Below are 115,343 nucleotides of genomic sequence, written 5' to 3' on the forward strand. Positions count from 1 at the left end.
TCAAGCAAAAGGGAAAGCCGAGCAAAGTCGCACTCGTCGCCGTCATGCGAAAAATGATCATTATCCTCAACGCGAGAATCCGGGACGCAAACGCAACGGTGCTTGACACCTAACACCGTTGCTTTTTGGTTTCAGGCCCTGGCCTTCAGGGACTGGTAGCTCTTGACCGCGATCACGAGGACAATGCCGATCAGAATGGCGAGCACTGCTTGCAGGAAAGAGGTTGCGATCCATTCGAAGGCCGCTGAAAAACGGGTGCCTTCAGTCGGCAGATGCGAAACGATGGAATGGATGAAGGCTTCCACGCTGTGGATGCCGATGGAATCCAGTCCGTGAACGATGATGCTGCCGCCCACCCACAGCATGGCGACGGTGCCGACAGTGCTCAGGACTTTCAGGATTACGGGCATGCCCGCGACCAGTCCCTTGCCGAGCTGCCTGCCGAAAGCGCCATGGCTGTTGCGCACCAGCGAGACGCCCATGTCGTCGAGCTTCACGATGATGCCGACAACGCCATAAACGGCAAAGGTAATCAGTATGGCAACGGCGGCGAGGATAGCCGCCTGCGTGTAGATGTTTGACGGGGCCAGCCCGGCCAGCGTCAGCGCCATGATTTCCGCCGACAGGATGAAGTCCGTGCGGATCGCCCCGTTGACGGTGGTTTCCTCGATCTCGACGGCTGTGGCGCCTTTGGTTTCCTCGTGCTCCTCCTCCCTGTGCGGAATGAAGAACTCCACCAGCTTTTCCGTTCCTTCGAACGAGAGATAGGCGCCGCCGATCATCAGGAGCGGCATGATGAAGGACGGGGCGAAATAGCCCAGAACGAGCGCCAGCGGCAGCAGGAAAACAAGCTTGTTGCGCAGCGATCCCTTGGTGATTTTCCAGATGACCGGCAATTCGCGTTCCGGCTTCAGCCCCACGACATATTTCGGCGTAACGGCCGTATCGTCGATGACGATGCCCGCCGCCTTGGCGCTGGCTTTTGCCGTCTGTCCCGCGACATCGTCGAGCGAAGCTGCCGCCATTTTCGCAATGGCCGCGACATCATCGAGAAGTGCGAACAAGCCGGATGCCATGGGAAACCTTTCCGTGTCAGATAAGCGGTAGCTAAACGTTTAAGGGGCGCTACGTCCAGACAGAAATCCTCTTGCCTTCAACTGTATCTGAAATGGATACAATCTGTGCAGCATCGTCAATATTTTAAGTCCTGTAGCAATGGCTATATTGGCGGCAACACAACAGGAGAGATCGCCATGCTTAATCAGATCAAGGGCCTCCACCACGTCACCTCGCTTGCCGCCGATGCGCGCTCCAACAACCGGTTCTTTACCGATGTGCTCGGGCTGCGCCGCGTCAAGAAGACCGTCAATTTCGACGATCCCAGCGTTTATCACCTCTATTATGGCGACGAAGTCGGCACGCCCGGCACCGTCATGACCTATTTCCCGTTCCCCGGCATACCGCGCGGTCGCGACGGCACGGGCGAGGTGGGAACGACCGTCTTTGCCGTGCCGCAAGGCTCGCTCGGTTTCTGGAAGGATCGTTTTGAACAGTCTGCCGTCAAGGTTGAATCCGAGGACGAGGCGTTCGGTGAAAAGCGTATCCACTTCCGCGGGCCGGATGGCGACAGCTTCGCACTGGTCGAAGTGAAGGATGATCCGCGCGCGCCGTGGGCGCATGACGGGATTGATCCTGAAAACGCCATTCGCGGCTTTCATTCGGTCTCGATGCGGCTTCGCGATGAGGGCGCCACAGCCGAATTGCTGAACTATATGGGCTATCAGAAGCTCGATGCGAAGGACGGCACCACCCGCTTCATCATGCCGGACGGCAATGGCGCTGGCGTCATCGATCTTGAAACCCTTCCGGCAGTCGGCCGCAACCAGCAGGGTGCGGGTTCGGTGCATCACGTGGCATTTGCCGTCGAAAACCGCGAGAAGCAACTGGAAGTGCGCAAGGCGCTGATGGATACGGGTTATCACGTCACGCCGGTCATCGACCGCGATTATTTCTGGGCGATCTATTTCCGCACGCCGGGCGGCGTATTGTTCGAGGTGGCGACCAACGAACCCGGTTTCGACCGCGACGAGGACACGGCGCATCTTGGCGAAGCATTGAAGCTCCCGGCACAGCACCAGCATCTGCGCAGCTATCTTGAAGAACATCTCGACAAGATCTGAGGCGCAGGGAGGAAACGGACATGACCATTCAAACCTATGAGCACCGGCTGAAGGCCGGTGCGGAAGGCGCGCCGCTTTTCATCGTGTTTCATGGCACAGGCGGCGATGAGAACCAGTTTTTCGGTCTGGCGGAACAGCTTTTGCCGGACGCGACCATCGTATCGCCGCGCGGTGACGTGTCGGAGTTTGGCGCGGCACGCTTCTTCCGCCGCACGGGCGAGGGCGTCTACGACATGGAAGACCTTGCCCGCGCCACCGACAAGATGGCCGGTTTCATCGCCGGGCTGGTGGCCGAGCACAGGCCGTCGGAAGTGATCGGGCTTGGCTATTCCAACGGGGCCAACATCATGGCGAACCTTTTGATCGAGAAAGGCAAGGTCTTTGATAAGGCAGCGCTTCTGCATCCGCTGGTGCCGTTCAGCCCGAAGGACAATCCAGCGCTCGAGGGCGCGAAAATTCTCATGACCGCCGGGCGGATGGACCCCATCTGTCCGCCGGACCTGACGGAAGCGCTGGCGCATTATTTCGAGCGCCAGAAAGCCGATGTCGAACTTGTCTGGCATCCGGGCGGGCACGAATTGCGCCAGACGGAACTGGCGGCAGTCCAGTCGCTTCTCGGAAATTAAAGCATTTCCAGCAAAAGTGGGCACCGGTTTTGCGTCCGGAAATGCGTTGGAAAGAAAGCATTTCCAGCAAAAGTGGGCACCGGTTTTGCGTCCGGAAATGCGTTTGAGCAAAGATGCCGCCGTTCGGAAATGAGCGGCGGCATTATTGTTCCGGCTTCCTCTTGCAAAAATCATTATATATTATATTCAATTGTATATTGATTATGAGGTGACGAGATGGAAGCGATTTCGGGCCGCGCGCCCGCCGATGAAAAAAGGATGACGCGCGCGGAAATGGAAGGGCGGGCGGCAGAGGTCGCCGAACTTCTGAAAACGCTGTCGCACCCGGCGCGGCTGATGCTGGCCTGCACCCTTGCAGAAGGTGAATATTCGGTCGGCGAGCTGGAGGAAGCGCTTGGCATCCATCAGCCGACGCTGTCGCAGCAACTGGGCGTGTTGCGGGAGGCGGGCGTGGTCGAAACCCGCCGCGAAGCGAAACAGATTTTTTATCGGCTGACGGAAGCGAGAGCCGCGCAGCTTATCGAGGCGCTCTATGGCATTTTCTGTGCGCCGGAGGGCCGGTCATGATAGCGACCTATCTGCAATCGCTGGCAGGCGGAATGCTGCTTGGGCTTTCCGCAGTCCTGCTTCTTGTCCTGAACGGGCGCATCGCTGGCATCAGCGGCATCGTCGGGCGGCTTCTGGGCGGGCAGCAGGTTCCGGCCAATGCGGTCTTTGTCGTCGGCCTCGTTCTGGGACCGATCATTTATGCAGCAATCTATGGCTCTTTTCCCGCAGTCACGCTGGCCATGTCTTGGCCCGTCATTGTCGTGGCAGGGCTTCTGGTCGGCATTGGCACCCGCATGGGGTCGGGCTGCACGTCAGGCCACGGCATTCTCGGCATGGCGCGGTTTTCCAGACGCTCCATCGCGGCGACTCTCACTTTCCTCATAACCGGCATTGTGGTTGCCACCATTTCGGGAGCGTTCCTGTGACACAATCGGCATTTGCGCGCCTTTCCGTGACCTTGCTTGCCGGTGCGATATTCGGTTTCGGCCTGTCGCTGTCGGGCATGATCGATCCCTCCCGCGTGACGGGCTTCCTGAATATTGCAAGCGGCCATTGGGACCCGAGCCTCGCCTTCGTGCTGGGCGGTGCTCTTCTGGTGGCAATCCCCGGCGTGATGTTGCAGCGGCGCATGGCGCGGCCCGTGCTCGACCGGTCTTTTCATCTCCCGGAAAGGACGGATATCGACAGGCGGCTGATTGCCGGTTCCGCCATCTTCGGCGCGGGCTGGGGGCTCGCTGGCTTCTGCCCCGGTCCCGTTGTGTCCGCACTATCCATGGGGTTGCCGCAGGTCTGGCTCTTTGTCGCGATGATGGCTCTGGGTATGCTGTTCCACGACCGCATCATGGGCCGGGCGGCAGCGCAGGCATCCAAATCCTGAGCCAGCTCGTCAAATTACCCTTTTAATAGCGAGATGAATGAGTTAGGCACCCTTTGATTATTGTCGAGGGAGCCGCGCCATGGCTGGATTGCTGAAACGCTTTGCCGGATATTACCGTCCGCATCGTGGGCTGTTCGCGCTGGATTTTTCCAGCGCGGTGGCATCCGGCCTGCTTGAGCTTGCCTTTCCGGTCGCCGTCACGCTTTTCATCGACAGGCTGCTGCCCACCGGTCAGCTCGGCGTGATTGCCCTCGCTGCGGTTGGCCTGCTTGCCATTTATGTGCTCAACGCCTTCCTGCAAGTCATCGTGACCTATTGGGGGCATATGCTCGGCATCAAGATTGAGACCGAGATGCGCCGCAAGGCCTTCGATCATTTGCAGAAGCTCTCCTTCGGTTTCTTCGACAACCAGAAGACCGGCCATCTGGTGGCGCGGCTGACCAAGGATCTGGAAGAAATAGGCGAGGTGGCGCATCACGGCCCCGAGGACGTCTTCATTGCGGTGATGACGCTGATCGGCGCCTTCATCCTCATGGTGTGGGTGCATCCGCCGCTGGCGCTGATTACCGCCGTCATCGTGCCGCTGTCGGCCTATGTCACCACCCGTTACGGCGGGCGCATGACCAATACATGGCACGCGCTTTACCGGCGCGTCGGCGATTTCAACGCGCGGATCGAGGAAAATGTCGGCGGCATCCGCGTCGTTCAGGCCTTTACGAACGAAGACCACGAGCGACGGCTTTTCGCCGAGAGCAACGACAAATACCTGACCACCAAGCTCGCCGCCTACAAGATCATGGCTGCGTCCATGTCGCTCTCCTACCTGTCGATGCGCTTCGTGCAGGTCGTGGTGATGCTGGCGGGCGCATGGTTCGTGGTGCGTGGCGAACTGACCGCCGGCGGGTTTGTCGGCTTCCTGCTGCTGGTCAATGTGTTCTTCCGTCCGATCGAAAAGATCAATTCGGTCATCGAAACCTATCCGAAGGGGATCGCCGGTTTCCAGCGTTACACGGAGTTTCTCGACACGCGCCCGGACATTGCGGACCGCTCCGGTGCGCAGACAGTTGCCCGCCTGACCGGCGATATCGAATATCGCGATGTGAGTTTCGGCTATAGCGCGGACCGCCCCATCGTCGATGGTCTCGACATTTCCATTCGCGCGGGCGAAACGATTGCCTTCGTTGGTCCGTCCGGTGCGGGCAAGACGACGATCTGCTCGCTGCTGCCGCGCTTCTATGATGTGACGAAGGGCGCGATACTTGCCGATGGCATCGACATTCGCGACATGACGCTGAAATCCCTGCGCTCCAACATCGGCATCGTCAGTCAGGATGTGTTCCTGTTCGCCGGGACGATCCGGGAAAATATCGCCTATGGCCGTCTGGATGCAACCGAGGCGGAAATCGTCGACGCTGCGCGCCGCGCGCGGCTTGATGGCGTCATTGCCAGCCTGCCGGATGGCTTTGAGACGGTGATCGGCGAGCGCGGCGTGAAGCTTTCGGGCGGACAGAAACAGCGCTTGGCCATTGCGCGCATCTTCCTGAAAAACCCGCCCATCCTGATCCTTGATGAAGCAACGTCCGCGCTCGACACCGAAACCGAGCGCGCCATTCAGCAGTCGCTCGCCGAACTTTCGCAAGGCCGCACGACGCTGGTGATCGCGCATCGCCTCGCAACCATCGTCAACGCCGATCGCATTCTGGTGGTGGAGGGCGGGCGCATCGCGGAGCAGGGCAGTCATGCCGCGCTTCTGGCCGTGAAGGATGGGCGCTACAGGCGCCTGCATGTCGCGCAGGCCAGGCTCGATGAGGGGCATTCTTCCGCGGCGGAATAGAGGCCCGGAACCATCACGCATTTCTGAATTCTGGCGGGGAAGACGAGCCGCCGCGCCGTCTTTCTGCTGTCTGCCGGCTATCAGCAATTCTCTCTTTGATATCTGATGTATCAGATATTGACATATCAGATTCTCTGTTTCAGGATCAGGTGCAAGTTCATGACAAACAGGTGTTGCCTTGGGTGATAACGTTTCCCCCCTTTCTCCGATCAAGGTGAAGAGCCTCAGGGATCATGTGCATGACAATCTGCGGGAGGCGATCATTTCCGGCCGGATCAAGTCTGGCGAGAAGCTGAACGAGAGGCAACTCGCTTCCGATCTGGGCATCAGCACGAGCCCGTTGAAAGAGGCGCTGCGCCAGCTGGAAGGGGAAGGGCTGGTCAGGACCGAGGCGCGGCGCGGCACGTTCGTATCGTTCAATGCGCGGCAGGCCGAGGAAATGACGCTCGCCCGCGCCGCGCTGGAAAGCATCATTGCGCGGCAGGCGGCCAAGCACGGCAGCGAGGAGGCGTTCGGTTTCCTTCGCGCCGTGATCGAGGAAATGCGGGCGGCGGTGGAGGCGGGCAGCGTCGATCTGCTGATCGAACTGAACGAGAAGTTTCATGACGGCATTCATGAGGCATCGGGCTGCGAATATCTGCGCCGGTTGCAGAATGCGCAGCGCATGTATGACCACGCCGCAAGGGTGACTGTCCTGTCACGCGAGGATGTGCGGCGGCAGTCGTTCAACGAGCATGAGGCGATCATGCAGGCAATTACGGCGCGCAACGGCGATCTGGCCGAGCGGCTGATGCGCGAGCATATCGTGAAAGCGGGGGATACGCATATCGAACTGGTCTTCTGACCGGTACATTGGGAGGAAATGATGGATTTAGCGGGCTACCGCCGGGTGCTTCGCGGCATTTCGGGCGTGCATGCGACTGCCTATGACGCAAGGGGCGAGATCGATGCCGGGCTGACGGGCGGGATCGTCGGGCGCATCGCGCAGGCAGGTGTTCATAACATCGTCACCGGGGGCAATACCGGCGAATTCTACAGCCTCACCGAGAATGAAGTCATCCGGCTTCAGGCCATCGCCATTGCCGCGGTTGACGGAAAGGCTGCCGTAACCGCTGCAGCCGGGCGTTCGGTGCGCGAGGCGATCCGGGTCGCGAGCGCGGCAGGCAAGGCGGGCGCTGATGGCGTGATGATCCACCATCCGCTCGACCCCTTTGCCGCGCCCCATGCGCAGGTGGACTACTTCATCGCCATTGCCGAAGCCGTCGACCTGCCCATCGTCGCCTATATCCGCTCGGACCTGATCCCGCTTGATGAAATGGTGCGCCTTGCCACCCATCCGAAGGTCGCAGGCGTCAAGTTCGCGTCGCAGAACACCATGCTCTTCTTCGAGTGCTGCCGCGCGACGAAGGGCACGGAAGCGACCTGGATCTGCGGTCTGGCGGAAAGCTGGGCCTTGCCGTTCTACGCCCTCGGCGGGCGTGGTTTCACCTCCGGCCTCGTCAATGTCGCGCCGAAGCGCTCGCTTGCCGTGTGGAATGCGCTGGAAGCGGGAGATTTCGCAAAAGCGAGGGCTGTGGTCGAAAGCATTGCCGATTTCGAGACCATGCGCACCAAATACCGCAACGGCGCCAATGTGACCGTTGTGAAGGAAGCACTGCAAATCCAGGGATTTGAGGTTGGCAAGGTGCGGCTTCCCGGATTGCCGCAGCTTGAAACGAATGATCGCGAGACGCTTCGCAAGATCGTCTCCGGCTGGGAGACCGATGGCATTGTCTGACAAATGAAACCCGGGCGTCCTGACAGGGAGAAGAGGGACGCACCGGATAACCAGAAAGTGGAGGAGAACATGAACAAGGGAATTTCACGCCGCACATTCATGGCGGGGGCCGGGATTGCGACCGGCATGGGCATCATGCTGCCGAAGGGCGTTTGGGCGCAGTCGGCGAAACTGCCGTCCTCGCCGGTGGCGCTTAATGTCATCGATGCCGCGGGGAATCTGGCGCTGACCCAGCCGATCTTCGATAATTTTGCAGCCGAGCAGAAAGCGCTTGTGTCGCGCTTCACCTTCAACAAGGCGCCTGCGCCGGAACTGCCGGGCAAGATCAAGGCGCAGCAGCGCGCCAACCGCATCGACATCGACATGGTGATCGTCGGGCCGGATGCGCTTTCCGCCGGGCTTGCCGACGATATCTGGACCGACATCATCGCGCTGCCGGACAACGGCCTGCCCAAGTTGCAGGATATCTATCTGGAACCTGCATGGCGTATGCAGGAAATGTCGAAGGGCAAGGGCGTCGTCGTTTCCTATTATCCATCCGGCCCCCTGCTTGAATATCATCCGGACAAGGTGAAGACCCCGCCCAAGACCGCTGAAGAACTGCTCGCCTGGACGAAGGAAAATCCGAACAAGTTCATCTATGCCCGCCCGGCCAATTCCGGTCCGGGGCGCACCTTCCTGATGGGGCTTCCCTATCTTCTGAAGGACAGCGACCCGAAAGACCCGGTCAAGGGCTGGGACAAGACCTGGGCCTATCTGAAGGAACTGCACAAGAATATCGAATATTACCCGGCAGGCACGGGCGCGCTCATGAAGGAACTGGGCGAAGGCACCCGCGACATGACGGTGACGACAACCGGCTGGGACATCAATCCGCGCGCGCTCGGCGTGGTGCCGAAGGAAATGGGCGTCAGCAAGCTCGACGGCTTCCACTGGGTTTGCGACGCGCATTATTTCGCGATCCCCAAGGGCGTGCCGGAGGAAAAGGTCGCGGTGCTGATGGAGTTCATCAAGTTCGCGCTCAAGCCCGACCAGCAGGCCTATTCCTATGATGCCGGTTATTTCTATCCGGGGCCTGCGGTGAAGGACGTCACCATCGAAATGGCGCCGAAGGAAAGCCAGAACATCATCGCCGAGTTTGGCCGTCCGGAATATGCCGACTGGATCGCCAATAATCCGATCGAGCTGCCGCTTGAGCCGGAGGCGCTGGTCGCTGCGTTCCGCCGCTGGGACGAAGAGGTCGCCGGGGGCTGAGGCCGCCTGCGGAATTTCCGGGCGAGCCGCATCTCGTCCGGAAACGCTCTTGCTCGTCAAACAAATCATGGTGTTTGCGCCAATGTCATTTCAAGAACTCCGGCTCGACCGCATGAGCCGTTCATTCGGGACTTTCGCTGCCCTGAGGGATATCAACCTCACGATCCGCAAGGGCGAGTTCATCGCGCTTCTGGGGCCTTCCGGCTGCGGAAAATCGACGGCTCTCAACTGCATCGCCGGGCTTCTCGGCACGACGGGCGGCGGCATCTATATCGACGAGCGGCGTGTGGACCAGTTGAAGCCCGAGGATCGCGGCTTCGGCATGGTTTTCCAGAACTATGCGCTGTTTCCGCATATGAACGTTTTGCAGAATGTCGGCTTCGGCCTCAAGATGCGTGGTCTGGCAAAGAGCGAGATCGAAAAGCGCGCGCGGGCCGCACTGGCTCTGGTGCGCCTGCAGGGCCAGGAAGAAAAACTGCCCGGACAGCTTTCCGGCGGACAGCAGCAGCGCGTGGCGATCGCCCGCGCCATCGTCATCGAGCCGCCTGTGGTTCTCATGGACGAGCCGCTTTCCAATCTCGACGCCAAGCTGCGCCTTGAGATGCGCGCCGAAATCCGCCGCATCCATAACCAGCTTGGTTCGACCACGATTTATGTGACCCATGATCAGGACGAGGCCCTGTCGCTGGCCGACCGTATCGTGGTTCTGCGCGATGGCGAAATCCGGCAGGTCGGCAAGCCGCACGAGCTTTACGAAGAGCCGCGCTATCGCGACGTTGCGGCTTTCATGGGCTTCCGCAATGCCTTGCCGGGCAAGGTTCTGCGCGTCGAGGACGGGCAGGCGGTCATTTCCGTTGCGGGAAGTGAACTCGCCGGGCGCGCCATGGACGAGCTTCGGCCGGGCGATGATGCCGTGCTGATGGCCCGTGGCGATGATGTTATGTCCGGTTCGGGCCATCGCAACGACTTGCAGGCGACCGTCGAGACCATCGAATATCGCGGGCGTGAATATGTCGGCACCGCCCGCACCGAAACCGGGATGGAACTGATCTTTCACGGGCCGCAAGGGGTGGAACCCGGCAGCCGCATTGTGCTGGGCATCGATGCGGGCCGCGCGCTGGTCTTTCCGGCGGAGGGCTGAACCATGGCAGTGGAGACCTATGCAGACGCACCGCTTAAACCCGGCTTGCGGCAACGCCTCGCCAATCGCGGCTTTGATGGCGTCACCCTTCTGATCCTGCCTGCGCTGCTTTTTGTGGTGGGCGTGTTCATCTATCCGTTTCTTTACGGGCTGGTACTGTCCTTCAACCCGCTCGACGGGGGCGGGGCGCTGGCCAATTACCGCAAGTTCTTCTCCGATCCCTATCTCTACAAGACCATCGGCGCGACGCTGTGGCTGGCGGTTCCCGTCACCATCATCAGCGTTCTTTTCGCGGTTCCCATTGCCATGCGTGTGCGCCTGATGCGCCGCCAGCGCCTGCTGACCACGATCCTCGTCCTGCCGGTGACGCTCGGCACCGTCCTGATCGCGGAGGGCCTGCTGAACTATCTGGGGCCGCAAGGCTGGTTCAGCCGCACGCTCATCACCATCGGCCTCATCGACAGCCCGTTGAAGCTCACCAACAATTACTGGGGCGTCTTCGCATCGCTGGTCATCACGGTGTTTCCGTTCACCTTCCTGCTGACGCTTTCCTACATAACCGGCATCGACCCCGCTTTGGAGCGCGCCGCCGCCACCCATGGCGCCAATAGCTGGCAGCGCTTCCGCCATGTCATGCTGCCGTTGCTGGTGCCGGGCCTGGTCGTCGCGGCCTGCCTCACCTTCGTACAGGCCTTCGCCGTGTTTCCCTCCGCCGTGCTGCTTGGCGCGCCGTCGGGACCGACGCGCGTGATCTCCATTGCAGCGGCACAGGCAGCTTTCGAGCAATATGACGACTCCATGGCCTCATCCATCGCGATGATCATGGCGGCGGTCCAACTGCTGGTCGTCGGCGCGCTTCTCGGCGTGCGTTCGCTCTTCTATCGCGGTTCCACCGCCGGCGGAAAGGGATAGGCCATGATCCGCGATACTTCCATCCTTTCCAAGCTCTGGATCACCGTTGTCTGGCTCGTGACCGGCTTCTTCGTGCTCAATGTCCTTGCGGTCATCATGGCGGTGGTGGTTTCGAGCTTCGGCACGCGCTGGCTCGGCACCTGGTTGCCGGACGCATTCACCACCCGGTGGTATGCGGCGGCATGGGCGGAATTCCAGCTTGATCAGGTGCTGCTTGTCACCTTTCAGGTCGTCTTTGCCGTGGTCATCCTGTCGGGCATTCTGGGCGTGACGGCGGCCTATGCCATGGCGCGCCGCGATTTTCCCGGCAAGAAGCTTGTGCTTTTGATCTTCCTGCTGCCGCTTCTGGTGCCGCCGATAACCTTCGGCATTCCGCTGGCGACCGTGCTTTACAAGTTCGGCGTGGGCGGCACGTTCTGGGGCGTGGTGCTTGCCAATCTCGTACCCACGGTCCCCTTCGTCATTCTGGTGATGATCCCCTTCATCGAGCAGATCGACCCGAAGGTGGAGGCTGCGGCGCGCGTGTTCGGCGCAGGCACGTTCAAGCTCTTCATCCATGTGCTTCTGCCCATGCTGATGCCGGGCGTCCTCGCGGCCATGCTTCTGGTTCTGGTGCGCACGGTGGCGATGTTCGAACTGACCTTCCTCACCGCCGGGCCGACATCGCAGACGCTGGTGGTCGCGCTCTATTATTCGGTGTTCGCCGCCGGGGTCCGCTCCGTGCAGTCCATCGATGCCATGGCGGTCATCTACATGGTCACATCGCTGGTCTGGCTGCTTCTGGCGCTGCGCTTCGTCAATCCGACGCAGATCGTGGCACGCAACCGTCAACCGTCCGCACATTGAGGCAACAGGATGAAAATCACCGCTATTGAAACGGTGCAGCTTCCGCACCTCAATAATATCTTGTGGGTGCAAGTGCATACCGACGAAGGTATCGTCGGGCTTGGCGAGACTTTCCGCGGGGCAAATGCGGTTGCGGCCTATATTCACAGCGATGTTGCGCCGCTGCTCCTCGGCCAGAACCCGCTGGAGATCGACCGTATCTCCAAGCTGCTTCTGGAGCCCTATGTCGGTTTTCGTTCCTCAGGCGTGGAAATCCGAGCAGCGTCGGCCATCGACATCGCGCTTTGGGATATTTTCGGCAAGCTGACCGGCCAGCCGATCCACCAGTTGCTGGGCGGCCTGTCGCGCCCGTCGATCCGCACCTACAATACCTGCGCCGGTTACACCTATAACAAGAGCGGCGCGCGCCGCTATATCGGCGATGCCGATGAGGCGAAGGAGGGCCCCTACGAGGACCAGCTTGCCTTTCACAGGGATGCGGGCGCGCTTGCCGAAAGCCTCCTGTCGGAAGGCATAACGGCCATGAAAATCTGGCCCTTCGATCCGTTTGCCGTCGCTTCCGGCGGGAACTTCATCCATGCGGGTGATCTCGACAAGGCGCTGCAACCGTTCCGCCAGATACGCGATGCGGTCGGCGACCGGATGGAAATCATGGTCGAGTTCCACTCCATGTGGGATCTCACATCGGCGCTGGCCATCGCGCGCGAGCTGAAAGCCTTCCGGCCATTCTGGTCGGAAGATCCGATCAAGATGATGAACCCGCAGGCGCTGGCCATCTATGCGCGACAGTCCGGCATTCCGGTCTGCGCCAGCGAAACCATGGCGACGCGCGCGCAATTCCTCGATGTGCTGCGCGCCGATGCTTCCGACTATGTGATGCTCGACATTTCATGGTGCGGCGGGCTTTCGGAAGCCAAGAAGATCGCCACCATGGCCGAGGCATTCCAGCGCCCTATCGCGCCGCATGACTGCACCGGCCCGGTGGTGTTTGCTGCCTCGATCCACCTGTCGCTCAATGCGCCGAATGCGATCTATCAGGAGTCGGTCCGCGCCTATTACACATCCTGGTATCGCGATCTGGTGACGGTGATGCCGCGCATCGAGAACGGCCTGATCTACCCGTTTGAAGGCGTGGGGCTTGGACTGGAACTCTCCGGTTTCGTGCTCGATCACCCCGACGTCATCCGCAGAAAGACGGAGGCTGGATGATGGGGCCGTTTCGCTGCATAGCCGATATGCGCGGGCAACTGATGGAAAGCCCGGTCTGGGATGACCGCAGGCAGACACTCTTTGCCTGCGATATCGAGGCGGGCCGCATATATGAAATCGACCTTGACCGGGGTCCGCTTCGCGAATGGTCTTTCGCAAGCAAGGTGGCAAGCTTCGGATTGACCGAAAGCGGGCGGCTTGTCGTGGCGCTTTCGCGCGAGGTCATCCTGTTCGATCCCGAAACCGGCAATCGGGAAACGCTATGGTCTGCCTTTGAGGAGCCCGCCACCTCTCGCCTCAATGACGGCAAGGTCGGTCCCGATGGTGCGTTCTGGGTCGGCAGCATGGATGGCCGTCCCGAGCGGGAAACTATCTCGCGGCTCTATCGGGTGACCGGAAATGGCGATGCATCCGTGAAGGCCGAGGGTTTCAGGATTTCAAACGGCCTCGCCTGGACGGCGGACGGCAAAACCATGTTCCACACGGATTCACGCGGGCCATGGATCGACCGCTACGACTTCGATCCCGAAACGGGCGGCATCAACGGGCGCAAGCGCATCCGCGATCTCGATGAGCAGGCCGGCAGGCCGGATGGCGGTGCCTGCGATGCCGAGGGCGCTTATTGGAGCGCGGGCGTATCGGCGGGCGTTCTGAACCGCTTCGACCGTGACGGCAATCTGCTGGAAAAACTCCCGGTGCCGGTTCCGGCCCCGACAATGCCCTGCTTTTGCGGACCGGACCTGACGCTTCTGGCCATCACCTCGCACCGGCAGGTGCCGGAAGCGGCCTTGATTGCTGCGCCCCTGTCGGGCGGCGTGCTTCTGGCCGGGGCTTCGGTTGCCGGTGCCGCGGTGCACCGGATGAGGGGCGTGTGACATGACCGCCCGGATGCTTTCAAACATTTGTATTTCTCCCGAAAGCCGCTCCGCGCCTTCGGGATGTGCTTTGATCGGGAAGGTATGAAATGACCAGAAAAACCTATGGTGATCTGCGTTCGGCGCGCTGGATGCTGCCCGATGACCAACGTTCGTTCGGCCATCGCTCGCGCACCATGCAGATGGGATACGATCCGGTCGACTGGGAAGGCCGTCCGATTATCGCCGTCATAAACACATGGTCCGAGGCGCAGCCCTGCCACATGCATTTCAAGGATCGTGTGGAATGGGTCAAACGCGGCATTTTGCAGGCGGGCGGCTTCCCGATGGAATTGCCTGCGTTGTCGCTGTCGGAAAATTTCGTGAAGCCGACAACCATGCTCTACCGCAACATGCTGGCGATGGAGACCGAGGAGCTTTTGCGCTCGCATCCGATCGACGGCGCGGTGCTGATGGGCGGCTGCGACAAGACCACGCCGGGCCTCGTCATGGGCGCGGTCAGCATGGGATTGCCGTTCATCTTCCTGCCTGCGGGGCCGATGCTGCGCGGCAATTATGCCGGTAAATATCTGGGCTCCGGCACGGATGGCTTCAAATATTGGGACGAACGCCGCGCAGGCACGATCTCGAAGGAGGAATGGCAGGGGATCGAGGGCGGCATCGCCCGATCCTACGGCCATTGCATGACCATGGGCACCGCATCGACCATGACCGCGATTGCCGAAGCCATGGGCCTGACGCTTCCCGGCGCGTCGTCCATCCCGGCTGCCGACGCCAATCACCAACGCATGTCCACGCAATGCGGTCGCCGCATCGTGGAAATGGTCTGGGAAGACCTGACGCCGGAAAAGATCATGACGCCCGCCGCGATAACCAATGCCGTCACGGTCGCGATGGCGACCGGATGCTCGACAAACGCCATCATTCATCTGATCGCCATGGCGCGACGGGCTGGCGTGCCGCTGGAGCTGGACGATCTCGACCGCATCGGCCGCACGACGCCGGTCATCGCCAATATCCGGCCCTCCGGCACCACCTATCTGATGGAGGATTTCTATTATGCGGGCGGGCTGCGGGCATTGATGAAGCAGCTTGGTGGCAAGCTCGATCCGTCCGCGATAACCGTGACCGGCAAGCCGCTCACCGACGGTCTGGAGGATGTCAAAATCTGGAATGAGGACGTGATCCGTCCGCTTTCCAATCCGGTCTATCACGAGGGTTCGCTCGCGGTGCTGAAAGGCAATCTCTGCCCGGACGGCGCGGTGATAAAGCCTGCGGCCTGCGATCCGCGCTTTCACCGTCACAAGGGACCGGCGCTTGTGGCCGACAGCTACCCGGACCTCAAGAAAATCATCGACGACCCCGACTATCCGATGACGCCGGACACGGTGCTGGTGCTGCGCAATGCCGGTCCGCAGGGCGGGCCGGGAATGCCGGAATGGGGGATGATCCCCATGCCGAAGGCGCTGCTTAAGCTTGGCCTGCGCGATATGGTGCGCATTTCGGATGCGCGCATGTCGGGAACCAGTTTCGGCGCTTGCGTGCTGCATGCCGCGCCTGAATCCTTCATCGGCGGGCCGCTCGCCCTCTTGAAGACCGGCGACATGGTGGAACTCGATATTCCGGCGCGCAGCCTCAACATGCTGGTTTCGGAGGCGGAACTGGCGGCGCGGCGCGCAGCCTGGCAGTCCCCGCCGCCCAAATATGAGCGCGGCTACGGCTTTGTCTTTTCCAAGCATGTCGAGCAGGCCGACAAGGGCTGCGATTTCGACTTCCTGAAAACCGATTTCGGCCGTCCTGTCGACGAACCGGTCATCTTTTGAGAGGCAGCGCCAATGTCAGAATACGTGCTTTCCGATGAAACGCGGGCGAAGCTGAAGGCGGTTTCGACGGCTTCCGTCGCGACCGCGCTTTACAAGCGCGGCCTGCGCAACCAGTTCATCCAGGGCGTGCTGCCGGTGGCGCGCAAGCGGGAGAACATGGTCGGTCAGGCCTTCACGCTGCGCTATATCCCGGCGCGCGAGGACCGCAATCCCATCACGGTTTTCCGCAATCCGGACCACAAGCAGCGCGTCGCGATAGAAACCTGCCCGCCCGGTTTTGTGCTGGTGATGGATGCGCGCAAGGATGCGCGCGCGGCGACCGCCGGGTCGATCCTGGTGACGAGGCTCGCCCTGCGCGGTGCTGCGGGCATCGTCTCGGACGGCGGCTTTCGCGATGTGAGCGGGATTGGCGAACTCGACATGCCCGCCTATTGCGCCAAGCCGTCCGCGCCGACCAATCTGACGCTGCATGAGGCGGTGGACATCAACGTGCCGGTCGCCTGCGGCGATGCGGCGGTGTTTCCCGGCGATGTGCTGGTGGGCGATGCCGATGGCGTCATGGTCATTCCAGCGCATCTTGCCGATGAAATCGCCGCCGAATGCACGGCCATGGAAACCTATGAGGATTTCGTGCTGGAAGAGGTGCTGAACGGCGCCACTATTGTCGGCCTCTATCCCTGCACGAAGGAAGAAACCGAGCGCAAGTTCCAGAACTGGCGCGAAAAGAAGGGCCGTTGATAGAGCATTTCCGGCAAAAGTGCGAAGCGGTTTTGCGTTGGATAATGTGCCAAAGCGATGAAAGGGAGGCATTGCGCCTCCCTTTCATGCATTTTGGACTGCTTTTGGCTTAATAAAGCACGTTCTTGGCTTCCGGCTGGTCGATATTGTCCTTGGTGACGACAACGGCACCCGTGTCGACGAATTTCTCGACCTTTTCCTTGTTCAGCACCTTCAACAGAGTTTCGATGCCCTTTTCGCCCATCTGGTAGGAGCCCTGGACGACAATGCCGTTGAGCGTGCCGTCCTTGACGAATTCCTGCAAATCCTGATTGCCGTCGAAGCCGATGGCGGTCAGCTTGCCGGACTTGCCTGCCTGCTTGATCGCGCGGCCCATGCCGATGGCGGTCGGTTCATTGGCGCCAAAGATGCCGACGAGATCGCCATTGGCCGCCAGAACGTCGGTGGTCTGGTTGAGCGCGGTCGCCATCTGCGACTGCGAGTAATAGGGGCCGACGATTTCCAGCTTGGAATTGGCCTTGATATAATCCACGAAGCCGCCGACGCGGCCGATTTCGGAACCTGCACCCGCGACATAGGACATGACGGCGATCTTGCCGGTGGTGCCTGCCTTGTCGATCAGGGCCTTGGCCGCGGCTTCGCCAGCCTTGCGGTTATCGGTGGCGAGGAAGGACTGGTAATATTTGTCGGCGCCATCGGCGAGCTGCGAGTCGATGATGACGACCGGAATGCGGGCTTCCCATGCCTTCTTCACGGCAGGCGTCAGCGCGTCCGGGTCGGAAGGCGCGAGCAGGATCGCATCCACTTTGCGGTTGACGGCATTTTCCACCATGTTCACCTGATCGGCGATGGCCGATTCAGCCGCCGGACCCTGGAAGGTCATGGTGTGATCCTTGGAATCCTTGATCGCCGCTTCGGCGCCCTTCTGGACATTCTGCCAGAAAGTCGAATTCACGGTCTTCACGATCACGGCGATTTCGCCCGCCGAAGCGCCTGCCGCTCCTGCTAGCACAAAGGCCGAAGCCATCAATGCAGACACCAGTTTACGCATGTTTTCCTCCTGTTATCGAGCTCTTGGCTCTACCCTTGCCGGAATGCTCCGCATTCCGTCTCCCCTGTCAGCGGCGGTTGCGCATCTGGTCGATCCATACGGTGACCAGAATGACAAGGCCGATGATGATCTGCTGCGTGAAAGCGGAAATGCCGTTCATGTTGAGGCCGTTCCGCAGGATGCCGATGACGAACGAGCCGATGAAGGTGCCCGAGATCGTGCCGACGCCGCCGATGAGCGACGTGCCGCCGATGACCGCGCTCGCAATGGCGTCAAGCTCATAGGCGACGCCTTCATTGGGCTGCGCGGTGACGAGGCGGGACATCAAAACGCAGCCCGTCAGACCTGCCAGCGTGCCGGAAACGATATAGGTGAAGGCCGTCACGCGGGCGACATTGACGCCGGAAAGCCGCGCGGCTTCCGCATTCGAGCCGATGGCATAGATGTGGCGGCCAAGCACCGTGCGGTTCAAGACGAGTGCGGCCGCAATCGCGATCACGATCATCAGCACCACCGGGTAGGGGATGCCGGGGAAAGTGACGACCGGAAAGCCCTGCTCGTCGATGCTCTCGATGCGGAACAGCGAGCCGTTGCCGAGCACGCCGAAGGATTCGCCAAGGCCGGAAACAGCGCGCGCGCCGGTGATCTGGAGCGCGACGCCGCGCGCGATCAGCATCATGCCAAGCGTGGCGATGAAGGGCGGCAGCTTGAGCCTGGTGATGACGAAGCCGTTGATGAGGCCGCAAAGCGATCCCGTCAATATGCCGAGCAGCATGGCGAGCGGGATCGGCAGCGACAGCTCCTTGACCGCAAGTGCGGCCACCACGCCCGCAAGCGCCAGCACGGAGCCGACCGAAAGATCGATGCCGCCGGTGATAATGACATAGGTTGCGCCGATGCCGAGCAGCGCGATGGATGTCACCTGCAAGGCGATGGTCATCGCATTGTTGACGGTCATGAAAGCGCTGCTGGTGACGGAAAAGATCGCCGCCAGAATGATCAGGCTGCCAACAGCCGCAAACTTCTGGATGATATCCTTCTGGCGGTCGCTGAGCCCTTTGGATTTTGCCGTCTGCTGGGGCTTGTCCGTGGTGATTTCGGCCATTACTGCGTCCTCATTTGTCCTGCCGGCCCCGACCGGAGGCATAGGTCATGATTTCTTCCTGCGTTGTCGCAGCCGTGTCGAGGACTGCGGTGATGCGTCCCTCGTGAAAGACCGCCACGCGGTCCGAAAGTCCAAGAATTTCCGGCAGTTCCGAGCTGATCAGCACGATGCCGATGCCTCTTGCGGCCAATTCGTCCATGATCTGGTAGATCGCGAATTTCGCGCCCACATCGATGCCGCGCGTCGGCTCGTCGAAGAACATGATGCGCGGCTCGCGGAACAGCCATTTGCCGATGATGATCTTCTGCTGGTTGCCGCCCGAAAGGAGGCGGACGGGCTGGGCCAGCCCCGGCGTCTTGATGTTGAGAAGATCGACATAGCGTTGACTGGCCTGCCGGTGGCGCTCGAAATCGATGACGCCATAGGAACTGCTGACCGCTTCCATATTGGCCAGCGTCAGATTGGCGTCGACAGGCATCTTGACGGCGAGCCCCTGCGCCTTGCGGTCTTCCGACAGATAGGCAATGCCCGCCTCGATGGCGTCGCGCGGGCTTGCGATGGAAAGCGTTTCGCCCTCAAGCACGATTGTTCCCGCATCGTGCGGATCGGCGCCGAAGATGGCGCGCGCCACTTCGGTCCGTCCCGCGCCCATCAGCCCGGCAAAGCCGAGGATTTCTCCGCGTCGCAGTTCAAAGCCGATATTCTCGAAAACACCGTCCCGCGTCAGCCCGGCGACGGAGAACATCACTTCTTCCGTCGGCTTGCGCGTCGGTTCGGGAAATTTCTCGTCCAGCGAGCGCCCGACCATTCCGGCTACGATTTCATCGACGGTGACGTCGTGGAAATCCTTGGTCCAGACGTAGCGCCCGTCGCGCAAGATGGTGACGCGGTCGACAATCTCCGCCATTTCGTCGAGGCGATGCGAGATATAGACGATGCCGGTGCCCTGCGCCTTCAGTTCCCGGATGACCCTGAACAGAAGCTGCGCTTCCTGTTCGGTCAAGGAGGAGGTCGGCTCGTCCATGATGAGGACGGAGGCATTGAGCGACAGCGCCTTGGCGATCTCGACCATCTGGCACTGGGCGACCGAAAGGTTCAGGACCTGCGTCGACGGGTCGATCTTTACGCCAAGCCGGTCGAGGCAGCGCTGCGCGTCTTCCTTCAGCTTGCGGCGGTCAACGAAGAAACCGCGTTTGGGCTCGCGCGCAAGATAGATGTTTTCGGCAACGCTCAAGTGCGGAATGAGGTTCAGTTCCTGATGGATGATGGCGATGCCTGCGGCTTCCGATTCAAGCGTGGAGCCGAAGCGGACCGGCTGGCCGCGATACTGGATCGTCCCGCCATCGGGCTGATAGACGCCGCTGACGATCTTCATCAGGGTCGATTTGCCCGCGCCATTTTCACCGCAGACGGCATGAACCTCGCCCGCCCGCAATTCAAAGCTGACGTTCGACAGGGCCTTGACGCCCGGAAATTCCTTGGAAACGGAATCCAGCTTCAGCAATACAGGCGCAGCATCCGCGCGCGCTGACGCTAATCCTCCCATCGCGCTTCCTCCTCGCGCAAACTTTCGTCAACTATCGACAGAAGAAGTAGAAGGCACTCGGTTTCTGGTCAAGCCAATTTTGCGGGGCTAGCAAAAAACTCGTTTGGATATCAGGGTGCGGCCCCGAATTGCCGCCGCCAGCCGTGATTGGCCTGACCAGACGCCGCTTTCTCCGTTTGCCGGCATTCCGGAAACGGGCCCGGAAGAAAGCGCATCATGACTGTAATTCAGGCAAGGCCGTAGTATTTTATGCGGCCGCCTCTGGAAAGAGGGGGCTTTCCTTTCTATCATTATATTCCGATTATCTGATCCTGAGGGGCAGTTTTGTATTTTGAAATAATTACGGTCGTGCTGTTGACCATCCTCAATGGCGTTCTGGCCATGTCGGAACTCGCAGTGGTTTCATCCCGACCGGCACGGCTGAGGGTAATGGCCGACAAGGGCAGCCGCGGCGCCCGCATGGCTATGGAGCTTGCCGATAATCCAGGCCGTTTCCTGTCTACCGTCCAGATCGGCATTACGCTGGTCGGCGTTCTGTCGGGCGCGTTTTCCGGCGCGACATTGGGCGCCCGCCTGTCGGGCTGGCTTCTGGGGCAGGGCATATCGCCAGCGCTTGCGGATGCGCTGGGCGTCGGCTCGGTCGTCGTGGTGATCACCTATCTGTCGCTGATTATCGGCGAACTCGTGCCGAAGCAGATTGCGCTGCGCGCACCGGAGGCGGTGGCAAGCCGCGTCGCCCCGACCATGACGCTGTTGTCGAAAATGGCTGCGCCGCTCGTCTGGCTTCTCGATACGTCGGGCCGTCTGGTGCTGAAGCTGCTCGGGCAGTCCGGCAAGTCGAGCGACGGCGTGACCGATGAGGAGATCAAGTCCGTTCTTGCCGAAGCGCATAGCGCCGGCGTGATCGAGACCGAGGAATCCCGCATGATCGCGGGCGTTATGCGCCTGGCGGACCGCACGGCGCGCGGGTTGATGACGCCGCGCATGGATGTCGAAATGGTCGATATAGAAGACAGTTTCGATGAAATCCGCGAGCAACTGCAAGGCACCAGCCGTTCACGGCTGCCGGTGCGCGGCGAAGATTCCGACGAGGTGATCGGCGTCCTGCAAGTGCGCGACTTCTTCAACCAGCTCTCGTCCAAGGGCAGCGTCAATCTGCGCGAGATCGTCCGCGACGTTCCCGTCGTGTCGGATTTTTCCGATGCGCTGGACGTGGTGGAAGCCATTCGCGGCACCCCGACGCATATGGTGCTCGTCTATGACGAATACGGCCATTTTGAAGGCGTAATCACCGCGGGCGACGTGATCGAGGCCATTATCGGCGCCATGCAGGAGGAGGACCATGTCGAGGAAAAGGCAATCGTGCGCCGGGCGGACGGTTCCTACCTCGTCTCCGGCTGGATGCCCATTGACGAGTTCTCGGAGTTCCTGCGTTTCCAGATCGATGATGAGGCGGAATACAACACCGTGGCCGGGCTGGCGCTTGAGGAATTGAAGCATCTGCCGGATGTGGGCGAAACCTTCGTCAAGAACGGTTGGGTATTCGAGATCGTCGACCTTGACGGACGCCGCATCGACAAGCTGCTGCTGACGGCGGAAGAACCCGCGACCGAGTAGAACGGGCCATCAATCCCTCCCGTTTAGAACGGCGGGACGGGAAATGCCCCGGTGGTATGCCCCATCCGCCAAAGTAGCTGATTGATCGGCTGGACCATTGGCATTTTAGATAAAGTGCATGTTATACTTGGCAATTGGGGGAAGTTTTCTGCATTCCTTTCCGGCCGGGGACAAGGGGGCGTCCTGATCGGAAAACGCTGAACGTGCTCTGGCCGGTGGTTGCATATCGATGGGGTCGAAAACTGCATATTGGCTTCAACTGGTCAGGTCGGCATATGGCAGCCACGACAGTCCGATAGCCGACAAGATACTTGCGGACCAGCTCGGGGAGATTCGCGAGGGCGCGCGCTTCTCGATGCCCATCAGTACGGTTCTTTCGGGCCTCATTGTGCTGGTCCAGAGCGCCGCTGGGCATTTCTGGGAATCGATCGTCTGGTTCGCGCTGGTCAATATCGTCAATGCGCTGCGCCTCTTCGAGGCAATTGCCCATAACCGCGGCGCGGCGCCGGTCGGGGACGTCGCGGACTTGCAGCGCCAGATCAGGCGGTTCCAGCTTCTTGCCGCCCTGTCCGGCTTTTTCTGGTCCGGAGTCGCCGTGTTTTCGAGCGGGTTGACGGACCCGCAATCGCCGGTCTACCTCGTCATCCTCGCTGGCATCTGCGCGGGCGCCGTCACCTACGGTTCGTCCTATGCTTCGGTTGCGATCAATTTCATCACCCCGCCGCTTGTGGTGACGGTGGTATGCCTGGTCATGCAGGCCGACCTGCAACATGGCGTGATCGCCGTTTCTGTGGTGCTGTTCTGGTGCGGGCTGACCCGGGGCGCGCTTCTGGGGCAGAACCGTTTCATCCAGACAAGCAGGCTGAAACACGAGGCCAAGCAACTGGCCGACGAAATGGCGCTCAAGTCGCAGGAGGACCCGCTGACCGGCCTCTTCAACCGGCGCGGGCTGGAAACCTCCATCCGGCTGTTTCCTGTCGCGGACGGACCGTTCATCGTCATGCTGATCGACCTCGACGGGTTCAAATCCGTCAACGACACATACGGACACAAGGTGGGCGACGATCTCCTGGTCGCCATCGCGCGCCGTATCCGGCAGATTTCACCCGAGCGCTCCGTGCTGGCGCGCATCGGCGGCGACGAATTCGTGCTTGTCTATCCCGAACCATCGGCGAAGATCGAGGCGGGGCTGGTTGCGGCGCGCATCATCGGCAGCCTGAGCGCCCATTATGAGGGTATCCTGTCGGTCGAGATCGGCGCCTGCGTCGGCATCTGCCGGCTGGAGCGTCTTGACCCGGTTGAAATGCTGCTGCGCGCCGATTTCGCGCTTTATGCGGCCAAGAAGCGCGGCCGCAACGAATATTACTTTTTCGAGAAGCGACTCCAGCATGAATGGGAGCGCAAGCAGAGCATCGAGCGTGATCTGCGCATCGCCATCGAGACCGGGCAGATACAGGCCTATTTCCAGCCGGTGGTGGAGCTTTCCAGCGGAAACATGGTGGGCTTCGAGGCGTTGCTGCGCTGGGACCATCCGCAGCACGGCGCAATCGCACCGCCGGAAATCATCGATGTCGCCTGTGAAGTGGGCGTGGTGCGGCAGCTCACAAAGAACGTCTTCTTCAATTGCTGCGAGATGATCGACAAGCTGACCGAAAGGGGGCGCAGCGACCTGACGGTGGCCATGAACCTGTCGCCGCGCGAAATGGCCGGAGGCCGGATCCCGCATGAAATCCTGTCCCAGATGGAAAGGCGCGATCTGCCGATTTCCATGCTGGAAATCGAGATTACCGAAGAAGCGCCGTTCGACCAGCGCGGCATGAATGACAGTCTGGACGCGCTGTCGAATGCCGGCGTTTCCATCGCGCTGGACGATTTCGGCACCGGCTTTGCGACTTTTGCCTCGCTGAAAAAAGGTCTCATCGACAAGATCAAGATCGATCAGGTGTTCGTGCGCGGCATCGCGGAGTCGGAAGGCGACCAGCACATCGTGCGGGCGATGGTCGCATTGGGCGACGCCCTCGGCGTCAAGGTAACCGCCGAAGGCATCGAGACGGAGGAGGACCGCGAGATGCTGTGTCAACTGGGCTGCAACAGCGGGCAGGGCTTCCTGTTCGCCCCCGCCCTGCCGATGGGCATGGCGCTGGACGCGCTTGCCCGCTCCGACGCGCGGCTTGACCAGGCCGTACGGTGAAGCTTTAATTTTCTCGCTTTCTTCCCAACCGGTTTTCGCTTGCGAGGGCGGGTCAGGGACAGAAAATGCCGAATTTGTCTGGAGGGAGGAATTTCATGGCAGGCGACGACGATGCTTCGAAGCTTATTGACGGGCGCATCGCCGAACTCGGCGACTGGCGCGGCCAGACGCTTGCCAGAATGCGCGCGCTCATAAGGCAGGCTGATCCCGACGTGGTGGAGGAGTGGAAATGGCTCGGTGTCCCGGTCTGGTCGCATGACGGCATCATCTGCACCGGCGAGACTTACAAGAAGGTCGTGAAGCTGACTTTCGCTCATGGCGCGGCGCTCGACGACCCGGCTCATATCTTCAATGCAAGCCTTGAAGGTAATATGCGCCGGGCGATTGATATAAGCGAGGGTGAAACGATCGATGAAAGCGCCTTCATTGCGCTCGTTCAGGCCGCCATCGCGCATAATCAGGCCAAAAAGGCGCGGAAGAAATCGAGGGCGTCAGGCTGAATCTTCCAGAATACCGGAAAGCCCGCCGAAAACGGCCGCCGCCCGTATGACGGTCGACCGTACCCGATGTCACTCAAACCGACCGGGTCAGTCCGCCATCCACGCGCAGGTTCTGGCCGGTGATATAGGCTGCGCCGTCCGATGCGAGGAAGGCGATTGTCGCGGCGATTTCCTCGCTCTTGCCATAGCGCTGCATCGGAACGCTTGCGCGGCGCTCTTCCACCTTGGGCAGGCTGTCGATCCAGCCCGGAAGAACATTGTTCATGCGGATATTGTCGGCGGCATAGGTGTCGGCGAAAATCTTGGTGAACGAGGCAAGCCCGGCGCGGAACACCGCCGAAGTCGGGAACATGGCGCTCGGCTCGAAGGCCCATGCGGTCGAGATATTGATGATGACGCCGGATTTCTGCTTCTGCATTGTCGGCACGACAAGGCGGGACGGGCGCACCGCATTGAGGAAATAGGTATCCATCCCCTTGTGCCAGTCTTCATCAGTGATGTCGAGGATCGGCGCGCGCGGACCATGGCCAGCACTGTTGACCAGCACGTCGATACGGCCCCATTTTTCCAGAACCGCGTCCACGAGGCGCTTCAGGTCGTCATTCGACTGGTTTGAGCCGGTGACGCCGATGCCGCCCAGTTCCTGCGCCAGTGCTTCACCCTTGCCGGAGGATGAAAGGATTGCGACCTTGAATCCGTCTTGCGCCAGCCTGCGTGCGGCGGCTGCGCCCATGCCGCTTCCGCCAGCCGTCACAATCGCTACTTTTTCTATTGTCATGATGCTTTCCTTTCCGGGAAAGGTCGCACAAGACGGCGACCGTCAATAACCATTCCTTGCAGTTATAATCGAGAACCATTGTCCTGACGAACGATAATGCGTAACATCAGGCAATAGAAAATCTATCGGGCTTCAATCATGAAAAGACTTCCCTCGCTCAATGGCCTGCGCGTGTTTGAAGTCGTCACCCGGCATCTGAACTTCCGTCTGGCGGCGGAGGAACTTGGCGTGACGCAGGCGGCGGTGGCCCAGCAGATACGCGGCCTTGAGGCGGAGCTTGGGCTGAAACTCTTTGAGCGCCAGCCGCGCACGCTGGTCATGACCGAACCGGCCCGCGCCTATATCGCCAGTGTGCGGCGGGCGTTCGACCTGCTTTCGGAGGCGACCGAAATGCTGCGCCCCGAGCCGCAGCATCTGACTGTCAGCGTGACGCCGACCTTCGCCTCGAAATGGCTGATCCCGCGGCTGGCCGAGTTTACGCGAGCGCATCCCGATATAGAATTGCGCATCGTCGCCAGCGACAAGGTTGCCAATTTCCAGACCGATGCCGTCGATCTCGCGGTGCGTTATGGCGAGCCGCCATTCGGTCCGGGGCTGAATGCGGAGCTGCTTTTCCAGCATGTGATTGTCGCCGTCGCAAGCCCGGTGCTGGTCGCAAGGCTGGGCGATCCGGGCCTGCCGGAAAATCTGCAGCGCTATCCGCTGCTGCACGATGCGCATAATTTCTGGCCGCGATATCTGGAAAAGGCTTTTCCGGGCGGCGTGTCGGCTTCGCCGAAGAACACCCGCTTCAACCAGACTTCGCTTGCCATCGATGCGGCAATTGCCGGGCACGGGCTGGCGCTGGCAAGCCGCTTTTTCGTGGAAAAGGATATTGCGGCGGGCAGTCTTGTTCAGGCGCTGGCCACCGAATTGCGGGTCGGCGCGGATTTCTATGCGGTTTCGCTGCGAAAGCCGCGCCATCCGCAATCCGTGGAGGCGGTGAAGGATTGGCTGAAAAGCGCATCCCGAAAAGTGTGAAACGGTTTTCGGATGAGATGCGCGCAGAAACAAAGCGCATCCCGAAAAGGCGCGAGCGCATCAGGTTGATGGTTCGGGCACTTCCAGCCGGGTTTTCTGGCTGCGTGTCGGTATGGTGATGCAGACAAGGCAAGCCACAACCAGAACCACGCCGAGCCAGCCGGTGGCGGAGAGCCTTTCACCCACGATCACTGCCGCGAAAAACGCGGCCACCACCGGCTCGAACAGCGTCAGCGTGGTGGCGACGCTCGTTTCGACCCGGCTCAAACCATAGCCGAAGCAGACATAGCCGAGAAACATTGTCACGAAGGCCATATAGAGCCCCACCGCAGCATTGTTCCACGAGGCGAGAAACGGTCCGCCGGTCGCGATCAGAACCGGCATGAGCAACAGTCCGCCAACGCCGAATATGGCACCCATGGCGGTGGTCGAGGCCATGCCGCCCTGCATCATCTGGCGCGCGCATGAGGAATAGACGGCATAGGTAAGGCCCGCCACAAGGCCAAGCAGCGAGCCGGTCAGGGTGGCGCTTCCGGCGGCATGGGTGCCGCCGTCCTCCGACAGGCTGAGCATCATCATGCCGATAATGCCGATGATTGCACCAGCCAGCCAGCGCAGCGACGGACGAAAGCCGCTTTGCCTGTATTCGACTGCCGCCGAAAGAAGCGGGGCCGACCCGAGCGAAATGACCGTGCCGATGGTCACGCCTGCAAGCCGCATCGACGCATAAAAGGCGAGCGGATAAAGGGCGACGCAGATTGCGCCCAGCAACAGCCCGCGCCATTGATGGGCGAGCGCCTTTCGCGACCTCGCGATGCCGCGCCAGGCGATTGCCGCCTGCGCCAGCCCGCCAAGCCCCATGGCGGCGGCGCCGATTGCCACCGCGCTGACTTCCGGCGCGAAGGTCGCTGCCGTTCCGGTCGTGCCCCAGATGGTGGACGCGACGAGGATAGCGGCCACGCCCAGAAAATAGTCCCTTGATGATTGCATTTTACCCCAGCTGCAAAACTGTAGCCACCATCGCCCGGGCTTCCCCGAGGCGGGCGCTGTTTCCCTCAAGCCCTGCGCGCATGATTGCTCCTTCCAGTATGAAGGAAAGCTGCACGGCCAACTGGCTGACCCGTTCCGGATTATCGGGGATCAGGCCGTTCAGATGCTCCACAAGCAGGTGCTCCACCTGTTCCTTGTGTTTTCTGACCGCTTCCCGTCCGGGGTCGCCAGCGGGCAGTTCTGCTGCCGCATTCAGCAGGCCGCAGCCGCGAAACCCGTGTTCATAAGCGAATTCCGCGTGATCGCGATAAGCGTCGAAGATGGCCAGTATTCCGTCCATCGGGCTTGCTGCCTGTTCGAGCCGCTTTTCATAGAGGCCAAGCCATTCGGCGTGGCGGTGCTCCAGATAGGTGGCCACCAGCTCCGCCTTGGAGGCAAAGTTGTTGTAGAGGCTCTGCTTCGCCACGCCTGCGCGCTGGATGATCGCATCGATCCCGGTGGCCGAAATGCCTTCGTCGTAAAACAGTTCCGCCGCCGCTTGCAGAAGCCGCTCGCGTGCCGGTCGTGAACTTGTCGTTGCGGAATCGCTCATAAAACACTGTCCAGATGATTAGGTAGACCAGTCTACCTAATCAGAGGATGGAGTCAATCGGGAGATGAGCCGAAAGTGGATGCCTTGACAGGGGAAGAGGTTCTCAGCCGGTTTTGGTTTTGACCCCTTGTCCCGTGGGAGAGATTCACGTATCGGCTATGTGAGGCAGATGGAACGGGAGGTCGTCCGGTGCCGCAGAGAATTTCCCCCCTCGCGCCCTTCCAATACAAAACATTCCGGGCGCTGTGGTCAGCTACGCTGGTTTCCAACCTTGGCGGTTTGGTGCAGACGGTCGGCGCTGGCTGGATGATGGCAACCATCGCCCATTCGGACGACATGGTTGCTTTGGTGCAGGCTTCGACAACCTTGCCCGTGATGTTTTTTTCGGTCGCAGCCGGTGCCCTGGCCGATAATTTCGACCGCCGCCGCATCATGCTGACCGCGCAGGTCCTGCTCCTGTTCATCTCCGTCGCGCTGGCGGCTTTTGCCTATCTCGGCATCCTGACGCCGTGGATGCTGCTCGGCTTTACGTTCCTGATCGGGTGCGGCGGGGCCTTGCACAATCCTTCATGGCAGGCGTCGATGGGCGATATCGTGCCCCGCACCGATTTGCCTGCTGCGGTGGCGCTCAACAGCATGAGCTTCAATCTCATGCGCAGCATCGGTCCTGCCATCGGCGGTATCATCGTTGCGGCGGCGGGTGCGGCTTTTGCCTTCATTTTCAATGCGTTCAGCTATTGCGCGCTTATTCTGGCACTGTGGCGGTGGAAGCCCGAAACGGTCAAGCCGACCCTGCCGCGTGAAACGCTGGGACCCGCGATGATGGCGGGGCTGCGCTATGTCGCCATGTCTCCGAACCTCCTGAAAGTGATGTTTCGGGGCTTCCTGTTCGGCTTGTCCGCGATCGTCATTCTGGCGCTCCTGCCGCTCGTCGCGCGTGATCTTATTCATGGAACGGCGTTGACCTACGGCATCATGCTCGGTTTCTTCGGGCTTGGCGCCATTGGCGGCGCGCTGCTCAGCGCCCGGCTGCGCGAGCTTCTCGGCAATGAATGGCTGGTGCGCGGCGCATTCATCGCTTTCGCGGTGAGTTGCGGCCTGCTGTCGATCAGCCGGAACATGTGGTTGAGCTGCATTTTCCTGCTGCCTGCCGGTGTTTCATGGGTTCTGGCACTGTCGCTGTTCAATGTCACTGTGCAGCTTTCCACGCCGCGCTGGGTGGTGGGCCGTGCGCTGGCGCTTTACCAGACCGCGACCTTCGGCGGCATGGCAGCGGGAAGCTGGCTCTGGGGTGCCGTGGCGGACGAATATAGCGTGCCGGGCGCGCTTCTGGCTGCCGCTGCCGTGCTCGTTTTCGGCGCGCTGATCGGACTCCTGCTTCCGCAGCCCGAGTTCGAATCCCTCAACCTCGATCCGCTCAACCGTTTCAGCGAGCCGCAGCTTCGGCTTGATCTTCGTTCGCGCAGCGGCCCGATCATGATCATGGTCGATTACAAGATCGCGCAGGAAGATGTTCCTGCGTTCCTTTCCGCCATGGCCTTGCGGCGGCGGATGCGCATCCGCGACGGCGCCCGGCAATGGGTGCTGCTGCGCGATCTGGAAAACCCGGAAACCTGGACGGAAAGCTATCACGTGCCGACCTGGGTCGAATATGTTCGCCATAACCAGCGCCGCACCCACGCCGATGCGGAAGTGTCGGAAAGGCTGCTCGCCTTGCACAAGGGAGACAAGCCGCCGCTGGTCCATCGCATGATCGAAAGGCAGACTGTGCCGGTCCATGACGACATGCCTCTGAAGGCGCATCTGGACCTGTCGTAAACGCCGTTTTCAAATTGAGGCAAAACCGGAATTTGCACCGATTCAGCATCGAAACGACGTTTTTGGAAGGAAAGCCCGCGTTATTCGCACCGAATTTTGTGGCGAAGGACGGATTATTTTGTGGCAAAATAAAGGCTAGAAGCCCAAACGCTCGCGCAGGGCTTTTCGATAGGATCGCGAAACGGGCCACGATTGATCGATGCCGCGCATCCTGACCAGCCATTTGTCGGTCGTGCTTCTGTCTATGTCCGAAACATGGACGACGTTTATGAATGTCGTGCGGTGGATGCGCAAGAAGATGCTGACCGGAAGAATGCCGACCCATATGCCAAGCGGCCGGGAATCGAGAACGGTGGAACCGTCGCCAAGCCATATCTCGCTGTAATTGCCCGCCGAACGGACCCCGATTATCTCCTCCGGTGAAACCCCGCGCATGATGCCGCGTTTGCTGACATAGATCACCGAGGTCGGGTCGGGTTCCTCTTGCGGGGCAGGCTCGTCTTCGGTTGTCGCATATCTGGCCTGTGCGATCAGGCTTGCGCACTGGAACATGGCCCTGATTTCGGCGCGCGACCAGCGTCTGGCTTCAACGGTCGTGTCGAAGCCGATGATCCCGCGCAGCCGATCGCGATGAAAGAGGGGAATGCTGAGAATGCTCTGGTTTCCCTGCCGCAAAAACTCCGCCTGCAAGGCGCGGGCCGTGCGCGGCAGCCCGCGGACGTCATGCACCGCAACGGCCTGTCCATTGGTCAGATAGCGGTGCAGCCATGCAATCAGCGTGGTGGGAACTTCCTGAAGCTCGGAAATATAGGGCGTTGTGCCGCCCTTGCACCATTCATGCGTATTGCGAAACCGCAGGAGATCGGGCGCATATTCGATCATCCACGCCCTGTCCGCCCTTGATGCATTGCCGACGACGGCAAGAAATTCCGAGATGGCGTTCCCGACAGGTTTCCGGAGCAGATGCAAAGCACAGAGATAGGGCCAGTCGAGCGCCGGTGCTTCCGCGCACTCCCTTTCGGAATAGATCCGGTACGCCCCAACCGTGCTATCCAAGCCGCCTCCCAAGATGTTGCGTGATCGAAATCTCTCGTCTCAATAAAAGCCGGGTAGTATATTGATTATAATTGTCCGCTATTTGCAATGGAATTGATGCCGTCGATGCAACCATCGCCGCGAGCCGATAAATAATTCTTCGGTGAATGCAATTCGTAAGGGAGAAGGCGCAGAGCCGGTCAAAAGCCGGAAAGCCCCAAGAAGCCTCGGTATGTGTGGTGATAGCATAATCATACCGAGGCTGCGCATTTGCCTGATTCCGCCGAAGCGGTGCGCCAGACCAGATTAATGATCATTGCGACAGAAAGAAGTCTTACTTTGCAGGCCCGGGGAATGGCTGTGGATCAATTAATCTGGACCCGGATTAATTTTATATCGCACCCATTTTATTTCAGATACTTCACGCCGTGCCTTTGACCGGTCTTGCGTTCAGCCGATATCTTCGACCTGATCGAGATACTGACCATAGCCCTCCGCTTCCATCCGGTCCTTCGGAATGAACCGAAGCGAAGCGGAGTTGATGCAGTAGCGAAGGCCACCGCGATCTACCGGGCCGTCAGGAAAGACATGACCCAGATGGCTGTCCCCATGGGCCGAGCGCACTTCCGTTCGCACCATGCCATGTGAAACATCGGTCAGTTCCGTGACATTGGCGGGTTCGATGGGCTTTGTGAAGCTGGGCCAGCCGCAATGGGATTCATATTTGTCGGCGGAGGCGAAAAGCGGTTCGCCGGAAACGATATCGACGTAAATCCCCGGCTCCTTGTTGTAGAGGTATTCGCCCGTCCCTGGGCGCTCGGTGCCGTTTTCCTGCGTGACGCGATATTGCTCAGGCGTGAGCCTGGCAATTGCTTCGGGGTTCTTGCTATAGGTCATGATGTGGCTCCCTTGATAGGTGCCCGGAATCTAGGACGACGAGAGCAACTATTCCAGCCCGCCGCAAATGACGAACTGTTGAAGAACCGGAAAACTGCACTTACCGGCTGATCCGGATGCGGGGAAAAATTTCCATGGTCAGATAGTGTTCGTCGAAACTCGAAATGTGGACAAGGGCGGAGCGGTTGAGAAACTCCACCTCATTGTTGCGAAACACCAGAAGTTCGTCTTCGCGAAGCTCGCGCAGCATACGGTTTATATGGATCGGCGTCAGCCCGAGCGCATCGGCAAGCTCGCTTTGTGTCAGCGGGCAAAAGAAGCTGTTCTCGTCGCCCGTGCCGTTGATGCGGGCCCGGTGGCCGAGCTCCAGCAGAAGATGCGCGATGCGCACAAGTGCGCTGCGGCGGCCGATGCTGATCAGATGTTCTATCAGAATGGCGCGCTGCCGGGCCATCAGTTCCATGAATGTCATGGCCAGGCGGGGCGATTTGAGCAGGCTTTCGGTGAGATGGTCGAGCGAGATTTCAACGACCGAAAGTTCCGTCACCGAAATAAGCGTGTAATAGTTGAAGCCGAGCCCGGTGCGGAAGCCGAGGAAATCGCCTTTCATGGGAAAGTCGAGTATCTGGCGGTCGCCATCGGGCAGATCGCGATAGATGCAGCCCCAGCCGCTTTTTATGATATGGACCGAATTGGCCCAGTCCCCCTGGCTGCTTACCACGGTGTGGGCGGGATAGGTTTTTGAAGCCATGGGCAGGGCGCCAAGCACGCTGAGATCGCTTTCTTGAAAAACCGCGCCTATGGGGGCGCTTTCCAGAAAATGGCGCAGCGATTTTGCTTCGTCGGCATTTATCACCATAGAGCCTACCTGCCGTTTCGCCCAGCAAAAGAAATATAAATTTTAAGTCTGGTATCCCCGCATTCATTTCCCCGCTCTCGCCCGCAAGCAGGGTATCGCCAGAGTTTTATCGAGGGAGCCTGTTTTGGCAAGGTAGTAATTTCTACCACTAATTGGTTAGATATCCGCGCTTCTTCTAAACCATATTTTCCTGAAGTCCTTAATCTAGGTTAATGACACTGAAGAAAATGCAAGGCAGTATCTCGGTGGTCCGATAACAATAAATAAGAATTTCCTGGGGACTCAAATATATCTCATAAGTACTAGGAATAGTACGTTGGATGTGTGCCAACCAAGACGGCGCGCAAATTACGGAGTGTATTGTATAAAGCAGGGTAGAGGGCGATAAGATGAATATTTCTCCAAGATTCAGTAATGGGGTGAATGAATTAAAGAATAACGGCTTGGGAGTAACGAAAGATGCTTCCTTCAAGCCTGAGCTGCCAAGCGACAGCGTGCTGCCGCTGCTGGTTATCATAGACAACCGTGCGTTGGATCGCGAATGCCTTGCGCACGGATTGACGAACCACAGCATCGAAATGTCGATCGCCACGTTCAGCTCGTTCGAGCAGTGGCAGCATCAGCGCCGTGGCCGTACGGCGGGCGCGGTGCTTTTCAACATCGGCGGACAGAAGGTTTCCGATCCGGCGGTCGGCAACTACCTCCATCGCATTGTCACGGACTGCGCCCCGGCGCCTGTCATTCTTCTGGCCGACAAGGAAGAAATTTCGCAGGTCCTCAAGGCGCTCGACCATGGCGTGAAAGGCTATATCCCGACATCGGTCAATGTGAATGTGTGCGTCGAGGCGTTGCGGCTTGCGATGGCGGGGGGAACCTTTGTTCCGGCCAGCAGCGTGCTCGCCCTGCGGCACGCCACCGATCCCAACTCGCAGCGGCTGCAACCGCTCGGCGGAATGTTCACCCAGCGTCAGGCCGAAGTGGTCAATGCGCTGCGCCGGGGCAAGGCGAACAAGATCATCGCCTATGAGCTGAAGCTGCGGGAAAGCACCGTGAAGGTTCATATCCGCAATATCATGAAGAAGCTGAAGGCGTCCAACCGCACCGAGGTGGCTTGCATCATCAACGAGCTGTTTCCGTCCGAAACGTCCTTTTCCGACTTGCAATAGGGCGGGGGCCCGGCGGCCGGTCAGAGGAAGCCGGGGGACATTCAGCGGATTGAATTGTTCCGTGAAGGAGAATTTGGGTGATTATCTCCGACGTTTCGGCAGGAAACGGGCGGCAGCCGGTGGCTGACCTGCTCGACATTATAAAACGCAGAAAAATGATGCTGATCGTGCCGGTGATCGCGGGCATCGGCGTCGGTTTTGCAGGCTATCTCACAGCGCCGGTCAGTTATGTGTCGGAGTCCGTGCTGGTGCTGGATATGCGGCGTTTGCAGGCGCTTCCCAATGAAAGCGCGATCACGCCGCTGCCGCAGGACAGTCCCGTTCTGCGTTCCGAACTCGATATCATCAATTCCCGCATGATGGCGCGCAAGGTCATCGGCATACTGCAAGCGGAAAACATCACCGTGCCGACCGAATTCCGTTCGCGCACGGTGCTGTCGCCCGCTTCGGGCACGGGCTCGCAGGCCAAAGGCGCGCGCGACGTGGATCCCGCCCTGCGTGAGCGCCAGCAGATAGACCTGCTTCTTTCGCGGCTGCGCGTCACCAATGACGGGCGGTCCTATACGATCTTCATATCCTATCGCGCTTCCGACCGGGTGTATGCCGCGCAGGTCGCCAATGCTTTTGCCACAGCCTATCTCGACCATCAGATCGACGTGCAGCAATCGGCGACGCGCCGCATCAGCGAGTGGCTTGGCGACAAGCTCGGCAACCTGCGCAGCGACCTTGAAAATGCGGAACGTGCGGCGGAGGAATTCCGCCAGAAGTCACGGCTTGCAGGCGATCAGGGACAGATCAGCTTTCAGGCCCAGCGCGTGGCGGCGCTGAACAGCGAGATCGTCGCCGCGACCGGCGCGGTTTCGCTTGCCGAGGCGCGATTGCGCACCGCGGAAGAATTGAAGAACAACGATGAAGCGCCTGCACTGGCCGAGGTTCTGGCCTCGCCTGCCATCCAGACGCTGCGCAGCGAACAGGCGCGCGTCGAGCGCCAGCTTGGCGAATTACAGGCGAACGGGGCGCTGAAGAGCGCTGAAATTCCCGTGCTGAAGGCCGAACAGGAAGCGTTGAAACAGCAGATATCCAGCCAGGTGGACGAAATCATCAAGAGCCTCGGCAACGAAATCCGGATAGCGCGCCAAAGGCGCAGCGGACTGGAAGAGGCGTTGAGAAAAGCTGAGGCCGATCTTGCCGAAGCCAATCAGGCGCAGGTGAAAGCGGTGCAGCTTGACCGTGAAGCCAATGCCAGCCGTACCGTCTATGAAAGCTATCTGACGCGTTACAAGCAGCTCATTGAGCAGGACGGCATGGCTGCGCCCGAAGCGCAGATGATTTCTCCGGCGGAACCGGCAATGGCCAAGGCCAGCCCGAACTTGCCCAACTGGCTGTTGCTGGGGCTGGGGCTTGGCGGACTGGTTGCATTTGCGGGCACCGTGCTCAAGGAAACATTCGACAAGATCAGGCCAGCGCAGACGGCGTCGCTGGTGCTGCCGGGCATTCCGGCAGCGACGCTGTTGCCGGTTTCGCCGCAGATGACCGTGCCGCTTCTCGTCAATCGCGGCCTCGATCCGGCCAGCCCGTTCGGTCGCGCGATCAAGTCCGTGCATGATCGGCTGCGGGCCTTGACCCGCGGTCGGGATTCGCTGGCGCTCTCGGTCGTTTCCCTGTCCAATGGCGAGGGAAAGACATTGCTGATCACCGCGCTTGCACAGCAGATAGCCGCGACCGGACTGACGGTCGCGGTCATCGATGCGACCAGCAGGCGGCCGGGACTGGCGGAGGCCTTCGGGCTTCCGCACAATGAATTTGGCGGTGTGCCCTCCGGACGGCAGCTCACCGGCGGGACGCTCGTGCATGACCATGGCTCGGGCATCGATATCATCAAGCCGAATGGCGCGATGCGCGAGGGGGACTGGCTGGCCGAGCTGATCGCCCAACTGCGCGCCGATCACAAGATCATTCTGGTCGATCTTCCGGCAGTGATGGAGGACAAGCGCTCGGTGCTCCTGTCGCGGGCAACCGATACGGCGCTGCTCGTGGTCCAGTCCGACCGTCAGGACCAGCTTGCAACCCATGCGCTGATACAGACGATGTCGTCCCTCGGGCGCAAGCCGGCGCTCGCGGTCGTGAACCAGAATGCCGCTTCCTATCGAAGCTGGATTGCGCTTCCCATGGCGCTGTCGGGACTGGGCCTGCGCAGGGCCGGGCAGATCATAGGCGGCATTTTCTCGCGGCGGCGCAAGCCCGCCGCAGGCAGTGTTCAGGAACAGGCGTGAGGGCAAGCCAATGGCACACAGGATCATGAAAAATCGCATCGCCGCCCATCTGCGGGCCACGATGCTCGCCGGGCTCATTCTTGCAGGCGGAAGTTTTGCCGCGCTTGGCGAGGGGCAGGCCTACCGGGTCGGGGCCAACGACGTGCTGCAGGTGACCGTATATGGCCAGCCGTCCCTCACGGGGCTGTACCCGGTCGATGTGGACGGGAATATCGGTTATCCGATCGTGGGCAATATTCCGGTAAACGGGCTGACCATAAACGAGGTCGGCGAAAAGATCGCCGGATCGCTGTCCCAGCACATTCCCGGCCTGACCGTCACGGCGACGATCAACCAATATGCGCCGGTATTTGTCGTCGGCGACGTGAAGGTGCCGGGAAAATACCAGTTCAGGCCCGGCATGGTGGCGCTCGAACTGATGGCGCTGGGCGGCGGGGCCGGAAAAGCCGAAACGCCAGCCCTGACCGCCGGGATGCAGCTTATCACCGTGCAGCAGGAATATGCGGATTTGCAGATGCAGATCACGGCCATGACGATACGGCGGGCGCGTTTCGAGGCGGAGCTGAACGGCACGGAATTTACCTATGGCCTGCCGGAACAATCTGCCGCGAACAAGGAAACGGTGGCGCTGACACAGCAGATGCTGGACGGTGAAAAGACCGTCTTCAATGTCCGCCGCAACAATCTCGCCGCCGAACGAAAGGCGCTGGAAGCGCAGGCGGCAAGCTATGGCGACGAGATCGAGACCTTGCAGCAGAGCATCAAGCTGCACGATACGGAAATCGGGCTGTTGCAGGAGAACGTGGATTCCAGCAAGTCGCTGGTGGATCGCGGCCTTGCCGCCAAGTCCAACCTGCGCGACATGGAGCGTGATCTGTCGGCCACCCGGCGGGCCGCGCTGGAGCTTGCATCGTTTCTGGCGCGGGCGAGGCAGAACCAGCTCGCCATGCAGCAGCGCATCGCCAATCTGGACGAAATCCGCAGGAGCGAGGCTGCCACCGCATTGCAGGATATCGATCTCAACATTGCCCGGATGGAGCGTCGCAGCAATGCGCAGCTTCAGACCATGGCCGAAATCGCCAAGTCGTCGGGGAATATCGCCTCATCCACGCTACGCCAGAAGCTGATCTTTTCGATCAGCCGTATCGTCGATGGCAGCTTCCAGGATATCGTTGCCAATGAGCGCACGGAGATCAAGCCGGGCGACATCCTGCGCGTCGAGCTCGACATGAGCAGGGTAGGCGGCTCGCCTTCATAAAGCGAGCTTCTCAAGCCGCGACGGGATCGGCGGATTCCTGCAACCAATCGCGATAGACGTCGCGCAGGCCGTCCTCCAGACGGATGCGCGGCTTCCAGCCAAGCGCCCGCATCTTCGACGTGTCGAGAAGCTTGCGCGGCGTGCCGTCTGGCTTGCCGAGATCATGCTCAAAGCGGCCTTCGTAGCCGACGACGCGGGCAACCGTCAGCGCCAGATCCCTGATGGAAATCTCGTCGCCGGTCCCGATATTCATCGGCTCAATGCCGTCATAGAAGCGCAGCATGTGCAGGCAGGCATCGGCAAGGTCGTCCACATGCAAAAATTCTCGCAAGGGCTTGCCGGTGCCCCAGAGCGTGACATGATCGAGGCCCCGCAGCTTGGCTTCATGAATCCGCCGGATCAGCGCGGGCAGCACATGCGAGCTTTCGGGATCGAAATTGTCGTTGGGGCCGTAGAGATTGGTCGGCATCGCGGTCATGAAGCGGTTGCCATATTGCCGGGCGCAGGCTTGCGCATATTTCAGCCCGGCGATCTTGGCGATGGCATAGGCTTCGTTGGTTGGCTCCAGGGGGCCGGTCAAAAGCGCGTCCTCGGTGAGCGGCTGCGCCGCGTCGCGGGGATAGATGCAGCTTGAGCCGAGCCACAACAGGCGCTCCACGCCCGTCTGTTGGGCAGCGCGGATGAGGTTCATGCCGATCAATAGATTGTCGTAGAGAAAGTCCGCCGGATATTGCGAATTGGCCAGAATGCCGCCGACGCGGGCGGCAGCGATGATGATGACATCCGGCTTGCGGCCACTGATGAAATTTTCAGTCGGTCCCTGCCGGGTCAGGTCGAGCGTGCTGTGCGCGGCAGTGATGATGTCGCAATCCATGTCTTGCAGGCGGCGAAGGATCGCCGAACCGACCATGCCGGTATGCCCGGCAACGAACACCTTCTTGCCTTCGAGCGCATAGAGAGGGGCGATCTCAGCCGTAGAAGTCATTGCGTCCGACCTCCCGCATGATGTTGCGCAAATCCCAGTCGACCATCTCTGCCACAAGGCTGTCGAAGCCGGTCGTGTGCTGCCAGCCAAGGCGGTCTTTTGCCTTGGACGCATCGCCAAGCAGGAAATCGACCTCGTTCGGGCGGAAATAACGCGAATCGATCTCGATCAGGCAATTGCCGGATTTACGGTCGCGGCCGATTTCCTCCACGCCGTCGCCTTGCCACACGATTTCCCTGTCGACTGCCTTGAAGGCGCGTTCGACAAATTCGCGCACGGTGTGGGTTTCGCCGGTGGCCAGAACGTAGTCGTCGGGAACATCTTCCTGCAGGATACGCCACATGCCATCGACATAGTCACGGGCATGGCCCCAGTCGCGGCGAGCATCGAGATTGCCGAGCCGGAGCCTGTCCTGAAGGCCGCGTTCGATGGCCGCGACGGCACGGGTAATCTTGCGGGTAACGAAGGTCTCGCCGCGAAGCGGGCTTTCATGATTGAACAGGATGCCGTTGGAGGCATGGAAACCATAGGCGTCGCGGTAATTGACCGTTGTCCAATAGGCATAGAGCTTCGCCGTCGCATAGGGACTGCGCGGGGCAAAAGGGGTCTGTTCGTTCTGCGCTTTGGGTGAACTGTTGCCGAAAAGCTCCGATGTGGAAGCCTGATAGAAGCGGCATGTCTTGCCCAGCCCCAGAATGCGCATGGATTCAAGCAGGCGAAGCGTGCCGAGCGCATCGGCATTTGCCGTATATTCAGGCGTCTCGAAACTCACCTGCACATGGCTTTGGGCGCCCAGATTGTAAATCTCGTCGGGCCGCACCTCCTGAATGACGCGACACAGATTGGTGGCATCCGTCAGGTCGCCGAAATGCAGGCGGAAGCGAATGTCTTCCTCGTGCGGGTCCTGATAGAGATGATCGATGCGGGCGGTGTTGAACGAGGAAGATCGCCGCTTCAGACCATGCACGCGATAGCCTTTCTTGAGCAGAAGCTCGCTTAGATAAGCGCCGTCCTGTCCGGTCACGCCGACGATGAGAGCTGTTTTCTCCTGCAAGACCCTGCCTCCGATCAAATCCGATGGAAGCATGTTAGCGATTTCCGGCGCGGGCAGAACGGCTCCAAAACGGCAATCGCAGGCCGGAACATCCCTCTTCGGATGAGGCTTGCCGCGCGTCCTGCATGGCCGGTTTCACCGAAAGGGGTAGGCGGTTCGCCCGCTGTCGGTGCCTGCCATGCCTTTGTGTTTCTTGCGGGTTCCGCCGTGCTGTTGCGATCCTCCGGATAACGGGATCGTAAAACAGGAAGCGAAATCATGCGTGTGGTGCTTGCCAATCGTTACTACTATCCGGACCAGTCGGCGACGAGCCGGATGGTGACGAGCCTTGCCCATACGCTGGTGCGCGAAGGCATCGAAACAACGGTGCTGGCAAGCCGCAGCTATCACGACAGGCGCAAGGACGCGCTCCCTGCGCGCGAGACGATAAACGGTGTCGACGTGCACCGCATATGGACCTCGGGTTTCGGTCGCGGCAGGCTTGTCGGGCGCGCGGTGGATTATGCGACCTTCCATCTGTCCGCCGCCGCATGGTTCGCGGCCCATGCCAGGAAGGATGATGTGTGCGTCGTCTGCACCGATCCGCCGCTTCTGTCGGTTTCGGCTGCGCTGCCAGTCCGGCTGCGCGGCGCAAGGCTGGTCAACTGGGTAATGGATCTTTTTCCCGAAACGGCGATGGAGCTTGGCCTCATCCGGTCCGATACGGTTTCCGGCAAGCTCGCCATGATCCTGCGCAACTGGTCAATGCGCCAGTCGGCGCTGACCATCTGTCCGATAGAGCGGATGGCGCATTATCTCTCGACACGGGATATTCCGGCGGAAAGCCTGAGCGTGGTTCACCACTGGGCCGACCGAAACGAGATCGTGCCGGTCGAACCAGCGCACAATCCGCTCCGCCGCGCATGGGGTCTCGGACGCAAATTCGTCATCGGTTATTCAGGCAATTTCGGGCGCGCGCACGAGTTCCAGACGGTGCTCGATGCCGCCGAACGGCTCAAGCATATGAAAAGCATCGTCTTCCTGATGATCGGCGAGGGGCAGCAGCGCGGCTTTGTCGAAAGCGAGGTCAGGCGGCGCGGCCTGACCAATGTGATGATGAAGCCCTTCCAGCCCGTGGAAAAACTTTCCGAAAGCCTTGGCGCTGCCAATGTGCATCTGGTTTCGCTCAAGCCGGAACTGGAACATTGCATCGTTCCCAGCAAGTTTTATGGCGTGCTCGCTGCCGCACGCCCGACGATCTTCATAGGCGATACGGAAGGCGAGATCGGCACGATTGTCCGCGATTTCCAGTGCGGCATGGCGCTCCGGCCAGGCAATGTCGACGCGCTGGTCGGCGCGATCCTTCATCTGCGGCATTCGCCGGTCAACCGTCTGTCGATGGGCAACAATGCCCGCTATCTGATGGAAACCGCCTATTCGCGGGAATATGGCGCAGCCGTCTGGCAATCCGCCATCTCGCGGCTTGAGGAAAAGGTAGTGCCGCAGGCGATGCCGGTTCTCGACCGGCAGTTCCAGCCGAGGGAACTGTGATGGAAGGCCCGGTCGTTGTCAGCCAGCTTGGCGCGCGCATGCATTACGCAGTGCCACGCATTTTCGCGAGCCGGGAAAAGCTTGCGCATTTCTACACGGATATATGCGCGTTGCAGGGGTGGCCGCGCCTGTTGAACAACCTGCCGCCATCGATGCTGCCCGCTCCGGTGCGCCGTCTGGTGGGACGTGCGCCGCAGGGCATTCCGCAAGACCGAATGACCACATTTCCTGCGTTCGGTCTGCACTCTGCCATGCGCAGGCTTTCCAATCAGGCGCGGCCGAAATCAACGGCCAATGCCATATGGGCCGGTGAAACCTTCGGCAGGCTGGTCGCCCGGAGGGGCTTTCACGGCGCAAGTGGGGTCTATGCTTTCAGCGGCGAGGCGCTGGAATTGCTGACGGCGGCAAAACGGCAGGGATTGTGGACGGCGGTGGAGCAGATGATCGCGCCGCGCACCATCGTCGATCAGCTGGCCTGCGAGGAAGAGGTGCTTAATCCAGGCTGGCAGCTCCCGGTCGCAAATGATGCCCTTGCCGATGTTTTTGCCGCGCGCGAACGGGCGGAATGGCAAATCGCCGATGCCGTGATCTGTCCTTCCGATTTCGTGGCGCGCCATGTGATTGGGGCAGGCTGCACGCCGGAAAAGGTTGTCGTGGTGCCCTATGGTGTAGATGCTCGTTTCTCGCCTGATGCGCGTCCGCGTCTGCCCGGCCCGCTGCGGGTGCTGACCGTTGGCGCGGTCGGGCTTCGCAAAGGCTCGCCCTATGTCGGCGCGGTGGCGAGGGAGCTTGGCGACAAGGCGGAATTTCGCATGGTTGGGCCAATCGGCGTCCTGCCGGAGGCGCGCGCAAAACTCGCCGCAACGCTCAAGCTGACAGGACCGATACCGCGCAGCGAGATGCGCGCTCAGTTCGAATGGGCGGATGTGTTTTTGTTGCCGTCGCTTTGTGAAGGATCGGCCACGGCGGTTTATGAGGCGCTTGCCGCAGGTTTGCCGGTCATCTGCACGGACAATACCGGCAGCGTCGTGCGACATGGTATCGACGGTTACATTGTCCCGATCCGGGATGTGAGCGAGACCGCAGAGATTTTGCGGCAGTTCGCCGGAACTCCAGCGGCACTTGCCCGGATGAGCGACAGCGCACGTGAGCGGGCCCGCGACTTTACCGTTTCACGCTATGGCGAGCGACTGGTGGCGACACTGGCGCAGCATTCCGGGGTGGATGTTTGATGAAAATCGTTCACGTTATCGGTTCCTACGACCCCGCGAAAGGTGGACCCCAGGCTGTCGTGGTGCGGCTGGCCGCAGCGCAAGCCTCGCTTGGCCATGAGGTGACGATCGTAAGCTATTGCGATGATGAGGTTGGCAGCCGCGCAGCCGATGCCGCAGCCGCGATCCCCGGTTTCGACAAGGTGCGCACGCTGCTGCTGCCGATGCCCGATCTGCGGGAAACCCTGTTTGGGGGAGCCGCGGCGAAAGCCATGGAAGCGCTGGTGGGTACGGCAGATTTTGTCCATCTGCATGGCATATGGGAGACCAATCTGCTGCGGGCATCAATTCTCTGCCGTCGTTTTGGTGTGCCTTACTGCGTGCGGTGCTGCGGCATGCTCGACAGGTGGAGCATGCAACAAAGCGCGTGGAAAAAGAAAGTCGCGTTGAAGCTCGGTTTTCGCCGGATGCTTGACGGCGCGGCTTTCATTCAGGCGCTCAATGCAGACGAAATCGAACTGATGCGCCCCCTCGGACTGAAACCGCCCTCGATGATGATCCCCAACGGCATTTTCCTTAACGAGGTCGAAGATTGCGGTGCCGTTGTGCCCGGATTGCCGGACCGGCCCTATGTGCTGTTTCTGTCGCGGCTTCATTACAAAAAAGGGCTCGACATTCTTGCCGATGCCTTTCGTCGGGTCGCCCCCTTGTTTCCTGACGTGGATCTGGTGGTCGCCGGGCCTGACGGCGGGGCGGAAGAAGAATTTCGCCAGCGTATTCGTCAATACGGTTTGGAAAAGCGGGTGCACATGACCGGCGGGCTTTATGGCCCGGCCAAGATCGCCGCACTGAAACGGTCAGCCTGCTTCTGTCTGCCAAGCCGACAGGAGGGATTCAGCGTCGCCATAACCGAGGCGCTTGCCTGCGGCGTGCCGGTTGCGATTACGGATGCCTGCCATTTTCCGGAAGTAGCCGAAGCTGGCGCCGGTGTGGTCTGCGCGCTCGATCCGATGGCGGTTGCGGCGGCGCTTGAGCGGATTCTGGAAGATCCGGATCGCGCGGCGCGCATGGGCGTCGCCGGGGCCAAACTGGTGCGCGACAATTATACCTGGCCGCGCATCGCGGTTCAGACGATTGCGGCCTATCAGGATTTTCAATCCCCAAGGCCCGATGCCGTTGCGGGCCGCAAGGCGCTCCGTTCCGTTCCCGCAAGCTGACGGTCAGGGCTTTCGCCGTGGCCGTACCGGCTTGGCCGGATTGCCCGCATAGACCGTCCAAGGCTCAATGTCGCGGAAACTGACCCCGCGTGCGCCCAGAACCGCGCCGTCACCGATATTCACCCCCGGCCCGATGAAGGCTTCGGCTGCAACCCAGCCATGGGCTCCGATGTGAATGGGGGCAGCGGTGAGCGGAAAATCGGGCTGATCGATATTATGTCCGGCTGTGCACAGATGCGCCCTTTGCGAAACGATGGCGAAGGACGCAAGCGTGACAGGCGCGACGTTATAGCAAAGCGCGCCGGGTCCGAGCGATGCATGCGCTCCCATGGTCAGATTGCCCGGCCACCAGATGCGCGCACTGCCGCGCACAATGGCCGTTCTGTGCACCTTTGCGCCGAAGGCACGCAGCACCGCGCCGCGCCAGCGCCACAGGAAGGAGGGCGTCCATGCGGCAAGCACCAGCCAGCTTGCCTGCCAGAACAGGCGCTGGACGCGGTGCCCGAGCGTGAAGGTCGCCCCGCCTTCCATGGGGCGGGACGAGGCCTTGCGGCCCCTGATCGCGCTGGACGAGTTCTGTTGCGATGCGAGAGACATTGCGGTCATCCTTTACGAAAGCAGCGGCAGGCCAGCGCTTCGCTGCGGCGGCATGGGCAGGTAAACGGAGCTGTTGCGGATATGGCAGAAGGACAGGACGGGAATCAGGAACAATGCCATGTGCAGCCACACGGTCACGACCCAGTCGGTCTGGTGCGAAATGGCATGCATGGCGGGCACGATGGACAGCATATAGGTGAGTTGCCCCAGCATCTCGCCTGCCATGGCAGTCTCCCAGAGCCGCCGCATGGCCCAGGCGAGCACAAAGAACTTCAGCGCGCCGAAATACCAAAAAGATGAGAATGCATCGACAAGACCGGTCTCGGTTGTGCCTGTGATAGGATTGTAGTCGCGGCTCGGCTCGGGTGTGTCCAGGCGCAGCGCCTCCTTGATATCGGCCCCGACCAGCTGTGCGGGCACGAAAGTGAACACGATGCGGTTCCAGTGAAACTTGCCGTAGTCGAATTCCAGCCGCCGGTCGACCTCATCGATAAGCTGCACGGCATTGCGCATTTCCAGTCCGCCGCGTTCCAGCGTTTTGTTGAAATTGGCGGCGTAGTCGATTTCCATGATGTCATCGAGGACGAAGCCGGAAGCTGCACGTGTGATCTGACGATAATCGCCCATGCTGGTCATCAGGAATGTGCCTGCAAAAATACCGACGAACATTATGGTACGAGGCACGACCATGCGGCGATAAAACCACACGGCCAGCAGGATCATCAGGAATAGCTGGATCGCTTCGGCACGTTTTCCGGTGACCAGAATGCGGTCCAGATAAAAAAACAGATCGAACAGGATTATCGCCAGCGCAAACCATGACGGTCGCCGCACGAAGCATAGAAGGGCAATGGCCAGACCATAGGGCATAAGCTGCGCAAAGAAGAGATAGACCACCGGCATGCCGGTCATCTGGACACCGATGGAGACCTCGCCGGGGAGGCGGCTCAGGAGGAAATAGAATGCAGCGCCGAATGCAGACAAGCCGGCTGCGGCCCACGTCAGCCGCCTTTCGCTGAAGCTCATGCTGAGCAACCTGATCGGCTGCTTGGCCATGCGCCAGCCGAGAACCAGCATGGCAAGCGAAAGAATGCCCATCGCCATCGTCTTGGCGTAAGCGCCGGAAGGCAGGAACTGATCGTTCACGAGGGCCGGGAGCTGCGGCAGCAAAAAACCGAAGGTCATCACGCCCGCGAGGAAGGGAAACTGATACATGCGTTCCGGCCGGGAGAAGAGGCCGCCAGCCAGAAGATAAAGCACAAAGCCGGTGAAAATCCATGTGAGCGACAGGTTCATTGCGCGCTCCCCGCCGCAGCGCATGTGTCCGAAAGGTCAGGTGCGGGTTCGCCCGCCGAAAGGTCGTGCGGGAAAATGCGGCCTGAAACCAGATACCAGCCGAGCTTCACATATTCCTTGGCGACGAGCTCCATGTCGGCAGGCGTCGACGGAAAACCGGGGCGTCCGTCATCGCCGCCGATAGGCGACGAAATAAAGTGCATTTGCGGGCAGGCGGCGCGAAAGCTCGCTATGGCGCGGCGGGAATGATACCAGTTGGTCACGATCAGCGCGCTTCTGGCCCGTATTTCACGCAAGACAGGCGCGGAAAATTGCGCATTCTGCCAGGTGCTGCCCGACCGGCATTCGACGAAGATCGCCGAAGGGTTCACGCCGTTGCGCACCATGATCCGCTTGTTATAGAGGCAGTCGCCATCGCCGGTAACGAGGATCACCGGCGAGCGGCCTTCCTTCCACAGACGCGCAGCCTGCGCCGCGCGCGGCGGACCGTCTCCCCCCGGCACGACGATGACATCCGCCCTGCCGCCATCGTCCGGCAAGGTCAGAACCGGTTCCGAGAAGAACATCGCGGCAATCCCGAACAGGATGGCGCAGGGCAGGACGACGGGAAGCATCATACCACACGCCGTTCCGGTGCTCCGGCCTCCAGCGGTCGCCCCGCCAAAGGGATTTCCGTCCGCATGGCCGACTGGCGCTGGCGCTGCTCTTCCATCTTGACGACAATCATGAACTCATAAGCCGCAAGCAGGCGGCAATAGAGGTAGCCGGGCTTGCCGTCCAGAAAGCCGCCGCGCAGCAGATACATGTAGAGAAAGCGCAGGCTGGGCCTGAACGGCATATGATAGGAAAGCGATTTCAATGCGCGCCGCCGCCGCTCCGGCACTGCCGAAAAAATGCCGCCCCAGTCGATCTTGCGTTCAAGCAGCCGCGAGGCGGACAGATCCGCCTCGGCGGAAGAATAGCGGTTATGCTTGTCGTACCAGGCTTCGAGGCCCTTGTTGAAGCTGTAATGGATGAAATGGGACTGCAAGGCACCTTCCGGCCCGCCGCTGGCGCGCGAATGCACCGAGCGTTCGAACCGCACGCGGTCGGGCCTTACCAGCCGCGTGATCCAGGTGGGATAGAGGCTGGCATGGCGAATCCAGCGCCCCATGAACATGTTCTTGTAACGCGCCTTGAAAAACACCTCAGGCCGGTCGGGATCGGCGGCGATTGCCAGCATTTCGTCGCGCAGGTCGGGCGGGGTGATCTCATCCGCGTCGGGCGTGTAAACCCAGTCATGCCTGAACGTGATTTCCGTTAGGCCATACATGCGCTGGCGGTCCTCGGTGTCGTAGGCACGCTGGAAAACGCGGGCGCCTGCTGCCTTGGCGATTTCGACCGTTCGGTCGCTGCTGAAGGAATCGAGAACGACGATATCGTCGCACCAGTCCAGCGAGGCCAGGCAGGCTGGCAGGTTGGCCTCTTCGTTCAGCGTCATGATAAGTACGGAAACATTCATGAAGTTGCCCCGGGATAGGTGATTTTCGGTTTGGCTTCGGTCTTTGAAACTGCAACCGTCCGGCGCGGACCTCTGGTCATGTGCAGCACGAAAAGCGTATGCGCCGCAGCCGGGATCGCCAGCGCCAGAAGCATCGGCCAGACAGCCATGTCGAGCCTGACGGCTACAAAGGCGACAGCGCCGGCCATGAGATTGAGCACCATGATCGTGACGGCTGTCTGCCCACAGGAAAGCCCTGCGTCCATCAGCAGATGATGCAGATGCTGCCGGTCAGGCGAGAATGGGCTTCGACGCGCCGACACGCGGCGCACGATCAGGCTCAGCGTATCGATGACCGGCACGATGACGATCCAGATCAGGACGGGAAAGGGAATTGCGGTCGTTCCGCCTGCGAGGATGAGGATGAACCCGGCAAGCGCCGCGCCCAGAAAGGTGCTGCCGCCGTCGCCGAGGAAAAGGCTCGCCTTCGCGCGCCAGCGGTGCCGCATGTTGAAGACCAGAAAGCCGAGACAGGCGGCGGCAAGCGCGAGCCCCTGCAAGCCGAGACGATGCTCGCCCACGCCGAAACCGATGACCGCCAGCCAGAAGAATGCGGCGGCGCTTGCCGATCCCGCCAGTCCGTCCACGCCGTCGCTCATATTGACCGCATTGACGAGGCCGACAATGAAAGCAAGCGCGACAAGGAGAAAGAGCGGCCCGGACAGAAGCTGGAGCAGCGTATCCCCCGACGCCGCAGCGGGCGCTGCAATCGCATCCGCTGCGAGGCCGAGATAGATTTGCCAGACCCCGGCCATGCCCAGCATCAGGAAGGCCGCCAGAAGCTGAATCGCAAGGCGAGGCGCCACCGGCAGGTTGAAACGGTCGTCGAGAACGCCGGTGACGAGGATCAGCACCAGCCCCGGCAGCAGGGTCACGGCATTGGCGTGGCCTGAAACACCGAGCGTCAGCAGCGCGGCGGCGGAAAACGAGAGAAAAATGGCAATGCCGCCGCAAAGCGGAACATTTCCGTCATGCGTCTTGCGAGCGTCAGGGACATCGATGAGATACCATTCGCGCGCCAGCTCGCGAAAGCCAAGGCAAAAGGCGACAGAAAGGGCAAAGGCCAGAAGCGTGATCCAGGAAAGACTCGTCATGTCTGCTCCAAGGCGCGTGCAAAGATCGAACTGCGCAAATTTTTACGCACTGCCGCCCGGGTCCACGACTTGGCTTTAGAGCGTGCCGCATACTCCTTTCAGGTCGGGTGCTAACACCAAGGGCGACATTTCGTGCCTGTCGCAAAAGGCTATTCTGGGCGGAGCCGGGAAGATTGCGCCTGCGGGCGCCGCTGCCGGACTGCGATGAACGGGGGGACGAAAAAAGTGTCACGAAAACCGCTGGCCGCGCCGGGAAATATTGTTCACTGGAGCGCATCATGAATGGCAATCGCAGAGGCTTTCTCATGGCGGCGCTGGAGCAGTATGCAGGGCTGCTCTTCAACTTCGTGACGGTCGCCGCGGTGTCGCGCTTTCTGGGGCCAGCGGAAACCGGAATGGGCGTGATAGGCCTCAGCCTTACGGCAATCGTCTTTTCCCTGCGTGAATTCGCCAGCCCGGAGTTCCTGATAAAGATCGACAAGGTGCGCGATCAGGACATTCAAACATCGCTGACTTTCCTGATGAGCGTGACGGTCGTGCTGTCCGCCGCCCTCTATCTCTCGGTGGGCTACTTCGCCGAAGCCTATAATGACCCGAAACTGAACCTTTTTCTCAGCATCACCATCGTTGCCGCGCTCGTTGAAAGCCTGTCCCTGCCGATTGTCGCCTTGTTGAGGCGCGAGATGGCCTTTGGAAGGCTGGCGCGCATTCGCACGGCAGGCTCCGGCCTTGGCGCTCTCGTCACCATTGCCATGGCTTTTTGCGGGTTTGGGCACATGTGTTTTGCTTTCGGCCTGCTGGCAAGCGCACTGATGACAACGGGACTGGCGGTTGCCGTCCATCCTCTGGGGACCTTGCTGCGCCCATCGCTGGCAAGTTTCGATACGGCCTGGCGGTTCGGGATTTTCCTCGGGGGCAATGCGGGGCTTAACAAGATCTGCATGACGCTTCCCCAGCTCCTGCTCGGGCGCTTCATGCCCATATCGGCGGTCGGGATATACAGTCGCGCCGACACGCTGAGCGGCCTTCCGGACCGCATCATCCTTTCCGCCGTGTTTACCGTGGCTTTCCCGATGCTTTCGGCACAGGTCCGTGAGGGAGCGAATATCAGCCAATCCTATATCCGTGCCTTGTCCTATATCACTGTCGCCTATTGGCCAGCGCAGGCGCTGCTTGCGCTGCTGGCATATCCGGCGGTGCACATCGTGCTTGGCCCCGGCTGGGCCGAGGCGGCACCCATTGTCGCGATCCTGAGCCTTGCCTGTCTCTTCTGGTTTCCCGCGATCCTTACCTATCCGCTGCTGATGGCACTGGGACAGAACCGCGAGGCGTTTCTGTCCAACCTGATTTCGCGGCTGGTGGCGGTCACCGTCATCGGCGCTGCGGCGTTTTACGGGCTGCTTGCCGTTGCGCTCGGCCAGTTCATCAGCCTGCCGATCCAGATGGTCATAGCCATCCTGTTCGTGCGCAGGCATGTGGTCTTTTCCTATGCGGAGCTCGGCCGCGCCTTGCTGAAAAGCGGGCTCGTTACGCTGATCACCCTTGCCATACCGCTGGCGATGGTGGCGGCGAATGGCTTTTCGCTGGAAATCAATCGTTCCACGGGCGTTGTGATGGGGTTCATAGCGGCGTTCAGTTGGCTGGGCGCGCTGTTCGTGGCGCGGCATCCCTTCGCCGCCGAGGTCGAACCGATACTGGGTTGGCTTGTCGGAAAGTTCCGGGCGCGGAGTGTGCAGCCGCCAGCTTCCAGACTCGCGGAATAGGGCGGCTGGCGATGGTCAAACACAAATTGCCGACGATCGATGTGGTGATCCCCAATTTCAACTATGGCCGCTATCTGTCTCTGTGTGCGAACAGCGTTCTGGGGCAGGCAGGCGTCAATCTCCGTCTGCTCATTATCGACAATGCCTCAACCGACAACAGCGCCGAGGTGGCAAAGGGTCTTGCCGCCAAGGACAGCCGCGTCGAGTTATTGCTTCGCAGCAAGAATCTGGGGCCGCATTCTTCTTTCAACGAAGGCATAGACTGGGCGGCAGCGGACTATTTCCTGATCCTCTGTTCGGACGACCTGCTGGCAGGCGGCGCGTTGGAAAGAGCGACGGGAATGCTCTCGCAAAACGCGGACATTCATCTGGCGCATGGCGCGACGGGCAGGATAAAGGCCGATGACGGCGAGCCGCATCCCGCCATTGCAGACCACGCCCCGGATGAATGGCGGATACGGTCCGGGGAGGAATTTATCGAATTTGCCTGCCGCCATGCGATTAACCCGGTGATTGGCCCGACCGCGGTCGTGCGGACCGCGATCCAGAAACAGGCTGGATATTACCGCACGTCGCTCTCCCATACGGACGATCTGGAAATGTGGCTTCGCATCGCCATGCACGGGGCTGTTGCCTCGACAAACCGGATACAGGCCTTTGCGCGTTCGCACGTCCAGAACCAGTCGGCGGCGGTGAATGGCATCTTGAACTGGAATCGGGAATTCGAGGCCGGTTTCCGGTCGTTTTTCGAGCACGAAGGCGCCACCCTGCCGCAACGGGACCGGCTGTTCGCAATGGCCCGAGATTGCCTGGCCAAGCGCGCCTACTGGTCTGCGATCTCCAGTCTGGCGCGACAGCCGAAAGCGGCGGGTTCGCTGATGGCGTTCGCGCTGAAGCGGGAGCCATTACTGGCAGTCCTGCCCCCGTTCGACTACTTGCTGAAACGATCCGCCTGGCGGAACGGGCGCGGCGCATGATTGGGCCGCGCAATCGGCCTTCTGCCGTGCCGGATCGAGAAAAAGGGCCCGAAGGATCTCTTCCTGTCCTGCCAGCCTGCTTCGATAGCGCTCCACGCCAGCTTTGACCTGTCTGGTCAATGCCGTGCGCTGCGCGAAGGCAAGATCGATCTGGGAGAGGATGGTTTCGGGGTCGAAATTGTCGATCCGATGGCAGAAGGCCGCAAGACCGGTGTCGTGCAAAAGCGCATCGTTCTTGCTCGCATAAGCCAGCGAGATTGCCGGACGCCCCATCGCAAGGGCGCAAACGATGTTGTGGTAGCGGCTGGCAACAACGACATCTGTTTTTGCTATCTGCTGCATGAGGTCGTGCAGCGATGCGGATGGCTCGAATGTCACCTTGTCCGCTTCCGCCGCAGGAAGCTGTTCCAATATGTCGTGCGCCGCCTCCATATCGCCCTTGTCGCCGATCAGCAGCCGTACCTGCCGTCCGCCGCCGAGAAGCCTCTTTGCAAGCGTGGTCATTTTGGCGACGTAATCCGCGTATACGGCATCGCCATCCCTGCCGTTCTTCTTCCACCCGCGATAGGACATCACGCCGAGGCCGACACATTGGTGGGAACTATCCTGAATTTCATCCGGAACCGTTGGCAGCGCGAAGGCGATATCCGCGCTGACGAAATCCCCGGAAGGGGATACGCCGAGCTGCTTCATGAAGTCGTGGGACACCTGATCCCGGTAGGACCGGAAGGCGGCAAGCGTCGAGGCCCAGCGAAGGAAGCGCCGGCTCAACGGATGATTGACGGGTCCGGCGCCAATCGACACGAAAATCATGCGCGTGCCGGTCAGCCGCGCCGCAAGGGACCATCGCAGCACTGCGAAAGGCCAGCCAAAGGGATTTTCGTTAAAGTCGTCCAATATGCCCGTCCCCGGCACGACAATTAGGTCGAGCTGGAAAGCAAGCAGCAGCGCGCAGCAGAAGCCGACCGCGCGTCGGGGAACGTGCAACATCGCCTTGTTGATGGCGTGCAGCAGCCAGTTGGATGGATAGGGCCGGGAGACCGGATGGGCTGGAAGATCGAATTTCTGCGTAACAATGTCGGGTCTTGAACAGATACAGACAAGTTGCGCGTCGGGGCGATTGCGTTTCAGAAGCTGCAACATGGCCTCCAGCGAACCGTCATTGCCGGTATTGCCCGCTCCAAATTGCCCGAAAAGACCAATTCTCATATGCGTGTCTCCGCTGCACCCAGAAGCTAATGCCGGACGCGCTGTCGGGAAAACTGGCAGAAGGGTGAACACCATCCTCTATTGTAGGAGGGGATGTACCCCTCATAGCCGAAATGCGCAGCGTTGCGATTTCGATACACTGGCCAGCGGTATATCCATTGCCCCCCGATATACCGGAGTAAGGCTTCGAGGGAGTTGTTCCCTCGAAGTCTTGGCTCCCTTGCAATGTCACGTGGCAACAAGGTTCCGGCCATGAAATGTGCTTACTTCGTCCGTCCCCACATTGGCGGGACCTATTCGGTCTTTACGCGGCTACGCTCGTCGCTCGGCCAGTCGGGGATCGAGCTTCGCTGGCTGGCCGCGGGCGCTGCGGGCGATACGGTCAGCGTGCCGAGCGGGCAGGGGCTGGAGGATGCGCTGCGCAAGGGCGACGCCATCGACCGCATGGGGCTGCTCGACGAAGAAACCCGCGCCCGGCACATGATCGGCTTTCTGCGCGACAACCGCTTCGACGCCGTTATCGTCAATGTTCTTGCCAACCGTTTTGAAACCAATCTGGTGCGCTATCTGCCTGCCGATATTCTGCGTGTCATGATCGTGCACAATATCACGCCCGGCACCTATGCGGCGGCAAGGGCGATCCGCGATCATGTCCATGCGACGGTCGGCGTTTCAAAACGCTGCCGCGACGATCTCGTCCGCCAGCACGGTTTCGATGCGGCCCGCACGCTGGTCATCCCGCACGGATTGAACAGGGACATTCATCTGGCGCGCAATCGGACCAAACAGGATGAAAGCGGTCCGCTGCGCCTGCTTTATCTCGGGCGCATCGAGGACAACTCCAAGGGCATTTTCTGGCTGCCGAACATATTGCGCGAGCTCGATTGCCCCTACCATCTGACAGTCGCCGGTGACGGTCCCGATCTGGCGGAACTGCGCCACCGTCTTGCGCCGTTTGGCGATCACGTCAGCTTTGTGGGCTGGGTTGCGCCTTCCGATGTTCCGTGGCGGGTAAGCCAGCATGACGTTCTGGTCATGCCGTCACGCTTCGAGGGGTTCGGCCTCACGCTCATCGAGGCGATGAGCCAGGGTTGCCCTGCGGTTGTATCGCGGATCGCGGGCGTGACCGATACGATCGTCACCGACGGCGAGGACGGTTTCCTGTTCCGGGTCGGCGATTATCGTCAGGCGGCACGTCATATTGAGCGGCTTGCCCGCGACCGCAAGCTGCTTGCGGGCATGGCCGCCGCCGCGCGGCAAAAGGTGGAAACCGTGTTCGACAACGATGTTGTGGGCCGCGCCTATGCGAGCCTTCTTGAACATCTGGCGGTTGAACGCCCGGCCATTGCCGCGCCGCTGGCGCTGTCGCAATGGGCGATGCCGAATGCACTTCATTCCAGCCTGCGCAGCCGCCTGCCGAAGCCGGTCAAGAACTGGCTGCGCCAGATGCGTGAGCGCCTGCATGCGGGATGGTCGGCAGCATGACCTGTGAATAGAAAGGAGAAGGGGCATGAACCTTTTCACATCGCAGTTCCGCAATTCCCAATTGCTCGCCAGCAAGGCGCACGCGCTTATTCCCGGCGGCTGTCACACCTATGCCAAGGGCGACGACCAGTATCCGGTTCTTGCCCCTGGCTTCATCCAGCGCGGTTCCGGCTCGCATGTCTTCGACGTCGACGGGCACGAATATATCGAATACGGCATGGGCAATCGCGCCGTCGGCCTCGGTCATGCTTATCCGCCCGTCGTGCGCGCCGTACGCGATGCCTTGCAGGACGGCTGCAATTTCACGCGGCCAAGCGCCATCGAAGTCGAATGCGCGGAATGCTTTCTCGAGCTGATCGACAGTGCGGACATGGTGAAATTCTGCAAGGACGGATCGGACGCGACCTCCGGCGCGGTGCGGCTGGCGCGCGCCTATACCGGGCGCGATATGGTTGCCTGCTGCGCCGATCATCCATTTTTCTCGACCGATGACTGGTTTATCGGAACCACGAAAATGAATGCTGGCATTCCCGCATCGGTCTCGGCCCTGACGGCGACGTTCCGCTACAACGATATTGCAAGCGTGCAAGCCCTGTTCGACGATTATCCGGGGCGCATCGCAGCCATCATTCTCGAGCCCGCGAAGGCTGATGAGCCGCAAGACAATTTTCTGCGCGAAGCAAGGCGGATCGCCCATGAAAACGGGGCCTTGTTCATTCTGGACGAGATGATTACCGGCTTTCGCTGGCACCTGCGCGGGGCCCAGAAGCTATACGATGTCGAACCCGATCTTTCCTGTTTCGGCAAGGCGCTGGGCAACGGTTTTGCCATTTCCGCACTCGCGGGCAAGGCGGAATATATGCAGCTTGGCGGTCTGACGCAGACGGACCATCCTCGCGTGTTCCTGCTTTCCACCACGCATGGCGCGGAAACCCACGCCATGGCCGCGGCAATTGCCACGATGACCATCTATCGCGACGAGCCGGTGATCGAAAGGCTCTATGAGCAAGGCTCCAAACTGGCGGAAGGCGTGAATGCAGCGATTGCCGCTCACGGGCTTCAGAACCATGTCCGCTTGTTCGGGCGACCCTGCTGCCTTGCCTATGGTACGCTTGATGAAGAAGGCCAGCCGTCGCAGGCTTTTCGCACCTTGTTTCTTCAGGAGACGATCCGGCGCGGCGTGCTGATGCCGTCGCTGGTGGTGAGCTACACCCACAGCGACACCGACATTGCGCGCACGGTGGATGCAATCGACGGTGCGCTCGGCATTTATGTTCGCGCACTCAATGACGGCGTGGGTTCCTATCTGACCGGGCGTCCTTCGCAGGTGGTCTATCGCCGCTTCAACGAAGCGCCGACCTATCCTTCCGCGATGCGATGAAGCGCCTCGCAGCGGCTTTGGCTGTCACGATCCTGCTGTCGATAGCGGTTGGCGGTTCATATGCGGCGGGTCAGTTTCCGATCAGGGTCGCCGAGGACGGACGCATTTTCGAGGATGCGACGGGCAGGCCATTCCTCTTGCAGGGCGATACCGCATGGTCGCTGATTGCCGAACTGAAACGGGAGGACGCCGAGATCTATCTACAGGATCGCAGGAAGCGAGGCTTCAACGCCATTCTGGTCAATCTTCTCGAACACCGGTTTTCCAGCCATCCGCCTGCCAATGCCTATGGGGAAAAGCCCTTCGAGAGCGATGCGTTCGGCGAGCTCAATCCGAAATATTTCGACCATGCCGCCTGGGTGATCGGGCGAGCGGAGCAATTGGGAATGGCCGTATTCCTGGCGCCTGCCTATCTGGGCGTCAACGGCAATAGCCAAGGCTGGTTTTCCGAGGTGCAGGCTGCCGGACCGGCGAAAATGCGCGCCTATGGCGAAGCGATTGCCCGGCGGTTTGCAAAATTTCACAATATTATCTGGGTGTTGGGCGGAGATTTTAATACGCCGGATCGCCAGCTCGTTTCCGATCTGGCCGAAGGCTTGGCGCAGGTAACCTCGAAGACGCTCCAGACGGTGCATTCCGCCCGCGACACCAATACGGCGGAACTGTGGGCCGATCAGCCATGGCTAAGCTTCGATACGGTTTATACCTATGACAATGTTCATGCGGCGATTTCTGCCCGACGCAAAGCGGGCAGGATGCCTGTCATCCTGCTGGAAGGCGCTTACGAGTTCGAGCGGGGCACCACGGCGCGGATGATCCGCCGCAATGCCTATGGCGCGCTGCTGGCCGGTGCCGCAGGGCAGTTCTTTGGCAATAATCCGATCTGGCATTTCACCGGGCCGGGTATCTTCAACGTTGACCGAAGCTGGCAGGAAGCGCTCGGCAGTCCCGGCGCGCGATCAATGACGGTATTGAAGAAACTGTTCGACAGGCTGCCATGGCCGCAATTGCGGCCCGATCTCGAAAAGCGCATCGCATTGAAGCCGGCAAGCCATGCCTCTTCCCTGCCGGACGGCACGCTGTCGGTGATCTATGGCGATGCCGATGGCTTTGCAGTGCCGAAGGATGCGGTAAGGCAGGGCGGGAAAGCAATCTGGTTCGACCCGGTTTCCGGCACATTCGCAGAGGCGGGCCAGCCAAAGATCAAGGGGACGGTCGCGACCTACAGGCCCGGGCAGGCAGAAAATGCGGGCGGCGGAACCGACTGGCTTTTGCTGATCGGCAGCGCCGGGCGCCTGCACAACATCCAAAGGGAGTAGGCGATACGCCCTTTCACACCTTTCATAAACGCTTGTCCTAACGGGGCATGCCTTCGGTCAAGTCGCCGCTCCTGCGCTGCGTCGCTAACATATATTTATCAAAGCTTGAGGAGCTGGACATGAAGGTACTGGTTACGGGCAGTCAGGGCTATATCGGGTCGGTGATGGTGCCGGTCCTTATCAATGCGGGGCATGACGTGTCCGGCTATGACATCGGCCTTTATGAACATTGCCTTTTTCAGGAAGGCGGCGCGGTGATGAATGTGCCGACCATCCGTAAGGACGTGCGCGATGTGTCGCCGCGCGATCTGGAGGGGTTCGATGCAGTCATTCATCTTGCAGCGCTTTCCAACGATCCGCTGGGCAATCTCAATGAGGAGTTGACCTACGATATCAATCACCGCGCAAGCGTCGCCATGGCAAGGGCCGCGAAACAGGCCGGTGTCGGGCGTTTTCTGTTTGCATCGTCCTGCAGCAATTACGGCATCAGCGATGCCGACCTGATCGATGAGACTGGCGAACTGAAACCGGTGACAGCCTATGGCCGGTCCAAGGTGCGGGCAGAACAGGAAATCCGGGAACTGGCCGACGCAAGCTTCTGCCCGGTCTATCTGCGGCCTGCCACGGCCTATGGCGTTTCACCATTCCTGCGTTTCGACATCGTGCTCAACAACCTCGTGGCTTGGGCGGTGACGAAAGGGCTGATCTATCTGAAGTCCGACGGCACGCCCTGGCGTCCGATCGTCCATATTCGCGATATTTCCCGCGCCTTCATGGCGGCGATGGAAGCCCCGCGCGAGAAAGTCTGGAACGAGGCTTTCAATGTCGGTTCGACGGAACACAATTACCGCATCCGCGATATTGCGGGCATCGTTGCCGAAAATGTTCCTGATTGCCGCATCGAATATGCGGATGATGCGGGGCCGGATACGCGCTCCTACCGTGTCAGTTTTGAAAAGCTGGCGCGGGTGCTGCCGCAAGCCAAACCGGAATGGGATGCCGTTGCCGGTACGCGCGAACTGCTCGCCGCCTATAGCCGCTCGACCCTGACGCTTGAAGAGTTCGAGGGGCCACGCTTCCAGCGCATCTCCCATATCCGCAAGCTGATTGCGGAAGGCGTGCTGGATTCCGATTTGCGGCGCGTTGAGGAACAGCCGCAACCGCTGCGGGCGACGGCATGATGGATACCGGGGCGGTCAGAGGCGCTGAACGGGCCATTCCGCAGCCATCGAACGGAAAGGCGATCTATGATCTTGCTGCCCGTCTTTATCCTCTGTGCCGCAGTCTCGCCGGTGACGGGGTGCGCGAAACGCTTGCCATCATCGGCGAACATCTGCCGCTGACCGTCCACCAGGTGCCGAGCGGCACGCCGCTTTACGACTGGAAAGCGCCGCAGGAATGGATCATTCGCGAAGCCTATATCGCGGATAGAAGCGGCAATCGTGTCGTCGATTTTGCCCGGCATAACCTGCATGTCGTGAATTTCAGCATACCCATGCGGACACGAATGCCGCTCAGCGCGCTGAAGGCGCATATTCATACGCTGCCCGATCAGCCGGACCTCATTCCCTACCGTACCTGCTATCACGCGGAGGGCTGGGGCTTCTGCATGACGCATAGTGAATTTCTGGCCATGCAGGACGGCGATTATGATGTCGTGATCGATGCGGAGCGTCGCGACGGCTTCCTGACCTTCGGCGAGTTCGTTCATCCCGGCAAAACGGACGAGATGTTCATCCTGTCAGCCCATCTCTGCCACCCGTCGCTCGCCAACGACAATTGCTCCGGGCTGGCGCTGCTGACCCGTCTCGGCGAAGTGCTGCAATCACGGCGCACGCGGCTGACCTATCGGCTGCTTTTCGGTCCGGCGACTTTCGGCGCGCTTGCATGGCTTCAACAGAACGAGGCGCATCTGGGATTGGTGCGGCATGGGCTGGTCCTGTCCTGCGTCGGTGATGCAGGCGGGCCGAACTACAAGCGCAGCCGTCGCGGCAATGCGGAGATCAATCGCATCATGGGGAATGTGCTGGCCGGGTGCGCCAATGCGACGATGCATGATTTCTGGCCCTATGGCTATGACGAGCGCCAGTTCTGCTCGCCGGGATTCAACCTGCCGGTCGGCATGTTCCAGCGCAGCCTTTACGGCACATTTCCGGAGTATCACACATCGGCCGACAATCTCGATTTCATCAAGCCGGAATATCTCGATCAATCTTTCAATATGATTATGCAGGCCATTGAAATTGCAGAACGAAACTGGCGTCCAGTCAACACCTCTCCGAAGGGGGAGCCGCAGCTTGGAAGGCGCGGGCTTTATGGCAGCACGGGCGGCGACAGGCGCGCTGCACAAAACGCCATGGCGCTGTTGTGGGTGCTCAATCTGGCAGATGGCGAGCACTCCATCCTCGATATGGCGGAGCGGGCGAAATTGCCTTTCGCAGCCCTTGCCGATGGCTCTGACCGGCTTCGCGATGCGGGCTTGCTTATAGAAGCGGCCACGCCAGATCCTTGTCGGAAATGACGCTCGGCCTGCTCGGCCAAGGTATGCCAAGCGACGGATCGTCATAGCGCAAACCTGTCGCATAATCAGGCACATAGGGCTTTGAAATCATGTAACGCACGAGGACATCAGGCGTCAGGGTCTGGAAACCGTGCGCGCAGCCTTCCGGGATATAGAGCTGCACACCGTTTTCGGCTGAAAGCTCCACGCCCGTCCAGCGCATATAGGTCGGTGATTGCGGCCGCAGATCGACCAGAACATCCCAGATCGTCCCTTGCAGGCAAGTGACGAGCTTCGTCTCGGAATGCGGTTCGCGCTGGTAATGAAGGCCGCGCAACGTTCCTTTCTCGCGTGAAAAAGACAGGCTGTGCTGCGGAAAATGCGTTTCCATCCGACGCTCGGCAAAGGCGGTTTCGCAATAGACCCGCGCGAACCAGCCGCGCTCGTCTTCAAGCCTTTCCGGCGCGATAGACCATGCACCGTCGATGTTGAGTGAAGTAAAACGCATTGTTTGCCCCGAATTGCAGTCGCTTCACATTCTGAACAGCGGGTTTTTCGGGCGATAGAACCTTCTTCGATGCATCCGGCAGGCTTCCGGATGGGTCAGCTTCTCCGAATGAGGTAGGCGCATACGCCCCCCGCCGCCATCGGGTGAAGATCAGGTGTCTGCGCAGTGTAATCCGTCCGGTGAATGTTGCGCCCGATCGTATGTACGGCTCGCCCCTGATGACAGTCTCGGCAATTTTTAGACCGCTTAGTAGTTTTGGTTATCCGACGCGGATCGGAGTTCAACCCTACAGAAGACCCGGCCATATAGGTTCAAAAGGCGAGGAATGACGCATGACCATCCAGACGCCGGATATTTCGCGGAGCACGAGCATGGCGCAAGAGCAGACCGGCTGTCGCCTGTGCGGTAAACTACTCAAGCATAGTTTCGTCGATCTCGGGATGTCGCCGCCCTGCGAAAGCTTCATCACGGCGGATCGCCTTGACCGTATGGAGCCATATTATCCGCTCTATGCGCTTGTCTGCGACCATTGCTATCTGGTGCAGCTGAAGGAATATTTCTCGCCCGCCGAGATATTCACCGAATATGCCTATTTCTCGTCCTTCGCCACCAGTTGGGTCAGCCATGCGAAGGCCTATTGCGATGAGATCACCGAGCGGCTGGACCTGAATGAAAACAGCTTCGTGGTCGAGATCGCCAGCAATGACGGCTATCTGCTGCAGCATTTTCTGCCAAAGGGCATCCCGATCCTTGGCATTGAACCGGCGGTCAATGTGGCCGAGACGGCCATCGCCAAGGGTGTGCCGACGCGCGTGGATTTCTTCGGCGCGACACTGGCCGCCGAGCTGGTCGGCGCAGGACGCAAGGCCGACCTCGTGATCGGTAACAACGTTCTGGCGCAAGTGCCTGATCTCAATGACTTTGTGCGCGGCCTGCAATTGCTTTTGAAGCCGGAAGGCGTGATCACGCTGGAGTTTCCGCATCTGGCCAACCTGATCGAGCAGAACCAGTTCGACACGATCTATCACGAGCATTTCTCGTATTTCTCGCTGCTGACGATCCGCTACATGGCGCATCGTCATCACCTCAAGATCATCGACGTGGAGGAACTGCCGACCCACGGCGGGTCGCTCCGGGTGTATCTCGCGCATAATGGCAGCAAGCGCAAGGCAGGGCCGCGTGTCGCCGCGCTTCTCAAGCAGGAAGAGAGCTTTGGCCTCAACGAGATCTCGACCTATGAGCAGTTCGCTGAAAAGACCCGGCGCACCAAGCGCGATCTCCTGTCCTTCCTGATCGCGGCCAAGAATGCGGGCAAGCGCATCTGCGGTTACGGCGCGCCGGGCAAGGGCAATACGCTTTTGAACTATTGCGGCATTGGCACGGATTTCCTGGATTTCACGGTGGACCGCAATCCCTACAAGCACGGGCGCTTCACGCCGGGCATGCACATCCCGATCTACGACGTATCGGCAATCGACAAGTACCGGCCCGATTACATTCTCATCCTGCCGTGGAACTTCAAGGACGAGATCATAAGGCAGATGCAGCACGTGGTCGAATGGGGCGCGAAGTTGATCATTCCCATTCCGCACGTCACGTTGATAGACCCGGCACTACTCTCGGAGGAGCGGTAATCATGAAAGTCGTTCTGTTCTGCGGCGGTCTTGGGACAAGGATTCGCGAATATTCGGAGAATATCCCGAAGCCGATGATCCCGCTCGGCCATCAGCCGATCCTGCATCACGTCATGGAATATTACAGCGATTACGGCCACAATGATTTCGTCCTGTGCCTGGGCTACAAGGCCAATGTCGTGAAGGATTTCTTCCTGACCATCCGCCCGCAAACTTTTGCGGATTGCGTGGTCTCGGATGGTGGACGCAATGTGCAACTGCTTGAGGAAGTGGATCGCGACTGGAGCGTCACGCTGCTCGACACAGGCATCTGGCGCAATATCGGTGAGAGACTGTGGAGCGCCAGGTCGCATGTGGCGAATGAGGATATGTTCCTTGCCAATTACAGCGACGGCCTCAGCGATGTCGACCTTGACGACATGACGGAACGCTTCCGCGCCAGCGGCAAGATCGCCTGCTTCCTCGCCGTCCGTCCGCCGCTGACCTATCACCTTGCCGATATTGCAGACGGCGGCGACGTGCGGGCTTTCCGAACGTCGAACACATCCGACATCTGGATCAATGGCGGTTATTTCCTCTTCCGCAAGGAAATCTTCGATTATATGCGCGAAGGCGAGGAACTGGTGCTGGAGCCGTTTGGGCGCCTGATCGCTGAAAACCAGTTGATGGCCTATAAATATGAGGGCTTCTGGCGGTCCATGGATACGCTGCGCGACTGGCAGACGCTTGAGGACATGGTTGAAAAGGGCGATATGCCCTGGAAGAGGCACAAGGCGGAACGCCGCGCGGCCAATATCGCGATAGCGCTATGATTGATCTGCCGTCGCTTACCAATCCCGGACGTCCGCTGCGGCTGCTTTGTCTGGGCGCGCATTCCGACGATATCGAGATCGGTTGCGGCGGTACGCTTTTGAGCCTTATCGAGAGCGGTATGCCGCTGCATGTGGAGTGGTGCGTGCTGTCGGGAAACGAGGAAAGGCGGGCCGAGGCAGAAGCTTCCGCCCGCGATTTCCTGCGCGGGGCGGAGCGTTTCAACATTCGTCTTGCCTCTTTCGAGGACAGCTATTTCCCGGCACAGAGCCGCGACATCAAGCAATGGCTGATCGAACAGCGCGGGCGAGGCCAGCCGGATATGGTGTTCACGCATCGACATGGCGACGCCCACCAGGACCACCGCACCCTTAATGAACTGACGTGGAATCTTTTCCGCGATCAGGTGATCCTGGAATATGAAATCCCGAAATGGGATGGCGATCTGGGCCAGCCCAACGCCTATTCGGCGCTGCCGGCCGCGATCATGGAGCGCAAGATCGAACTGTTGATGAAGCACTTCGGCACGCAGCGCTCCAAGGACTGGTTCGACGCGGAAACCTTTCGCGGACTTGCCCGGTTGCGCGGCATGGAATGCCGCGCGCCCGAGACCTATGCGGAAGCTTTCCATGCCAGAAAACTGCGGCTTTTCTAATTTTTAATCGGTTCCGCATTGGTATCCACGCGGACGACGACCGACATGCCCGGCGCCAGGCGTGCAGCGTCCGGCTGATCCTCATCGATGGCGATGCGAACCGAAAGGCGCTGCGTGATCTTGGTGAAGTTGCCGGTCGCGTTGTCCGACTTGATGACGCTGAACTCTGAACCGGCAGCAGGCGCGAAGGCTTCGATATGCCCCGTCAGCTCGGCGTGACGCAGCGCATCGACGGTGAAGGTGACCGGCTGGCCGACCTTCATGCCGTAGAGCTGCGTTTCCTTGAAATTCGCCATCACCCATTTGGTCTTCGGGACGATGGAGACGAGCTGCGTTCCAGCCGTCACATATTGACCGAGCCGCACGCCGACTTCGCCAAGCGTGCCGTCACGCGGTGCGACGATGCGGGTGTTCTGCAGGTCGATCCGCGCCAGTTCGACAGTCGCTTCCGCATTGGCGATATCGGCATTGAGGCTGTCGCGATTGACGATGATGGATTGCAGGTCCTGCTGTGCGACGGCGAGCGCGGCCTGCGCTTCCTGCACCGCCGCTCGCGCCTGAAGGAGCGATCCATGCGCGGTATCGGCGGAACTTTGCGTGGTCACGCCGCGCGGCAGCAGGGCCTCGACGCGTTTTGCATTGGCTTCGGCCACCTCAAGCGCGGCTTTCGCGCCGGAGATCTGCGCCTGCCGCGACTGGATCGTCGCTTCTGCCGAACGCTGGCTCTGTTCCGAATTGGCAAGGGCGGCTTTCTTGCTGTTGAGCGCGGCCAGCGCCTGATCCAGCTTCTGCTGATAGCTGCGGCTGTCGATCTCGAACAGGAGATCGCCCTGCTTCACGGTCTGATAGTCGTTCACATTGACCTTGGTGACATAGCCGGCGACCTGCGGACTGATAACAGTCACCTGACCTCGGACATAAGCGTTATCAGTAGTTTCGACGCTGTGTTTGAAAGGCGGCAACTGCCACGCCCAAAGCACCATCAGAACGCCTGCAAGGCCAATGATGAGGGCAAGTCCGCCGCGAATATACTGTTTTCCAACTGACATTTTCAAAGACTCGTGGATTTAACCGGCCGCCGCAGCGCTATGGCGGCGGGCCTGCATGTTTTCATAGAGACGATAGGCGATCAGGCATGCGAGCGAGAGGACGGCAATGACGGAGATCGCCAGAAAGGCATCGTTATAGGACAGGACCGTCGCCTCCCTGGTGACTTGTTGCCCGAGGAGCGCCAGACCTTCGGCCTTGGTCAGCCCCTGATCGGCCAGAACTTTTGCATAGGTGCCCGACAGCGCCTGGATGCGCTGAGCGACGATGGGGTTGGACACGACCAGTTGCTCCACCAGATAGGCGGAATGGTACTTCTCGCGGATCGCGATAAATGTGCTGAACACGGCAGAACCGATAAGCCCGCCAATATTCTGCGTGAAAAGGAAGATGACGATGAAACTCGTCATATAGGTCGGTCCCTGTTTCAGGGCCTTGGTTATGCCCGCAAGCATGGCCGGAGGCAGGAACAGGGCGCCGCCGAAGGCGATCAGCGCCTGACTGAAATAGGCGTTGTGCGGGCGTGTGAGATTGGTCGCATGGCTGTCCAGAAAAGCGCCGATTGCGATGAAAACCAATGCCAGTCCGAAAATGAACGATACGCGTTCGATCTTCATCCACATGCCGCATGCAATGCCGCCCGCCAGCGATGCGGCGAGAATGACGAGATAAAGCCCGCGGCTCTGGCCGTCTTGCAGGCCAAACGCTTGAAAAAGGCCGACCGCCCCCGTCGTCTGCTCGGCAAGCACGATGCGAAAGACGAACAGGATCAGCGTGAAGCGCAGAATTTCCGGCGAGAACAGCCAGTGCAGATTCATCAGCGGCTGTTCGCGGTTGAGTTCGATCGCGGCAGCGCAGGCCAGCGCCGCTATCGAGATCGCGAGACATACGCCGATCCACGGCGCTTCGAACCACCAGTAGTTCTTTCCCTGAACCAGAACCACCGCAAGAAGGCCGAAGCCAACGGCGATCAGGCCATAGGCGACAAAATCCAGCCAGTGCAGCACCTTGGCGCGCGGCGCCTGTGTCATCGGCAGAATATAGACAACGGCGAAGGCCGCGAGCGAAAGGCCGATCTCGACCATATAGAGCTGCTGCCATTGCCCGATATCGAACAGCAACGGCGAGATGACACGCGCCAGCGGGCCGGCCGCAGCCGAACAGGTCAGCGCGAGGCTGAGACCCCAGGTCATCTTCTTGGCGGGCGGAAAGGCTTCCAGCATGTAGAGAAAGCCGATGGTCGAAACCGGTGCCGCCGCTGCACCGGCAATGAATCGGATCGGGATCGCCGACCAGATGTCGTAGACAAGCAGATGCAGCAGCGAGGATATCAGAAACACGGCGATGGCGATTTCCGCGAAGCGGCGCAGGCCGAACTGTGTGCGGATCTTGACGAGAAGGATCGTCAGGCTGGCATAGGGAGCCATATAGGCCGCGACAAGCCACGAGGTTTCCGTGAGCGTTGCGCCGAGCGCGCCCTGAATCTGCTGCGTGTTGGCCGAGATGAAATACATGCTGAGACCGCGCGTCGACCACATGAGGATCGACGCGGCGATGTAGATGGCAGACATGTAAACCGGCATATGCGCGGCGGCAGGCGTCGCGGCAGGCTGCCCTGCCGGGGAGGTCTCGTCTGGTTGGCTGTCTTTGTTTTCTTCGGGCATGTTTCTAGCGGTCTTTGTCCGCGAGCGTCATCTCTACCGTCTGACTGATTTCCTGAAGCACCGAGAGCGCCGCTTCCAGCGTGGGCCGGTCGATGCGCTGCAAAAGCTCCGACCGGATGCGGCGGGTAATTTCCTGCAATTCGCGCACCTGCGCCTGCGCTGCTTCGGTCAGCTCGATACGTTTCGCGCGGCGGTCGTTTTCCACTGCGGCGCGATAGATCAAGCCCTGCTTTTCGAGGCCGTCCAGAAGGCGCACCACGGAAGGGTGCTCGATTTCCAGGGCATCCGCCAGCTCGCGCTGGTTCCAGTCGCGCGGCTGGGCGAGAAGCAGCAGCAGGCGCGCGCGCGCCAGCGTCAGTCCGCGTTCGCGGACGCGGGAATCGAACAGGTTGCGCATTTTGCGTGCGGCGGTGGAGAGCTCCATCGTGAAGGCCGCTTCGAGATCAGCTTTTGACCGGGACATTTGTATAGCTATCTATTATGTGTGTAGCTATACATATATATATTCCAGTCTGCTAATCAATGGGGCACACCCGCCGGAAAGCAGAAAAGGAAAAATTTTCGCATTGCGGGAATAAACCGCGGCTGTCGCTCTGGCGGTTTCCGCGATTCCGTCAAAACAGGAACCGCTTTAGCTGAACCAGTTTATCGATAGTCGCTGAAAGCGCGGACCATTGCATCTGCCGAGCTGCCGCTGGCGATCAGCGCGGCGAGCAGGATGCGGGCCTGACCGGGGCGAAGCGTATGCGCATGAATGGCGCCTGCTTCGCCGAGATCGTATCCGCCGCCGCCGCCGCCATAGCCGGGGACCAGCAATCCCTCCGGCACGCGGCTTGAAACCACGACCGGAATATCGCGGCGCGAACACTCACGGACCGCTTCGACAACGCAAGGCGTGGCATTGCCCGAACCAAGCGCCGCAAGCACGATGCCGCTGGCACCAGAGGTTATGCTCGCTTCGATATGGAGGGCGTCGCACCCCGGATAGATGGCGATCGTATCGATACGCCGATCACCGACAGGCGCAGCAAGCGCCGGGCTTAGGGTTTCGATCAGGCGGACCGACCGGAAGGCGTCGGCGCTGTCGCTGCTGAACTTGTATGCGCCCCAGGCTGGGACGACCCGCCCGCCAAAGGCGACAAGCACGCCTTTGTCTGCATTGGCCGGATCACAGGCAAGCCGAATGGCGGCGGCGAGGTTTTCCGGCCCGTCTGCCTGAGGATGATCGGCGGTAAACTGCGCGCCGGTGAAGATCACCGGCTTGCCGATGCGGTGTTGCAGATGCACCAGCAAGGCGGTTTCTTCCATTGCGTCCGTTCCATGCAGGACGACGACGCCATCGATTTTGCCATCCTTCAGGCCGGAATTGACGGCGTCGCTGATGCGCTGCATGTCCGACAGGGTGAGGCAGGCGGAATCCTTCGCCATCAGATTGACGGGGTGAAGCTCCGCATCAAGGCCCGGCACGTATTCCAGCAGGTCCTCACCGGACAGGACAGGTGTGCTTGCTCCGTCTTCCCCACGCTTGCTGGCGATGGTGCCGCCAGTGGCGATCAATATGATGGAAGGCTTTGCATGCGACATATTTCCGAATCCTCTCACTTACTCCGAATGCTGGCGTCTACAGCACGTTCGGCAGCAAGTCGATGGATGCGCTCACGCAGCAGATACCAGCCGAGGATGAGGGCAGGGCCGATAATCGCCAGCGAAGCGATCGTCCATGTGCCGACCGGATAATCGAGCGCCATCAGGACGAGCACACCGAGCAGAAATGCGAGTGTGAGGATGCCGGTATAGGGTGCGCCGAACATGCGGAAATCCGGACGCGTCATCTCGCCGCGACGTGCAAGGTGCCAAAGCTTGAGCTGGCAAAGGATGATGACGCCCCATGCCGTGATAATGCCGAGCGCAGACAGATTGAGCGCGATTTCAAATGCTTCCGCAGGCACGACGGCATTGAGAATGACGCCAATGACGGTGACGACGGCGGTAACTGCAATGCCCATATAGGGAACGCCATTCCTGTTCATCCTGGCCAGGGATGCCGGAGCGGAGCCGGATACCGCCATGGAATGCAGGATGCGCCCGGTGGAATAAAGCCCGGCATTCAACGATGACAGAACCGCAGTCAGCACGACGAGGTTCATGATGATATCTGCCCCTTCGACGCCGATCTTGCCGAAGAAGGTTACAAACGGGCTCTCGCCAGCGGAATAGGCGGTGTAGGGGAGAAGCAGCGAAAGCAGCAGAACCGAACCCACATAAAAGACGAGCAGGCGGAAGACCACGGTGCGGATTGCCCGCGGCATGACTTCGCGCGGGTCTTCGGTTTCGCCTGCCGTGGTGCCCAGCAACTCGATGGATGCATAGGCAAAAACGACGCCCTGTATGATGATGAATGCAGGCAATATGCCGTTCGGGAACAGGCCGCCGCTATCGGTGATGATGCTGAATCCGGCTGGATGACCGTCGATTGGCGTGCCGGAAACGACAAAGTAAATGCCGACGATCAGGAAGGTCACGAGCGCGATGACCTTGACGAGACTGAACCAGAATTCCAGCTCGCCGAACACTTTGACCGACATGAGGTTCATCGCCAGAACGATGACAAGCGCCGTCAGGGCGAACATCCATTGGTCGATGCCTTGCAGCCAAGGCACATAATGCTTGAAAAAATTCATGTAGAGCGCGACCGCCGTCACGTCGGCGACCGATGTCATGGCCCAGTTGAGCCAGTACATCCAGCCTGCCACGAAAGCCAGCTTCTCGCCGTAGAACTCGCGGGCATAGGAGACGAAGGAACCGGAGCTGGGGCGATGCATGATAAGCTCGCCCAAGGCCCGCAGAACCAGAAACGCAAAGAAGCCGCACAGCGCATAGACGAAGACGAGAGCCGGGCCCGCCAGCGCAAGACGTCCGCCAGCACCGAGAAAGAGCCCGGTTCCGATCGCGCCGCCAATGGCGATCATCTGAATCTGTCTCGGTCTCAGGGCTTTGTGGTAGCCGCGGTTCTCTTCGATGAACACCTCGCGGACGGGGGCGGCTTTTATGGTTTCAGTCGGCATTGCTCCTCCCTGAGAGCGCGGTTGGCTGGAAACGGCCAGTGGCGTGCAAGGCAAATTAGGGCACGCCGTCGGCCATTCAATGTGGGACGAAAATCATCCGTTCGATAGATTATTCTGTAAAGCTGCATGACAGGTTGCGAGCGGTTTAACGCATATCGCAGAACGCGCGTCAAGTATCGCGCACCAACTGACGAAGGTCGTTCGTGTTGCTCGAACTATGTTGACGGCGAAAAAATCAGTCGGAAGAAACCTTTATCGCCATTCGCTAAAACGACATGGAAGTGATGTTCCGGTCAGGTTCGGCACGACTGGCAAGCTGCGTCCCTGTGGAAATATCAGCCGACCTGATCCTTGCCGATAATGGTCGTTACAGCTGTCCTAACCTTGCTCAGATGCGCTTCCATGGCAGCGCGGGCTTCGGCTTCCGACCCGGCCTCAATGGCCTCCGCGATACGGCGGTGCTCGACATTCGACGCTTCACGGCGGCCCGACATCACATTGACCAGCTCGGACTGCTGGATCAGCGCTTCACGCGCATCCGCGACGATCTTGGTAAAGACCGCATTTCCGGAGGCTTCCGCAATGGCGCAATGGAATTCGGAATCCAGAAGTTCCCACTTCTGAGGGTCAGTCTGGCGGTCCATCTTGTCGCAAATTTCGAGCAGTCCGACGAGTTGTGCGGCAGTGCGGCGCTTTGCTGCCCAGCCTGCCGCGGGCACTTCGATGAAGGGACGCGCCTCGATCAGATCGCGCGCCGAGTAGCCGCCGTAATTCAGTTCGCTTGCGGGTGACGCATTCAAAACATAGGTACCGCTGCCCGTGCGGGTCTGGGTAAGGCCCAGCGTCTGCAACGACCGCAGCGCCTCGCGCACGATCGGGCGGCTGACGCCGAACCGGCCAGCAAGCCGCGTTTCGGAGGGCAGGCGGGTGCCAACGGCAAGGCGGCCGGATGTGATGGCGGAGCGAATGTCGTCGAACACGACTTCCGCCGCGTTCTTGCGTGTGATCGGATGGGTGTCCGATAGCCAATCGGCCAGTTCGCTCATATCCGCACCTCCGTCAATACCCTCGCTCCTGTCAAGCAGCTAGGCAATTTTTGGAAGGATATCAATCCCAAACCGGTTCTGAAAGGCCGGATAGCCGGACACAAAATGCCCTGCGGTCCGGATGGATCGCAGGGCTTCCGTTTAGACAATATCAGGCAGCGGTGGCCGCCGTATTCAACTTGTTGGCCGAAAGGATGCTGATAAATGCGGCACCGTAAGCCGTGAGCGGCGCCATCTTTGCAAGCGCGCTCGCAATAGCGTCGTGGTGGCTCAATTCTTCCTCGGAATCGTGGCGGAAGGAAACGCAAACAGTTTCGCCATCCTCACCGATGAATTCGACCTGATAGGAATTTTCCGTGCCGCACCTTTTGACCAGAGCATCGACGATTTGCATGCAATTATTCTCCTTCCGAGCCGCATGAACGCGCCGTGGAGGATATGGTTCCATAAAATTTTATCTTTTTGCCTGCCCTTACTTCGCTCGTGACAGACGGGCTGCACCCAGCGCGGCTGCAAAAGCGAGGGCGAGCATGACGAAGGTAAATTCGGCGACCGCCGACCATCCGTCGGCAATCCAGAAATAGCCGCCTGCTGCACCGGCGATGCTGGAACCCAGATAATAGGCGAGCAGATAGAGCGACGAGGCATGTCCTTTGGTCTGGAGCGCCAGCCTTCCAATCAGGGCGCTGGCAACGGAATGGCTGACGAAGAAGCCGACAGTAACAAGGATGATACCGGCGACGATGACGGGTAGTGGCGCAAACAAAGTGAGGAGACAGCCCGCAGCCTGGATGGCAAGGCCGATGGGAAGAACTGTGAAATAACCAAGCCTGTCACCCATCCTGCCCGCAAGCCACGAAGCCGTGATGCCGAAGAGATAAACCGTGAAAATTGCGCCAAGCGCCGTCTGGCTGAGGCTGTAAGGCGCTGCGACAAGGCGGAAACCGATATAATTATAGATGGTGACGAAAGAGCCCATCACCAGAAAGCCGATGGCAAAAAGCAGCGGCAGAGCCGGATTGCGGATGTGGCCGAGCCATGCGCTGAGGTGAAACCGTGCATTGAAGCCGGGACGCGGAACAAAGTTCTGCGATTGGGGCAGAAGGATGAGGAAGCCGACGGATGCAGCCAATCCAAGCAGGCCCATGCCCGCCAGCCCGACGCGCCAGGAGAAATATTCGGCGAGCGTTCCGGCAATGACGCGGCCTGCCATGCCCCCGAATGCGTTCCCGGCAATATAAAGCCCCATCGATGCGCCGAGCCCGCGCGGGTCGATTTCTTCGGCCAGATAGGTCATGGCTACCGCCGGGACGCCGCCGAGCAACAGGCCCTGCAAGGCGCGAATGAGTAGCAGCATATGCCAGTCGGGCACAATCGCGCTGGCTATCGTGCAGAGCGCGGAGCCGAGAAGCGAAACGAACATCAAGGTCTTGCGCCCGAAGCGTTCGGATACCGCTGCGGCACAGAAAATTGCAAAGGCGAGAAAACCGGTCGAAACGGAAAGCGACAGCGAACTGACCGCAGGCGTGATGTTGAAATCATGCGCGAAAAGCGGCATCAGCGGCTGGACACAATAGAGCAGCGAGAAGGTGGCGAAGCCCGACAGGAACAGCGCTATGCTCGCATTGCGAAACGCCGGGGTTCCTCTGGAGAGATAGTGTTTTTGTTCGGGCGCTGCCGGAGCTGGAACGAGCTTGAGCTGGCTTTCCGGTGTTCTGGCGCTTTCCAGACTGCGTTCTGAGAGGCGGGACATGACTTAGCCTTTTCAAATCCTCCCGCGTTTTAAGCTAGTCAAATAGGCTTCATTTGTCCAATATATGGAAGTGGCGATTACAATAGCTTTTGGATATGGCGATGGAGCTGCGTCATCTGCGTTATTTTCTGGCCGTGGCGGAGGAAGGCAATTTTACCCGCGCAGCAGCCAAGCTCGGAATCGGCCAGCCGCCGCTCAGCCAGCAGATACGCGATCTTGAAAATGAAATCGGTGTGGCGCTGTTTCATCGCGTGCCGCATGGCGCCGAATTGACGGCGGCGGGAACGGCTTTTCTCGATGAAGCCAAGGCGTCCCTGGCCGCCGCGGAGAAAGCAAGGCTTGCGGCGCAAGGGGCCGCACGTGGGGAAACGGGCAGGCTTGCATTGGGCTTCACGGCATCATCCGCGTTCAATCCTGTGGTGAGCGGCACGATCCGCAAGTTTCGGGCCAGATGGCCCGAAGTTCGCCTGACCCTGACCGAGATGAACAGTCACCTTCTGATGCAGAGCCTGGTGAGGGGCGAAGTCGATGCGGCCTTTATCCGACCCGGTCTGGAAAACGCGAAGGATGTGAGCGTCAAGCGGCTGGCGGACGAGCCGATGATGATCGCCTTGCCAAGCCATCATCCGCTCGCGGTTCACCCCGAGCTTCCGATTTCAGCCTTGGCCGACGAACCCTTCGTGCTTTTCCCGCGCATTGTGGGGCTAAGCCTCTATGACGATGTGGTAGAGGCTTGCCGGAAGGCAGGCTTTGAAATGATCGTGGCGCAGGAAGCACCGCAGATGCCATCCGTCGTCAATCTGGTCGCGGCCGATCTCGGCGTTTCGATCGTTCCCGCCGCCATTGCGCAGATCAAGCTGGCGGGCGTTACCTACAGGCCGATCAAGGGGGAGCCGCTGCTGGCGCGGCTCGGTCTGGTTTCAATGAAGAACAACCGATCTCCGCTCATCTCCAATCTGGTGAGCCTGTTGCCGGACCAGTGATCCGCGCAGCGATGCCGGCGTTGACCGTTACCTCTCGACATGTATGATGGCTGGAGCGGCAATGTACCTGGGAGGGGACGCTGCTTTTCCATCCATAGGATAACCGTGGGCGAGGGCCGGGGGCCACGAGCCCAACGGTCGAGTTTTGCCCTATCCCGTCCGAATGGAGATTTTCGTGAAAAGACTTCTGATTACCGGTGCTGCGGGTGGACTTGGACGCGTAATGCGCGAAAAGCTGGTCGGGCAGGCCGAACTGTTGCGCCTGTCCGATGTTGCCGATATGGGCGAGGCCAAGCCCCATGAAGAGCTTGTGCAATGCGACCTTGGCGATCTGGATGCGGTCATGCGCCTTGTCGAGGGCTGTGACGGCATTCTGCATCTTGGCGGCATTTCCACCGAAGCGTCTTTCAGCAAGATACTCAACGCGAATATTGTCGGGATGTATAATCTCTACGAGGCGGCGCGGGCGCATGGCCATCCGCGCATCATTTTCGCCAGTTCAAACCACACGATCGGGTTCTATCGACAGGACGAATATATCGACGCAAAGGCTCCCACGCGGCCGGATGGTCTTTACGGGGTTTCAAAATGCTTTGGCGAGTCCATTGCGAGCCTCTATCACGACAAATTCGGGCAGGAGACGGCAATCGTTCGCATCGGTTCCTGTTTTGAGACGCCGCGCAACCATCGCATGCTCTCCACATGGATGTCCCATGACGATTTTGCCAGCCTGATCGAATGCGTCTTCCGGGCTCCCATGCTGGGATGCCCTGTCATCTGGGGCGTGTCCAACAACGATTCGATGTGGTGGGACAACAGTCAGGCCCGTTTTCTTGGCTGGCATCCCAAGGACAATGCCGAACGCTTCCGGGCGGAACTTGAAAAGACGACCCCGAGGCCCGCGCCGGATTCCGCGCTCGCGGTGTACCAAGGCGGCGCGTTTGTCGATGAGCCTATCCATCAGGACGACTAACCGGACTTTCGTCCAAGGGTTGATGAAGTCGGGATAGCGCGCATATTTTGCTTTACGTACCTCAAAACGAAAGCTAATCTTTTGGTCGTGGTGCTTTGGGAGGAGTTCACGTGCAGCCAGAAACAGCGGCGAAAGCTTTGGAAAAGACCGGGGGGAAAAAGCGCCGGATGCGGCGGTTCGCCGTGGGCGGTTGCCTATGAGTGCGCCGGAAGAAGATGGCAGGCCAGCGCTGCTGGAGGCCGTGTCGCTTTCCAAATCATTCGGTCCTGTTCAGGTTTTGAAGAATATTGATCTGCGCATTTTCGGCGGCGAAGTTCACGCGATTATCGGTGAGAACGGTGCCGGAAAATCGACGCTGATGAAGCTTCTGGCGGGCAATGAGCGCCCCACGAGCGGAGAAATCCGCATCGACGGTCAGCCAGTGTCCTTTTCCGGACCGGTTGAAGCCGAAGCGCAGGGCATCGTGCTCGTGCATCAGGAAATCCTGCTCGCACCCGATCTGACCGTCGCACAGAACATCTATCTTGGCCGTGAGCTTCACCGGGGCTTGGTCGTTGACGACAAGTCGATGCGCGAAGGTGCGCGCAAGGCCATCCGTGATCTGAGCGCCGATATCGACCCCGATGCGGTTGTGGGCTCCCTGTCGATTGCGCAGCGCCAGCTGGTGCAAATCGCCCGGGTGCTGCTGGTGCCGCATCGCGTGGTGATCTTCGATGAGCCGACCGCTTCGCTGACGCCTTTCGAGACGGAAGCGCTGCTGAAAGTCATTCGCGATATTCGCGCCAAAGGCGTTGCGGTTCTTTATATTTCGCACCGCCTGCCGGAAGTGAAGGAAATATCCGACCGCGTGACCGTGCTTCGTGACGGCAAGCTCGTGTCTGCGCATCTGGCTTCGGAATTGCAGCCGTCCGATATGGCGCGGCTGATGGTTGGCCGCGATGTCGCAAAACTCTATCCTGACCGCGCAAGCCAGCATGACAACGCTGCCATTTTGGAAATCGAGAACTTCAGCGTGCCGGGTTACGTGCAGAATGCGAGCTTTTACCTGAACCGTGGCGAAATACTTGGCTTTGCCGGTCTGGTCGGCGCGGGCCGTACGGAACTGATGGAAGGCATCGTCGGTCTGCGGCCCGGCAAGGGCGATGCGCGCCACAATGGAAAGCCGGTTCACTTCCGCAATGCGCATGAAAGCCAGAAGGCGGGGATCGTTTATCTCAGCGAGGACCGCAAGGGCAAAGGGCTGCTGCTGTCCAAGGATCTGGGCGTCAATCTGACGCTCGCTTCATTGAAGAAATTCGTGAGCGGTTTGCAGATCAATCGCGACCGGGAACGCACCGCGCTCGATGATGCGATCCGCGAGTTCGATATTCGTACGGGCCGCAAGGACATTCTTGCAGGCCAGCTCTCGGGCGGCAACCAGCAGAAGCTGCTGCTCGCCAAGATGATGATGCTCGATCCGTCCATCGTCATCATTGATGAACCGACACGCGGCATCGATGTCGGCACGAAGGAGCAAATCTACCAGTTCATCGCCAATCTGGCCGATGAGGGGAAATCGATCATCGTCGTTTCGTCGGAAATGCCGGAACTGATCGGTATCTGCGACCGCATCGTCGTGATGCGGGAAGGGCGGATTGCCGGTGAGGTGACGGGCGACCGCATGACGGAACATGATATCGTCGTGCTTGCAACCGGCGTTGAAGCCGAAAACGCCGCATAAAAACAATAAAGTGGGAAATAGATGACACAGGTTGCGACCGATAAAAGCAGAATGCCGAGGACGTCCAAGGATTGGGATCTGCGGGCGATTGCGCCTTTTGTGGCGCTTGCCCTGCTGCTTGTTCTGGGTACGATTGCCAACCCGAATTTCATCGGCATCGACAATCTTCTCAATGTCGCAACGCGCAGCGCATTCATCGCCATTATCGCGCTTGGCGCGACTTATGTGATTTCATCCGGCGGGCTTGATCTGTCCGTAGGTGCAATGGTGGCGTTCGTCGCCAGCATCATGATCCTTTTCATGAACAGCGGGATGATCGCCGATCCGGTAATGATGCTGATCGCAGCCGTCATGCTGGCGCTGATCGTCGGTGCAGCCTGCGGGCTGTTGAACGGCCTGATAACGACAGTGGGCGGCATCGAGCCTTTTATTGCCACGCTTGGCACGATGGGCATCTATCGCGGTCTCACCACGTGGCTGTCGCAGGGCGGCGCGATCACCTTGCGCAATCCTGATATTCAGGCGCTTTACCGCCCGGCCTATTTCGGTTCCGTTCTGGGCGTACCGGTGCCGGTTATCGTGATCTTCGTGACGGCAGCGCTCGCAGCGTTCGTCCTCTATCGGACACGCTATGGCCGCCATGTCATTGCGGTAGGATCGAATGAGGACGTGGCGCGCTATTCCGGCATTTCGGTCAAAAAGGTGCGCACCATTGCTTTCGTTATCCAGGGGCTTTGCGTCGCTGTCGCCGTGCTTCTCTATGTGCCGCGCCTTGGCTCCACCTCTGCCACCACAGGCCTGATGTGGGAATTGCAGGCGATCACGGCAGTCGTTGTCGGCGGCACGGCGCTGCGCGGCGGCGTCGGCCGTGTATGGGGCACGATCTGCGGCGCGTTCATACTGGAGATCATCGGAAATATCATGCTGCTGTCGAACTTCGTCAGCGAATATCTGCTGGGGGCCATTCAGGGCGCGATTATCATCATCGCGATGCTGGTGCAGCGCTCGCTGGCGCGAAGATAGGTTTTGGAGATTGGCGGGATTGGTGGGGCGATTCCAGCCAGAGAGGAATGAGAGCCCCGCGTTTACTGGGAGGAAGACTATGCGAGGGAATTTGATGAAGCTTGCTTTCGCCGCTTTGACGGCGGGTGCGCTCGCCTTTGGCGGCGCGGCAAGCGCACAGGACAAGAAAGTGACGATTGGCGTGTCGATCCCGGCGGCCGATCACGGCTGGACGGCAGGCGTCGTCTATCACGCCGAACGTGTGGCGAAGCTCCTGATGGAAGAACATCCGGGCCTCAACGTCATCGTCAAGACGTCGCCCGATGCGGCATCGCAGGCGAATGCGCTGCAGGATCTGGCCGTACAGGGCCTCGACGGGCTGGTCGTTCTGCCGACCGATCCCGATCCGCTCGTCAACGCCATCAAGGAAATCAAGGACAAGGGAACCTTTGTCGCTCTGGTCGACCGCGCGCCGAGCAGCAACGACAACACCATCCGTGATCTCTACGTGGCCGGCAACAACCCGGCGCTCGGACAGGTGGCAGGCGAATACATCAAGAAGACCACGCCCGATGCACAGGTCGTCGTCATTCGCGGCCTGCCGATCCCGATCGACCAGCAGCGCCAGGATGGTTTCGACAAGGGCATCGAAGGCTCCAACGTGAAGGTTCTGGACCGCCAATATGGCAACTGGAACCGCGACGATGCCTTCCGCGTCATGCAGGACTTCCTGACCAAATATCCGAAGATCGATGTGGTCTGGGCACAGGATGACGACATGCTGGTCGGCGTTCTTGAAGCCATCAAGCAGGCGAACCGCAGCGACATTCAGTATGTCGTTGGCGGTGCAGGCTCCAAGGATATGATCAAGAAGGTCATGGATGGCGACAAGCTCGTGCCGGTCGATGTTCTCTATCCGCCGGCGATGGTGTCAACGGCGATGCAGCTTGCCGCCGGTCATTTCTACGATCAGATACCGGTAAGCGGCAATTACATCCTCGATGCCACGCTTGTGACGAAGGATAACGCCGAGGACTTCTATTTCCCGGATTCGCCGTTCTAAGGTGACCGGATACCGTGCGCCTGCCATAGCGGGCGCACGGCTTTCTTTTTCAATCCCGATATGCAGCGCGAAGCGCGCTCTCAAAATGCTCGATGCCGGTTGTAGGCGGAATCCGGGCATATTCAGGAGAAATTTGATGAAGACGATCAAGGGGCCGGGCATTTTTCTCGGGCAGTTCGCAGGCGATGAAGCGCCGTTCAATACATGGGATGGGATCACCAAATGGGCTGCCGAAAAAGGCTATGTCGGGGTGCAGGTTCCCACATGGGCGAGCCAGTTGATCGATCTGAAAAAGGCCGCTGAATCGAAGGATTATTGCGACGAGTTTGCCGGTGTGGCACGCCGGAACGGTGTCGAAGTCACTGAACTTTCGACCCACTTGCAGGGCCAGCTCGTTGCGGTGCATCCGGCCTATGACGAAGCATTTGACGGTTTCGCGGTGCCCGAAGTGCGCGGCAACCCAAAAGCGCGCCAGCAATGGGCGGTTGAGCAGGTGAAGATGGCGATCCGCGCATCGCGCAATCTGGGCATCGGCGCGCATGCGACCTTTTCGGGCGCGCTGGCCTGGCCGTTCATCTATCCATGGCCGCAACGTCCTGCCGGTCTGGTGGAAACCGCGTTTGAAGAACTCGCCCGGCGCTGGAAGCCGATCCTCGATCATGCCGATGAGCACGGCGTCGATATCTGCTATGAAATCCATCCGGGCGAAGACCTGCACGATGGCGTGACCTTCGAGATGTTTCTGGAGCAGGTCAAAAATCACCCGCGGGCCAACATGCTCTACGACCCGTCACACTACGTCCTGCAGTGCCTCGATTATCTCGACAATATCGACATCTACAAGGACCGTATCAAGATGTTCCACGTCAAGGATGCGGAGTTCAATCCGACCGGGCGGCAGGGCGTCTATGGCGGCTATCAGGGCTGGGTCAACCGCGCGGGCCGCTTCCGTTCGCTGGGCGACGGTCAGGTTGATTTCGGCGCGGTATTCTCCAAGATGGCCGCGAACGATTTTGACGGCTGGGCCGTGGTCGAATGGGAATGCGCGCTGAAGCATCCCGAGGATGGCGCGCGCGAAGGCGCGGAGTTCGTCAAGGCGCACATCATCCGCGTGACCGACAAGGCGTTTGACGATTTTGCATCCGGCGGCACCGATGACGCCGCCAACCGACGCATGCTTGGATTGTGAGGACGCAATGACCATCGAAGCTAAAACAAAGGAAACTGCGATTCCACGCATCCGCCTTGGCATGGTGGGCGGCGGAGCAGGCGCGTTTATCGGCGGCGTTCACCGCATGGCGGCGCGGCTCGACAACCGGTTTGAACTGGTTGCAGGCGCTTTGTCCTCGTCAGCGGAAAAGGCGCAGGCCTCTGGTCGAGAACTGGGACTGGCGGAAGACCGCATCTATTCCAGCTACAAGGATATGGCCATTCGCGAGGCGCGCCTGAAAAACGGGATCGAAGCCGTTTCCATCGTGACGCCGAACCATGTGCACTATGACGCTGCCAAGGAGTTTTTGCGGCGCGGCATTCATGTCATCTGCGATAAGCCGCTGACCTCGACACTTGCCGATGCGAAGAAGCTGAAAAAAGTCGCCGATGACAGCGGTGCCTTGTTCATCCTGACGCATAATTATACCGGCTATCCGATGGTAAGGCAGGCGCGCGAGATGATCGCCAATGGCGAGCTTGGCGATCTTCGCGTCGTCCAGGTAGAATATGCACAGGACTGGCTGACCGAAGCGGTGGAGGCGACCGGTGCCAAGGGCGCTGTCTGGCGCACCGATCCGGCACAATCGGGACTAGGCGGCGCAACGGGCGATATCGGCACCCACGCCTTCAATCTCGCCTCCTTCGTGACTGGCCTCACGCTCGATAGCCTTGCTGCCGATCTCGACAGTTTTGTCGAGGGACGGCGTCTCGACGACAATGCGCATGTGATGCTGCGTTTTGAGGGCGGCGCGAAGGGGATGCTCTGGTGCAGCCAGGTTGCGCCCGGCAATGAAAATGCGCTGCGCCTGCGCGTTTATGGCACGAAGGGCGGCATCGAATGGGCGCAGGAAGACCCGAACTATCTCTGGTTCACGCCTTTCGGCGAGCAGAAGCGACTCATCACGCGGGGCGGTGCCGGTGTGGGGTCCGCTGCCGCGCGCGTGACCCGCATACCGGCGGGACACCCCGAGGGCTATCTGGAGGCTTTCGCCACGATCTATTCGGAAGCCGCCAATGCCATTGAGGCCCATCGCAACGGCAAAAAGCCGGACAGTGCGGTGGTCTATCCCACTGTCGATGACGGGCTGAAAGGCGTTGCCTTCATCGATGCCTGCGTGCGCTCGTCACAGAAAAACGGTGGCTGGGTCAAGCTTTAGAAATTGATATGGAATAAGCGAAAGGGCGCCGCCGGGGCGCCCTTTTTGTTTCAGTTCGCTTAAACGTAGCGATTGACGATATTTTCGAGATATTCCTGACGGCCGGATTTCGGCTGCGGATTGATGTCCCTCGCTTCGACTTCAGCGGTGATCTGGTCCAGCGAGAGGCCGGTCAGAAGCTTCTTGCCGAAATCGCCGTTCCAGCCTGCATAACGCTCGTCGAGCGGCTTGGACAATGCGCCGTCTTCGAGCATTCCGGCGGCTGCCTTGAGCCCGCGTGCACAGCAATCCATGCCGCCGATATGGCCGATCAGCAGATCCTGCGGGTCGAGCGACTGACGGCGCAGCTTGGCGTCGAAATTGGTGCCGCCGGTCGTGAAGCCGCCAGCCAGCAGAACCTGATAATAGGCGAGCGCCATTTCCGGCACATTGTTCGGGAACTGGTCCGTGTCCCAGCCCGACTGGTAGTCATTGCGGTTCATGTCGATGGAACCGAAAATGCCGAGTGTGCGGGCGAGCGCGAGTTCATGCTCGAAAGAATGACCGGCCAGAATGGCGTGGCCCTGCTCGATATTGAGCTTCACCTCGTTTTCGAGGCCGTAGCGCTTCAGGAAGCCATAGACTGTCGCAACGTCGTAGTCATATTGATGCTTGGTCGGTTCCTGTGGCTTCGGTTCGATCAGGATCGTGCCCTTGAAGCCGATCTTGTGCTTGTATTCGACCACCAGATTGAGGAACCGGCCCATCTGGTCAAGCTCGCGGCCAAGATCGGTGTTGAGCAGCGTTTCATATCCTTCGCGGCCGCCCCACAGCACATAGTTCTCGCCGCCGAGCCGCTTGGTGGCATCAATGCAGCTTTTCACGGTCGCCGCGGCAAAAGCGAAAACGTCCGGATCGGGATTGGTTGCCGCGCCTGCCATATAGCGGCGGTTGGAGAACAGGTTCGCCGTGCCCCAGAGCAGCTTTACGCCGGTTTCGGCCTGCTTCTTCTCGAAGATGTCGACGATCTCGTTCAGATAGCGCGAATTTTCCGCAAAGTTGCGTCCCTCTGGCCGCACATCGGCATCGTGGAAGCAATAATAGGGCGCGCCGAGCAGCGAGAAGAACTCGAAAGCCACCTCAGCCTTGAGTTTTGCCGCATCAAGTTCGTTGGAATACCATGGACGGTCGAAGGTGCGTCCGCCGAACGGGTCCCCGCCTTCCCAGGCAAAACTGTGCCAGTAGGCGACCGCAAAGCGCAGGTGATCTTCCATGCGCTTGCCCAGCACGATTTCATCCGGGTTATAGTGGCGGAATGCCAGCGGATTGTCGCTGTCCGGCCCCTCATACTTAACCTTTTGAATGTCGCCGAAAAATCCCGTGCTCATTATGTCCTCCCGTTCGAATGACGTTCATGTCTGATTGCGTGCGGCAGCGTCACGAACCGGCGAGGGCGTGAAGTGCCGGATAAAGGGCGTGATAGCGCTGATAGGCTTCCTCATAAGCCGGGAGCAGGGCAGCTTCCGGCTCTATCGTGCGTTCCGTGCGCGGCGGTGCGCAGACGGCAAACGGATCGGCGCCCGTAGCGGCGACGAGCCCCAGTCGTGCGGCGCCAAAAGCCGCGCCGAAATCGCCTTCTTCCGGCAAGGCGATCGGCACGTTCAAGGCGGTCGCGATGGCCTTCAGCCAATAAGTGGAGCGCGAGCCGCCGCCAACGGCGGTGAGAGACCTGATTTCGGTTCCAGCCGATTGCAGCGCGGCGAGATTATCGCGGATCGCAAAGGCGACGCCTTCCAGCACGGCTTGCGTCAAGGCGCGCTGATCGGATTCATGTTCCAGACCGGAAAACACGCCGCGTATCTTCGCATCGTTATAGGGGGTGCGTTCGCCCGAGAGATAGGGCAGGAAGGTTGCGCTACCCGGCACATTCAGCCGATCGCCAAGTGCCTCGTCCAGTTCACGTGCGGTTTTGCCGACAAGCCGCGCATACCAGTCGAGCGCGCTCGCCGCAGAGAGGATGACGCCCATCTGGTGCCACGTGTCGGGCAGGGCGTGGCAGAAGGCATGAACCGCGCTTTCCGGCTTCGGCTGATAGGCCCCGTTCGCCGCGAAAAGCACGCCCGATGTGCCGAGCGAAACGAAGGCGTGGCCGGGTTTGACCGTACCCATGCCGCAGGCCGAGGCGGCATTGTCGCCAGCGCCGCCCGCTACGACCGGCTGACCGGCGACACCCCATTCGGCGGCAAGTTCGGCCCGCAGCCGTCCGGTTGCGTCGGTGCCTTCGGCAAGACGCGGCATCTGGCTTTCATCAAGGCCGGTCTTGTCCAGGAGTTCGCGCGACCAACGACGCGCGCCAGTATCGAGCCAGCTCGTGCCTGCTGAATCCGACATATCCGACACATATTCGCCGGTCAGCCAGAGGCGCAGATAGTCCTTCGGCAACAGCACCTTGCGGATGCGAGCGAAAATCTCGGATTCGTTCTTGGCAACCCAGACCAGTTTCGGCGCTGTAAAGCCCGGAAAAACGATGTTGCCGGTGATGGCGCGAAAGGCCGGATCGGCATCGAGTGCGGCGGCTTCGCGATAACTGCGCGTATCGTTCCACAGGATGCAGGGACGCAGCACCTGATCCTGTTCGTCCAGAAGGGTGGCACCATGCATCTGCCCGGAAAGACCGATACCGGCAATCGCCGAAAATTCTTTCGGGTGAGCCGCGCGCAGGCCGTCGACCGCTGTGCGGCAGGCATCGATCCAATGAGCCGGGTCCTGTTCGCTCCAGCCAGGATGGGGACGCGAAACGTCCAGTTCGCCATGGGCCGAACCGATCACCGTCTGTCCGTCATCGATCAACAGCGCCTTGACACCGGATGTTCCTAGATCGATTCCGAGATACATATTCGCTCCTGTTGGAAAGCCCTGTCGCCTGCGCCTCAGTCGAAATGCGGCAAGTTGTCTTTGAGAAAAATTTCAATGCGGATGTGTTCCTGGCCCGGCACGATCGCCAGACGATCCGCAGACGCCTTTAGAACCCTGATGGCGCTGCGGATTTCATGGCCCGCATCCTGCGCCAGCACCGCGTGGATGATGCCATCCGTCAGTGCTTTCGAGGTCACGCTGTCGCGTTCATGCGCAATGACGAGCGGGCGATTGGCGCTGTGCTTTGCCAGCGCCTTCACCAGACCGCTATTGCCTGCGCCGAGGCTGTAAATTCCGGCAATGTCGCTGCGCTCTTCAAGCAGCTTGCCGACGAGTTTTTCCACGCGCGGACCCTCATCGAAGCCTTCCAGCACCGGCAATATCTCGCGGCCCGGAAAGTCCGTGTCCATGGCAGTGGCAAAACCGTCGAAACGCTCCCGATGGTCCCGAACCTTCAACGAACCGGCGACGACCGCCAGCGCACCTTCGGTTCCGTTGGCGAAAAGCCCGAGAAGCCGCGCCGCCGTGCGTCCCGCCGCACCGTTGTCGACGCCGACATAATGCGTCCGCGTGGATTGCCCGAGATCCGACACCAGCGTGACCGCGTGAATGCCTCGTTCTTCGAGCCGGGCGCAGGCTTCGCGCACCGGATCGGTATCGACCGCCACGAATGCGACACCGTCGGGCCCGCGTGCGCCGCAATCATCCAGCGCCGCAACAAGGGCCGCTTCATCGAAGGCGGGAACAAGCACGAGATTGATCAGCACGCGCTCGGCCAAGGCCCGTTCGGTCGCAGCTTGCAGTTCCGAGCGCAAGCTCAGCATGAATGCGTTTTCATTATCCGGCAGAATAAAATCGAACTGATAAAGCCTGCCGCGCGCGAGATTGGCGGCACCCACATCGCGCACATAGCCGAGCGTGTTCATCGCGGCCATGACCCGCTCGCGCGTCTTTGCTCTTACGCCGGGGCGTTCGTTCAGCACACGGTCCACCGTGGCGAGGCTGACACCCGCTGTTCTGGCTATATCATGGACTGTAGGTTTCATCCTCGCTCCTCGACGCGGACCATAAGGTCAAAAATGAGGTACGTAAATCAAAAAATGCTTGCTATTCATTTTTCTTCACGTATCAATGATGCTATGAGGATGGGGCGGTGTCGCTTTTGCAGCGCTGTCCGATGGAGTGATCTTGGCGCGACGCGTCTTTGGGAGGATCAGCCATTCAATGAATAAGCAGCTCCAGGGCGGGCTGTTTTGTCGTGCCGAACTCCGGGGGCGGAATACGTTCGGGGCGAGGTTTGCAACCAGCCGGCGAAGGCCGGCGGTGTTTGGAGGAGGAGTGCATGAAACGTCGTAATTTTCTGACCGGCGCGCTGGTTGCCGCGGCTCTGGGCATCGGCGCCATGGCGTCGACGCCGGTCTATGCTTCGCCGGAAAATCCGGTTATCGGTTTTTCTATCGACGATCTTCGCGTCGAGCGCTGGGCGCGCGACCGCGACTATTTCATCGAAGCTGCGGAAAAGCTGGGCGCCAAGGTCAATGTGCAGTCGGCTGACGGCAACGAGGAAAAGCAGGTCAAGCAGGTTGAAAACCTGATTGCGCAAGGTGTTGACGCAATCGTGATCGTGCCGATGAACTCCAAGGTTTTCGACGCGGTGGTGGCCGACGCCAAGGCCTCGGGCATCAAGGTGCTGTCCTATGATCGTCTGATCCTCAACGCCGATATTGACGCCTATATCTCGTTCGACAATGAGCGCGTCGGCTTCATGCAGGCGGAAGCGGTTCTGAAGGCCAAGCCGGAAGGCAATTATTATCTCCTCGGCGGCTCGCCGACGGACAATAACGCCAAGCTTCTCCGCGCCGGTCAGGAAAAGGCCCTCAAGGAAGCCATCGATTCCGGCAAGGTGAAGGTCATTGGCTCGCAGTGGGTCAAGGAATGGAGCCCGACAGAAGCGCTCTCCATCATGGAAAACGCCCTGACGGCTGCGCAGAACAAGATCGACGCTGTTGTGGCTTCAAATGACGGCACTGCCGGTGGCGCCATCCAGGCACTTGCAGCACAGGGACTGGCCGGGAAGACCGCGGTTTCCGGGCAGGATAGCGACCTTGCTGCAGTCAAGCGCCTGATCGACGGGACGCAGACGGTAACGGTCTACAAGCCGCTGAAGCTCATTGCTTCGGAAGCGGCAAAGCTCACCGTCCAGATGGTCAAGGGCGAAACGCCGGAATTCAACGCCAAGCTCGACAATGGCGGCAAGCAGGTCGACACGCTTCTGCTGACGCCAACTGCCGTGACCAAGGACAATATCGATATCTACGTTCAGGACGGCTTCTATACGAAGGAGCAGATATACGGGAAGTAAACCTTTCCGCTAGTTTTGCCCTGAGCACACAATGGGCCGGAAGTTTGGGAGTCATTGCCCCGCTTCCGGCCCTGCTGGATTGTTGGGACTGCTGCTGACAGCGTTGTCCGGCTCAATACTGCAAGGTCGTAAGCGATGTCCGAATATCTTCTTGAGATGCGCAATATCGGTAAGGACTTCAACGGCGTGAAAGCGCTTGACGGTATTTACCTGAAAGTGCGCGCCGGCGAGTGTGTCGGCCTTTGTGGGGAAAACGGCGCCGGCAAATCCACGCTGATGAAGGTGCTTTCCGGCGTCTATCCTCACGGCACCTGGACCGGTGAGATTTTCTGGGAAGGCCAGGAACTGAAGGCGACGGGCATACGCGATACGGAAGCCGCGGGCATCGTGATCATTCACCAGGAACTGATGATGGTGCCGCATCTGTCGGTTGCCGAAAACATCTTTCTGGGATCGGAGCCGACAAGCGGAGGCTTTATCGATTACGACCAGATGAATGCGCGTGCGACGGAACTTCTGGCGCGCCTCAATATCCACGACATCAATGTCGCGCTTCCGGTCTACCATTATCCGGGCGGCAAGCAGCAACTGATCGAGATCGCAAAGGCGATCAACAAGAATGCGAAGCTGCTCATTCTCGACGAGCCGACATCGGCGCTGACCGCATCCGAAACACGTGTCCTTCTCGATCTCATCAAGGACTTCAAGGCGCAAGGCATGGCCTGCGTCTACATCTCTCACAAGCTGGACGAAGTAGCGGAAATTTCCGATACGGTGACGGTCATTCGCGACGGCACGCATATCGCCACAAAACCAATGGCTGAACTGACGACGCCGGCCATCATCACCATGATGGTGGGGCGCGAGATGAAGAACCTGTTTCCGCGCGAGCCGCATGATATTGGCGAGGTCGTTTTCGAGGCGCGCAATATCAATTGCTGGGATGTGACCAATCCCGACCGCAAGGTGGTCGATAATGTCTCGTTCGCGCTTCGGCGCGGTGAAATCCTCGGCATTGCAGGACTGGTAGGCGCGGGGCGGACGGAACTGGTGTCCAGCCTATTCGGCGTCTGGCCGGGCGCTCATGATGGCCAGGTGTTCCTTGAAGGCAGGGAACTGAAGATCCGCACGCCGCGCGATGCGGTTCGGCAAGGCATCTGCATGGTGCCGGAGGACCGCAAGAAGGACGGCATCCTGCCCATCATGCCAGTCGGCCATAATATGACGATCTCGGTGTTGGATCGGTTTTCCCTGCGCGGACTGCTCGACAAGGAAGCGGAACTGGCAACCATCCAACGCGAAATTTTGCGCCTGAAGGTAAAGACCGCGGACCCTATGCTGGAAATCGCATCCCTGTCGGGGGGCAACCAGCAGAAAGCCGTGTTGTCAAAGATGATGCTGCCGGACCCCAAGGTGCTCATTCTCGACGAGCCGACGCGGGGCGTCGACGTCGGCGCGAAATATGAAATCTACAAACTGATCTTTGCGCTTGCGAAGCAAGGCGTTGCGGTGCTGATGGTTTCTTCCGAAATGCCGGAAGTTCTCGGTATCAGCGACCGTGTTCTCGTGATCGGCGAGGGCAGGCTGCGGGGTGATTTCCCCAATGAAAATCTCACCCAGGAGAAGGTACTTGCCGCTGCAATCGGCAAGCCGACAACCAATGCGGCGTGATCCGCAGAAAATCTGACCGGTGCATGATATGACGTTGACAGGCAAAAGCCTCCGAAAATTTCTGGCGGAATATAAAATCGTCGCGCTGCTGATCGTGGTTGCGCTCATCTGGGCGTTCTTTGCTATCCTCACCTATGACCCGGAGATGGGGCGATCGCAGTTCCTGACGGCGCGCAATTTCTCCAATCTTCTGCGCCAGATGGCTATTACCGGAATGCTCGCATCCGCGATGGTGTTCGTCATCGTGGCCGGTGAAATCGATCTTTCGGTGGGGGCGCTTCTGGGGCTGTTGGGCGGCATCGCCGCAGTCCTCGATGTTCTTCTCGGATGGCCGTTATGGGCTACGATCAGCACGGTTCTGGTGCTCGGTGTCGCGCTTGGCGCCTTCAATGGCTGGCTGACCGCCTATCTCGGCATACCGTCCTTCATTGTCACGCTTGGCGGACAGCTTGTCTTTCGCGGCATCGTGCTGGGTATCATGGGCGGCGTCACCATCGCGCCGATCTCGCCGGAGTTCAAATATATCGGGCAGGGTTATCTGCCCGGCTGGCTTGGCAATCTCTGCGCCATTGCCTTGTTTGGGGTGCTGATCCTGATGACGCTGCGCACGCGGGCGAGCAAGCGCAAGCATAATCTTCAGATGCTTTCATCCAGCATGGAAATCACGAGGCTTCTTGGCATCGGCGTCCTGATCCTCGGCTTCATACTCATCCTCAACAGTTATCAGGGCGTGCCGGTTCCGGTCCTGATTTTGCTGGTGATCCTCGGCGCATTCACCGTGATCGCGAAACAGACCGTGTTCGGTCGGCATATCTATGCGGTCGGTTCCAATACCGAAGCGACCCGCTTTTCCGGCGTGAATGTCAATTTCGTCAAGATGGCCGTCTTCGCGCTGATGGGTTTGATGGCGGCGGTAGCGGGTCTGACGACAACCTCGCGCCTGGCGGCGGGCACGCCATCGGCGGGCATTGGTGGCGAGCTCGACGCCATTGCCTCTTGCTTCATCGGCGGCACGTCCATGCGCGGCGGCGTCGGCTCGGTGCTTGGCGCGCTGGTTGGTGCACTCATCATGTCGAGCCTCGACAATGGCATGTCCATGCTCGGCGTCGATACGTTTTGGCAGCAGATCATCAAGGGAAGCATCCTTGTTCTGGCCGTTTATCTCGACATCGTATCTTCGGGCGCGCGGCGCGGATGAAATCCAGGCGCATCATGATTGATGCGCCTGAAACAACAACGTTTCACCCGAACAGGAATGCTCTAACCTTCCTCCACGAATACTTCGTCGCGCTTCTTGCGTACCGATGGAAGCAAAACAACCACGAGAACGGCTGCTGCTATGGCAAGCAGAATAGCGCTGATCGGCCGGGTGAAGAAGGTTGCCGGATCGCCGCGTGACAGGATCATGGCGCGGCGCAGATGTTCTTCCAGCAATGGCCCCAGAACGAAGCCAAGCAGCAGCGGAGCAGGCTCGCAGCGCAGCTTGGCCAGCAGGTAGCCGATAAAGCCGAAAAAGGCGACCGCATAAAGATCGTAGACGTTCGAATTGACGCTATAAACGCCGATGGAACAGAAGGTCATGATGATCGGAAACAGCACATAATAGGGTACTGTCAGAAGCTTCACCCAAAGCCCGATCAGCGGCAGATTTAGAATGATAAGCATGAGATTGCCGATCCACATGGATGCAATCACACCCCAGAACAGGGCAGGCTGTTCCGTTGCTACATTCGGCCCCGGCACGATGCCCTGGATAATCATGGCGCCGATCATCAATGCCATGACCGGATTGGCCGGAATGCCAAGCGTCAGCATGGGGATGAAAGATGTCTGCGCGCCTGCATTGTTGGCGGATTCCGGTCCAGCGACACCTGCGATCGCGCCTTTTCCAAACTCTTCCGGCGTATCGGAAATGCGCTTTTCCACCGTATAGGAAGCAAATGATGCGAGAATGGCCCCGCCGCCCGGCAGAATGCCAAGCGCCGAACCGATAACGGTTCCACGCAGGATCGGTGCGGTCATGCGTTTGAAATCGTCGCGCGTCGGCATCAGTCCCGTGACCTTTGCCATCAGCACTTCGCGGGTATGCTCGCTTTCGAGATTGCGCAGGATTTCGGCAATGCCGAACACGCCCACGGCAACGGCAACGAAATTAAGGCCGTCTGCATATTCCGTGATGCCGAGCGTGAAGCGCGGCGCGCCAGTATAGATGTCGGTGCCGACGAGACCGAGCAGGAGCCCGAGGACGACCATTGCCAGTGCCTTGATGATGGAGCCGTGCGCCAGCGCCACGGACGATACCAGACCCACGACCATGAGCGAGAAATATTCAGCCGAGCCGAATTTAAGCGCGATTTCAGTCAGTGGCGGAGCGAACACGGCTACCAGAAATGTTGAGACAGTGCCCGCAAAGAACGAACCGATAGCCGCAATGGCGAGTGCTGCGCCCGCCCGCCCGCGCCGCGCCATCTGGTAACCATCGATGGCGGTTACGGCAGATGACGATTCACCCGGCATGTTGATGAGAATTGCCGTGGTCGAGCCGCCATATTGTGCGCCGTAATAGATACCCGCAAGCATGATCAGCGCTGACACAGGATCGCCGATCTGGAACGTGACCGGAAGAAGCATCGCAATTGTCGCCGTGGCCCCGATGCCCGGCAGGACGCCGATCAATGTGCCGAGCAACACCCCGATAAGACAAAAACCGAGATTTGCAAGTGTTGACGCGGTGGAAAAACCAAGCGCGAGATTGTTGAAAAGTTCCATATCCGCTCCCCTAGAATGGCCACCAGGGCCCGAAACGCTGGTAGGGCAGCGCGAGGGCATAACTGAACACAATGACGGAGAAGACCGTGATCGCAGCCGCAAGAACGAGTGCTGCGAGCGGTTTCATGCGCATTGAGGCGAAAGAGGCAATGAGGCAGGTCAGGAACAATGACGGCACGAAGCCGAGGCCCCGCACCGTCAGGCCGAAAAATATCGGCGCGGGCAGAATGAAGAACAGACCGCGCCATGCGATCGGGCCCATTGGCTCACCGGAGACCCGTGTCGCCTGGATAAGAATGACCAGTCCAAGCAGGATCAGCACGCCTGAGAGAACAAGCGGGAAATATCCCGGTCCCATGCGCAGCGATGTGCCTATGTCCAGATCCAGCGACTGATAGGCGAAAAAGGCGCCCGTCAGTGTCAGAAGGGCACCACATGATCCGTTGGTCGGATCGATGGAGAATTTCCTTGAGGGCTCGTTCATGGGCTAATCATCTTTCGGATTTGCCGTTGAAAGGGCTATGCCGGAGGCTCGGCATGTGAACTCGACCAGCTACCCCGAGGGCTGCGGTTGCAAGGCGCAGCTTGAGGGAAACGACAGTCAAGGCGCGCAAGATTGCGCACCCTGATTGAAGGCCTGGACGGTTAGTCCGCGTATTGTCCGGCAGCTTCGATGATGGGTTTCCAGCGCGCGACCTCGGATTCCAGCTTTGCCTTCAGCGCGGCAGGCGTCGCATCGGATTCCGATGACGGCTTTGTGCCGAGTTCGGCGAAGCGGGCAACAACATTTGGGTCTTTCAATGCCAACTGGAGCGATTTCGACAGCCGTTCGGTGATTTCGGCAGGGGTTCCCTTGGGAGCATAAATGCCGTGCCAGATGCCCACTTCCATGCCGTCAAGCCCGGCTTCCTTGGTTGTGGGAAGGTCTTTCAGCACGTCGAGACGTTCAGGCGAGGTCACCGCATAAGCCTTGATCGTGCCCGCCTGAATCTGCTTCGTTGTATTGGTTGTCTGGTCACACATGATGTCGACCTGACCGCCGAGCAGGTCCGTCATCGCCGGGCCGGTTCCCTTATAGGGAACCGTGACGAGCGGAGTTTCAATCGCGCTCATGAACAGCATCCCGCAAAGATGCGAGGCCGCGCCGATGCCGGCATTGGCGACCGTTACGGTATCCTTGTTGGCCTTGGCGTAATCGACCAGTCCCTTTAAATCCGTCGGCTCAAGATCCTTGCGCGCCACGATGGTCATCGGAACTTCGGTAACCAGCCCGACATATTCGAAGCCGTTCAATGTGTCATAGGCAAGCTTGCGATAGAGTGTGGCGCTTGTGGCCATGCCGATATGGTGAAGCAGGAGCGTATAGCCATCCGGATCGGCGGTTGCGACGCGCCCCGCGCCAAGTGTTCCGCCCGCGCCGCCGACATTTTCGACGATTACCTGTTGGCCGAGGTCCTTGGACATGGATTCCGCAACAAGACGCGTCACGGTGTCGGTAGGCCCTCCTGCCGAGAAAGGCACGATCATTGTAATCGTTCGTTCAGGATAGTTTTGTGCCTGTGCGGTGAAAGTTGCAGCGAAAATGGCAAATGTCGCCAGAGCGGCGATGGTCTTCCTCATAGTGTCCTCCCAGACTATGTTGCGGCGGGCAAGCCCGTATTCTGAATTCAGTTCCCCACGCCTCTTTGGGCGCTTCGGGCATCAGATGCGATATATCGGCTAACCGCAATAATCGCTTTCGCACCGGATTTGGTTGAATCGGCAATGATTTCCGGTGCGCTTCAAACAGAATGTAGATGCAACCCGGCGGCTTGCCAATGCCTGAGCTTCAACGAAAACGCTTATGCTACCAAAGTCTGGGTAGCTTGTTCTTCCGCTCGACACGGCTCGTTCTGGCGGTGAAATGAGCTACCGCGGTTTGCGCTCGGTCGATTGATCAACTGAGGCCAGATGGTCGACGAGGGACTTGGCGGCTGCGGTCAATTCCTCACGGGACCGCACTGCGATGACAAGGTTTCTTTTAGCCCAGGCATCGGAAATCGCGACAGTCGCGATGGGCAGTGTCTTTCTGAGGCGCTGAGCGGCTGTATGAGGAATGATTGCAATGCCTGCCCCGGCAGCCACCATATTGCCAATTCCTTCAAACGTGCGGAGCCTCGTCCTTATTTTAAGCCTGCCGCCGAGGCGGCTGGCCTGGCTTTCAATATGTTCCTGCAACGCACCGGCGGAAAGACCGATGAACTGCTCTTACAGGATGTCCGGGAAACTCACACGCTTGGAGCCGGCGAGACGATGGTGCTTTGCCACGATCACCACCAACTGATCTTGTGCAAAGGGAATCCGTTCCAGTTCCGTCGTGCCTGCTGCGTCCGACAAAATTCCGATCTCGACAAAACCGCGCACGACGGCTCGGGCAATATCGGCGCTCTGCCGTTCCTTCAACTCCACATCAATGCGGGGATTTTCCGTCATCCAGGTGGCGAGTTTTGCCGGAAGATACTCCGTGATCGCCGCCGTATTGGCCGCGACACGGATCGCTGTTCGCATGGCTTTGGCATGCAATCCCAGTTCGCTATGCATATCGGCCATCTGTCGCATCACTGTTCTTGCGTGATGGACGAGGGCCTCGCCCGCTTCAGTCAACGATACGCCACGCCGTCCGCGCTCCAGAAGCATGACCTGTCCCGCGGCTTCCATATCGCGCAGACGCTCGCTCGCCGCTGGAAGCGAGAGACCCACGTCAGCCGCGCCATGGGTAATGCTGCCGGTATCGGCAACGGCAAGAAAGAGACGGAGGTCGGTAAGATCAAAGCGCATGAGCAATCTTAGCGAGAATCCTGCCTATGGAAAAGCCGAAGGCTTCATCCGGAACTTCCGCATTCCGCCCGACATTCATGCAGCTATAGGGGATGCATGACCTATTCATTCTCCTTGATCCTCACGATCGCGATTACCTTTCTCGGTGCCGGCTTTGTCAAAGGCGTAACCGGCATGGGATTGCCAACGGTCGCGATGGGCATATTGGGCGCGCTGATATCGCCGCTCGCAGCCGCGAGCCTGCTGATTATTCCATCCTTCGTGACCAATCTCTGGCAGCTGATGGCGGGACCGAGTTTCCGTGGGCTCATGCTTCGTCTGTGGAGCATGATGCTGGCCATCGTGGTGGGAACCATCGCAGGAACCGCGGTTCTGGTCGGCGGAAACATTGCAATCACCACATCGATGCTGGGTTTCTCGCTCGTCGTCTATGCAGCCTATACGTTATTTGCCCGTCAGTTGCAGGTGCCGGAAAAGTTGGAGCGCCTGCTATCTCCTGTCACTGGCTTCCTGACCGGCATGATAGCGGGGGCGACGGGAATATTCGTCATCCCGGCGGTCCCCTATTTGAGTTCTTTGGGGCTCAAGAAAGACGATCTGGTGCAGGCGCTCGGGCTTTCCTTCACGGTGTCGACTGCGGCACTCGGCATCGGGCTTTCGAGCAGGCAGGCTTATTCGGGCGATCTCCTGTTGATCTCTGTGCTGGCCATCGTTCCCGCACTGGCCGGGATGTTCATCGGACAGTTTTTTCGCAGCAGAATCCGTCCGGAAAGTTTTCGGCGCTGGTTTCTGATCGGCCTCATGCTTCTCGGGCTTGAAATGGCCTTGAGACCGTTGTTCTCGCTGAGTTGATCAACGGAGAACGATTTTTCTGTTCCGGTAAGCCGATGCGGATTTGCTTTCTTGTTCGAATCCGGCAAGGGCAGGATATTGTCTCACCCCCAAGAGAATAATCTTTGGCTTCAACGGGTTTTCGCTGAAGCTTCCCTATCATCGGCCTGATTGATGGAATGACCCAAAGAGATACTGAACCAAACCAGTCGCGCGCGTTCCGGCTGTTCAAGCCGCTTCTTGCCGGTGCAACGCTGCGGGAACGGTCGATTGCCTGCCTCGGTGCCCTGATCGGTATTGCGCTGACCGGCTTCATATCAAGCATGTTGCTGGGGAACGGCCCGCACCTGCCTTTGATCGTAGCACCGATCGGCGCTTCGGCAGTTCTGCTCTTTGCAGTTCCGACCAGTCCGCTGGCCCAGCCATGGTCGATCATAGGCGGCAACACGATTTCAGCCTTTGTCGGTTTGGCCGTCACTCAAGTTGTCGATGATCCGGCGCTGGCAATCGGCCTTGGCGTGGCTCTGGCCATCGCTGCAATGTCCGTTACCCGCAGCCTCCATCCCCCCGGCGGCGCAGCGGCGCTGACGGCGGTTCTGGGCGGTTCGGCGGTGGCGAAGTGGGGTTTCCTGTTTCCGCTTGTGCCGGTTGCCCTGAATTCGTGCCTTCTGGTTGGCCTCGGCATCCTGTTTCATAAACTGTCGCGCAGGAAATATCCGCATGTGGCGGCTGCCGTGCCGGTCAACAAGCACAGCACGGAAGATCTGCCGCCTTCAGTCCGGATGGGCATTCGCGAGGAAGACATCGACCGCGCCTTGCTTGCCCTGGATGAAAGCTTCGATATTGATCGCAACGATCTTGGACGTTTGCTGCGGCAGGTGGAGCTTGAGGTGTCCACACGTTCGCGCGGCGACCTGACATGCGCCGATATCATGTCACGGGATGTGGTGAGTATCGATGAAGGTGCAACAGCCAGCCAGGCACGCGAGTTGATCTTGCGGCACAATCTGCTCACCTTGCCTGTGCACTCATCCGATGGGCGCCTGAAAGGCGTGGTCGGTTTGCGCGAGTTAATGCATCCGGGCGATGATTTCAGAAACTACATCGTGGAGGCTCCAACCGCTTCACAGACCGATGCGGTGATGAGCCTCGTACCGAGCCTTACCGATGGCTTGGCGCATGCTGTTGTCGTTGTCGATGAAATGCGCCGCATTATCGGTTTGGTGTCCCAAAGCGATCTTCTGAGCACGCTGGCGCGTTCCTTGCCAAATGAAAAGCTGGCGCCTCTAAAAGCGGCATAACCCGTGGGGCACGTGCTTCCCTATTGAATTGGAACGGTTTTCCGGGCAGGGTTTTTCGACCCGGAAATCTGCAGCAGGTCTTCATGTCCGTCCAGCGCGCAAGCTTTTATATTCTTCTGGCACTGGTCACCATCGCCTTCGCGTGGCTGCTGCTGCCCTATTATTCGGCGGTTCTGTGGGCGGTTATTCTTGCCGTGGTATTCTCGCCGGTGCAGCAGCGCCTTGAACGTCTGCTCGGCGGAAGGAAGAATATTGCGGCCCTACTGTCCGTGTTGATGTGCATCTGTCTGGTCATCATTCCGATGCTCGCGATTTTCGGCTCTCTGGTGCAGGAGGGCAACTCTCTCTATCAACGCCTGAGCAGCCGTGAGTTTGACCTGAACAGTTACATCTCCCGCATCCTGGGGGCCTTGCCGGATTCGCTGGAGGAGTGGCTGACCCGGTTCGAGTTGGGCGATTTCGCAGAATGGCGCTCGCGCATTTCTTCCGCCATCATGCAAGGCAGTCAGCTTTTTGCCGGAAGGCTGGTCAGTTTCGGTCAGAACACGCTGCAGTTCTTCATCGGCTTCGGCATCATGCTTTATCTGCTGTTCTTTCTGTTTCGCGACGGCGCGGAGCTTGGACGCAAGATCAGGCAGGCCATTCCGCTCAACGACGATTACACACGGCAGTTTCTGGAAAAGTTCACCGCCGTCATCCGTGCGACCGTGAAGGGCAATATCATCATTGCCGTCATTCAGGGCACGATAGGCGGAGTGACTTTTTGGCTTCTTGGCGTGGAAGCAGCCTTGCTGTGGGGTGTCATGATGACGTTCCTCTCCATGCTGCCGGCCGTTGGCGCTGCCCTGGTGTGGGTGCCGGCAGCGGCCTGGTTCTTTGCAAGCGGGGAGTGGATCAGCGGCGCTGTTCTGGTTTTCGTCGGCATATTCGTGATCGGACTGGTGGACAATCTCCTGCGTCCGCCGCTCGTCGGAAAAGGCACCCGCATGCCCGATTATGTCGTGTTGATTTCCACCGTCGGGGGAATTTCGCTGATCGGGATCAATGGTTTTGTGGTGGGGCCGTTGATTGCTGCGATGTTTATCGCCGCATGGTCGCTTCTGGCAGAAGAGCAGAAGGACAACAATCCCGCCCATCTGCCAAAGAGCTGAATCTCAGGCGACCTTCAACTCCGCGATGGGAAGACCAGTGTCAGTCATCTTGTTGTCGACGCCGTTTTCGTCGAGAAACTGCTTCATCTCGGCATAAGTCTCGAACCATGCACGGTTATACTTGTCGAACAGCGACTGATCCCAATAGTCTTCCAGCCGGAAAGGCTTGTCGCTGAAGACATCATAGCTTGGTATCTTGTAGGTCTCGGCAAATTCGGCTGTACGGCTGTCATAGGTGAAGTAGATGGACGGAACGCCATTGGCCAGCGCCATCAGATTGCCGTGAAGACGATAACCAAGGACGAGCTGCTGCCTGCGCACCAGTTCCTCGTAGTCGGCGACGACATCCGAATAGAACATGCGATGGCGATAGAGATTCTCTATCGTTTCGTCGAAATACCAGTCGGCAGTCCAGCGATGCGCCTTGAGGGCCGTGATGGCCTCCTCCTTCTGCTCCGCTGTCCCGAAGACCATCTTCTTTTCATCGATCTCGCCCTGCGCCATCAAGGTGACATCGAAGCGCCCGGCCATGGATTTGATGAGATCGCGGTGCCGGGTCAGATACTGCTCGATATCCTGTGCATAGGCCGGTGAGACCTCGCGGCGAACCGTAACGCCGACCTGGGCGACGTTTTCCAGCGGCGGCAACTTGATACGCAAGTGCTGGTTGTTGCGGCGAAATGCGGTCGGACAGCCGATGATGCGTACATTGTGGATGCCGATATCGTTGAGCACCTGTGCCGTATAAGCGCCGCGCACACCGATGGACGTTGTGGAATCCGCGATGATGCGCAGGACCGCCTTCGTCTCTTCGGAAAGCTGTATTTCCCCTCTGACCGGCGCTTGCGCTCCGACGCCGAATGCGATGACCGGCAGTTTCAGCCGCTGCAGCACGGGGATCGTGTCACGCCAGTTCATATCCTTGTTGATATAGTTCGAGCCGCGCAGGATCACATAGTCATAATCCTCGCGCAGCTGGTCGATCCTCTCGGGTGAGAAATTGGTAATCGGGAGTTCGGATACCTTCTCGTAATTCATCAGCTTCAAGGATGACTCGAAGACAAAGGCATCGCCGATATTGTGATAATGATTGATGCTGCCCTGAACGTCAGTATGACGATACCAGCGGACATTGTCGTGGTCGTACACTTCTCCCGCAGGGATCATGACGAGGGCGCGTGCCATACGGTCTTCCTTCTTCTAAAGATACAGGCAAGCCAGGCTCAGCTTGCCTGAGAAAGAGCAGTTTCAGAAACTGCCGGTTTCTGTCTGCGCGGTTTTGACTCCCGCAGCCGGTTATAAAGGTCGAGGTGCTCCTTCGCGCAGTCGATATAATGGACCGGATTGCGGATGGACTGATGCAACCTGTCCCAAATGTTCGGCTCGCTCAGAACTTCGGTAAAGCGGTCGGCAAGGTCTTCAGCGCTGCGAACACGGAAATGCAAGCCGTCTTCGCCGTCGCGGATTTTCTCCGCCATACCGCCGATGTTGGAGCAGATGACGGGGCGGCGATGATGCAGGGCCTCCTGAATGACGATGGGTGAGTTTTCCCACCAGATCGAGGGCATGACCACCCAGTCGACCGACTGCATGAGGCGCGGCATTTCAGAATTCTGGTAAGCGCCGTAGAAACGTACACGCGGGCCGGCCTCCTCAATCAGCTTGTGCATGCGTTCCTGAAAAGCAGGCGGCTGTTTTTCCAGATTGCCGCCGAAGATCATCAGACGGGAATCCTCGCCCCAGACCTGTTCCGGCACACGCGATACGGCATCAACCAGTACATCGATGCCCTTGAACGGATTGATCTGCCCGAAAAAAGCGAAACGGCTGCGTCGAGGGTTAGGGCCGGTCAGTTCACGCGGAGGGGTAACATCGTGGATGGCGATACCGTTCTCTATGACTGCCATCTTGTCCGGGTTGAGGCCCCATTCAAGATAGCGATTGGCCAGGAATTCGCTTGGGGACACGAAGGCATCCGCGAGTTCCAGCATACCGCGCACGAAACGTTCCCGCTTGAGGAAACGCGCGGGCGGTATCTGCGGAAAGCAGGCGTGGCAATCGATGGGGGAAGCCTCATTGCAGAGCTTGGATGTGCCGGCTTTGACCATCTGTCCGTCATTGTTGCAGATCGACAGGAACTCGTGAAAAGTCACGAGAATGATGCGATCCGGCAGCGCCTCGCGGATGGCGTAGAGCGTTTCAAGCCCAAGGCCCAGAACATGATGGAAATGCACGATGTCCGGGTCGAAATCGCGTACAAAGCGCAGCAGGTCGCGGCGGATTTCATCGGTGTTCTTGTTCGACAGATAGAAGTGGTCGTATTCATCGGCATGGAACAGGATTTCATCGCTGGCGCGCCGCATGCTCATGAGCGCCGTCGTGCCGTGCCGCGGGATCGGGTGGGCAGCCCGCGCCAGATAGACCGACTGCACGCCCGGAACAGCATTCAACCCCTTGTGCAGATTGTAGGAAGCGATCTCTCCGCCACCGAGCGAGATTGACGGGTGGGCGTGCGAGATGACGAGAACGCGGAGTTTATCGCTCATGCGGGTTCCTCCGCCTTTATCATGCGTCTGCCCGCCAGAATGGAGGACCAGCGTGCGTCGAAGACCTGCCGGTCGATACGCTCGATGAGGGCGATGGTGGATGCCCTGTCAGTGACGGATGTGTCGTCCGCTCCCAGCATCTGTGCTGAAGGCAACCAATAGGAGCGCAGGCCCGATTGTTTCAGTTTCAATCCGAGATCCAGTCCCTTTTCATGGGTGCCGAGATAACCGCGCGTGAAGCCGCCGACCGAAAACAGGGCTTCGCGGGGAAGGATGCAGCATTCGAACGTGGCTGTCGCGACTTCCGTTAACGCCATGCCCGAAACAGCATCGATGGGATAGCCGGCATAGCGGCTGATCAGGGCGCGGTCCGCCGACATGCCGGATTGCGGCCCCGCAACCCAGGTTCCAGCCCAGCGAATTGAATCATCCTCATAGGCGAGGGTGGGAGACAGAACGCAGTCCTTGTGCGCTTCATAGGCGCTGACGAGTTTGTTCAGCCATCCGGCGCGGCGCGGCAGCAGCGACCCGGCCAGAAAGATGACCTGATCTGTTGTAACCGTGCGAGCGCCGACTTCCAGCGCATCGTAAAGGTCTTCAGACCCGGTGGCGGAAACGAGGCGGATGCGCAGGCGGTAGAAATCCGCAAGTCGCCTGATCTGCACGCCGATGCGGTCGATGATCTCGCTCGCAGCCGAAACCACGATCGGAGCGATACGGGTTTCCGGGTCGAGTGCAAGAAGTGCCAGCAGAGGCTCGACCTCCTCGACGCGCTCATCAATGCCGATGATGATCGCAGGTCCTATTGCATCCTCGAAGGGGCCGAGATCGACAACGCCAAATACTTCAGGCGCTGGACGATTGACGCCGCGCAGCAAAGGAACGAGTTGCTGGTCGACGATATGGCGCAAAGCCCATGCATTTGGGTCAGTGGCGCGGATTTGCCGGACAATGGCATCCCGCGAAGTCACGCGGGTAGGCGTCAAGGGGAAGAACGCGCGCCGCCCATCGCTGATCGCAAGTTCGAGATAGAAGGGTGCGGTGCTATCACCGGCAAGTTCCGGCGCGAAGGCGACGAAACCATGGGCATGACGGCTGGGGTCGAGCCCGGCATTGAATGGCGGCTGGTTGTCGAATTCGCGGGTAACATCGGGCCGGTCGATGCGGGTCCAGGTCGTGTCGATCTGGATTTCACCGCGATGGCGGCGCAACTTCACGCTTTCCACATGGCTGTCGGGATCGAGCAGCCAGCCGGAAACCAGCATGCCGCTGCCTTCCACCCGGAACACATTGTCTATTCCCATTCTCACGGGAAAGGGAAGGCTGGATACCGTGTCGGCACCGTCGAAGCGGTTTGCGGCAGACCGCATGCGCAGCAAAATGTCAGTCGAACTGCGTACCCGAGGCAAGATCGCCCGAATATGGCCGGGTGTCTCGCGGGAGCCGGACAAGAGCCTGCGGTCATAGACTTCGGTAAAACGCCAGCCGCGCCGCCCGCGAAACAGAAGCCGCTCAATGTCAGTCGGTTCGACAGGCTCATTGGCAAGCAGAAGACCGGCAAACCCGGAAGCTTCATCATTCAGGTCGGGCCGTGCAAAGACACTGATTGCGCATTCCGCGAGCGAAGGAGCCTTGCCGCTGATCAGCAGACGGGTAACGGCGGGCGTCAGGTCCTGCGCCCAACCCTGAACGAAAATCTCGCCCTCGTCGCTGCCGCCGATGAGTTCAATGCAGCCATCTGAACGGGCTCCCGCCTGCAATAGAACGGTGATGGCAGAAAGTTTCTTGCGGCTGATGGGGCCGGAGATCAGCCCCTCCACCAGCTCGTCGATGACGCCCGGCAGGCTCGGTCCCGCAAGATCGCCGATCATGGCGACAAAATCGGCGATGGAAGCCGAGCGTGAAGCAAAATTGTAGCGCGCTACTTTGGCCCTGTGCTGGAACATGATCGTCTTCAGGATGCCCCGGCGCAAAGCAGCCGTGGGCACTATGGCAACAAAACCATGCGTTCCGGCAGGCGAAGGCTCCTTGAGCGGCCAAGTGACCAGGCTTGTCTTCACGCTCATGGCGGGATCGCCATTGAGAAAAGCCGTCACCTGATCGTTGGTGGCGCTGCCGATGCCGAGCACCAATATCAGCGTGTCTTCGATCACGCTGCCGACCACCATTTCGCCCTCCATCATCATGGGGGGACGATCCGGAGACCGGGCAGGTCTTGCAGCTGGCTGCTGCGCGATAGGTCTTTCGTCTTGCGCCATGGGAAGGGTTCCTCAGGGCATGACCGCAAGCGTCAGCAGGGCGCCGGCGACGAAACCTGCCATCACGAACATCAGCATGAACAGGAGCTTGATATCGCCGCTGCTGCGCTTGCGCACATCTTCCATCCGCTGTTCCAATCCGGCGACAACACCGTCCATGCGCATGATGTGCACATCTAGCTCGGTCATGCGCTGATGAAGATCGGTACGCAGGCCGTCGACGGAACTGGCAATATCCAGCAGCTCCGCCGGGGCGGCATTGCCGGATGCATCAAGGGTTGGCGCGACGCGCTGCAACGAGCGCTGATTGACCTGCAATTGGCGTTGGGCTGCCATCAGCATGTCGAGCTTGTCCAGAATGCGTGTCATGGGAGCGGCGATGAGCGCTTCGGCAGCCTGTTCGTCAGGCTTCGGCACGCGCAGTTTTTGCTCGGTGCCAGCCGCATTGGCGGCGACGACGACAAGTTCGCCCGCCCGCGCGGCGGCGAATTGCGGCAACATCACTTCAAAAGCGTGTTTGCCGTCGCCGATACCGTTGCGCTTGAGATCGGGTCGATCCTTGTCGGCGGGAGCTTCTGCGATAGGCTTGTCGTCCAGAAGAACGCGGATCAGAAGGCGTTCGGTCGGAACCGATGGATCGAAAGCCCAGCCGTAGAGACGGCCTTCTTCAATGGCGTCAACGCGTCCTTTCATGGCTTCGGTCCTTTGAGGTCCGGCGGCGGCATTGGATGTCGCTGCCTGCTTTGCTTCCCCCTCGGATGGAACTTTGGTCGCGATGTTCATGATTTACCTCTCATGCTGCCTCGACACGCGCGATACGCAATGTCCCGATCAGATCGAGATAGCGTGCCGCCGTGGTGTCGATGGTGTCCGAATGACGCGCATTGTCACTGAGCGACTGGCGCAAATCCGGGTTTTCCGCCATTCGGCGCATCGCCTGGGCGAGTGCCAGCGGATCATTCGGCGGAACGGTGAGGCCGTTGACCTCATGTTCAATCATTTCGGCCATTCCACCGATATTGCTGCATATGACGGGACGGTTCTGTCCTTGTGCTTCCTGAATGACGAGCGGCGCATTTTCCCACCAGATCGACGGCATGATTGCGCAATCGACATGTTGGAGCAGTTGGCCAATATCTTCCCGACGATAAGCACCCCGACGCTGGACGAATGGCGAGGTTTCGGTAAAGAGCCCATCAATTTCGCTGACGAAGCTTTCGCTTTGAAATGGTGCTGCGCCGTGCACACGCAATTCGAAATCGAAGCCCTCCGAAATGAGTTGCTGCGCTGCTTCAAGCAGGACCGTCGTGCCCTTCCACGGATTGAGATTGCCGAAATAGCCGAAAACAGGTTTGCTGCGCTCCACCTGCCAGGTTGCGACCGCGGGACGTTCCGGCTGGCCATTGGGAATGACACTGATAAGTTCTTCCGCGAGCCCCCATTCGACGTAACGCTGCTTGAGAAATTCGCTCGGCGAAACGAAGGCATCGACAGCACTCAAAAGCGATTTGATATGCCGTTCGCGCAGCACGAATTTGTCCAGCGCAATATCCTTGAAACAGGCATGGCAGCGGTCGGGACTTGCGCCATGGCAAAGTTCCTTGCCGGTCGTGCGAACCATCAATCCATCATGGTGGCAGATGGGATAATAATCGTGCAAGGTCAGCACGATACGGCAATCCGGCAGCGTGCGGCGCACGATATGCGGAAATTCGGCGCCGAGCAAAAGCAGGTGGTGCAGATGAACGATATCCGGCCGGAAATCGTTCAGCAGTTCCACAATGTCCGGAACGATCCCGTAAAGGTCGATCTGGCTCATGTAGAAACGGTCGAAGTGACCCGACCAGAGCAGGATTTCATCGCCGCCGCTGCCTATGCTCTGGAAGCTTGTACCCGGGCGGGCCTCACGATGTACCTTGTTGGTGGCGCCCATGAACATGGCTTCGCAACCAGCGCGCTGATAGGCCCGAAACAGATCATGCGCGAAAATTTCCGTTCCGCCGGGATGGAGCGACGGATGGTTGTGGGCTGCTATGAGAACGCGCTGGGCCATCAGGCAGCACCTCGCGATGCGATGAAAATATCCTGATAGTGGTCCGCCTCGATGCCGCGCCAATGACCGAAGGATTTTGTTTCGAGCGTCAGCTTGGCCCCGGCAAGTGCACGATCCAGAAAACCGTTTTCAAACCCGACTGCCGCAAGCGGCGGCAGTTCGGGCACGAACCAGCATGGTCCGCTGCCATGGCGCTCAAATGCAAGCCGCTTGTCACGCTTGCCGTGACGGTCGCGCGCGGCCACATCGTCCACGACGAAAGCCGTCATGAACAATTTTCCGCCGGGGATAAGCACACGGGAGATTTGATCAAGATAGGTTTTGACCTCGTCTGACGGCAGATGCGTGACCACCGATGTCATGATGACGAAATCGAAACTGTTGTCCGCGAATGGCAGGACAAGGCTGCGTCCGTTCACTGCACCCTTTGGATTATAGAGATCATGGGCGATATCGATGTGACGAAACTCGAAATTCGGATAGCGCGACGTGATGTTCTGGCGGCACCAGTTTACGCCGCCCGCCACGGGATCGATGCCGGAATAGCGGGCTTTAGCCGGGTCGAGATATTGCGTCAGTGGCACGGCCATGCGACCGATGCCGGAACCGATGTCAAGCACGCGCGCGTCGGGCCGAAGGCCGCCTTTTCGAATGAAGTGTCCGAGAAACTCCGCGCCGACGGCGCGATAATCGCCATCGCCGACGAATACGCTGTTCGGGTCGGGCGAGGGCAGAAAACGGTTCTTCAAAACAGACTGCATCAGCCAGTCGATCTGCGCATCGGGTATTGCTGGTTTGGCTTCAGGTTCTGGCTGTTTCAGCGCTACCACATCTGTCAAGCGGCGCTCCTTTCAGATTTGGTCATGATCACATTCGACAGGTCGACGGTGCGCTCCTGTTCCCGTGGCTGGGCCATCAACTCGGTAATGTCGTCGTCCCAGCGCTGCGTGTGCAGCCAGGAATTATATTGGCTGGCGAGGCCGCGCATGTAATCCGCGCTACGACGGATCGAGCGGCGCTCGAAGTGATAAAGCGCTACGGAAGGCTCGTAGAAAATCTGGAAGCCGAGTTGCCTGATCTTCAGGCAAAGATCGCTGTCCTCGTAATCGCCAATGACATAGTCCTCCGTGTAACCGCCGACGAGATCGAAGATATCCTTGCGGGTAATGAGGCAGGCGCCGGTGACGCCCGGAACTTCGCGGGACCGGAGTGCTGGCGGATAGTTGCCCGGCATCCCCTTGTAGTAGTGATGGTTCAGCCAGATGCCTTGGCGGTCACGCGCAAAATAAAGCCCGGCATGTTGAAGCGAGCCATCCTCGAACAGAAGGCGAGGGCCGATTGCCCCAAGCTTCGGCTGGTCGAACAATGGCTGGATCAGTTGCTGCAGCCAGCCATGTTCCGCGGGCACGACGTCGGAGTTCAACATCACGATGGTCGTTCCGGTTGCTATGCTGGCCCCTGCATTGCAGGCACGCGCATAGCCGCCATTGCGGTTCATGATTGCGAGCTTGAACGGCATATCGTGCAGAATGTGCAGCCCACCCAGCATGTGCTCGGTGTCGTCCTGAATTTCAGGGGAATCCAGCACGAAGATAAACTCTGCATTGTCCAGCAGCCATGGGTCGGTTGCCATGGATGAAAACTGGAAACGCAGGAAATCGAGGTTGCGATAAAGCGGGATAACGATCGATGCGAGCGGCGAGGCTGGCGTCGTTCCGTATTCCTTGACCTCGGATATATGCACTGTTGCGGCGAGCTTCTTCTCTACTTCTGTGAGAGCTGGTCCCAGAATATGCGAGAAGACGTGTGGCCTTGCCTGTTGCGGCGGTACGGATCGCAAAATGCGATTGCGCTGCGCCGATGACTCGAAGGGCTGCGGTGCGGGCACGAGAGGGGCGGTCGCGCCCGATGCGAGGCGCAACTGGAACCGTGGCTGCAAAAGCGGTCCGAGATTTTGCACCGAAGGAAGCCAGGCAACAAAGCCTGTTACATCCTGTTGGGGCGCATCTTCGCGCTTGGCTATCTTGCCGGGAAATTTGTGAAAGTTCGGCTTCAGCGACACTGCGCTTCCGTTTTCCGGGAGATATTCGATATCCGCCAGCATGGCGGCGGGATCATGCATCCATCCGCCCACGATCAAGCCGCCGTCGAGCGCCAGAGCGAGGTCGATTTCCGCTGCGGGATGGGTGGCGGACTGTGTGATCTGGCGGACGGGCAGCGGGGTGCGTGTTTGCAAATCAATGGCGACTGCCGCACCGGCAAGGCTCAGTTTGCCAAGCTGGCGAACCAGAAATTCGCGCAATGCGCCGTTGCCCTGCCATTTGGTCCACCATTTGGCAAAATCTGTCGGTTCGCCAGTTTTCACAAGCTTGCGAACGGCAACACCTTTCTGACCCGTGAGTACCAACAGCAGCGAGGAGGGTAGGTCTTGCGGTGCTTCCAGCAGAAGATGGCAAGGTTGCCACGCATTGCGCGTCTGCTTGCCAACCACAAAGCGCGGCGGAATAACCGTCACGCTGCCGGAGGTGATGCCATAGATAGCCGAAATCTCGCCCAGCATCGGGTCGACCGCTGTTTCCAGGAGATGATGTCCCTGAACCGGTTCGCCGCAATGCTGGGCCTCGCGCGGTTCCGGCGTCAATGCGAAAGTCAGGTCACGCACGAGGGATGCGAAAGTCTGGTTTCGCGAAAGCCGGAAAGTGCTGCGCCACGTGGTCAGAATGGTGGTGAGAAGCTTGATATGTCCGGGAAGCGTCAGATCGTTCACAACATATTCGATATCGAAAGGGGCAAGTTCCTTCGCCGGATAGAGGATTGCCTGCGCCGTTGGGCCGAGAGAACCAGCCGAGAGCGAAAGCTCTGCGGGTTCATCGCCAGTGCGCATGGCCCAGAACATGCGCAAGCCGCCATTTTCGAGCGGAATACCGACGCTCAGCAGCGGAACCGGCTGAACCGGCATTTCAAATGTGCATTTGGTGGTCGTGCGGGCCGTGCCTGGAATATCCCAAATGACCACAGCCACGTCGGCGCAAAGACGGCAAATGGAGAGGTTCTCGGTTTTGCTTTCAATGTCCGCCGAATGGTCGAGGTTCAATGTTTGGCCCTTTCATTCTTGCAGAAAAGTTCAGCTTGCAGGAGGGGCCGGGCACCCAACGGGAAGACGGGTGCCCGGTGAAGACGAAACGTGCCCGGCGGGAGGATTGCCGGGCACGCTCTCAATTGATCAATCAGTGAACAGTGAAGTACTGGTCGGGATGAGCCTGTACATCGTCTGCATTGGTGTTCACGAGGGTAACGGTGTCGCCATTGCCGAGATCGACAACGACATTGCCGCCAACCTGCGTGACGCGATCGGCCAGATCGTCTGCTGAAGAGATATCAAGACCATTGATACCCTTCTGAATTTGCAGAATGTCTTCGCCGGGGTTGAAGTCGAGAATGACGTCGTTTCCGCCGCCACCATTGAACAGGAATGTATCGCTGCCATTTCCGCCGATGAGAACGTCGTTTCCAGCACCGCCATCAAGGATGTCGCTGCCGTTCCCACCGTAGAGAATGTCATTATGCGCGCCGCCATAGAGCAGGTCGGAGCCGTTGCCGCCTTGGAGAATGTCATCTCCATTGCCGCCATACAGCACGTCGCTGCCATTGCCGCCGCTCAGGACGTCATTTCCTTCATTGCCGAAGAGAATGTCGTTTCCGTTTTCGCCGAACAGGGTATCGTTACCCGTGCCGCCGAAAAGGATGTCACTCCCGTTACCGCCGAAGATGGTGTCGTTACCATCACCTCCGAATACGAGATCATCACCGCCATGGGCACGGATGAAATCGTCAAAGCGGGAGCCGAACAACACGTCGTCGTAGGCGCCGCCTTCTAAAGTGGCCATCTGCTTCTCCTTGTGTTCCTGTATGGGGTTTCCACAAGCCGGAATGCTCCGACCATTATGCTCTTAGTAGTCTGCTCTGCATTATGTGGAATTGCAACATCGCCATTTGGTATAATTGCGGCATGTGTAAGTAACAAATTATTACCATTAATTTATATTGCAGTTCTGTAAACATAAATATAAATTCTGTTTGCTATTATTATAATTTGTATTTGTATTATATTTGCGACAAAATTAGTTCTAAATTTGAAACATTGGATCAACGGAAAGAGAAATCCAAAATATTCCAAGAAGATGACGCCGCGCATGCCATTTTATGCGCGGCGCCTGTTCATTTTGGAATTTCAACCTGCGATCGAGTTTTACTTTGGAATTCTCGGATCATTAATCTTCGCGGAATGCCCGATTCAAGCTGTCCGTGATAGGAGAAACCAGATAGTCAATCGCACGGCGTTCCTTGTGCACGATGATTACCTCGGCGGGCATACCAGGATAAAGGCGGGCGGTCGGATTGGTGGCAAGCGAGGCTGGAGTGATTTCGGCGCGTGCCACGAAAAACGCGGTATCGGTCTTTTCATCAAGTGACTGATCTGCGGCGATATAGGTCAGTTTGCCATCGAGCGGCGCCATCGAGCGCTGGTTATAAGCGGTCAACCGGATCTGCGCGCCTGCGCCGACCGAAATGCTATCTATGTCACGCGGGCTGATTTTCATTTCAACGACGAGAGGTTCGTTTTCTGGAACGATATCCATGATCGCTTCGCCCGGTGCGATAACGCCGCCCGGCGTGCGCAGCCGGATGTTGGCTACGATACCGTCTTGCGGTGAGCGAACTTCCACGCGCCGCATCACATCCTTGGCCGCGACAATGCGTTCCTGCACATCCGAAAGTTCGACTTGGCTCGATGTGATCTCCCCGGCTATCTCGGACTGGAGATCGCTTTCAATCCCGCTCAACGCAAATTCTGCGCCTGCTTTCGCCTGTTCGGCTTTTGCCTTGTCACCGGCATATTCACCCCTGTCACCGGCAAGCTGGCTGAGACGCGTATCGATTTCCGTCAGCTTCGATTTCTGGGCAAAGCCCTTTTCAACGAGGCTGGCAATCGCCTTGCGCTGATCGCTGATGAGCTCGATTTGCCGGTCCGTGGCCGCTATCTGGGCGGTCGAGGCCTTGGCCTGCTCCGTATATTGCTCAATGGTTTTCTGCTGAATGTCGATCTTGCTCAGTTTCTGCGCCAGTCGTTTCTGGAAAAATATGTTTTCGGCGCGAATGGCATTCTGCGCATTTTCACCGCCATCGGCAAAGTTGTCGGGAAAGCTGATTTCTTGCGCACCGGACTGTTCGGCGCGCAGGCGGGCCAGTTTTGCGATCAGGCCGATGCGTCGGCTTTCGAGCGATTGGAGATCGGAACGTGCCTTGGTGTCGTCGAGACGAAGCAATGGCTGGCCGACCTTGACGACATCGCCTTCCTGTACCAGCAAGCGATCCAGAATGCCGCCTTCGAGATGGCTGATGGTCTTGCGCTTGGAATCAACGATCACAGTACCCATGGCGACTGCCGCACTTCCGAGATTGGCGGAATAGGCCCATGCGAAAAAACCGCCGAAGGCAACCCCGATTGTGGCCAAACCGGCGATGATGAGGCCGCGCAAAGGCGATCTCGAATCCTCGCGCTCCAGATCGAGCGCCCATTCAGGTTTGACGCTGCCGAAACGGGTGAGTGCCTTGTGATCCGACGATTCTGCGCGTGGCGCGAGCAGGCTGGAAACACGGCGAGGAATGACCGATTTACCCATCATGCGTTTGCTGCTCCCATTTGCGGGCCGTTATTGGCGGGTGTCAGTGAGGCGACGACGTCGGTGCGCGGGCCGAACTGCGAGATGCGACCGTTTTCAAGCACCAGCAGTTTGTCGGCCACCTGCATGATAGACGGCCGATGCGCGATCATGATGACAATGGTGCCGTCGTCACGCGCGTGTTCGACAGCCCGGATGAGGGCGCGCTCGCCTACCGCATCGAGATTCGAGTTTGGTTCGTCGAGAACAATCAGGCGCGGGCGGTTGTAGAGGCAGCGGGCAAGGCCGATTCTCTGGCGCTGGCCGCCGGACAATGTCAGGCGACCGTCGCCAACCGGGGTATCGTAGCCAAGTGGCATGCGGCCGATCATTTCATGCACATCGGCCAGGCGCGCGGCTTCCAGCACGCGATGCGGATCGCTGTCACCCATGCGGGCGATATTGTCCTTGATAGTTCCGTCCAGCAGCGAGACAGACTGCGGCAGATAGCCGGCAATCTCGCCGAAAGAGCCGCGTTCCCAGAGGTAAACGTTGTTGCCGTCAAGGAAAACGCCCCCTGAGGTCGGCTTGACGATACCGATCAGCAGTCGGGCAAGTGTTGATTTGCCAGCGGCAGACGGGCCGACAATCCCAAGGACTTCACCCGGTGAAACCGAAAAAGAGATACCCTTGATGATTGGGACATCCACGCCGGGCGCGGCATAGATGAGCTTGTCGATCACAAGGTCGCCATTGGGGCGCGGGGTGGGCATGGTCTGGCGCACCGCCAAATTTTCGGAAAGCAATGATTGGACGCGCTTCCAACTGGCGATTGCACTAACCCACTGACGCCAGTTTTCGACGATTCGATCGAATGGCATCAGCAAGCGGCCGATGATGATACTGGTCGCGATCATGGCGCCAGGGGTTATTTCCTGCTGCATGGCGAGGAGCGTGCCAATTCCGAGCGACCCGATCTGGATTATAAAACGCGCCGTGCGGGCAATGGAGGACAAGGCGCGGGCGCGGGTCCCGCCTAGATCGAGCACTTCCAAGGCTTGAACCTGCATCGTGCGCCAGCGACGGGCAAGCGCCGGAAGCATACCCATCGCTTCGATGACTTCGGCATGGCGCAGGCTGCTGCCGATCTTTGAAACCGCTTCGATATTGGCTTGATTCGCCTCCTGAATCAGATTTCGGGTGAGGAGGTCGGTCAGTACGCCACACGCAATCAGGATAATGACCGCGACGAGGCCGATCACTCCCAGCATGGGGTGAAGCAAGAACAGGACGCCGAGGAAGATTGGCGACCATGCCGCGTCGAGCGGAGCATTGATAGCGGGCGAGGTGAGAAAGCTGCGCAGTTCATTGAGGTCACGAAGCGTCTGAGTCGCTTTCGGCATGCCCTGATTCACCGAGGCCTGCACCGCTGCCGTGAGTACCGCCAGATTGAGACGGCGCACAAGTGCGCTGCCCATCGCCTGGAAGGAAAGCGACCGGATGAACTCGAGCACGCCGAACACCAGCATGGCGCCCACAGCGAGCACGGTCAGCATGGTGAGCGTGTCCATGCTTCGGCTGTTCAGCACCCTATCATGAACCTGCAACATATAGAGAGGTACAGTGAGTTGTAGCAAATTGATACAGGCGCTTAGCAGCACTGCATAAAGTAGTCCCGACAGGAAAACGCGGCGGGCCTTGAAAATCAGGCCTTTCGGCGTAGTTACCGAATCGTCTGGGCCCTTTTTGTGCGCAGGGCTCTTGCCAATCGAGTTGATTTCGCGAGTATCATTCATACGCTATCTGCCTTGGAATGGTCACAGGTGGCGGATATCCCTAAAAACTGTGTGCTAGTTCTCAAGATCAGTAAAGTAATACTGCAGAGAATGTGACAGAAAAAAGGTTCTTGCGGCGGGGAAATGCGAAAGGAGGAAGGAAAATATAACTGCAAATTTCTTCAAAATTTGAAGTAAAATTGAAAATGGAGAGCAAGAGATGCAAAAACTTCTACACGAGGGAGTGGAAGTCGAAACATCAGTCGATGGCTTTACTGCCGTTGATTTTCCTGAAGTTACCGCCGAAAAACAGGAACGCAGACATCCGGTTCATACAGTCGTTATCACGCATTTCGAACTGGCCCGGATGATAGAACGAGTGAACCGCCGCTTTGTGAGCTTGCTGAAAACCGAGCTGACGAAGTTAGGCGTGGAAGATATCGGTCCGGCCCAGACCCTGGTTCTGATGGCAATCGGCGATGTCGAGCTCACTGTGGGTGAACTATTGGATCGCGGGCATTATGTCGGTTCCAACATTTCCTATTATCTTAAACAGCTTACCGATGGCGGGTATGTCGATCGTGTGACCTCGCAGAGAGACAAGCGATCGGCCCGGATTCGCCTGACGGACAAGGGCGAGCGGTTGTGCGCGAGCTTGCGGAATGCAAGCCGTTCCTACAACCATATCCTCACTCGCGATGATGACGATCTCCGAAATCTGGAGATTGCCTATCAGACATTGCACAGACTGGAAGTCGTGTGGGGTAACGCCGCACGGTTTGGCATTTGATGTGTTGCGGTGGTTTTCGGCCGTTAGCCGAACACGTTTCGTAACATGCGTATAGCATTTGTGCACAGGCGCGGTTTCGGTCAGTTCGCTGCGTTAGCCGAGAATCTGGCTACGGGCGGACATGATGTAAGCCTGATCTGCGAGACGGTGGACCGTCGCCTCCCAGCGGTCCGCGTCATCCGCCACAGAGTGGAATCTGGTCCTCGCGCCGGCGGTGCGATGGCCAGATATCTGGAAGTACCCGATCATCACACGAGGATCGGGTACCGCGTGGCCGAAACCCTGGAATCCATGGCTCATCACGGTCAGGCTCCCGATATTGTTGTCGGTCATATCGGCTGGGGCAGCATGATGTTCGTCAAGGACGTGCTGCCCTCAGTCCCTGCTCTCGGCTATTGCGAGTTTTTCTACCGCGCCAATGGCGCTGATGTCGGTTTCGCACCGGGCGACCAGCCTGACATTGAAACTCGCAAGCGTTTGCGGCTGCGCAACACGGCGCAACTGATTACTCTTGAGGCAATCGACGGCGGTTTCAGCCCCACGCACTGGCAGAAAAGCCTTTATCCGCGTTCGGTTCAGAACCGTATTGCCGTGGTTCATGAAGGGGTGGATACAAAGCTCTTCTACCCGGATCGTCATGCAGCGATCCAGTTGCCCGACGGAAGGACGCTGAAGGCTGGAGAATCGCGCGTGATCACATTCGTCGCGCGCGATCTCGAACCCTATCGCGGGTTTCCGCAAGCGCTGGAAGCCGCAGCCAAGGTCATTCGCCAAAACGACGACGTGATTTTCGTTTTCGTCGGCGGCGATGGTGTCAGCTATGGAACGCCGCCGCCTGGCGGCGGTTCGTGGCGCGAGCATCTCGTCAGGAATTTTGATCTGCCGCCTGACCGTATCGTGTTCCCTGGAACAATCCCGCACTCCCAATTGCGGAAACTTTATCAGATATCGACTGCCCATATCTATCTGACTTATCCGTTTGTCTTGTCCTGGTCGGTGGTGGAAGCGATGGCCTGCGGCGCGCTCATCATCGGGTCGGACACGCCGCCGGTGCGGGAGTTGATCCGCTCGGGCCAAAACGGATTGCTTGTACCGTTTTTTGAGCCGGACGTGCTGGCGGAAGTGATTATGAACGTGCTTCGCGACCCCGATGCATGTCTCCCGATGCGGGCAGCGGCACGCCGAACCGTCGAAACCCGCTTCAGGTTGTCGGATTGTTTACGGCAGCAAAAAACCTTGATCGATGCAGTATTAAATGGCCGGTAGGCCATATGTGGCGACAATCGGGCGTGCAAGTCCTTCAAGATAAATATAAAAATACGTATTTCTGCGTGTTTACGCTATTACTGCAATATATATTCATATTATTTCAAATTTTGAATTAAACAAATTCCAAATATTTGCAATAATATCATATAGTTGACGCTATAAGACTGTTGACAATACATAATCTGTATTTTCTCATTGCAGGTGCAGGCCGAGACTCCCAAGTCGGCCATCACACAATGGATGATTATGTTGAGCACACCACTTCCTGCGATCTCGGCGCGGAAATCCCGCCGATATGCCATTGCTTCGATGCGTGATCGTGAAGCGCTGGAAGCGACGTCTCTGGGCGAGCTGACAACCTTTGTCGAAGGAGACGGAAAACGCCTTCGTCTGGCGAATACATTTCCACTCATTGCGGTCGCCGCTTCGCAAGAGGGCGAGAACGAACTGAAGACGGTTCTGCAACAGATCTATCGTCTGAGCACCATCCCGGAATTACCCGTTGTGCGGGTCGATGAAGCGTCTCCCGAAACTGCTCCGCTGCTGGTTACGCAGTTGCTCGAGAATAGCCTGGATCGCCTTGTCGGTCATGTCAGCAAGGTTCACACCGAACTCGCGATGCTGCGCCGCGAGCGCGAGACCATGTTTGAGAATTATCGGGCGATTGAAGACGCATTTCACGCTCGCAACTGGGATTCCTCAACGGAGATTTTCAGCCACGCCCCTCTGGTCGATCCAAAGGACGAGGGCTTTGCGCGCCTGCTGCGCGAATCGGAGATCGAACAGCTTTTCCCGGTTTCGAGCTATGCCGTTTCCGGTTTCGCCCTCCATTTTCGTGAGCTCCCGGCCAATCGCAATGGCCAGTTGATCGTGACGCTGGACTATCTTGAAAATGGGGAGGGAATTGCCGAGTGGCTGGTGCCTTACGGTGCGCTGCATTCGGAATGGAACTTCTTTTCGCTTCCGAAGGCATGTGACGGAGGCCATCGGACCCTGCGCCTGCGCATTTCCGCCTCGGGCGGAGTTCCGCCGGAGCTGTCGCTGGGCAATGTGGTCGCCAATGAGCGCTATGCGGCGCGGGCACGCATTCCGCATGCCGATCTCGACATGCGCCCGCTCGCATTGCGGATTTTTACCGGCTTGCCGGGTGTGCGCCCGGCATCGTTGCCTAATGCCATCGTGCCGACAGCGCTGATCAATGGCCGAAAGGTTGACGACTACCGTCTGCCGGTTGAACTGCTGCGCAACGTGGCCAACGTGTCCGTGACGCCCATTACTCCGGATTTTCCGACCGTGCGTTTTCTGGAACATGAAGATGCCATCGGTTGTCATCCGCTCGAGGAAGGCGTTACCGCAGCCGCCATCCGACGGGTGGTCGCGCCGGGAACGGTCCGCGTTTCTGCGCGGGCAGTGATCGACCATCCGGAAGGCCAGCCCTGCGCGGTCGGCCTTTTGCTGGTCAATCTGGCATCAGATGTGAAGGAAGAAATCGACGCGATTTCCAATCTCGACCGCCGACGCCAACAGGTTTTGTTCAGCGGTTGGTCGGAAGTCGCACCCAATCGCCCGATCGATATCAACTTCATGCTTGAAGGACCGGTCGACCGGACAATGGACCTCGTTGTTCTGAGCAAGGCAGCTGCGGATTCCGTCGACTTTTCGTGGCTCAAGGTCTTCAACTTCCGGCTGGTCAAGCACATCGAAGCCCAGCCCGGCCAGGAATTGGTCAAAGAGGCTGCGAATGTACGATAGGTCGAAGGATTTGATCGTCGTTGCCATGCCGCTTTACGGCCATGCGGCGCTGGCGCTCGAAGCACTGGAAACCATTCTCGCATCAGAGACGGTTTTCCGAACACAGATCGTGGTGTCGGTGGACGGAGATCCGCGCCGTGAAGTGTTCGACAGCCTGACGCTCTATGCGGCAGCCTATTCCAACATTCACGTCATCTTCGGCGAAAATGCCGGTCCCGGCGGTGCCCGCAATCGTGCCGTGGACTATATTCTCGAAGAAATGCCGGATGTGAAGGCGGTCTATTTCGTCGATGCCGACAACCGGGTGCAGCCGCACACCATCGACACGCTCTACCGTCAGCTATTGGCGTCGAATGCTGGCTGGGTCTATACCAATATCGACACTTTCTCCGTCAACTGGCGTGCGCATTATGGCAATAGCTATTCACGTTTGATCCACTGCATCACCGACAATATCTGTGATACGGGGTCGATGATTTCCGCGGATGTTTTCCGCAGTGGCGTCCGTTTTGATGACGACCGGCAGAATGGTTTCGAGGACTGGGAGTTCTGGCTTTCGGCGATTGAAGCGGGGTTCGTCGGGACGCCTTGCCATGATACCGGCTTTGAATATCGCCTGCGTGCGGAAAGCCGCTTCAAGGAGGCCAATCGCGACCGCTCCGGCTCGATCAGTTTCCTGCGCAAGCGACACAAGGCGCTGTTTCGACGCCCGACACTTGTGGGTTTCGAGCATGAAGAATGCCCGCGTTATGGCGTCATCCGCGCAGGCGAGGGGACGGTCAGCCTTTTCACCGACCTTAGCCTTGGCACCACCGATCTCAAATTCGATGATGCGATCCGCGCATTCTGGGGCAGTGTTTCGGAGCCGGATAATTTCCATTTTCCACCGTTTCTCGCCTCGTCCAATACCGAGACGATGAAACTTCTGGCACGTTCGCGGTTGTTGCCGAATATCCTGTCACGGCTCGAGAAGCTGGCGGAACAAGCCAATATCGTCTTTGTGGAACTGACCAATGTGGAAAACGAGCGGCGTATCGACACCGAAATCATGGCGTCGGGTACGCGGCAGCCGCAGGCCGATCTGATTTTCGTTTCGACCAGACTCATCAAGGAAATCATCGAAAACGATGCGCTGGACTGGTTCGCATCGTTGGGTACACAGCAATTGTGGCCCACATCGGCCCGAATGAAGGTGCGCTTCCCGTTTCCGCGCGTTCGCCAGCGCCGGGCCTTGTCGCGGCCTGAGCAGTCGATGCTCAATCTGGTGACATCGATTGCGACAAGCCCGCTCAAGCAGAGTGCAGCCACGCGCTGGACATGGCGTCCGCGTCGCCTGCCGGCCCTTTCCGAAATGTATCAGGTGCTGCGCAATGAACTTGGCGGCGGACCCGTTCTGCCGCTTGCGCATAACCCCGCAAGGAAAAAGACTGCCGCCGTTCTGGTGCCGAACGCCTCTTTCGGCGGGGCTGAAAAGGTTGCCTATGCAGCCGGTCGTGAGTTGAAGAACCAAGGGTTTGAAACCCATCTATTCGTGCTTGGCAATGAACGCATGGACGTGCTCGATGAGTTCGACCAGTCCTTCGATTACTTGCATTTCTGGAAGGATGGCATTCCCGCCTGGGGCGACACAAATCGCTTTCTCGGTCAGGACTTCATCACCGAGGACCATCCGCTGGACTGGAGTGTCCTGCGCGGCCAGCTTTCCGGTTTCGATCTTGTGGTGAACAACCACGTCATGGCGGCGCATCCCCTGATGGGTAAGCTGCATTCGGAAGGCACGCGCACCGCCTGCTATCTGCATGTAGTGGATGAAACGGTCTTCCGCCGTCAGGCAGGCCAGCCCTATGCGGCGATTGCTTTCGAACACGCCTATGACGCTTTTCTCACTTGTTCGGAGCAATTGAAAATTTATCTGCACAGCTTTGGTGTGCCGTATGAAAAAGTGTTTTCGGTGCCAAACGGGGCCAGTTTTTCAATCGATGCAAAACAGCGGGCGCAGATCTCCGCGGCGCGCAAGCAGGGCCGCAAGGGCGAACCGATGCGTATCCTTTATATGGGACGCCTCGACCGCCAAAAGGGTATCGACCGGTTGCACGATGCAATCGTCAAGCTGAAAGAGCAGGGCATTCCGTTCGAGGCGCAGGCTATCGGCGGCGAAATTCTTTCCGACGATCCGAGCGCATCCTGGATGACACGTTTGAAGGATGCCGGCGTTAAAGTCTCGCCGCCGGTCTTTGACGGCAGGGACATTGCCAACCATCTGGCCTGGGCCGATGTTCTCCTGATGCCGTCGCGCTGGGAAGGCGCGCCGCTGATGATCGCCGAAGCGCAGCAGCTTGGCTGCGTGCCGGTGGCAACAGCCGTCGGTGCTGTCGATGAGCTTATCAATCACGGACGCGATGGCATTCTCATTCGCAATGGCAACGATGCGCAGATTGTCTCCGACATGACGCGCATTCTGACCATCCTTGCGCAGGATCGCGAAGCCCTGATGCGGACAGCCGAAGGCGCTCTCGCTTCCGCGGCTCACCGCACATGGAGCTCGGCTTTCTCCGAATTTACCGATTGGGCGAACGAAATAAGCCCCGTCTATCCGAAATCCCGGTCTTCCCAGCCGGACGTTGCAGACGATGCCAGCACGAACGCCGTTATC

At 59.3% G+C, this 115,343-nt stretch carries 97 protein-coding genes and 2 pseudogenes (1 of these 99 running past the window's edge); 55 read left to right on the top strand and 44 right to left on the bottom strand.

The features are described from left to right. A pseudogene (locus F9K78_RS13610) lies at positions 1–113 on the top strand (IS110 family transposase); the annotation flags it as partial. A gap of 18 nt (positions 114–131) precedes the next feature. Here F9K78_RS13610 and F9K78_RS13615 read toward each other — a convergent pair. Continuing rightward, complete coding sequence (locus F9K78_RS13615; RefSeq protein WP_121983658.1) at positions 132–1,076, bottom strand: DUF808 domain-containing protein; 945 nt, start codon at positions 1,074–1,076, stop codon at positions 132–134. Between the two features lie 177 nt (positions 1,077–1,253). Between F9K78_RS13615 and F9K78_RS13620 the strand changes: the two genes are divergently transcribed. The 16 genes from F9K78_RS13620 (at position 1,254) to F9K78_RS13695 (ending at position 16,641) form a co-directional block, all read left to right on the top strand. Further along, on the top strand, positions 1,254–2,180 hold the full coding sequence (locus F9K78_RS13620) for a VOC family protein (protein WP_121983659.1): 927 nt from the start codon (positions 1,254–1,256) through the stop codon (positions 2,178–2,180). Positions 2,181–2,200: 20 nt separating this feature from the next. Beyond that, entirely contained in the window at positions 2,201–2,806 is a 606-nt protein-coding gene (locus F9K78_RS13625) for an alpha/beta hydrolase (protein WP_121985203.1), read from the top strand. Positions 2,807–3,022: 216 nt separating this feature from the next. Next, positions 3,023–3,373 carry a sulfite-sensing transcriptional repressor BigR gene (gene bigR / locus F9K78_RS13630; RefSeq protein ID WP_121985202.1) on the top strand — a complete coding sequence of 117 codons (351 nt, stop codon included), beginning with the start codon at positions 3,023–3,025 and terminating at the stop codon, positions 3,371–3,373. Continuing rightward, positions 3,370–3,780, top strand: coding sequence for a YeeE/YedE family protein (locus F9K78_RS13635; protein WP_121985201.1), 411 nt, complete (start codon positions 3,370–3,372; stop codon positions 3,778–3,780). The genes bigR and F9K78_RS13635 overlap by 4 nt, the downstream gene beginning before the upstream one ends. Next, a complete protein-coding gene (locus F9K78_RS13640; RefSeq protein ID WP_121985200.1) occupies positions 3,777–4,232 on the top strand; it encodes a YeeE/YedE family protein in 456 nt (151 codons plus the stop codon). The genes F9K78_RS13635 and F9K78_RS13640 overlap by 4 nt, the downstream gene beginning before the upstream one ends. A gap of 79 nt (positions 4,233–4,311) precedes the next feature. Continuing rightward, a complete protein-coding gene (locus F9K78_RS13645) occupies positions 4,312–6,066 on the top strand; it encodes an ABC transporter ATP-binding protein (protein ID WP_121985199.1) in 1,755 nt (584 codons plus the stop codon). A 235-nt stretch (positions 6,067–6,301) separates the two neighbouring features. Continuing rightward, the gene (locus F9K78_RS13650; protein ID WP_121985198.1) at positions 6,302–6,910 is read left to right on the top strand and encodes a GntR family transcriptional regulator; all 609 of its coding nucleotides are present in this window, start codon (positions 6,302–6,304) and stop codon (positions 6,908–6,910) included. A gap of 21 nt (positions 6,911–6,931) precedes the next feature. After that, positions 6,932–7,843, top strand: coding sequence for a dihydrodipicolinate synthase family protein (locus F9K78_RS13655; RefSeq protein WP_121985197.1), 912 nt, complete (start codon positions 6,932–6,934; stop codon positions 7,841–7,843). 99 nt (positions 7,844–7,942) lie between these two features. Further along, a complete protein-coding gene (locus F9K78_RS13660; protein WP_235925432.1) occupies positions 7,943–9,097 on the top strand; it encodes an extracellular solute-binding protein in 1,155 nt (384 codons plus the stop codon). 67 nt (positions 9,098–9,164) lie between these two features. Then, positions 9,165–10,238, top strand: coding sequence for an ABC transporter ATP-binding protein (locus tag F9K78_RS13665; protein WP_376903710.1), 1,074 nt, complete (start codon positions 9,165–9,167; stop codon positions 10,236–10,238). A gap of 3 nt (positions 10,239–10,241) precedes the next feature. Further along, entirely contained in the window at positions 10,242–11,150 is a 909-nt protein-coding gene (locus F9K78_RS13670; protein WP_121983668.1) for an ABC transporter permease, read from the top strand. Between the two features lie 3 nt (positions 11,151–11,153). Continuing rightward, entirely contained in the window at positions 11,154–11,996 is an 843-nt protein-coding gene (locus tag F9K78_RS13675; RefSeq protein ID WP_121983669.1) for an ABC transporter permease, read from the top strand. Between the two features lie 9 nt (positions 11,997–12,005). After that, positions 12,006–13,205: a mandelate racemase/muconate lactonizing enzyme family protein gene (locus F9K78_RS13680; RefSeq protein WP_121985195.1), complete on the top strand. Its 1,200-nt coding sequence runs from the start codon at positions 12,006–12,008 to the stop codon at positions 13,203–13,205. Continuing rightward, positions 13,202–14,080 carry an SMP-30/gluconolactonase/LRE family protein gene (locus tag F9K78_RS13685; protein ID WP_121985194.1) on the top strand — a complete coding sequence of 293 codons (879 nt, stop codon included), beginning with the start codon at positions 13,202–13,204 and terminating at the stop codon, positions 14,078–14,080. The genes F9K78_RS13680 and F9K78_RS13685 overlap by 4 nt, the downstream gene beginning before the upstream one ends. Before the next feature lie 89 nt (positions 14,081–14,169). Beyond that, entirely contained in the window at positions 14,170–15,903 is a 1,734-nt protein-coding gene (araD, locus tag F9K78_RS13690) for an L-arabinonate dehydratase (protein WP_121985193.1), read from the top strand. Positions 15,904–15,915: 12 nt separating this feature from the next. Then, positions 15,916–16,641, top strand: a complete 726-nt coding sequence (locus F9K78_RS13695; protein ID WP_121985192.1) for a ribonuclease activity regulator RraA — start codon at positions 15,916–15,918, stop codon at positions 16,639–16,641. 109 nt (positions 16,642–16,750) lie between these two features. On the opposite strand, the gene F9K78_RS13700 is transcribed toward F9K78_RS13695, so the two are convergent. The 3 genes from F9K78_RS13700 to F9K78_RS13710 form a co-directional block, all read right to left on the bottom strand. Beyond that, entirely contained in the window at positions 16,751–17,692 is a 942-nt protein-coding gene (locus F9K78_RS13700) for an ABC transporter substrate-binding protein (protein ID WP_121985191.1), read from the bottom strand. Between the two features lie 67 nt (positions 17,693–17,759). Beyond that, a complete protein-coding gene (locus F9K78_RS13705; RefSeq protein WP_063620495.1) occupies positions 17,760–18,797 on the bottom strand; it encodes an ABC transporter permease in 1,038 nt (345 codons plus the stop codon). 10 nt (positions 18,798–18,807) lie between these two features. After that, positions 18,808–20,343, bottom strand: coding sequence for a sugar ABC transporter ATP-binding protein (locus F9K78_RS13710; RefSeq protein ID WP_122066562.1), 1,536 nt, complete (start codon positions 20,341–20,343; stop codon positions 18,808–18,810). A 324-nt stretch (positions 20,344–20,667) separates the two neighbouring features. Between F9K78_RS13710 and F9K78_RS13715 the strand changes: the two genes are divergently transcribed. The 3 genes from F9K78_RS13715 to F9K78_RS13725 all read left to right on the top strand — a co-directional run bounded on the left by F9K78_RS13715 (position 20,668) and on the right by F9K78_RS13725 (position 24,651). Beyond that, the gene (locus F9K78_RS13715) at positions 20,668–21,960 is read left to right on the top strand and encodes a hemolysin family protein (protein WP_121983676.1); all 1,293 of its coding nucleotides are present in this window, start codon (positions 20,668–20,670) and stop codon (positions 21,958–21,960) included. Between the two features lie 229 nt (positions 21,961–22,189). After that, positions 22,190–24,151: a putative bifunctional diguanylate cyclase/phosphodiesterase gene (locus tag F9K78_RS13720; RefSeq protein ID WP_151682238.1), complete on the top strand. Its 1,962-nt coding sequence runs from the start codon at positions 22,190–22,192 to the stop codon at positions 24,149–24,151. A 95-nt stretch (positions 24,152–24,246) separates the two neighbouring features. Continuing rightward, positions 24,247–24,651 carry a DUF1801 domain-containing protein gene (locus F9K78_RS13725; protein WP_121983678.1) on the top strand — a complete coding sequence of 135 codons (405 nt, stop codon included), beginning with the start codon at positions 24,247–24,249 and terminating at the stop codon, positions 24,649–24,651. A gap of 73 nt (positions 24,652–24,724) precedes the next feature. Here F9K78_RS13725 and F9K78_RS13730 read toward each other — a convergent pair whose 3' ends face one another. Next, positions 24,725–25,429: an SDR family oxidoreductase gene (locus F9K78_RS13730; RefSeq protein ID WP_121985188.1), complete on the bottom strand. Its 705-nt coding sequence runs from the start codon at positions 25,427–25,429 to the stop codon at positions 24,725–24,727. A gap of 138 nt (positions 25,430–25,567) precedes the next feature. On the opposite strand from F9K78_RS13730, the gene F9K78_RS13735 reads away from it, so the two are divergent. Further along, the gene (locus tag F9K78_RS13735; protein ID WP_151682239.1) at positions 25,568–26,449 is read left to right on the top strand and encodes a LysR substrate-binding domain-containing protein; all 882 of its coding nucleotides are present in this window, start codon (positions 25,568–25,570) and stop codon (positions 26,447–26,449) included. A 60-nt stretch (positions 26,450–26,509) separates the two neighbouring features. Here F9K78_RS13735 and F9K78_RS13745 read toward each other — a convergent pair whose 3' ends face one another. Both F9K78_RS13745 and F9K78_RS13750 read right to left on the bottom strand, forming a co-directional pair. Next, positions 26,510–27,439, bottom strand: coding sequence for a DMT family transporter (locus tag F9K78_RS13745; RefSeq protein ID WP_121985185.1), 930 nt, complete (start codon positions 27,437–27,439; stop codon positions 26,510–26,512). Between the two features lies 1 nt (position 27,440). Continuing rightward, on the bottom strand, positions 27,441–28,031 hold the full coding sequence (locus F9K78_RS13750; RefSeq protein WP_121985184.1) for a TetR/AcrR family transcriptional regulator: 591 nt from the start codon (positions 28,029–28,031) through the stop codon (positions 27,441–27,443). Between the two features lie 189 nt (positions 28,032–28,220). Here F9K78_RS13750 and F9K78_RS13755 point away from each other — a divergent pair, with 189 nt between their 5' ends. Further along, on the top strand, positions 28,221–29,849 hold the full coding sequence (locus F9K78_RS13755; RefSeq protein ID WP_121985183.1) for an MFS transporter: 1,629 nt from the start codon (positions 28,221–28,223) through the stop codon (positions 29,847–29,849). Between the two features lie 135 nt (positions 29,850–29,984). On the opposite strand, the gene F9K78_RS13760 is transcribed toward F9K78_RS13755, so the two are convergent. From F9K78_RS13760 to F9K78_RS13770, 3 genes are all read right to left on the bottom strand, one after another. Beyond that, a complete protein-coding gene (locus tag F9K78_RS13760; RefSeq protein ID WP_121985182.1) occupies positions 29,985–30,905 on the bottom strand; it encodes a LytTR family transcriptional regulator DNA-binding domain-containing protein in 921 nt (306 codons plus the stop codon). Between the two features lie 429 nt (positions 30,906–31,334). After that, positions 31,335–31,781, bottom strand: a complete 447-nt coding sequence (msrB, locus tag F9K78_RS13765) for a peptide-methionine (R)-S-oxide reductase MsrB (RefSeq protein WP_121983686.1) — start codon at positions 31,779–31,781, stop codon at positions 31,335–31,337. 100 nt (positions 31,782–31,881) lie between these two features. Then, positions 31,882–32,640: a Crp/Fnr family transcriptional regulator gene (locus F9K78_RS13770; protein ID WP_121985181.1), complete on the bottom strand. Its 759-nt coding sequence runs from the start codon at positions 32,638–32,640 to the stop codon at positions 31,882–31,884. A 389-nt stretch (positions 32,641–33,029) separates the two neighbouring features. Here F9K78_RS13770 and F9K78_RS13775 point away from each other — a divergent pair, with 389 nt between their 5' ends. The 3 genes from F9K78_RS13775 (at position 33,030) to F9K78_RS13785 (ending at position 37,337) form a co-directional block, all read left to right on the top strand. Then, positions 33,030–33,806 (top strand): response regulator transcription factor, encoded by a 777-nt coding sequence (locus F9K78_RS13775; RefSeq protein WP_121983688.1) that lies wholly within the window; start codon positions 33,030–33,032, stop codon positions 33,804–33,806. 77 nt (positions 33,807–33,883) lie between these two features. Further along, the gene (locus F9K78_RS13780; RefSeq protein WP_121985180.1) at positions 33,884–36,079 is read left to right on the top strand and encodes a GumC family protein; all 2,196 of its coding nucleotides are present in this window, start codon (positions 33,884–33,886) and stop codon (positions 36,077–36,079) included. A 10-nt stretch (positions 36,080–36,089) separates the two neighbouring features. After that, positions 36,090–37,337: a polysaccharide biosynthesis/export family protein gene (locus F9K78_RS13785; RefSeq protein WP_121985179.1), complete on the top strand. Its 1,248-nt coding sequence runs from the start codon at positions 36,090–36,092 to the stop codon at positions 37,335–37,337. Positions 37,338–37,347: 10 nt separating this feature from the next. Here the strand turns inward: F9K78_RS13785 and F9K78_RS13790 are convergent, their stop codons facing one another. Beyond that, entirely contained in the window at positions 37,348–38,322 is a 975-nt protein-coding gene (locus F9K78_RS13790) for a GDP-L-fucose synthase family protein (protein WP_121985178.1), read from the bottom strand. Further along, positions 38,306–39,376: a GDP-mannose 4,6-dehydratase gene (gene gmd, locus F9K78_RS13795; RefSeq protein ID WP_121985248.1), complete on the bottom strand. Its 1,071-nt coding sequence runs from the start codon at positions 39,374–39,376 to the stop codon at positions 38,306–38,308. The genes F9K78_RS13790 and gmd overlap by 17 nt, the downstream gene beginning before the upstream one ends. Before the next feature lie 258 nt (positions 39,377–39,634). On the opposite strand from gmd, the gene F9K78_RS13805 reads away from it, so the two are divergent. Genes F9K78_RS13805 through F9K78_RS13815 form a run of 3 tightly spaced genes read left to right on the top strand, consistent with a single transcriptional unit; the run spans position 39,635 to position 43,334 of the window. Beyond that, positions 39,635–40,906 (top strand): glycosyltransferase family 4 protein, encoded by a 1,272-nt coding sequence (locus F9K78_RS13805; protein WP_121985176.1) that lies wholly within the window; start codon positions 39,635–39,637, stop codon positions 40,904–40,906. Beyond that, positions 40,906–42,138, top strand: a complete 1,233-nt coding sequence (locus F9K78_RS13810) for a glycosyltransferase family 4 protein (protein WP_151682240.1) — start codon at positions 40,906–40,908, stop codon at positions 42,136–42,138. Before F9K78_RS13805 ends, F9K78_RS13810 begins: the two co-directional genes overlap by 1 nt. After that, a complete protein-coding gene (locus tag F9K78_RS13815; RefSeq protein WP_121985174.1) occupies positions 42,138–43,334 on the top strand; it encodes a glycosyltransferase in 1,197 nt (398 codons plus the stop codon). The genes F9K78_RS13810 and F9K78_RS13815 overlap by 1 nt, the downstream gene beginning before the upstream one ends. A gap of 3 nt (positions 43,335–43,337) precedes the next feature. Here the strand turns inward: F9K78_RS13815 and F9K78_RS13820 are convergent, their stop codons facing one another. From F9K78_RS13820 to F9K78_RS13840, 5 genes are read right to left on the bottom strand one after another with little or no spacing between them, the layout of a single operon-like run. Further along, positions 43,338–43,931, bottom strand: a complete 594-nt coding sequence (locus F9K78_RS13820) for an LbetaH domain-containing protein (RefSeq protein ID WP_121985173.1) — start codon at positions 43,929–43,931, stop codon at positions 43,338–43,340. A gap of 12 nt (positions 43,932–43,943) precedes the next feature. After that, the gene (locus F9K78_RS13825; RefSeq protein ID WP_121985247.1) at positions 43,944–45,227 is read right to left on the bottom strand and encodes a hypothetical protein; all 1,284 of its coding nucleotides are present in this window, start codon (positions 45,225–45,227) and stop codon (positions 43,944–43,946) included. After that, a complete protein-coding gene (locus F9K78_RS13830) occupies positions 45,224–45,841 on the bottom strand; it encodes a YdcF family protein (protein WP_376903708.1) in 618 nt (205 codons plus the stop codon). The genes F9K78_RS13825 and F9K78_RS13830 overlap by 4 nt, the downstream gene beginning before the upstream one ends. Further along, complete coding sequence (locus F9K78_RS13835) at positions 45,841–46,728, bottom strand: glycosyltransferase family 2 protein (RefSeq protein WP_121985171.1); 888 nt, start codon at positions 46,726–46,728, stop codon at positions 45,841–45,843. Before F9K78_RS13835 ends, F9K78_RS13830 begins: the two co-directional genes overlap by 1 nt. Continuing rightward, positions 46,725–47,861 (bottom strand): MraY family glycosyltransferase, encoded by a 1,137-nt coding sequence (locus tag F9K78_RS13840; protein ID WP_121985170.1) that lies wholly within the window; start codon positions 47,859–47,861, stop codon positions 46,725–46,727. Before F9K78_RS13840 ends, F9K78_RS13835 begins: the two co-directional genes overlap by 4 nt. A 278-nt stretch (positions 47,862–48,139) precedes the next feature. On the opposite strand from F9K78_RS13840, the gene F9K78_RS13845 reads away from it, so the two are divergent. Further along, positions 48,140–49,624, top strand: coding sequence for an oligosaccharide flippase family protein (locus F9K78_RS13845; protein WP_121985246.1), 1,485 nt, complete (start codon positions 48,140–48,142; stop codon positions 49,622–49,624). 11 nt (positions 49,625–49,635) lie between these two features. Further along, on the top strand, positions 49,636–50,601 hold the full coding sequence (locus F9K78_RS13850) for a glycosyltransferase family A protein (protein WP_121985169.1): 966 nt from the start codon (positions 49,636–49,638) through the stop codon (positions 50,599–50,601). On the opposite strand, the gene F9K78_RS13855 is transcribed toward F9K78_RS13850, so the two are convergent. Continuing rightward, positions 50,530–51,810 carry a polysaccharide pyruvyl transferase family protein gene (locus tag F9K78_RS13855; protein ID WP_151682241.1) on the bottom strand — a complete coding sequence of 427 codons (1,281 nt, stop codon included), beginning with the start codon at positions 51,808–51,810 and terminating at the stop codon, positions 50,530–50,532. The two genes, F9K78_RS13850 and F9K78_RS13855, sit on opposite strands and share 72 nt — an antisense overlap. Positions 51,811–52,062: 252 nt before the next feature. On the opposite strand from F9K78_RS13855, the gene F9K78_RS13860 reads away from it, so the two are divergent. The 5 genes from F9K78_RS13860 (at position 52,063) to F9K78_RS13880 (ending at position 58,516) form a co-directional block, all read left to right on the top strand. Beyond that, entirely contained in the window at positions 52,063–53,295 is a 1,233-nt protein-coding gene (locus tag F9K78_RS13860; protein WP_121985245.1) for a glycosyltransferase family 4 protein, read from the top strand. A 25-nt stretch (positions 53,296–53,320) separates the two neighbouring features. Next, on the top strand, positions 53,321–54,676 hold the full coding sequence (locus F9K78_RS13865) for a glutamate-1-semialdehyde 2,1-aminomutase (RefSeq protein ID WP_121985167.1): 1,356 nt from the start codon (positions 53,321–53,323) through the stop codon (positions 54,674–54,676). Further along, entirely contained in the window at positions 54,673–55,995 is a 1,323-nt protein-coding gene (locus F9K78_RS13870; protein WP_151682242.1) for an apiosidase-like domain-containing protein, read from the top strand. The genes F9K78_RS13865 and F9K78_RS13870 overlap by 4 nt, the downstream gene beginning before the upstream one ends. 119 nt (positions 55,996–56,114) lie before the next feature. Then, positions 56,115–57,176: an NAD-dependent epimerase/dehydratase family protein gene (locus tag F9K78_RS13875; RefSeq protein ID WP_121985165.1), complete on the top strand. Its 1,062-nt coding sequence runs from the start codon at positions 56,115–56,117 to the stop codon at positions 57,174–57,176. Next, entirely contained in the window at positions 57,173–58,516 is a 1,344-nt protein-coding gene (locus F9K78_RS13880) for a DUF4910 domain-containing protein (RefSeq protein ID WP_151682243.1), read from the top strand. Before F9K78_RS13875 ends, F9K78_RS13880 begins: the two co-directional genes overlap by 4 nt. Here F9K78_RS13880 and rfbC read toward each other — a convergent pair. Beyond that, complete coding sequence (rfbC, locus tag F9K78_RS13885; protein WP_151682244.1) at positions 58,479–59,003, bottom strand: dTDP-4-dehydrorhamnose 3,5-epimerase; 525 nt, start codon at positions 59,001–59,003, stop codon at positions 58,479–58,481. The two genes, F9K78_RS13880 and rfbC, sit on opposite strands and share 38 nt — an antisense overlap. 332 nt (positions 59,004–59,335) lie before the next feature. Between rfbC and F9K78_RS13890 the strand changes: the two genes are divergently transcribed. From F9K78_RS13890 to F9K78_RS13900, 3 genes are read left to right on the top strand one after another with little or no spacing between them, the layout of a single operon-like run. Continuing rightward, on the top strand, positions 59,336–60,637 hold the full coding sequence (locus tag F9K78_RS13890) for a class I SAM-dependent methyltransferase (protein ID WP_151682245.1): 1,302 nt from the start codon (positions 59,336–59,338) through the stop codon (positions 60,635–60,637). Positions 60,638–60,639: 2 nt separating this feature from the next. After that, on the top strand, positions 60,640–61,449 hold the full coding sequence (locus F9K78_RS13895) for a sugar phosphate nucleotidyltransferase (RefSeq protein ID WP_121983709.1): 810 nt from the start codon (positions 60,640–60,642) through the stop codon (positions 61,447–61,449). Beyond that, positions 61,446–62,102, top strand: coding sequence for a PIG-L deacetylase family protein (locus tag F9K78_RS13900; RefSeq protein ID WP_121985161.1), 657 nt, complete (start codon positions 61,446–61,448; stop codon positions 62,100–62,102). Before F9K78_RS13895 ends, F9K78_RS13900 begins: the two co-directional genes overlap by 4 nt. Here the strand turns inward: F9K78_RS13900 and F9K78_RS13905 are convergent. From F9K78_RS13905 to F9K78_RS13940, 8 genes are all read right to left on the bottom strand, one after another. Beyond that, positions 62,099–63,151, bottom strand: coding sequence for an HlyD family secretion protein (locus F9K78_RS13905; RefSeq protein ID WP_122066560.1), 1,053 nt, complete (start codon positions 63,149–63,151; stop codon positions 62,099–62,101). The genes F9K78_RS13900 and F9K78_RS13905 overlap by 4 nt on opposite strands. An 18-nt stretch (positions 63,152–63,169) precedes the next feature. Beyond that, positions 63,170–64,813, bottom strand: a complete 1,644-nt coding sequence (locus F9K78_RS13910) for an MFS transporter (RefSeq protein WP_122066559.1) — start codon at positions 64,811–64,813, stop codon at positions 63,170–63,172. Positions 64,814–64,817: 4 nt separating this feature from the next. Then, positions 64,818–65,276 carry a MarR family transcriptional regulator gene (locus F9K78_RS13915; protein ID WP_121985159.1) on the bottom strand — a complete coding sequence of 153 codons (459 nt, stop codon included), beginning with the start codon at positions 65,274–65,276 and terminating at the stop codon, positions 64,818–64,820. A 182-nt stretch (positions 65,277–65,458) separates the two neighbouring features. Next, a complete protein-coding gene (locus F9K78_RS13920) occupies positions 65,459–66,397 on the bottom strand; it encodes an asparaginase (protein WP_121985158.1) in 939 nt (312 codons plus the stop codon). Positions 66,398–66,411: 14 nt separating this feature from the next. Then, positions 66,412–67,878, bottom strand: coding sequence for an amino acid permease (locus F9K78_RS13925; RefSeq protein ID WP_121985157.1), 1,467 nt, complete (start codon positions 67,876–67,878; stop codon positions 66,412–66,414). A gap of 335 nt (positions 67,879–68,213) precedes the next feature. Further along, positions 68,214–68,924 (bottom strand): FadR/GntR family transcriptional regulator, encoded by a 711-nt coding sequence (locus tag F9K78_RS13930; protein ID WP_121985156.1) that lies wholly within the window; start codon positions 68,922–68,924, stop codon positions 68,214–68,216. A gap of 151 nt (positions 68,925–69,075) precedes the next feature. Next, on the bottom strand, positions 69,076–69,318 hold the full coding sequence (locus tag F9K78_RS13935; RefSeq protein WP_235925425.1) for a hypothetical protein: 243 nt from the start codon (positions 69,316–69,318) through the stop codon (positions 69,076–69,078). 78 nt (positions 69,319–69,396) lie between these two features. Next, positions 69,397–70,677 (bottom strand): MFS transporter, encoded by a 1,281-nt coding sequence (locus F9K78_RS13940; RefSeq protein WP_121985155.1) that lies wholly within the window; start codon positions 70,675–70,677, stop codon positions 69,397–69,399. A 101-nt stretch (positions 70,678–70,778) separates the two neighbouring features. On the opposite strand from F9K78_RS13940, the gene F9K78_RS13945 reads away from it, so the two are divergent. The 7 genes from F9K78_RS13945 to F9K78_RS13975 all read left to right on the top strand — a co-directional run bounded on the left by F9K78_RS13945 (position 70,779) and on the right by F9K78_RS13975 (position 78,787). Beyond that, entirely contained in the window at positions 70,779–71,660 is an 882-nt protein-coding gene (locus F9K78_RS13945; RefSeq protein ID WP_121985244.1) for a LysR family transcriptional regulator, read from the top strand. A gap of 175 nt (positions 71,661–71,835) precedes the next feature. Continuing rightward, positions 71,836–72,633 (top strand): NAD-dependent epimerase/dehydratase family protein, encoded by a 798-nt coding sequence (locus F9K78_RS13950; RefSeq protein WP_121985243.1) that lies wholly within the window; start codon positions 71,836–71,838, stop codon positions 72,631–72,633. A gap of 196 nt (positions 72,634–72,829) precedes the next feature. After that, positions 72,830–74,353 (top strand): sugar ABC transporter ATP-binding protein, encoded by a 1,524-nt coding sequence (locus tag F9K78_RS13955; RefSeq protein WP_121985154.1) that lies wholly within the window; start codon positions 72,830–72,832, stop codon positions 74,351–74,353. A 21-nt stretch (positions 74,354–74,374) separates the two neighbouring features. After that, positions 74,375–75,376: an ABC transporter permease gene (locus F9K78_RS13960; RefSeq protein WP_121983721.1), complete on the top strand. Its 1,002-nt coding sequence runs from the start codon at positions 74,375–74,377 to the stop codon at positions 75,374–75,376. Between the two features lie 79 nt (positions 75,377–75,455). Next, positions 75,456–76,418 carry a substrate-binding domain-containing protein gene (locus F9K78_RS13965; RefSeq protein ID WP_162995364.1) on the top strand — a complete coding sequence of 321 codons (963 nt, stop codon included), beginning with the start codon at positions 75,456–75,458 and terminating at the stop codon, positions 76,416–76,418. 136 nt (positions 76,419–76,554) lie between these two features. After that, complete coding sequence (locus F9K78_RS13970) at positions 76,555–77,607, top strand: sugar phosphate isomerase/epimerase family protein (RefSeq protein WP_121983722.1); 1,053 nt, start codon at positions 76,555–76,557, stop codon at positions 77,605–77,607. 7 nt (positions 77,608–77,614) lie between these two features. Continuing rightward, positions 77,615–78,787: a Gfo/Idh/MocA family protein gene (locus F9K78_RS13975; protein WP_121985152.1), complete on the top strand. Its 1,173-nt coding sequence runs from the start codon at positions 77,615–77,617 to the stop codon at positions 78,785–78,787. A gap of 59 nt (positions 78,788–78,846) precedes the next feature. Here the strand turns inward: F9K78_RS13975 and xylA are convergent, their stop codons facing one another. Genes xylA through F9K78_RS13990 form a run of 3 tightly spaced genes read right to left on the bottom strand, consistent with a single transcriptional unit; the run spans position 78,847 to position 82,728 of the window. Further along, positions 78,847–80,154, bottom strand: a complete 1,308-nt coding sequence (gene xylA / locus F9K78_RS13980; RefSeq protein ID WP_121985151.1) for a xylose isomerase — start codon at positions 80,152–80,154, stop codon at positions 78,847–78,849. A gap of 49 nt (positions 80,155–80,203) precedes the next feature. Beyond that, on the bottom strand, positions 80,204–81,661 hold the full coding sequence (gene xylB, locus F9K78_RS13985; protein ID WP_121985150.1) for a xylulokinase: 1,458 nt from the start codon (positions 81,659–81,661) through the stop codon (positions 80,204–80,206). 35 nt (positions 81,662–81,696) lie between these two features. Further along, on the bottom strand, positions 81,697–82,728 hold the full coding sequence (locus F9K78_RS13990; protein WP_121985149.1) for a LacI family DNA-binding transcriptional regulator: 1,032 nt from the start codon (positions 82,726–82,728) through the stop codon (positions 81,697–81,699). Positions 82,729–83,024: 296 nt separating this feature from the next. Between F9K78_RS13990 and xylF the strand changes: the two genes are divergently transcribed. The 3 genes from xylF (at position 83,025) to F9K78_RS14005 (ending at position 86,913) form a co-directional block, all read left to right on the top strand. Continuing rightward, complete coding sequence (gene xylF / locus F9K78_RS13995) at positions 83,025–84,044, top strand: D-xylose ABC transporter substrate-binding protein (protein WP_121983727.1); 1,020 nt, start codon at positions 83,025–83,027, stop codon at positions 84,042–84,044. A 135-nt stretch (positions 84,045–84,179) separates the two neighbouring features. Beyond that, on the top strand, positions 84,180–85,715 hold the full coding sequence (locus tag F9K78_RS14000; RefSeq protein WP_121985148.1) for a xylose ABC transporter ATP-binding protein: 1,536 nt from the start codon (positions 84,180–84,182) through the stop codon (positions 85,713–85,715). A gap of 28 nt (positions 85,716–85,743) precedes the next feature. Next, positions 85,744–86,913, top strand: a complete 1,170-nt coding sequence (locus F9K78_RS14005) for a sugar ABC transporter permease (RefSeq protein WP_121983729.1) — start codon at positions 85,744–85,746, stop codon at positions 86,911–86,913. A 62-nt stretch (positions 86,914–86,975) separates the two neighbouring features. On the opposite strand, the gene F9K78_RS14010 is transcribed toward F9K78_RS14005, so the two are convergent. The 4 genes and pseudogenes from F9K78_RS14010 to F9K78_RS14025 form a co-directional block, all read right to left on the bottom strand. Then, the gene (locus F9K78_RS14010; protein ID WP_121983730.1) at positions 86,976–88,484 is read right to left on the bottom strand and encodes a tripartite tricarboxylate transporter permease; all 1,509 of its coding nucleotides are present in this window, start codon (positions 88,482–88,484) and stop codon (positions 86,976–86,978) included. Positions 88,485–88,494: 10 nt separating this feature from the next. Next, positions 88,495–88,968 carry a tripartite tricarboxylate transporter TctB family protein gene (locus F9K78_RS14015; protein WP_121985147.1) on the bottom strand — a complete coding sequence of 158 codons (474 nt, stop codon included), beginning with the start codon at positions 88,966–88,968 and terminating at the stop codon, positions 88,495–88,497. A 161-nt stretch (positions 88,969–89,129) separates the two neighbouring features. Next, entirely contained in the window at positions 89,130–90,104 is a 975-nt protein-coding gene (locus F9K78_RS14020; RefSeq protein WP_121983732.1) for a tripartite tricarboxylate transporter substrate-binding protein, read from the bottom strand. A gap of 288 nt (positions 90,105–90,392) precedes the next feature. Then, a pseudogene (locus F9K78_RS14025) lies at positions 90,393–91,301 on the bottom strand (LysR family transcriptional regulator). 96 nt (positions 91,302–91,397) lie between these two features. Between F9K78_RS14025 and F9K78_RS14030 the strand changes: the two are divergent. The 3 genes from F9K78_RS14030 to F9K78_RS14040 all read left to right on the top strand — a co-directional run bounded on the left by F9K78_RS14030 (position 91,398) and on the right by F9K78_RS14040 (position 94,584). Next, positions 91,398–92,153, top strand: a complete 756-nt coding sequence (locus tag F9K78_RS14030; RefSeq protein WP_121985146.1) for a sulfite exporter TauE/SafE family protein — start codon at positions 91,398–91,400, stop codon at positions 92,151–92,153. Between the two features lie 158 nt (positions 92,154–92,311). Further along, positions 92,312–93,433 (top strand): HPP family protein, encoded by a 1,122-nt coding sequence (locus F9K78_RS14035; protein WP_121985145.1) that lies wholly within the window; start codon positions 92,312–92,314, stop codon positions 93,431–93,433. Between the two features lie 83 nt (positions 93,434–93,516). Continuing rightward, complete coding sequence (locus tag F9K78_RS14040) at positions 93,517–94,584, top strand: AI-2E family transporter (protein WP_121985144.1); 1,068 nt, start codon at positions 93,517–93,519, stop codon at positions 94,582–94,584. Between the two features lie 3 nt (positions 94,585–94,587). Here F9K78_RS14040 and F9K78_RS14045 read toward each other — a convergent pair whose 3' ends face one another. The 10 genes from F9K78_RS14045 to F9K78_RS14090 form a co-directional block, all read right to left on the bottom strand. Next, entirely contained in the window at positions 94,588–95,769 is a 1,182-nt protein-coding gene (locus F9K78_RS14045) for a polysaccharide pyruvyl transferase family protein (protein ID WP_121985143.1), read from the bottom strand. Positions 95,770–95,807: 38 nt separating this feature from the next. Beyond that, positions 95,808–97,130 (bottom strand): glycosyltransferase family 4 protein, encoded by a 1,323-nt coding sequence (locus tag F9K78_RS14050; RefSeq protein ID WP_121985142.1) that lies wholly within the window; start codon positions 97,128–97,130, stop codon positions 95,808–95,810. Then, the gene (locus tag F9K78_RS14055; protein ID WP_121985141.1) at positions 97,127–99,388 is read right to left on the bottom strand and encodes a glycosyltransferase family 2 protein; all 2,262 of its coding nucleotides are present in this window, start codon (positions 99,386–99,388) and stop codon (positions 97,127–97,129) included. Before F9K78_RS14055 ends, F9K78_RS14050 begins: the two co-directional genes overlap by 4 nt. 12 nt (positions 99,389–99,400) lie before the next feature. After that, complete coding sequence (locus F9K78_RS14060; protein WP_121983740.1) at positions 99,401–100,171, bottom strand: hypothetical protein; 771 nt, start codon at positions 100,169–100,171, stop codon at positions 99,401–99,403. Positions 100,172–100,181: 10 nt separating this feature from the next. Continuing rightward, positions 100,182–101,441, bottom strand: coding sequence for a glycosyltransferase family 4 protein (locus F9K78_RS14065; RefSeq protein ID WP_121985140.1), 1,260 nt, complete (start codon positions 101,439–101,441; stop codon positions 100,182–100,184). Continuing rightward, the gene (locus tag F9K78_RS14070; RefSeq protein ID WP_151682246.1) at positions 101,441–102,280 is read right to left on the bottom strand and encodes a class I SAM-dependent methyltransferase; all 840 of its coding nucleotides are present in this window, start codon (positions 102,278–102,280) and stop codon (positions 101,441–101,443) included. Before F9K78_RS14070 ends, F9K78_RS14065 begins: the two co-directional genes overlap by 1 nt. After that, a complete protein-coding gene (locus tag F9K78_RS14075) occupies positions 102,277–104,535 on the bottom strand; it encodes a glycosyltransferase family 2 protein (RefSeq protein ID WP_121985138.1) in 2,259 nt (752 codons plus the stop codon). The genes F9K78_RS14070 and F9K78_RS14075 overlap by 4 nt, the downstream gene beginning before the upstream one ends. A 133-nt stretch (positions 104,536–104,668) precedes the next feature. Next, entirely contained in the window at positions 104,669–105,328 is a 660-nt protein-coding gene (locus F9K78_RS14080; protein ID WP_121983744.1) for a calcium-binding protein, read from the bottom strand. 384 nt (positions 105,329–105,712) lie between these two features. After that, positions 105,713–107,128 carry an HlyD family type I secretion periplasmic adaptor subunit gene (locus F9K78_RS14085; RefSeq protein WP_121985137.1) on the bottom strand — a complete coding sequence of 472 codons (1,416 nt, stop codon included), beginning with the start codon at positions 107,126–107,128 and terminating at the stop codon, positions 105,713–105,715. Further along, a complete protein-coding gene (locus F9K78_RS14090; protein ID WP_121985136.1) occupies positions 107,125–108,900 on the bottom strand; it encodes a type I secretion system permease/ATPase in 1,776 nt (591 codons plus the stop codon). Before F9K78_RS14090 ends, F9K78_RS14085 begins: the two co-directional genes overlap by 4 nt. Positions 108,901–109,099: 199 nt before the next feature. Here F9K78_RS14090 and F9K78_RS14095 point away from each other — a divergent pair, with 199 nt between their 5' ends. From F9K78_RS14095 to F9K78_RS14110, 4 genes are all read left to right on the top strand, one after another. Continuing rightward, entirely contained in the window at positions 109,100–109,669 is a 570-nt protein-coding gene (locus F9K78_RS14095) for a MarR family winged helix-turn-helix transcriptional regulator (RefSeq protein WP_112588939.1), read from the top strand. Between the two features lie 45 nt (positions 109,670–109,714). Next, positions 109,715–110,935 carry a glycosyltransferase family 4 protein gene (locus F9K78_RS14100; RefSeq protein ID WP_121985135.1) on the top strand — a complete coding sequence of 407 codons (1,221 nt, stop codon included), beginning with the start codon at positions 109,715–109,717 and terminating at the stop codon, positions 110,933–110,935. A gap of 249 nt (positions 110,936–111,184) precedes the next feature. Next, on the top strand, positions 111,185–112,690 hold the full coding sequence (locus F9K78_RS14105; protein ID WP_121985134.1) for a DUF6212 domain-containing protein: 1,506 nt from the start codon (positions 111,185–111,187) through the stop codon (positions 112,688–112,690). Continuing rightward, positions 112,680–115,343: the 5' portion of a glycosyltransferase gene (locus F9K78_RS14110; RefSeq protein WP_121985133.1), read on the top strand. Its footprint extends 21 nt past the window's final position; the window shows 2,664 of its 2,685 coding nt (coding positions 1–2,664); the start codon lies at positions 112,680–112,682; the stop codon falls past the right edge of the window. The genes F9K78_RS14105 and F9K78_RS14110 overlap by 11 nt, the downstream gene beginning before the upstream one ends.

This window comes from Brucella pseudintermedia (assembly GCF_008932435.1).
GTDB lineage: Bacteria > Pseudomonadota > Alphaproteobacteria > Rhizobiales > Rhizobiaceae > Brucella > Brucella pseudintermedia.

Coding starts and splice junctions, on each gene's coding strand:
- F9K78_RS13615 (WP_121983658.1), bottom strand. CDS start 1,076: ATGGCATCCGGCTTGTTCGCACTTCTCGATGATGTCGCGGCCATTGCG.
- F9K78_RS13620 (WP_121983659.1), top strand. CDS start 1,254: ATGCTTAATCAGATCAAGGGCCTCCACCACGTCACCTCGCTTGCCGCC.
- F9K78_RS13625 (WP_121985203.1), top strand. CDS start 2,201: ATGACCATTCAAACCTATGAGCACCGGCTGAAGGCCGGTGCGGAAGGC.
- bigR (WP_121985202.1), top strand. CDS start 3,023: ATGGAAGCGATTTCGGGCCGCGCGCCCGCCGATGAAAAAAGGATGACG.
- F9K78_RS13635 (WP_121985201.1), top strand. CDS start 3,370: ATGATAGCGACCTATCTGCAATCGCTGGCAGGCGGAATGCTGCTTGGG.
- F9K78_RS13645 (WP_121985199.1), top strand. CDS start 4,312: ATGGCTGGATTGCTGAAACGCTTTGCCGGATATTACCGTCCGCATCGT.
- F9K78_RS13655 (WP_121985197.1), top strand. CDS start 6,932: ATGGATTTAGCGGGCTACCGCCGGGTGCTTCGCGGCATTTCGGGCGTG.
- F9K78_RS13660 (WP_235925432.1), top strand. CDS start 7,943: ATGGCGGGGGCCGGGATTGCGACCGGCATGGGCATCATGCTGCCGAAG.
- F9K78_RS13665 (WP_376903710.1), top strand. CDS start 9,165: ATGGTGTTTGCGCCAATGTCATTTCAAGAACTCCGGCTCGACCGCATG.
- F9K78_RS13670 (WP_121983668.1), top strand. CDS start 10,242: ATGGCAGTGGAGACCTATGCAGACGCACCGCTTAAACCCGGCTTGCGG.
- F9K78_RS13675 (WP_121983669.1), top strand. CDS start 11,154: ATGATCCGCGATACTTCCATCCTTTCCAAGCTCTGGATCACCGTTGTC.
- F9K78_RS13680 (WP_121985195.1), top strand. CDS start 12,006: ATGAAAATCACCGCTATTGAAACGGTGCAGCTTCCGCACCTCAATAAT.
- F9K78_RS13685 (WP_121985194.1), top strand. CDS start 13,202: ATGATGGGGCCGTTTCGCTGCATAGCCGATATGCGCGGGCAACTGATG.
- araD (WP_121985193.1), top strand. CDS start 14,170: ATGACCAGAAAAACCTATGGTGATCTGCGTTCGGCGCGCTGGATGCTG.
- F9K78_RS13695 (WP_121985192.1), top strand. CDS start 15,916: ATGTCAGAATACGTGCTTTCCGATGAAACGCGGGCGAAGCTGAAGGCG.
- F9K78_RS13700 (WP_121985191.1), bottom strand. CDS start 17,692: ATGCGTAAACTGGTGTCTGCATTGATGGCTTCGGCCTTTGTGCTAGCA.
- F9K78_RS13705 (WP_063620495.1), bottom strand. CDS start 18,797: ATGGCCGAAATCACCACGGACAAGCCCCAGCAGACGGCAAAATCCAAA.
- F9K78_RS13710 (WP_122066562.1), bottom strand. CDS start 20,343: ATGGGAGGATTAGCGTCAGCGCGCGCGGATGCTGCGCCTGTATTGCTG.
- F9K78_RS13720 (WP_151682238.1), top strand. CDS start 22,190: ATGGGGTCGAAAACTGCATATTGGCTTCAACTGGTCAGGTCGGCATAT.
- F9K78_RS13725 (WP_121983678.1), top strand. CDS start 24,247: ATGGCAGGCGACGACGATGCTTCGAAGCTTATTGACGGGCGCATCGCC.
- F9K78_RS13730 (WP_121985188.1), bottom strand. CDS start 25,429: ATGACAATAGAAAAAGTAGCGATTGTGACGGCTGGCGGAAGCGGCATG.
- F9K78_RS13735 (WP_151682239.1), top strand. CDS start 25,568: ATGAAAAGACTTCCCTCGCTCAATGGCCTGCGCGTGTTTGAAGTCGTC.
- F9K78_RS13745 (WP_121985185.1), bottom strand. CDS start 27,439: ATGCAATCATCAAGGGACTATTTTCTGGGCGTGGCCGCTATCCTCGTC.
- F9K78_RS13750 (WP_121985184.1), bottom strand. CDS start 28,031: ATGAGCGATTCCGCAACGACAAGTTCACGACCGGCACGCGAGCGGCTT.
- msrB (WP_121983686.1), bottom strand. CDS start 31,781: ATGACCTATAGCAAGAACCCCGAAGCAATTGCCAGGCTCACGCCTGAG.
- F9K78_RS13770 (WP_121985181.1), bottom strand. CDS start 32,640: ATGGTGATAAATGCCGACGAAGCAAAATCGCTGCGCCATTTTCTGGAA.
- F9K78_RS13775 (WP_121983688.1), top strand. CDS start 33,030: ATGAATATTTCTCCAAGATTCAGTAATGGGGTGAATGAATTAAAGAAT.
- F9K78_RS13785 (WP_121985179.1), top strand. CDS start 36,090: ATGGCACACAGGATCATGAAAAATCGCATCGCCGCCCATCTGCGGGCC.
- F9K78_RS13790 (WP_121985178.1), bottom strand. CDS start 38,322: ATGACTTCTACGGCTGAGATCGCCCCTCTCTATGCGCTCGAAGGCAAG.
- F9K78_RS13805 (WP_121985176.1), top strand. CDS start 39,635: ATGCGTGTGGTGCTTGCCAATCGTTACTACTATCCGGACCAGTCGGCG.
- F9K78_RS13810 (WP_151682240.1), top strand. CDS start 40,906: ATGGAAGGCCCGGTCGTTGTCAGCCAGCTTGGCGCGCGCATGCATTAC.
- F9K78_RS13815 (WP_121985174.1), top strand. CDS start 42,138: ATGAAAATCGTTCACGTTATCGGTTCCTACGACCCCGCGAAAGGTGGA.
- F9K78_RS13820 (WP_121985173.1), bottom strand. CDS start 43,931: ATGTCTCTCGCATCGCAACAGAACTCGTCCAGCGCGATCAGGGGCCGC.
- F9K78_RS13825 (WP_121985247.1), bottom strand. CDS start 45,227: ATGAACCTGTCGCTCACATGGATTTTCACCGGCTTTGTGCTTTATCTT.
- F9K78_RS13830 (WP_376903708.1), bottom strand. CDS start 45,841: ATGCTTCCCGTCGTCCTGCCCTGCGCCATCCTGTTCGGGATTGCCGCG.
- F9K78_RS13835 (WP_121985171.1), bottom strand. CDS start 46,728: ATGAATGTTTCCGTACTTATCATGACGCTGAACGAAGAGGCCAACCTG.
- F9K78_RS13840 (WP_121985170.1), bottom strand. CDS start 47,861: ATGACGAGTCTTTCCTGGATCACGCTTCTGGCCTTTGCCCTTTCTGTC.
- F9K78_RS13845 (WP_121985246.1), top strand. CDS start 48,140: ATGAATGGCAATCGCAGAGGCTTTCTCATGGCGGCGCTGGAGCAGTAT.
- F9K78_RS13850 (WP_121985169.1), top strand. CDS start 49,636: ATGGTCAAACACAAATTGCCGACGATCGATGTGGTGATCCCCAATTTC.
- F9K78_RS13855 (WP_151682241.1), bottom strand. CDS start 51,810: ATGAGAATTGGTCTTTTCGGGCAATTTGGAGCGGGCAATACCGGCAAT.
- F9K78_RS13860 (WP_121985245.1), top strand. CDS start 52,063: ATGAAATGTGCTTACTTCGTCCGTCCCCACATTGGCGGGACCTATTCG.
- F9K78_RS13865 (WP_121985167.1), top strand. CDS start 53,321: ATGAACCTTTTCACATCGCAGTTCCGCAATTCCCAATTGCTCGCCAGC.
- F9K78_RS13870 (WP_151682242.1), top strand. CDS start 54,673: ATGAAGCGCCTCGCAGCGGCTTTGGCTGTCACGATCCTGCTGTCGATA.
- F9K78_RS13875 (WP_121985165.1), top strand. CDS start 56,115: ATGAAGGTACTGGTTACGGGCAGTCAGGGCTATATCGGGTCGGTGATG.
- F9K78_RS13880 (WP_151682243.1), top strand. CDS start 57,173: ATGATGGATACCGGGGCGGTCAGAGGCGCTGAACGGGCCATTCCGCAG.
- rfbC (WP_151682244.1), bottom strand. CDS start 59,003: ATGCGTTTTACTTCACTCAACATCGACGGTGCATGGTCTATCGCGCCG.
- F9K78_RS13890 (WP_151682245.1), top strand. CDS start 59,336: ATGACCATCCAGACGCCGGATATTTCGCGGAGCACGAGCATGGCGCAA.
- F9K78_RS13895 (WP_121983709.1), top strand. CDS start 60,640: ATGAAAGTCGTTCTGTTCTGCGGCGGTCTTGGGACAAGGATTCGCGAA.
- F9K78_RS13900 (WP_121985161.1), top strand. CDS start 61,446: ATGATTGATCTGCCGTCGCTTACCAATCCCGGACGTCCGCTGCGGCTG.
- F9K78_RS13905 (WP_122066560.1), bottom strand. CDS start 63,151: ATGTCAGTTGGAAAACAGTATATTCGCGGCGGACTTGCCCTCATCATT.
- F9K78_RS13910 (WP_122066559.1), bottom strand. CDS start 64,813: ATGCCCGAAGAAAACAAAGACAGCCAACCAGACGAGACCTCCCCGGCA.
- F9K78_RS13915 (WP_121985159.1), bottom strand. CDS start 65,276: ATGTCCCGGTCAAAAGCTGATCTCGAAGCGGCCTTCACGATGGAGCTC.
- F9K78_RS13920 (WP_121985158.1), bottom strand. CDS start 66,397: ATGTCGCATGCAAAGCCTTCCATCATATTGATCGCCACTGGCGGCACC.
- F9K78_RS13925 (WP_121985157.1), bottom strand. CDS start 67,878: ATGCCGACTGAAACCATAAAAGCCGCCCCCGTCCGCGAGGTGTTCATC.
- F9K78_RS13930 (WP_121985156.1), bottom strand. CDS start 68,924: ATGAGCGAACTGGCCGATTGGCTATCGGACACCCATCCGATCACACGC.
- F9K78_RS13935 (WP_235925425.1), bottom strand. CDS start 69,318: ATGCAAATCGTCGATGCTCTGGTCAAAAGGTGCGGCACGGAAAATTCC.
- F9K78_RS13940 (WP_121985155.1), bottom strand. CDS start 70,677: ATGTCCCGCCTCTCAGAACGCAGTCTGGAAAGCGCCAGAACACCGGAA.
- F9K78_RS13945 (WP_121985244.1), top strand. CDS start 70,779: ATGGAGCTGCGTCATCTGCGTTATTTTCTGGCCGTGGCGGAGGAAGGC.
- F9K78_RS13955 (WP_121985154.1), top strand. CDS start 72,830: ATGAGTGCGCCGGAAGAAGATGGCAGGCCAGCGCTGCTGGAGGCCGTG.
- F9K78_RS13960 (WP_121983721.1), top strand. CDS start 74,375: ATGACACAGGTTGCGACCGATAAAAGCAGAATGCCGAGGACGTCCAAG.
- F9K78_RS13965 (WP_162995364.1), top strand. CDS start 75,456: ATGCGAGGGAATTTGATGAAGCTTGCTTTCGCCGCTTTGACGGCGGGT.
- F9K78_RS13970 (WP_121983722.1), top strand. CDS start 76,555: ATGAAGACGATCAAGGGGCCGGGCATTTTTCTCGGGCAGTTCGCAGGC.
- F9K78_RS13975 (WP_121985152.1), top strand. CDS start 77,615: ATGACCATCGAAGCTAAAACAAAGGAAACTGCGATTCCACGCATCCGC.
- xylA (WP_121985151.1), bottom strand. CDS start 80,154: ATGAGCACGGGATTTTTCGGCGACATTCAAAAGGTTAAGTATGAGGGG.
- xylB (WP_121985150.1), bottom strand. CDS start 81,661: ATGTATCTCGGAATCGATCTAGGAACATCCGGTGTCAAGGCGCTGTTG.
- F9K78_RS13990 (WP_121985149.1), bottom strand. CDS start 82,728: ATGAAACCTACAGTCCATGATATAGCCAGAACAGCGGGTGTCAGCCTC.
- xylF (WP_121983727.1), top strand. CDS start 83,025: ATGAAACGTCGTAATTTTCTGACCGGCGCGCTGGTTGCCGCGGCTCTG.
- F9K78_RS14000 (WP_121985148.1), top strand. CDS start 84,180: ATGTCCGAATATCTTCTTGAGATGCGCAATATCGGTAAGGACTTCAAC.
- F9K78_RS14005 (WP_121983729.1), top strand. CDS start 85,744: ATGACGTTGACAGGCAAAAGCCTCCGAAAATTTCTGGCGGAATATAAA.
- F9K78_RS14010 (WP_121983730.1), bottom strand. CDS start 88,484: ATGGAACTTTTCAACAATCTCGCGCTTGGTTTTTCCACCGCGTCAACA.
- F9K78_RS14015 (WP_121985147.1), bottom strand. CDS start 88,968: ATGAACGAGCCCTCAAGGAAATTCTCCATCGATCCGACCAACGGATCA.
- F9K78_RS14020 (WP_121983732.1), bottom strand. CDS start 90,104: ATGAGGAAGACCATCGCCGCTCTGGCGACATTTGCCATTTTCGCTGCA.
- F9K78_RS14030 (WP_121985146.1), top strand. CDS start 91,398: ATGACCTATTCATTCTCCTTGATCCTCACGATCGCGATTACCTTTCTC.
- F9K78_RS14035 (WP_121985145.1), top strand. CDS start 92,312: ATGACCCAAAGAGATACTGAACCAAACCAGTCGCGCGCGTTCCGGCTG.
- F9K78_RS14040 (WP_121985144.1), top strand. CDS start 93,517: ATGTCCGTCCAGCGCGCAAGCTTTTATATTCTTCTGGCACTGGTCACC.
- F9K78_RS14045 (WP_121985143.1), bottom strand. CDS start 95,769: ATGGCACGCGCCCTCGTCATGATCCCTGCGGGAGAAGTGTACGACCAC.
- F9K78_RS14050 (WP_121985142.1), bottom strand. CDS start 97,130: ATGAGCGATAAACTCCGCGTTCTCGTCATCTCGCACGCCCACCCGTCA.
- F9K78_RS14055 (WP_121985141.1), bottom strand. CDS start 99,388: ATGGCGCAAGACGAAAGACCTATCGCGCAGCAGCCAGCTGCAAGACCT.
- F9K78_RS14060 (WP_121983740.1), bottom strand. CDS start 100,171: ATGAACATCGCGACCAAAGTTCCATCCGAGGGGGAAGCAAAGCAGGCA.
- F9K78_RS14065 (WP_121985140.1), bottom strand. CDS start 101,441: ATGGCCCAGCGCGTTCTCATAGCAGCCCACAACCATCCGTCGCTCCAT.
- F9K78_RS14080 (WP_121983744.1), bottom strand. CDS start 105,328: ATGGCCACTTTAGAAGGCGGCGCCTACGACGACGTGTTGTTCGGCTCC.
- F9K78_RS14085 (WP_121985137.1), bottom strand. CDS start 107,128: ATGATGGGTAAATCGGTCATTCCTCGCCGTGTTTCCAGCCTGCTCGCG.
- F9K78_RS14090 (WP_121985136.1), bottom strand. CDS start 108,900: ATGAATGATACTCGCGAAATCAACTCGATTGGCAAGAGCCCTGCGCAC.
- F9K78_RS14095 (WP_112588939.1), top strand. CDS start 109,100: ATGCAAAAACTTCTACACGAGGGAGTGGAAGTCGAAACATCAGTCGAT.
- F9K78_RS14100 (WP_121985135.1), top strand. CDS start 109,715: ATGCGTATAGCATTTGTGCACAGGCGCGGTTTCGGTCAGTTCGCTGCG.
- F9K78_RS14105 (WP_121985134.1), top strand. CDS start 111,185: ATGTTGAGCACACCACTTCCTGCGATCTCGGCGCGGAAATCCCGCCGA.